This is a genomic window from Streptomyces sp. BK79, assembly GCF_044142145.1.
GTDB lineage: Bacteria > Actinomycetota > Actinomycetes > Streptomycetales > Streptomycetaceae > Streptomyces.
On the sequence record NZ_JBHVOC010000001.1, the window covers coordinates 1 to 111,303 of the forward strand.

General features: G+C 71.2%; 108 protein-coding genes and 1 pseudogene (1 of these 109 only partly in view). 38 read left to right on the plus strand and 71 right to left on the minus strand.

Annotation, left to right across the window (positions count from 1 at the left end):
• Window positions 1-124 precede the first annotated feature (124 nt).
• From ACFIF2_RS00005 to ACFIF2_RS00045, 9 genes are all read right to left on the minus strand, one after another.
• Window positions 125-1,003, minus strand: coding sequence for a hypothetical protein (locus ACFIF2_RS00005; RefSeq protein WP_395570302.1), 879 nt, complete (start codon window positions 1,001-1,003; stop codon window positions 125-127).
• A 398-nt stretch (window positions 1,004-1,401) separates the two neighbouring features.
• A complete protein-coding gene (locus tag ACFIF2_RS00010; RefSeq protein WP_395570303.1) occupies window positions 1,402-4,770 on the minus strand; it encodes an RHS repeat-associated core domain-containing protein in 3,369 nt (1,122 codons plus the stop codon).
• A 407-nt stretch (window positions 4,771-5,177) separates the two neighbouring features.
• On the minus strand, window positions 5,178-5,636 hold the full coding sequence (locus ACFIF2_RS00015) for a CAP domain-containing protein (RefSeq protein ID WP_395570304.1): 459 nt from the start codon (window positions 5,634-5,636) through the stop codon (window positions 5,178-5,180).
• Window positions 5,637-5,677: 41 nt separating this feature from the next.
• Window positions 5,678-5,893, minus strand: coding sequence for a DUF6417 family protein (locus ACFIF2_RS00020; RefSeq protein WP_395570305.1), 216 nt, complete (start codon window positions 5,891-5,893; stop codon window positions 5,678-5,680).
• A gap of 132 nt (window positions 5,894-6,025) precedes the next feature.
• Window positions 6,026-7,006: a hydroxyacid dehydrogenase gene (locus ACFIF2_RS00025; RefSeq protein WP_395570306.1), complete on the minus strand. Its 981-nt coding sequence runs from the start codon at window positions 7,004-7,006 to the stop codon at window positions 6,026-6,028.
• 95 nt (window positions 7,007-7,101) lie between these two features.
• Window positions 7,102-8,058, minus strand: a complete 957-nt coding sequence (locus tag ACFIF2_RS00030; RefSeq protein WP_395570307.1) for a carbohydrate ABC transporter permease — start codon at window positions 8,056-8,058, stop codon at window positions 7,102-7,104.
• Window positions 8,055-8,975: a carbohydrate ABC transporter permease gene (locus ACFIF2_RS00035; protein WP_395570308.1), complete on the minus strand. Its 921-nt coding sequence runs from the start codon at window positions 8,973-8,975 to the stop codon at window positions 8,055-8,057. The genes ACFIF2_RS00030 and ACFIF2_RS00035 overlap by 4 nt, the downstream gene beginning before the upstream one ends.
• A gap of 175 nt (window positions 8,976-9,150) precedes the next feature.
• Complete coding sequence (locus ACFIF2_RS00040) at window positions 9,151-10,467, minus strand: ABC transporter substrate-binding protein (RefSeq protein ID WP_395570309.1); 1,317 nt, start codon at window positions 10,465-10,467, stop codon at window positions 9,151-9,153.
• A 132-nt stretch (window positions 10,468-10,599) separates the two neighbouring features.
• On the minus strand, window positions 10,600-11,709 hold the full coding sequence (locus tag ACFIF2_RS00045; protein WP_395570310.1) for a substrate-binding domain-containing protein: 1,110 nt from the start codon (window positions 11,707-11,709) through the stop codon (window positions 10,600-10,602).
• Window positions 11,710-11,922: 213 nt separating this feature from the next.
• Here ACFIF2_RS00045 and ACFIF2_RS00050 point away from each other — a divergent pair, with 213 nt between their 5' ends.
• From ACFIF2_RS00050 to ACFIF2_RS00060, 3 genes are read left to right on the plus strand one after another with little or no spacing between them, the layout of a single operon-like run.
• Window positions 11,923-14,382 carry a polysaccharide lyase 8 family protein gene (locus tag ACFIF2_RS00050; RefSeq protein ID WP_395570311.1) on the plus strand — a complete coding sequence of 820 codons (2,460 nt, stop codon included), beginning with the start codon at window positions 11,923-11,925 and terminating at the stop codon, window positions 14,380-14,382.
• Window positions 14,379-15,101 (plus strand): heparin lyase I family protein, encoded by a 723-nt coding sequence (locus ACFIF2_RS00055; protein ID WP_395570312.1) that lies wholly within the window; start codon window positions 14,379-14,381, stop codon window positions 15,099-15,101. The genes ACFIF2_RS00050 and ACFIF2_RS00055 overlap by 4 nt, the downstream gene beginning before the upstream one ends.
• Before the next feature lie 38 nt (window positions 15,102-15,139).
• Complete coding sequence (locus ACFIF2_RS00060) at window positions 15,140-16,882, plus strand: beta-galactosidase family protein (protein WP_395570313.1); 1,743 nt, start codon at window positions 15,140-15,142, stop codon at window positions 16,880-16,882.
• A gap of 143 nt (window positions 16,883-17,025) precedes the next feature.
• Here ACFIF2_RS00060 and ACFIF2_RS00065 read toward each other — a convergent pair whose 3' ends face one another.
• Window positions 17,026-17,313 carry a hypothetical protein gene (locus ACFIF2_RS00065; RefSeq protein ID WP_395570314.1) on the minus strand — a complete coding sequence of 96 codons (288 nt, stop codon included), beginning with the start codon at window positions 17,311-17,313 and terminating at the stop codon, window positions 17,026-17,028.
• A gap of 220 nt (window positions 17,314-17,533) precedes the next feature.
• On the opposite strand from ACFIF2_RS00065, the pseudogene ACFIF2_RS00070 reads away from it, so the two are divergent.
• The 8 genes and pseudogenes from ACFIF2_RS00070 to ACFIF2_RS00105 form a co-directional block, all read left to right on the plus strand.
• A pseudogene (locus ACFIF2_RS00070) lies at window positions 17,534-18,085 on the plus strand (HEAT repeat domain-containing protein); the annotation flags it as partial.
• 288 nt (window positions 18,086-18,373) lie between these two features.
• Window positions 18,374-18,955 (plus strand): winged helix-turn-helix domain-containing protein, encoded by a 582-nt coding sequence (locus tag ACFIF2_RS00075; protein WP_395570315.1) that lies wholly within the window; start codon window positions 18,374-18,376, stop codon window positions 18,953-18,955.
• 13 nt (window positions 18,956-18,968) lie between these two features.
• A complete protein-coding gene (locus ACFIF2_RS00080; protein WP_395570316.1) occupies window positions 18,969-20,201 on the plus strand; it encodes an acyl-CoA dehydrogenase family protein in 1,233 nt (410 codons plus the stop codon).
• A gap of 135 nt (window positions 20,202-20,336) precedes the next feature.
• A complete protein-coding gene (locus ACFIF2_RS00085) occupies window positions 20,337-20,795 on the plus strand; it encodes an RrF2 family transcriptional regulator (RefSeq protein WP_395570317.1) in 459 nt (152 codons plus the stop codon).
• Between the two features lie 165 nt (window positions 20,796-20,960).
• Window positions 20,961-21,062: a putative leader peptide gene (locus ACFIF2_RS00090; RefSeq protein ID WP_395570318.1), complete on the plus strand. Its 102-nt coding sequence runs from the start codon at window positions 20,961-20,963 to the stop codon at window positions 21,060-21,062.
• Between the two features lie 212 nt (window positions 21,063-21,274).
• Window positions 21,275-22,393: an aliphatic sulfonate ABC transporter substrate-binding protein gene (locus ACFIF2_RS00095; RefSeq protein ID WP_395570319.1), complete on the plus strand. Its 1,119-nt coding sequence runs from the start codon at window positions 21,275-21,277 to the stop codon at window positions 22,391-22,393.
• Between the two features lie 42 nt (window positions 22,394-22,435).
• Window positions 22,436-23,242: an ABC transporter ATP-binding protein gene (locus ACFIF2_RS00100; RefSeq protein WP_395570320.1), complete on the plus strand. Its 807-nt coding sequence runs from the start codon at window positions 22,436-22,438 to the stop codon at window positions 23,240-23,242.
• Window positions 23,229-24,182: an ABC transporter permease gene (locus tag ACFIF2_RS00105; protein WP_395570321.1), complete on the plus strand. Its 954-nt coding sequence runs from the start codon at window positions 23,229-23,231 to the stop codon at window positions 24,180-24,182. The genes ACFIF2_RS00100 and ACFIF2_RS00105 overlap by 14 nt, the downstream gene beginning before the upstream one ends.
• An 87-nt stretch (window positions 24,183-24,269) precedes the next feature.
• On the opposite strand, the gene ACFIF2_RS00110 is transcribed toward ACFIF2_RS00105, so the two are convergent.
• The 4 genes from ACFIF2_RS00110 to ACFIF2_RS00125 form a co-directional block, all read right to left on the minus strand.
• The gene (locus tag ACFIF2_RS00110) at window positions 24,270-24,875 is read right to left on the minus strand and encodes a dihydrofolate reductase family protein (RefSeq protein ID WP_395570322.1); all 606 of its coding nucleotides are present in this window, start codon (window positions 24,873-24,875) and stop codon (window positions 24,270-24,272) included.
• 184 nt (window positions 24,876-25,059) lie between these two features.
• On the minus strand, window positions 25,060-25,479 hold the full coding sequence (locus ACFIF2_RS00115) for a hypothetical protein (protein WP_395570323.1): 420 nt from the start codon (window positions 25,477-25,479) through the stop codon (window positions 25,060-25,062).
• Between the two features lie 254 nt (window positions 25,480-25,733).
• A complete protein-coding gene (locus ACFIF2_RS00120) occupies window positions 25,734-27,053 on the minus strand; it encodes a hypothetical protein (protein WP_395570324.1) in 1,320 nt (439 codons plus the stop codon).
• Between the two features lie 145 nt (window positions 27,054-27,198).
• Window positions 27,199-28,005 (minus strand): DUF899 family protein, encoded by an 807-nt coding sequence (locus tag ACFIF2_RS00125; protein ID WP_395570325.1) that lies wholly within the window; start codon window positions 28,003-28,005, stop codon window positions 27,199-27,201.
• A gap of 870 nt (window positions 28,006-28,875) precedes the next feature.
• Here ACFIF2_RS00125 and ACFIF2_RS00130 point away from each other — a divergent pair.
• Entirely contained in the window at window positions 28,876-29,490 is a 615-nt protein-coding gene (locus ACFIF2_RS00130; protein WP_395570326.1) for a hypothetical protein, read from the plus strand.
• A 66-nt stretch (window positions 29,491-29,556) separates the two neighbouring features.
• Here ACFIF2_RS00130 and ACFIF2_RS00135 read toward each other — a convergent pair whose 3' ends face one another.
• Window positions 29,557-30,345: an SDR family oxidoreductase gene (locus tag ACFIF2_RS00135; protein WP_395570327.1), complete on the minus strand. Its 789-nt coding sequence runs from the start codon at window positions 30,343-30,345 to the stop codon at window positions 29,557-29,559.
• A gap of 160 nt (window positions 30,346-30,505) precedes the next feature.
• Complete coding sequence (locus tag ACFIF2_RS00140; protein ID WP_395570328.1) at window positions 30,506-31,090, minus strand: TetR/AcrR family transcriptional regulator; 585 nt, start codon at window positions 31,088-31,090, stop codon at window positions 30,506-30,508.
• 128 nt (window positions 31,091-31,218) lie between these two features.
• Here ACFIF2_RS00140 and ACFIF2_RS00145 point away from each other — a divergent pair, with 128 nt between their 5' ends.
• Window positions 31,219-32,676, plus strand: coding sequence for an MFS transporter (locus ACFIF2_RS00145; protein ID WP_395570329.1), 1,458 nt, complete (start codon window positions 31,219-31,221; stop codon window positions 32,674-32,676).
• 50 nt (window positions 32,677-32,726) lie between these two features.
• Here ACFIF2_RS00145 and ACFIF2_RS00150 read toward each other — a convergent pair whose 3' ends face one another.
• Window positions 32,727-33,236 (minus strand): nuclear transport factor 2 family protein, encoded by a 510-nt coding sequence (locus ACFIF2_RS00150; protein WP_395570330.1) that lies wholly within the window; start codon window positions 33,234-33,236, stop codon window positions 32,727-32,729.
• A gap of 44 nt (window positions 33,237-33,280) precedes the next feature.
• Here ACFIF2_RS00150 and ACFIF2_RS00155 point away from each other — a divergent pair, with 44 nt between their 5' ends.
• Window positions 33,281-34,105 carry an SDR family NAD(P)-dependent oxidoreductase gene (locus ACFIF2_RS00155; protein WP_395570331.1) on the plus strand — a complete coding sequence of 275 codons (825 nt, stop codon included), beginning with the start codon at window positions 33,281-33,283 and terminating at the stop codon, window positions 34,103-34,105.
• Between the two features lie 8 nt (window positions 34,106-34,113).
• Here ACFIF2_RS00155 and ACFIF2_RS00160 read toward each other — a convergent pair whose 3' ends face one another.
• The 13 genes from ACFIF2_RS00160 to ACFIF2_RS00220 form a co-directional block, all read right to left on the minus strand.
• Entirely contained in the window at window positions 34,114-35,316 is a 1,203-nt protein-coding gene (locus tag ACFIF2_RS00160; protein ID WP_395570332.1) for an MFS transporter, read from the minus strand.
• Window positions 35,309-36,292 carry an LLM class flavin-dependent oxidoreductase gene (locus ACFIF2_RS00165; RefSeq protein ID WP_395570333.1) on the minus strand — a complete coding sequence of 328 codons (984 nt, stop codon included), beginning with the start codon at window positions 36,290-36,292 and terminating at the stop codon, window positions 35,309-35,311. The genes ACFIF2_RS00160 and ACFIF2_RS00165 overlap by 8 nt, the downstream gene beginning before the upstream one ends.
• A 68-nt stretch (window positions 36,293-36,360) precedes the next feature.
• The gene (locus ACFIF2_RS00170) at window positions 36,361-38,400 is read right to left on the minus strand and encodes an SDR family oxidoreductase (RefSeq protein WP_395570334.1); all 2,040 of its coding nucleotides are present in this window, start codon (window positions 38,398-38,400) and stop codon (window positions 36,361-36,363) included.
• A 3-nt stretch (window positions 38,401-38,403) separates the two neighbouring features.
• Window positions 38,404-39,342 carry an aromatase/cyclase gene (locus ACFIF2_RS00175; RefSeq protein WP_395570335.1) on the minus strand — a complete coding sequence of 313 codons (939 nt, stop codon included), beginning with the start codon at window positions 39,340-39,342 and terminating at the stop codon, window positions 38,404-38,406.
• 13 nt (window positions 39,343-39,355) lie between these two features.
• Entirely contained in the window at window positions 39,356-40,141 is a 786-nt protein-coding gene (gene fabG / locus ACFIF2_RS00180; protein WP_395570336.1) for a 3-oxoacyl-ACP reductase FabG, read from the minus strand.
• 12 nt (window positions 40,142-40,153) lie between these two features.
• The gene (locus tag ACFIF2_RS00185; protein ID WP_395570337.1) at window positions 40,154-40,423 is read right to left on the minus strand and encodes an acyl carrier protein; all 270 of its coding nucleotides are present in this window, start codon (window positions 40,421-40,423) and stop codon (window positions 40,154-40,156) included.
• Between the two features lie 19 nt (window positions 40,424-40,442).
• Complete coding sequence (locus ACFIF2_RS00190) at window positions 40,443-41,672, minus strand: ketosynthase chain-length factor (protein WP_395570338.1); 1,230 nt, start codon at window positions 41,670-41,672, stop codon at window positions 40,443-40,445.
• Window positions 41,669-42,949, minus strand: a complete 1,281-nt coding sequence (locus ACFIF2_RS00195; protein WP_395570339.1) for a beta-ketoacyl-[acyl-carrier-protein] synthase family protein — start codon at window positions 42,947-42,949, stop codon at window positions 41,669-41,671. Before ACFIF2_RS00195 ends, ACFIF2_RS00190 begins: the two co-directional genes overlap by 4 nt.
• Entirely contained in the window at window positions 42,946-43,272 is a 327-nt protein-coding gene (locus tag ACFIF2_RS00200) for a TcmI family type II polyketide cyclase (RefSeq protein ID WP_395570340.1), read from the minus strand. The genes ACFIF2_RS00195 and ACFIF2_RS00200 overlap by 4 nt, the downstream gene beginning before the upstream one ends.
• Window positions 43,273-43,289: 17 nt before the next feature.
• Window positions 43,290-44,759, minus strand: a complete 1,470-nt coding sequence (locus ACFIF2_RS00205) for an FAD-dependent monooxygenase (RefSeq protein ID WP_395570341.1) — start codon at window positions 44,757-44,759, stop codon at window positions 43,290-43,292.
• A 49-nt stretch (window positions 44,760-44,808) separates the two neighbouring features.
• Window positions 44,809-45,234 (minus strand): MarR family winged helix-turn-helix transcriptional regulator, encoded by a 426-nt coding sequence (locus ACFIF2_RS00210; protein ID WP_395570342.1) that lies wholly within the window; start codon window positions 45,232-45,234, stop codon window positions 44,809-44,811.
• A gap of 303 nt (window positions 45,235-45,537) precedes the next feature.
• Entirely contained in the window at window positions 45,538-46,839 is a 1,302-nt protein-coding gene (locus tag ACFIF2_RS00215) for a LuxR C-terminal-related transcriptional regulator (protein ID WP_395570343.1), read from the minus strand.
• 614 nt (window positions 46,840-47,453) lie between these two features.
• Entirely contained in the window at window positions 47,454-48,410 is a 957-nt protein-coding gene (locus ACFIF2_RS00220) for a helix-turn-helix domain-containing protein (RefSeq protein ID WP_395570344.1), read from the minus strand.
• Window positions 48,411-48,817: 407 nt separating this feature from the next.
• Between ACFIF2_RS00220 and ACFIF2_RS00225 the strand changes: the two genes are divergently transcribed.
• Genes ACFIF2_RS00225 through ACFIF2_RS00235 form a run of 3 tightly spaced genes read left to right on the plus strand, consistent with a single transcriptional unit; the run spans window position 48,818 to window position 50,971 of the window.
• Window positions 48,818-49,249 carry a hypothetical protein gene (locus ACFIF2_RS00225; RefSeq protein WP_395570345.1) on the plus strand — a complete coding sequence of 144 codons (432 nt, stop codon included), beginning with the start codon at window positions 48,818-48,820 and terminating at the stop codon, window positions 49,247-49,249.
• A complete protein-coding gene (locus ACFIF2_RS00230) occupies window positions 49,230-49,751 on the plus strand; it encodes a hypothetical protein (RefSeq protein WP_395570346.1) in 522 nt (173 codons plus the stop codon). The genes ACFIF2_RS00225 and ACFIF2_RS00230 overlap by 20 nt, the downstream gene beginning before the upstream one ends.
• The gene (locus ACFIF2_RS00235) at window positions 49,742-50,971 is read left to right on the plus strand and encodes an MAB_1171c family putative transporter (protein ID WP_395570347.1); all 1,230 of its coding nucleotides are present in this window, start codon (window positions 49,742-49,744) and stop codon (window positions 50,969-50,971) included. Before ACFIF2_RS00230 ends, ACFIF2_RS00235 begins: the two co-directional genes overlap by 10 nt.
• Before the next feature lie 112 nt (window positions 50,972-51,083).
• Here the strand turns inward: ACFIF2_RS00235 and ACFIF2_RS00240 are convergent, their stop codons facing one another.
• Complete coding sequence (locus ACFIF2_RS00240) at window positions 51,084-51,560, minus strand: cation:dicarboxylate symporter family transporter (RefSeq protein ID WP_395570348.1); 477 nt, start codon at window positions 51,558-51,560, stop codon at window positions 51,084-51,086.
• Between the two features lie 329 nt (window positions 51,561-51,889).
• Complete coding sequence (locus tag ACFIF2_RS00245) at window positions 51,890-52,231, minus strand: hypothetical protein (RefSeq protein WP_395570349.1); 342 nt, start codon at window positions 52,229-52,231, stop codon at window positions 51,890-51,892.
• A gap of 189 nt (window positions 52,232-52,420) precedes the next feature.
• Between ACFIF2_RS00245 and ACFIF2_RS00250 the strand changes: the two genes are divergently transcribed.
• A complete protein-coding gene (locus ACFIF2_RS00250) occupies window positions 52,421-52,921 on the plus strand; it encodes a MarR family winged helix-turn-helix transcriptional regulator (protein ID WP_395570350.1) in 501 nt (166 codons plus the stop codon).
• Between the two features lie 19 nt (window positions 52,922-52,940).
• On the opposite strand, the gene ACFIF2_RS00255 is transcribed toward ACFIF2_RS00250, so the two are convergent.
• The 6 genes from ACFIF2_RS00255 to ACFIF2_RS00280 form a co-directional block, all read right to left on the minus strand.
• Window positions 52,941-54,119: a PP2C family protein-serine/threonine phosphatase gene (locus tag ACFIF2_RS00255; RefSeq protein ID WP_395570351.1), complete on the minus strand. Its 1,179-nt coding sequence runs from the start codon at window positions 54,117-54,119 to the stop codon at window positions 52,941-52,943.
• Between the two features lie 13 nt (window positions 54,120-54,132).
• Window positions 54,133-55,947, minus strand: a complete 1,815-nt coding sequence (locus ACFIF2_RS00260) for a PP2C family protein-serine/threonine phosphatase (RefSeq protein ID WP_395570352.1) — start codon at window positions 55,945-55,947, stop codon at window positions 54,133-54,135.
• A gap of 100 nt (window positions 55,948-56,047) precedes the next feature.
• Window positions 56,048-56,494 carry an ATP-binding protein gene (locus ACFIF2_RS00265; RefSeq protein ID WP_395570353.1) on the minus strand — a complete coding sequence of 149 codons (447 nt, stop codon included), beginning with the start codon at window positions 56,492-56,494 and terminating at the stop codon, window positions 56,048-56,050.
• Window positions 56,494-56,907: an STAS domain-containing protein gene (locus tag ACFIF2_RS00270; protein WP_395570354.1), complete on the minus strand. Its 414-nt coding sequence runs from the start codon at window positions 56,905-56,907 to the stop codon at window positions 56,494-56,496. The genes ACFIF2_RS00265 and ACFIF2_RS00270 overlap by 1 nt, the downstream gene beginning before the upstream one ends.
• 7 nt (window positions 56,908-56,914) lie before the next feature.
• Window positions 56,915-57,193 carry an RsbRD N-terminal domain-containing protein gene (locus ACFIF2_RS00275; RefSeq protein ID WP_395570355.1) on the minus strand — a complete coding sequence of 93 codons (279 nt, stop codon included), beginning with the start codon at window positions 57,191-57,193 and terminating at the stop codon, window positions 56,915-56,917.
• A 245-nt stretch (window positions 57,194-57,438) separates the two neighbouring features.
• On the minus strand, window positions 57,439-57,888 hold the full coding sequence (locus ACFIF2_RS00280) for a MarR family winged helix-turn-helix transcriptional regulator (RefSeq protein ID WP_395570356.1): 450 nt from the start codon (window positions 57,886-57,888) through the stop codon (window positions 57,439-57,441).
• A gap of 250 nt (window positions 57,889-58,138) precedes the next feature.
• On the opposite strand from ACFIF2_RS00280, the gene ACFIF2_RS00285 reads away from it, so the two are divergent.
• Window positions 58,139-59,332 (plus strand): PP2C family protein-serine/threonine phosphatase, encoded by a 1,194-nt coding sequence (locus ACFIF2_RS00285; protein WP_395570357.1) that lies wholly within the window; start codon window positions 58,139-58,141, stop codon window positions 59,330-59,332.
• On the opposite strand, the gene ACFIF2_RS00290 is transcribed toward ACFIF2_RS00285, so the two are convergent.
• Together ACFIF2_RS00290 and ACFIF2_RS00295 are read right to left on the minus strand one after the other, a co-directional pair.
• Window positions 59,326-60,168: a SigB/SigF/SigG family RNA polymerase sigma factor gene (locus tag ACFIF2_RS00290; RefSeq protein ID WP_395570358.1), complete on the minus strand. Its 843-nt coding sequence runs from the start codon at window positions 60,166-60,168 to the stop codon at window positions 59,326-59,328. The two genes, ACFIF2_RS00285 and ACFIF2_RS00290, sit on opposite strands and share 7 nt — an antisense overlap.
• Window positions 60,169-60,256: 88 nt before the next feature.
• Window positions 60,257-61,213: an NAD(P)-dependent alcohol dehydrogenase gene (locus ACFIF2_RS00295; RefSeq protein ID WP_395570359.1), complete on the minus strand. Its 957-nt coding sequence runs from the start codon at window positions 61,211-61,213 to the stop codon at window positions 60,257-60,259.
• A gap of 123 nt (window positions 61,214-61,336) precedes the next feature.
• Between ACFIF2_RS00295 and ACFIF2_RS00300 the strand changes: the two genes are divergently transcribed.
• Window positions 61,337-61,921 (plus strand): TetR/AcrR family transcriptional regulator, encoded by a 585-nt coding sequence (locus ACFIF2_RS00300; protein WP_395570360.1) that lies wholly within the window; start codon window positions 61,337-61,339, stop codon window positions 61,919-61,921.
• Window positions 61,922-61,932: 11 nt separating this feature from the next.
• On the opposite strand, the gene ACFIF2_RS00305 is transcribed toward ACFIF2_RS00300, so the two are convergent.
• Complete coding sequence (locus tag ACFIF2_RS00305; protein ID WP_395570361.1) at window positions 61,933-63,645, minus strand: TlrC/CarA/OleB/SrmB family ABC-F type ribosomal protection protein; 1,713 nt, start codon at window positions 63,643-63,645, stop codon at window positions 61,933-61,935.
• Between the two features lie 350 nt (window positions 63,646-63,995).
• Between ACFIF2_RS00305 and ACFIF2_RS00310 the strand changes: the two genes are divergently transcribed.
• On the plus strand, window positions 63,996-64,616 hold the full coding sequence (locus ACFIF2_RS00310) for an SRPBCC family protein (protein ID WP_395570362.1): 621 nt from the start codon (window positions 63,996-63,998) through the stop codon (window positions 64,614-64,616).
• A 36-nt stretch (window positions 64,617-64,652) separates the two neighbouring features.
• Window positions 64,653-66,965 carry an FdhF/YdeP family oxidoreductase gene (locus ACFIF2_RS00315; RefSeq protein ID WP_395570363.1) on the plus strand — a complete coding sequence of 771 codons (2,313 nt, stop codon included), beginning with the start codon at window positions 64,653-64,655 and terminating at the stop codon, window positions 66,963-66,965.
• A gap of 59 nt (window positions 66,966-67,024) precedes the next feature.
• Here ACFIF2_RS00315 and ACFIF2_RS00320 read toward each other — a convergent pair whose 3' ends face one another.
• The 3 genes from ACFIF2_RS00320 to ACFIF2_RS00330 all read right to left on the minus strand — a co-directional run bounded on the left by ACFIF2_RS00320 (window position 67,025) and on the right by ACFIF2_RS00330 (window position 69,110).
• Entirely contained in the window at window positions 67,025-67,471 is a 447-nt protein-coding gene (locus ACFIF2_RS00320) for a TetR/AcrR family transcriptional regulator C-terminal domain-containing protein (protein ID WP_395570364.1), read from the minus strand.
• A 179-nt stretch (window positions 67,472-67,650) separates the two neighbouring features.
• Window positions 67,651-68,061, minus strand: a complete 411-nt coding sequence (locus tag ACFIF2_RS00325; protein ID WP_395570365.1) for a hypothetical protein — start codon at window positions 68,059-68,061, stop codon at window positions 67,651-67,653.
• A 236-nt stretch (window positions 68,062-68,297) separates the two neighbouring features.
• Window positions 68,298-69,110, minus strand: a complete 813-nt coding sequence (locus ACFIF2_RS00330; protein WP_395570366.1) for an amidohydrolase family protein — start codon at window positions 69,108-69,110, stop codon at window positions 68,298-68,300.
• 139 nt (window positions 69,111-69,249) lie between these two features.
• Between ACFIF2_RS00330 and ACFIF2_RS00335 the strand changes: the two genes are divergently transcribed.
• Complete coding sequence (locus tag ACFIF2_RS00335) at window positions 69,250-70,023, plus strand: class I SAM-dependent methyltransferase (protein WP_395570367.1); 774 nt, start codon at window positions 69,250-69,252, stop codon at window positions 70,021-70,023.
• Window positions 70,024-70,096: 73 nt separating this feature from the next.
• On the opposite strand, the gene ACFIF2_RS00340 is transcribed toward ACFIF2_RS00335, so the two are convergent.
• Both ACFIF2_RS00340 and ACFIF2_RS00345 read right to left on the minus strand, forming a co-directional pair.
• The gene (locus tag ACFIF2_RS00340) at window positions 70,097-70,585 is read right to left on the minus strand and encodes a GNAT family N-acetyltransferase (protein WP_395570368.1); all 489 of its coding nucleotides are present in this window, start codon (window positions 70,583-70,585) and stop codon (window positions 70,097-70,099) included.
• 64 nt (window positions 70,586-70,649) lie between these two features.
• Window positions 70,650-70,988 carry a MerR family transcriptional regulator gene (locus tag ACFIF2_RS00345; protein ID WP_395570369.1) on the minus strand — a complete coding sequence of 113 codons (339 nt, stop codon included), beginning with the start codon at window positions 70,986-70,988 and terminating at the stop codon, window positions 70,650-70,652.
• A 585-nt stretch (window positions 70,989-71,573) separates the two neighbouring features.
• Here ACFIF2_RS00345 and ACFIF2_RS00350 point away from each other — a divergent pair.
• Window positions 71,574-72,212 carry a gamma carbonic anhydrase family protein gene (locus ACFIF2_RS00350; RefSeq protein WP_395570370.1) on the plus strand — a complete coding sequence of 213 codons (639 nt, stop codon included), beginning with the start codon at window positions 71,574-71,576 and terminating at the stop codon, window positions 72,210-72,212.
• 17 nt (window positions 72,213-72,229) lie between these two features.
• On the opposite strand, the gene ACFIF2_RS00355 is transcribed toward ACFIF2_RS00350, so the two are convergent.
• Entirely contained in the window at window positions 72,230-72,703 is a 474-nt protein-coding gene (locus ACFIF2_RS00355) for a DUF1348 family protein (protein WP_395570371.1), read from the minus strand.
• A gap of 116 nt (window positions 72,704-72,819) precedes the next feature.
• On the opposite strand from ACFIF2_RS00355, the gene ACFIF2_RS00360 reads away from it, so the two are divergent.
• The 3 genes from ACFIF2_RS00360 (at window position 72,820) to ACFIF2_RS00370 (ending at window position 74,877) form a co-directional block, all read left to right on the plus strand.
• A complete protein-coding gene (locus ACFIF2_RS00360; protein WP_395570372.1) occupies window positions 72,820-73,410 on the plus strand; it encodes a TetR/AcrR family transcriptional regulator in 591 nt (196 codons plus the stop codon).
• Between the two features lie 31 nt (window positions 73,411-73,441).
• A complete protein-coding gene (locus tag ACFIF2_RS00365; protein ID WP_395570373.1) occupies window positions 73,442-74,197 on the plus strand; it encodes a histidine phosphatase family protein in 756 nt (251 codons plus the stop codon).
• 167 nt (window positions 74,198-74,364) lie between these two features.
• Entirely contained in the window at window positions 74,365-74,877 is a 513-nt protein-coding gene (locus tag ACFIF2_RS00370) for an ATP-binding protein (protein ID WP_395570374.1), read from the plus strand.
• Window positions 74,878-75,011: 134 nt separating this feature from the next.
• On the opposite strand, the gene ACFIF2_RS00375 is transcribed toward ACFIF2_RS00370, so the two are convergent.
• Window positions 75,012-75,500 (minus strand): ATP-binding protein, encoded by a 489-nt coding sequence (locus tag ACFIF2_RS00375; protein WP_395570375.1) that lies wholly within the window; start codon window positions 75,498-75,500, stop codon window positions 75,012-75,014.
• Between the two features lie 157 nt (window positions 75,501-75,657).
• Here ACFIF2_RS00375 and ACFIF2_RS00380 point away from each other — a divergent pair, with 157 nt between their 5' ends.
• Window positions 75,658-76,035, plus strand: a complete 378-nt coding sequence (locus ACFIF2_RS00380; RefSeq protein ID WP_395570376.1) for an STAS domain-containing protein — start codon at window positions 75,658-75,660, stop codon at window positions 76,033-76,035.
• A gap of 160 nt (window positions 76,036-76,195) precedes the next feature.
• Here the strand turns inward: ACFIF2_RS00380 and ACFIF2_RS00385 are convergent, their stop codons facing one another.
• A complete protein-coding gene (locus ACFIF2_RS00385; RefSeq protein ID WP_395570377.1) occupies window positions 76,196-76,624 on the minus strand; it encodes a DUF3618 domain-containing protein in 429 nt (142 codons plus the stop codon).
• 340 nt (window positions 76,625-76,964) lie between these two features.
• Here ACFIF2_RS00385 and ACFIF2_RS00390 point away from each other — a divergent pair, with 340 nt between their 5' ends.
• Window positions 76,965-77,534: a hypothetical protein gene (locus tag ACFIF2_RS00390; RefSeq protein ID WP_395570378.1), complete on the plus strand. Its 570-nt coding sequence runs from the start codon at window positions 76,965-76,967 to the stop codon at window positions 77,532-77,534.
• 10 nt (window positions 77,535-77,544) lie between these two features.
• Here the strand turns inward: ACFIF2_RS00390 and ACFIF2_RS00395 are convergent, their stop codons facing one another.
• The gene (locus ACFIF2_RS00395; RefSeq protein WP_395570379.1) at window positions 77,545-78,927 is read right to left on the minus strand and encodes an erythromycin esterase family protein; all 1,383 of its coding nucleotides are present in this window, start codon (window positions 78,925-78,927) and stop codon (window positions 77,545-77,547) included.
• A gap of 104 nt (window positions 78,928-79,031) precedes the next feature.
• Window positions 79,032-79,274, minus strand: a complete 243-nt coding sequence (locus tag ACFIF2_RS00400; protein ID WP_395570380.1) for a DUF6411 family protein — start codon at window positions 79,272-79,274, stop codon at window positions 79,032-79,034.
• A 370-nt stretch (window positions 79,275-79,644) separates the two neighbouring features.
• Here ACFIF2_RS00400 and ACFIF2_RS00405 point away from each other — a divergent pair, with 370 nt between their 5' ends.
• Window positions 79,645-80,559 carry a diiron oxygenase gene (locus ACFIF2_RS00405; protein WP_395570381.1) on the plus strand — a complete coding sequence of 305 codons (915 nt, stop codon included), beginning with the start codon at window positions 79,645-79,647 and terminating at the stop codon, window positions 80,557-80,559.
• Window positions 80,560-80,582: 23 nt separating this feature from the next.
• Window positions 80,583-82,112 (plus strand): FAD-dependent oxidoreductase, encoded by a 1,530-nt coding sequence (locus tag ACFIF2_RS00410; protein WP_395570382.1) that lies wholly within the window; start codon window positions 80,583-80,585, stop codon window positions 82,110-82,112.
• A 23-nt stretch (window positions 82,113-82,135) separates the two neighbouring features.
• Here the strand turns inward: ACFIF2_RS00410 and ACFIF2_RS00415 are convergent, their stop codons facing one another.
• Entirely contained in the window at window positions 82,136-82,732 is a 597-nt protein-coding gene (locus ACFIF2_RS00415) for a TIGR03086 family metal-binding protein (protein ID WP_395570383.1), read from the minus strand.
• Between the two features lie 200 nt (window positions 82,733-82,932).
• Between ACFIF2_RS00415 and ACFIF2_RS00420 the strand changes: the two genes are divergently transcribed.
• The gene (locus ACFIF2_RS00420) at window positions 82,933-83,721 is read left to right on the plus strand and encodes a DUF6597 domain-containing transcriptional factor (RefSeq protein ID WP_395570692.1); all 789 of its coding nucleotides are present in this window, start codon (window positions 82,933-82,935) and stop codon (window positions 83,719-83,721) included.
• A gap of 71 nt (window positions 83,722-83,792) precedes the next feature.
• Here the strand turns inward: ACFIF2_RS00420 and ACFIF2_RS00425 are convergent, their stop codons facing one another.
• The 16 genes from ACFIF2_RS00425 to ACFIF2_RS00500 all read right to left on the minus strand — a co-directional run bounded on the left by ACFIF2_RS00425 (window position 83,793) and on the right by ACFIF2_RS00500 (window position 101,235).
• Window positions 83,793-85,313 (minus strand): FG-GAP repeat protein, encoded by a 1,521-nt coding sequence (locus tag ACFIF2_RS00425; protein ID WP_395570384.1) that lies wholly within the window; start codon window positions 85,311-85,313, stop codon window positions 83,793-83,795.
• A gap of 173 nt (window positions 85,314-85,486) precedes the next feature.
• Window positions 85,487-87,253 carry a lysyl oxidase family protein gene (locus ACFIF2_RS00430; protein WP_395570385.1) on the minus strand — a complete coding sequence of 589 codons (1,767 nt, stop codon included), beginning with the start codon at window positions 87,251-87,253 and terminating at the stop codon, window positions 85,487-85,489.
• A gap of 271 nt (window positions 87,254-87,524) precedes the next feature.
• Entirely contained in the window at window positions 87,525-88,781 is a 1,257-nt protein-coding gene (locus ACFIF2_RS00435) for a lytic transglycosylase domain-containing protein (protein ID WP_395570386.1), read from the minus strand.
• A 59-nt stretch (window positions 88,782-88,840) separates the two neighbouring features.
• Complete coding sequence (locus ACFIF2_RS00440; protein WP_395570387.1) at window positions 88,841-89,650, minus strand: hypothetical protein; 810 nt, start codon at window positions 89,648-89,650, stop codon at window positions 88,841-88,843.
• A gap of 26 nt (window positions 89,651-89,676) precedes the next feature.
• On the minus strand, window positions 89,677-90,225 hold the full coding sequence (locus ACFIF2_RS00445) for a hypothetical protein (RefSeq protein WP_395570388.1): 549 nt from the start codon (window positions 90,223-90,225) through the stop codon (window positions 89,677-89,679).
• Window positions 90,226-90,251: 26 nt separating this feature from the next.
• Entirely contained in the window at window positions 90,252-90,971 is a 720-nt protein-coding gene (locus ACFIF2_RS00450; RefSeq protein WP_395570389.1) for a hypothetical protein, read from the minus strand.
• The gene (locus ACFIF2_RS00455; RefSeq protein ID WP_395570390.1) at window positions 90,968-91,486 is read right to left on the minus strand and encodes a hypothetical protein; all 519 of its coding nucleotides are present in this window, start codon (window positions 91,484-91,486) and stop codon (window positions 90,968-90,970) included. The genes ACFIF2_RS00450 and ACFIF2_RS00455 overlap by 4 nt, the downstream gene beginning before the upstream one ends.
• Window positions 91,483-92,772, minus strand: a complete 1,290-nt coding sequence (locus ACFIF2_RS00460; protein WP_395570391.1) for an MCE family protein — start codon at window positions 92,770-92,772, stop codon at window positions 91,483-91,485. The genes ACFIF2_RS00455 and ACFIF2_RS00460 overlap by 4 nt, the downstream gene beginning before the upstream one ends.
• Entirely contained in the window at window positions 92,769-94,025 is a 1,257-nt protein-coding gene (locus ACFIF2_RS00465) for an MCE family protein (protein WP_395570693.1), read from the minus strand. The genes ACFIF2_RS00460 and ACFIF2_RS00465 overlap by 4 nt, the downstream gene beginning before the upstream one ends.
• A 119-nt stretch (window positions 94,026-94,144) precedes the next feature.
• Window positions 94,145-95,179: an MCE family protein gene (locus tag ACFIF2_RS00470; protein WP_395570392.1), complete on the minus strand. Its 1,035-nt coding sequence runs from the start codon at window positions 95,177-95,179 to the stop codon at window positions 94,145-94,147.
• Window positions 95,179-96,279, minus strand: coding sequence for an MCE family protein (locus tag ACFIF2_RS00475; RefSeq protein ID WP_395570393.1), 1,101 nt, complete (start codon window positions 96,277-96,279; stop codon window positions 95,179-95,181). Before ACFIF2_RS00475 ends, ACFIF2_RS00470 begins: the two co-directional genes overlap by 1 nt.
• On the minus strand, window positions 96,276-97,352 hold the full coding sequence (locus tag ACFIF2_RS00480; protein ID WP_395570394.1) for an MCE family protein: 1,077 nt from the start codon (window positions 97,350-97,352) through the stop codon (window positions 96,276-96,278). The genes ACFIF2_RS00475 and ACFIF2_RS00480 overlap by 4 nt, the downstream gene beginning before the upstream one ends.
• Window positions 97,349-98,611 carry an MCE family protein gene (locus tag ACFIF2_RS00485; protein WP_395570395.1) on the minus strand — a complete coding sequence of 421 codons (1,263 nt, stop codon included), beginning with the start codon at window positions 98,609-98,611 and terminating at the stop codon, window positions 97,349-97,351. The genes ACFIF2_RS00480 and ACFIF2_RS00485 overlap by 4 nt, the downstream gene beginning before the upstream one ends.
• Window position 98,612: 1 nt before the next feature.
• Complete coding sequence (locus ACFIF2_RS00490) at window positions 98,613-99,419, minus strand: ABC transporter permease (RefSeq protein ID WP_223779243.1); 807 nt, start codon at window positions 99,417-99,419, stop codon at window positions 98,613-98,615.
• A gap of 5 nt (window positions 99,420-99,424) precedes the next feature.
• Window positions 99,425-100,189: an ABC transporter permease gene (locus ACFIF2_RS00495; RefSeq protein WP_053141558.1), complete on the minus strand. Its 765-nt coding sequence runs from the start codon at window positions 100,187-100,189 to the stop codon at window positions 99,425-99,427.
• Complete coding sequence (locus tag ACFIF2_RS00500) at window positions 100,186-101,235, minus strand: ABC transporter ATP-binding protein (protein ID WP_395570396.1); 1,050 nt, start codon at window positions 101,233-101,235, stop codon at window positions 100,186-100,188. Before ACFIF2_RS00500 ends, ACFIF2_RS00495 begins: the two co-directional genes overlap by 4 nt.
• Window positions 101,236-101,976: 741 nt before the next feature.
• On the opposite strand from ACFIF2_RS00500, the gene ACFIF2_RS00505 reads away from it, so the two are divergent.
• The 4 genes from ACFIF2_RS00505 (at window position 101,977) to ACFIF2_RS00520 (ending at window position 106,806) form a co-directional block, all read left to right on the plus strand.
• Complete coding sequence (locus ACFIF2_RS00505; protein ID WP_395570397.1) at window positions 101,977-102,609, plus strand: hypothetical protein; 633 nt, start codon at window positions 101,977-101,979, stop codon at window positions 102,607-102,609.
• A gap of 115 nt (window positions 102,610-102,724) precedes the next feature.
• Complete coding sequence (locus ACFIF2_RS00510) at window positions 102,725-104,314, plus strand: DUF6801 domain-containing protein (RefSeq protein ID WP_395570398.1); 1,590 nt, start codon at window positions 102,725-102,727, stop codon at window positions 104,312-104,314.
• 121 nt (window positions 104,315-104,435) lie between these two features.
• Entirely contained in the window at window positions 104,436-105,383 is a 948-nt protein-coding gene (locus tag ACFIF2_RS00515) for a hypothetical protein (RefSeq protein ID WP_395570399.1), read from the plus strand.
• Between the two features lie 214 nt (window positions 105,384-105,597).
• Window positions 105,598-106,806 (plus strand): helix-turn-helix domain-containing protein, encoded by a 1,209-nt coding sequence (locus ACFIF2_RS00520; protein WP_395570400.1) that lies wholly within the window; start codon window positions 105,598-105,600, stop codon window positions 106,804-106,806.
• A gap of 26 nt (window positions 106,807-106,832) precedes the next feature.
• Here the strand turns inward: ACFIF2_RS00520 and ACFIF2_RS00525 are convergent, their stop codons facing one another.
• Window positions 106,833-107,888: a hypothetical protein gene (locus ACFIF2_RS00525; protein WP_395570401.1), complete on the minus strand. Its 1,056-nt coding sequence runs from the start codon at window positions 107,886-107,888 to the stop codon at window positions 106,833-106,835.
• Between the two features lie 233 nt (window positions 107,889-108,121).
• Window positions 108,122-109,051 (minus strand): RNA polymerase sigma factor SigJ, encoded by a 930-nt coding sequence (gene sigJ, locus ACFIF2_RS00530; protein WP_395570402.1) that lies wholly within the window; start codon window positions 109,049-109,051, stop codon window positions 108,122-108,124.
• A 153-nt stretch (window positions 109,052-109,204) separates the two neighbouring features.
• Here sigJ and wrbA point away from each other — a divergent pair, with 153 nt between their 5' ends.
• Complete coding sequence (gene wrbA / locus ACFIF2_RS00535) at window positions 109,205-109,816, plus strand: NAD(P)H:quinone oxidoreductase (RefSeq protein ID WP_395570403.1); 612 nt, start codon at window positions 109,205-109,207, stop codon at window positions 109,814-109,816.
• Between the two features lie 38 nt (window positions 109,817-109,854).
• Window positions 109,855-110,295, plus strand: coding sequence for a YybH family protein (locus ACFIF2_RS00540; RefSeq protein ID WP_395570404.1), 441 nt, complete (start codon window positions 109,855-109,857; stop codon window positions 110,293-110,295).
• 121 nt (window positions 110,296-110,416) lie between these two features.
• On the opposite strand, the gene ACFIF2_RS00545 is transcribed toward ACFIF2_RS00540, so the two are convergent.
• A protein-coding gene (locus ACFIF2_RS00545) for a lectin (RefSeq protein ID WP_395570405.1) crosses the window boundary here: on the minus strand, window positions 110,417-111,303 show its 3' portion. 865 nt of this gene lie beyond the right edge of the window; 887 of the gene's 1,752 nt are visible here — the last part of the coding sequence; its start codon lies beyond the right edge, outside the window; the stop codon is at window positions 110,417-110,419.

Genomic DNA, 111,303 nt, shown 5'->3' on the forward strand with positions numbered 1-111,303 from the left:
TACCCCGGGCCGCGGTTCCCCGGGGGGCCGGGGTAACGGGGGCGGGTCCCGACCCAGGCCGATCGTCACGCGGCCCTTACCGACGAGAGGTCGACGATCAGAAGGCAGGTATCGTCCGCGCGGTTCAGCTCTGCTGCTGGCTGCCCTGGAGGGCCTGGCCGGTCATGTCGGCCACCTGATCGGACGGCGGGGCCTGGGCGTCGACCTCGGTGCCGAAGTCGGAGAACTGCATCACCGTGCTCATCTTGAGCTGCTGGGGCGCCGCACTGCTGTCGGGCTTCGCGGAGGCGGACGCCGGTGCCTTGACGGTCATGTCGATCTGCTGACGGCGGAGCCGGCCCTCGTCATCGAGCCATACCTGCATCGGCATGGTGGGGCCGAGCTGCTTGCTCATCTGTTCGCCGCCCGGCAGTTCGGCGACATCCACCGAGACCCGGTAGTGCGTGGTGTCGACTCCATCGATCTTCTCGGTGCCGACCTTCGTGACGTCCTTGTCCGTGATCGCCTTGGCATAGGCGGCGGTCTGGGCCGGGTCGCCGATCTGCTGATTGCTTAGCCCCTGCTGTTGGGCGACCTTCTTCAGGTCGATCCTTATCCAGGGCTTGCCGCCCGGGGCCTTCTCGCCGGGCACCTTCTGGTAGAGGACCTGGTCGACCACACGCTGCTCGATGCTCTTGCCCTGCGCGGTGACGGTCATGACGCTGTTGCCCTCAGCCATGTCGAGCACCCCCTCCCCGTCAGAGGTGATCGCCTTGCCTTCCGCGGAGAGATTCATCTTGATCGTCATCCGCGCCGACTTGGCCTGGGCCGTTTTGTCGTACGCCGCCCGCACCTCCGTCGTCCCCTGCTCCTGAGCGCCGCTCTTGCTGGCGCCGGCCGACGCACCGGCTCCCTGAGCCTTCGATTCACCGCCGCCACCGCCGTCACCGCACCCCGTCACGACAACGCTCCCCACCACCGCGGCCACCACGATCGCGCCGGCCTTCATCCCCCTGCTGCGCATGTGAATCCCCATCTCCTCAACGACTATCGACCGCCGCCGAATGGCGCCGATCCATCGGTCTCCGAATGCCCCAGCCATGCCCGAACACACTTATGCGGGACGCTTATTGACGACTTGAACGGAATGCGTTCGACCGTCAGTGCGTCTACTCCGGTGGCGCCTTCGCCTGAACCCATCGGGCGGCGAAGGCGCCCTCCGCGACTTCGCGACAATCTGGAGACCAAGCTGCGCTTTCGGTCTTCTTTCTTTACTTTCCGCGGCCTCGCATAAGGCTCACGGCGAAAAAGACAGCTCCGATGACCACGAGGACACCGAAGATGATGCCGAGCCACGGCGGACCGTCGGGTCCCCCGCCGGGTGCCGCCAGTTCCAGTGCACGCATCTTTTCGTCCTTTCCGTTACCAGGTCTTCTTTATCTTCGCCGAGCACCCCGGCTTGGCGCTGTACGAAGTGCTGGCACCGGCCGACGTCTCGCCCTGGGTGTTGGCCGACGCACGGTAGTAGCCCGCTGAGCACTCCGCCTCGCCCGTCCAGCCGGCGGAGGCGTCACTGGCGCTCGCTTCATACCCCCCGCTCACTCCGGGTGTGCCTGCTCCCACGGAGAGGCTGGGGTGGATCGCGCCGTCGTCATTGACGCTGACGCCCCCTCCGAGACACGCCCCGAAGGCACACACCTCGAGGTTCAGTCCCTGGGAGGCGAGTCCGCTGGGGTCGATGCGGTTGACGGGGTCGCCTTCGGCGTAGAGGTAGGGGTTCTTCTCCTGGCCGGAGGGGTCGGGGCTGGTGAAGCGGCCGATGTTGGGGTCGTAGTAGCGGGCCGCGTAGTGGTACAGGCCGGTGGGGTCCTGGAAGCCGCCGGCGAACCGGTACGGCTGGGAGACCTTCTCCGTGGTGGTGGAGCGCTGGACGCCGCGGGGGCTGTAGGCGTAGGTGTTGGCCTTGGTGCCGGTCTCGTCCGCGAGCGCGACGACGGAGCCGATCGCGTCGGTGAGGTAGTAGTACGACTTGCCCCCGGTCGTCATGGAGTTCAAGGTGCCCCCGGGTTCCCGGTTGAATCCCATGTCCACACCCGCGGTGGTCTTGGCGGACAGGCCGAGCGGCCCGTTGTGGAAGAACGTGTCGCCGAGCTTGATGCGCTCGCTCTGGTCGGTCGAGCCGTACTGTCCGGCGTAGGTCTTTCCGGCGACGGTGATCGACGTCATCTGGCTGTGGTCGGACCAGGTTTCGCCGGTGCGGGTGCCCTCGGGTGTGGCGGCGCCCGCGGTCTCGTTGCCGGTCTTGTCGTAGGACCAGTTGGTGCCGCTGCCGTTCTTGGCGGTGATCTGCTGGGCGTCGTTGACGCTGTAGGTGGTGCCGCGCGGGCAACCGGGGTCGACGCCCTGGCTGGTGAGGTTGCCGGCCTGGTCGTAGCAGTACTGCCAGGAGGAGTTCAGTGTGGTGCCCTGCTCCTCCTTGGCGTAGGAGAAGCGGCCTGCGCTGTCGTAGGAGTAGGTGGTCTTCAGGCCGGTGACGGTGTCGGTGCGGGTGCGGATCTTTGCCCCGTCCTTGCCCGCGTTGGAATACGAGTAGGCCAGGTCGACCAGGGTGCCCTTCGGTGACGTCGCCTTGATCTTCTCCGGCCTGCCGGACTTGTCCGGGGTCACCGTCTGCACGGTGCCGCCGGGATAGGTGGTCGTGGTGCGGACGTCGTTCGCGTTGTACTTGTACGTGGTCGTCCTGCCGGTCGGGTCCTTCAGCGCGGTGAGCTTGTTGACCTCGTTCCACGTGTAGTCGGTGACACCGGCCGGATCCTGGTAGGTGTCGACGTTGCCGGCCGGGGTGTAGGTGAGCTTGGTCTGCGAGCCGTTCTGCAGCGTGCGGACCGTCTCCCTGGACAGCGGGTCGAACTCGTACTTGGTGACCCCCGTGCCGTCGTCGCGCTGGCGCAGGTTGCCGTCGCCGTCGTAGTGGTAGCGCACCGTGGAGTTGGTCGAGGAGACCAGGACGACCCGGTCCCGGTTGTCGTAGGTGTAGACGGTCTTGACGCCTCGTCCGTCGGTCACCGTCTCCGGGCGGCCCAGCGCGTCGTAGGTGTAGGTGGTCGGGCCCAGCGGAGCGGGCGGCGTGGCCTTGGCCAGGTTGCCCCTGGTGTCGTAGGTGAACGACGTCGACACCGATCTGGTGTCCGACATGCTGGTGGTGGCCTTGCAGGTCTGGCCCTCGAAGCCGCCGCAGGTGGGGGTGGCCGGGTTGTGGTCGAAGGTGCGCTGGCCCCCGCCAGTGCCGGTGACCGCCACCGACTTGGTGTTGCCCGCGGTGTCGTAGGTGTAGTCGGCCTTCTCACCGTCGGCACCGGTGAACGACTTCGGCAGGTCAGCGCCCGCGATGGTCTGATACCCGGTCAGAGTCGCGGTGGCACCCGTGGGGAGCTTGGCCGAGGTGGGGTTGTTGCGTCCGTCCCAGCCGTAGGCGGTGACGTTGGCGCCGGTGCCGCCCACGCCCATCGCGTCGGTCGCGGTGTCGATGTTGTGGTTGGCGTCGAACGTGCGCGAGCGGGAATGACCCAGCGCGTCGGTGACCTTGGTGACGCCGCCGTCCGCGTTGTGTTCGTATGCCGTCGCGTGCTGCTCCGGGTCCGTGACCGTCGTCGTACCCGCGGTCCACGGGTCGGTGTTCGAGTACGCGTAGGTGTAGGTCGGCCCCGTGTGTCCGGACCCGTTGAAGTCGGTGGCCCGGAGCATCGAGCGGACGCGGTTGTCCTCGTCGTAGCTGAAGACGGTGACCCGGCCCTCCGGGGTGGTGATCTTCGTCAGGCGGCGGGAGGAGTCGTATTCGAAGGCGGTCGGTTTGCCCTCGGTGTCGATGGTCCTCGCCAGGTCGCCGGCCGCGTTGAGGTCGAAGACGGCGGTGCGGCCGGTCTGGTCCTTGGCCTGCCACTGGCTCGCGCTCGTCTTGACCAGGTCGAGCCAGCGGCCCGAGCGGGTCTCGGTGAGCTTGAAGCCCTTGTGCTCGGTTCCGTCGTCGTGCTGGTCGACGGTGATCGTGCCCTTGTTCCGGTCCGTGACCTTGGTCAGCGTGCCGTGCTCGTCGTAGGTGTCCTTGGAGCCGGACTTGCGGTCGGTGAGGGTGTAGGTGCCGTCCGCGTTCTTCTTCAGGTCCTTCGAGTAGCCCTTGGGCGTGGCGAAGGTACCGTCGGCATTCTCGGTGAAACTGACGGTGGCGCCGGTGGCGTCGTAGAGGATGACCTCGCCGGAGAAGAACTGGAGGTATCGCTCGTACTCCTGCCACCATCTCTGGGACACCTTGCCCCAGGGCGCGTCGAAGGAGTTGTACGTCCGCGCCAGGCGCAGCCTCTGTCCGACGCCGGCGACCTCGAAGTCCGTCGCGGCGAGCATCATGTTGCCGGTGGACAGATTGATCCTCGCCACCAGCGAGTCGGTGATGCGGAAGTCCGAGATCTGGTGCCAGGGCACCGAACCCTGGTCCTCCGGGACGTACACCATCGCCGCGGCATCGGCGGACGGCGCTCCGGACGCCTTCTTGGGCGGCTCGGGCAGCTCACCGGTGCGGGCCCGCTCCTTCTGCTCCGCCCGCCACGCGGCCCGCGCCTTCGTGGGCTCGGCCTCCGGCTTACCGGTCACCGGCCTGGTCGCACCGACCTTCACCGGCGGCACGTCCAGATCGGACTTCTTGCCCCACGCCGAGGTCGAACCCGGATCCGCCGGCGCCGGTGCGGCAAACACCGGGGCCGCCGGAACCACCAGCGACAGCGCCGCCACCGCGGCCATGAGCCCGTAGCGCGAGAATCTCCGGGCACGCCGAAACGGCGTGCTTGCAGCACGCGAGTGCATTCAGCTTCCCCCCACGGAAAGTCAGACCCGGCAACCCCTGCGGTCACCGGAGCCACACAACCTGGCACAACAACCGCACAAGGTGACGCGGCGTGCCCCGCATCAGCCGTCACATACGGCCCGGAATCAGCCGTGCCGCTTAGGCCGGAAGAAACCCGGATGTAACAGGACGAGACGGGCCGCTCTCATGGCAGCAGGGGGAATTTCACCCTGGCGGCCAGCCCGTCCATGACCTGCCCTTTTCGGTTTTCCAGCGGATCTCGCGCATACCCGACCTGAAATGTGCCGTTTTCAAACAGCTTCAGATCGCCGCGCGCCCCTCTTCAAGATCCCAAGGACGGCTGTCACCTTGGCAAGGGATAAATGGTTGCCACATGACAACTTGTCTTGAACGAGATGGTGCGCCGGGCTGTCGGCACTGGCTGCCGGGGGCGGGTCCCCGCAGTGGCCGGGGCGCGCTCAGCCGCCGACCGGTGCTCCCACGTTGTCCCGGAACCGGCCGATGACTCCTCGCCTTCCGGGGTTCCCGAGGCGCGGCCGCAACCGAGCTTCTCGGTGTCCTTCCACACCACCTGGGTGAAGGGGCCGGTGTCGGGTGAGTAGCCGGGCCGGTCCCAGTCGTAGCCGCCCGTCCAGCGGGCCTCGTACCACCGCCGCACCGCCTCCTCGCACGAGGCGGGTTCGTCCTCGTAGGTGGCGAACCAGTAGCGGTTCTCGCCATAGCCCTTCGATCCCGCCCCCGACGACGTGCCGTGATCGCCAACGCGATCACCCGATCGAGCACCCCCGCCACCCGCACGCACATCCCGAGATCACAAGCGCACCCTCACACCCCTGGCCGGCATCAGTTCTCTGACGGAATGCGGACGGCGATCGCTTTCGCCAGGCGGTCCGCCTCCCGCGACATCGGCCCGCCCTCCTGCGAGAGGGTCACCAGGCCGAGCACGTCGGAGGCCTCCTCCCGCGTCAGCAGCGCCAGGCGCTCCGCCGTCTCCGCCGGCGTGGAGAGGATCTCGCTCAGGTCGCTCTCGTCGAGGTAGTCACGCTCGTAGTCGTCCATGACCGGGCACCGTACCCAGCAGCGCCCCGCCCACACGGCACCTGACGCAGGTCAGCCCCGACCGGCGTGTGCGGGTCGGGGCTGAGCCAGGGTTTCAGCCGAACGATCACCCATCGTTCGCGGGCGGTGCCGTCATGCTGTCCGGCTCAGGTCCTGGGGCTCCACTCCGTGGGCGAAGGGCAGGCCCCGGGCGTAGCGGGTGATCTCGGCGGCCGCGTAGTCGGCCATGCGGCCCAGCTCGCTGCCCAGCGAGCCCGCGATGTGCGGGGTCAGTAGCACGTTGGGCAGCCGGAACAGCGGTGACTCGGCGGGCAGAACCTCGGGGTCGGTGACGTCGAGGACCGCGTGGATGCGTCCGGACGCCAGGTGGGTGATGAGCGCGTCCGTGTCGACCAGGGAGCCGCGCGCGGTGTTGATCAGCGTGGCGCCGTCGGGCAGCATCGCCAGCCGCCTGTCGTCGAACATGTGGCGCGTTTCGGGAAGTTGGGGGGCGTGGATGGAGACGACGTGACTGAGCCGGGTCAGTTCGTCGAGGCCGACGGGCCGCGCCCCGAGGCGGGCGGCGCCGGCGTCGTCCAGATAGGGGTCGTGGACCAGGACGGTGAAATCGTACGGCCGCAGCAGTTCGATGACGCGCCGGCCGGTGCGCGAGGCGCCGACGATGCCGACAACCCGACGGTAGTTGCCGTGACCGGCGAAGTAGGGCAGCAGTGGGTACGCGGCTCGCCGCTCACGGTAGGCACGTGCGCTTTCCAGGATCCGCTTGCCGGTGAGGAGTATGGCGGCCACCGTGTACTCGGCGACCGGCAGCGCGTTGGCCGCCGCGGCACTGGAGACGGTGATGCCGCGCTCCCATACGGCGTCGGTCACGTGGTGCTTGACGGACCCTGCGGCGTGGACGACGGCCCGCAGCCGGGGCATCGCCGCGAGTGCTCGCTCCGTCAGCGGCGGACAGCCCCAGTGGGTGAGCAGCACCTCCGTGCGGCCGAGGGCCTCGGCGGCGCAGGGGTCGGCGAAGTCGGTGACCAGCAGGTCCGGATCGAGGTCGGCCGCCTCGCGGAGCAGGTCGATGGCGCCCTCGTCGCGCAGGGCGTCACGGGTCTCCCGCGACATCGCGAGAGCGGTGCGGGGACGCCGCGGGCGTGGGCCGGGCGCGATCGTGGAAAGGCTTCCTGCGGCCGGCGTCGTGGGGTGCCGTGCGGTCATCGTCACTTCACCGCGCCCGCGGTCAGCCCTGAGCGCCAGAAGCGCTGGAGGCAGACGAAGGCGATGATCAGAGGGAGGACCGAGACCAGGGCCCCCACGATCGTCAGCATGTAGAACTCCGGGTTCTGCTGGGAGGACTTGCTCCAGATCGCCAGGCCGAGGGTGACGGGATAGAGCTTGTCGTCGCTCAGCATGTACAGCGGCAGGACGAAGTTGTTCCAGCTCGAGGTGAAGGTGAAGAGGAACAGGGTGACGAAGCCGGGCGCGATCATCGGCAGGCCGACCGATCGGAAGACGCGCCACTCTCCCGCGCCGTCCATCCGGGCGGCCTCGATCACCTCGTCCGGGATGTACCCCTCGGAGAAGACCCGGGCGAGGTAGACGCCGAAGGGGTTGACCAGCAGGGGGACCAGCACGGCCCAATAGGTGTTGTCCAGGCCCGCCTTGCCGGCCAGCAGGTACTGGGGCAGCACGAGGACGGCACTCGGGACGAGGACGCCCAGCAGCACCAGAGCGAACAGCTTCTCCTTGTGCGGGAAGTCGTACTTGTCGAAGGCGTAGCCGACGGCCGTGCTGACGAAGGTGGAGGCCAGGCAGCCGAGACCGAAGTAGAGGATGCTGTTGAGCAGCCAGCGCCCGTAGATTCCGTCGCTGTAGGTGAACAGGTCACCGAGGTTGGCGAAGAGGTTGAAGTCGGCGAAGGTGAAGCCGCCGGTGCCGACGAGGTCACCGTGGTCCTTCGTACTGGCGACGAGGAGCCAGGTCAGAGGCAGCAGGGTGTAGCAGGCGAAGAGGGCGAGCAGGCCGTTGACGACGGCCTTGGAGGTCCACGAGCGGCTCGGGCGCGCGGGGCTGCGGTCGCCTGGGCGTAGGTCTTGCTCGCTGGGCCGCCTGTTCGGTCCGCTCCCCTCGCCGGCCGTGTGGGGGGTGGCCTGCCCGGTGACGGTGTGCGTGGTCATGCTGCCTTCCAGCGGTTGCCGAGCTTGGTGACTGCATAGGAGAGGACGCCCGCCAGGAGGGCGATGAGGATCGCCGCCGCGGAGGCGAGACCGGGCTGGTGGTCGACGAACGCCGCCTTGTGCACGTACATCACGGGTGACCAGTCACGGTTGATGGCTTCCGACTGGGTCGTGAGCATGTAGGGCTCGTTGAAGAGCTGGATGGCGCCGACGCAGGTGAACAGGAGGCTGAGGACCAGGGCGGAACGGATGTGCGGGACCTTGATCCGCAACGCGGTGCGGATCGCCCCGGCTCCGTCCATCATGGCCGCTTCGAGCGTCTCCCGGGGGATCGCCTGGAGCGCCGCGTAGAGGATCACCATGTTGTAGCCGACGTAGTGCCAGGTCACGATGTTGACGACCGAGGGAACGGCCAGCTGCGCGGAGAAGAAGTCCACGCTGACGCCTGCGGAGCCGAACCAGTCCATGAGCGGGCTGAGGCTCGGCGAGTACAGATACACCCAGATGATCGCCGCGATGACGGTGGGCACCGTGTAGGGCAGGAAGAGGGCCAGCTGGAACAGCCGCTTGGCCCGTGCGACGGTCGAGTCCAGCAGCAGGGCGAGCAGCAGTGCCGTGCAGGTCATGAGTGGGATGTAGATCGCCACGTAGGTGGCGACGTGCAGGAACGAGGCGCGCAGGGCCGTGTCGCCGAGTGCGTCGGCGTAGTTGCCGAGGCCGACGAAGACGCTGTCGGTGCCGCCGAAACCGAGACCGGAGGACTCTTCCTTGAACAGGCTCGTCCAGAGCGCGTAGCCGATGGGGGCGACCATGACGAGCGTGAAGAGGGTGAAGAACGGTATGAGGTAGGCCGCGGCGGCGCGCTGTCGGGCGCGTCCGACCGAGGGGCGGGCGGGTGCTGGGGGTGGCGCTGTCATGGGTTCTCCTGACCGGGGCGCCCGCGGCGGCGGAGCCGGAAGGAACAGTGGGTCGAGTGGTGAGGCGGCCGGGGTGGCACCTGCTGTATCCGCCGGGGCGCGTGGCCGGCGCGGCGGTCGGGCCCGGGGCGCGTGGCCGGCGCGGCGGTCTCCCGGGGGGCCGGCCGGCGTGGGGTCAGCCGACCGTTTTCAGTCCGCGGTCGTCGAGTGCCTTCAGCGCCGCCTGCTGGGCCGCCTGGAAGCCGGCCTTCCAGCCTCCCTTGGCTACGGCGCTCTCGAACGCCTCGTTCACCGACCCCTGTACCGGGCCCCAGGTCCAGTCGCCGACGACGGTGTCCACCTGGTCGGCGGCGACCTGGTAGAGGTCGTTGGCGAAATAGCCGTCGGAGGCTCGGGCGAACTCCGTCGCCGCGACCTTCTGCAGGCCGGGGGCGGCGGGCAGGACACTGCTCGGTGCCTCGGCATCCGCGAGTCGCGCCTTCATCGCGGCCGGATCGGTGGTGAGCCACTCGATGAACTCGGCCGCGCCCTCGACGTGGTCGCTTCCCTTGGGCACGGCGAAGGAGGTGCCGCCCCAGGTACCGGTGGCCGGTGTGCCGTCCCAGGTGGGCAGCGGCGCCACGGCCCACTTGCCCTTCTGCTCCGGCGTCTGGGATATCAGACCAGCCCCGCTCCAGGGGGCGCCGATGAACGCGGCCACCTGGTTCTTCTTCTTGGCGGTGCTCTCCTCCTCACTCCAAGCGGGGTGGTTGAGCACCAGACCGTCGCGCACCAGGCCGTCCCAGAACTCGGCGACCTTCAGGGCGGGCTCGTCGTCGATGGCCACCGTCCAGGCGTCGCCCTCGACGCCGAAGCCCTGCGAACCGGCCTGCCAGGCCAGTCCGTTGATGAACGGGATGTCGCCGCCCTTGGGGACGTTGAGGATACGGCTCCCCTTGTCGGCGGCCTTGATCCTCTCCGCCGCCTTCGCGAACTCGGCCCAGGTGCCCGGAACCTCCACACCGGCCTTGTCGAACAGGTCGGTCCGGTAGTAGAGGAGTTGCGGGGTGACGTCGAAGGGGACCCCCCAGGTACGGTCACCGGGGGTTACCAGCGACCGGAGGCTTTCGGGGAACGTCTCGACCAGCTTCCCGGAGTGCTCGGTCAGATCTTCCAGGTTCCCCTGGCTGGCGAACTCGGGGAGCATCGCGTATTCCATGCCCACGACGTCCGGTGCGTTGCCGGCTTTGATCGCGCTGTCGATCTTGGAGTAGCCGTCGGTACCGGCGGTGATCTCGGTGTACTCGACCTTGATGTCCTCGTGGGTGGCGTTGAACTTCTCGACGACCTCCTCGGTGCCGACCATCCAGGACCACATGGTGAGGGTGACCGGCTTGCTGTCGGAGGCCCCGGAGGTGCCGCCGCCCTCGCCGCCGCAGGCGGTGGCGAGGAGGGCCAGGCAACTCAGGGAGGCGGTGAGAGTGAGGCGGGACATGCGGTGGGCGGGCTTCATCTGCACTGGCTCCTCGATGAGCAGGCGCCTCAGCGACCGGAGGCGAATGCGCTCATCTTTTGCGCACAACGATCGCCCGTCAAGAGCAAATGACCAACTCGATCAAAACAATCAATTGTCGACGGGTCGCGATCACCGCGGCGGAGCGCAGGACGCCCGCACCGTGAGCCGCGGCACCAGGGAGACGTGCCGGCTCGGCGCCGCCGCACCGGGCTTCGCTCCGAGCCGGGCGAACATCATCTCGACGGCGGTCTCCCCCACGGCCTGCCGCGGCGGAGCCACGGCGGTCAGCGGCACGTCGGCCAGCGCCGCCATCTCGTCCTCGTACGCCACCAGCGACAGGTCGTCCGGCAGGGAGAGGCCGCGTTCGCGCAGCCTTTGCACCACGCCGATCGCGGTCTGGTCGTTGTGGACGATCGCGGCGGTGATCCCGCCCTCCGTCACGGACCGGTACAGCGACCGGGTCGCCGCCTCCAGGCCGGCCGGGTCCTCCGGGTCGACGTTCACGGGCGGCGGCACCGGGAGGCCGCACGCCGCCATGGCGGCCTCGTACCCCTCCCGGACCTGCGGTGACGTCGGATTGTCCTGTGCGAGCAGGGAGATCCGCTGGTGCCCCAGCCCAGCCAGGTGGTGGACGGCCGCGGCCGCTCCGAGCGCGTGGTCGGAGCGTGCGCTGTCCAGCCCGGCCAGCCGGCCCCCGAGAGGGACGCGCCGGTCCACCAGTACGGCGGGGACCCGTAGGGCCAGCAGTTGCTGCTCCTGCTCGGGGCTGGGCACTCCGCGTTCCCAACTGGGCTGGATCAGCAAGCCGTCGACGCCGCCGTCGAGCATCCGTCCGATCTGAGCGGTGTCCTCCTCGGACCGCCAGTGGGCGATCCCGAGCACCAGTCGGCCGCCGCGCGCCGCGACGGCGTCCTGAGCGCCCCTGACCAGCTCCGCGAAGTAGTGCTCCATGCTGGGCACGACCATGCCCAGGACCACTCCGGTGGGTGGCAGCGGTGCGGGGGCGTCCACGTCCACGACCACGTCGGCGACGGCCGGGCCGGAGCCGAGCGGCTCGGGCCACGCGACCGAGCCGTGCAGCCGCGTCAGCCGCCCCTGTTCGGCCAGCGCCTCGACATCGCGCCGCACGGTGACGGCCGAGACTCCCAGCTCCTCCGCCAGCTCCGTCACCCGCAGGTCGCCCCGCCTGCGCACGATCTCCAGCACCCGTTCGTGGCGCTGATTGACATGCGACCGCATCTGCCGTCCTCCCGAAGACCCCCCGATTAGTGCACGTTCCACCGTACTCTAGTGATCGATTCTTATGAGTCTTACGTATTGAGCATCTTGCGCGCATCGTGCTAGAAACCCACCACCACAACCCGCACACGCGCCCCCTTCCGTGTTCCTCCTCCCCCCCCTCTCCTCCCTCTCCCCCTCCTCTCCTCCTCCGCTCCTGTCCTTGGAGACGCCATGCCCACACCCTGGTCCCGCCGCGGATTCGTCAAGGCGACGGGAGGTGCCGCCGCCGCACTGGGGCTCCCCGCGACCGCCTCGGCGGCAGTCCTGGCCGCCTCCGAGCCGGCCCACGCCGCGTCGGCGGCATCCGCCGACTTCGAAAGCCTCAGAGCCACCTGGCGCGGCCTGGTACTCGGCTCCGGCTTCAGCCCCACCGCGGAGCCGTTCGCCTCCAAGCTCGCCCGGCTGGGCACGGACGCCGCCGCCTGGCGGACCACGATGCGGCCCGCGCGGGGCTCACTGTGGCCGGGCATGGTGTGGCTGGACCCCGATCCCGACACGGACACGGAGTCGTACGCCTACTCCGCACAGATCCAGTCCACCTTTCAGCGGCTGCGCTCCATGGCGGAGGCGTACGCCCAGCCCGGCACGGGCCTGACCGGGGACGACGCCTTCGCCCAGGAGGTCGTGACCGGCATCCGGCACGTGGTCACCGACGTCTACCACGCGGGCCAAGCCCGCTACGGCAACTGGTACAACTGGCAGATCGGCGGGCCCCACGCGCTGCTCGACGCGGCCACCATCCTGTACGACCACCTGGACGCCGAGCTGATCACCACGATCACGGATGCCGTCCGCGCGTTCGTGCCGGAAAGCGCGGTGGCCTCGTACACGGGCACCTCCACCGGCGCCAACCGCGTCGACCTGTGCCGGACGATCGCGCTCAGCGGCCTGGTCGGCGAGGACGCGGACCGGCTCGCCCTCGCGGCCGGGGCGCTGTCCCCGGTCTTCCCCTACGTGACGTCCGGGGACGGCCTCTACCGTGACGGCTCCTTCATCCAGCACACGTGGGTGCCCTACGCCGGATCGTACGGTGCGGACCTGTTCACCGGCCTGAGCCTGCTCTGCGCGCTGCTCGCCGGCTCCCCCTGGGAGATCACCGACCCGGCCCGGGAGAACTACTTCGACGCCGTCGAACGAGCCTGGGCCCCCTTCCTCTACAACGGCCTGTGCATGGACGCCGTCTCCGGACGCGCCGTCGCGCGGGGACTGCCGCCCGGCCATCCCAGCGGCGCCAACGACGACCATCTGCGCGGCCACTCGATCATCGCCTCGATCGTCGCCCTGGGCCGCGCCGCGAGCCCCGAGCAGAACGCGCGCTGGCGCGCCCTGGCCAAGGGATGGATCCAGCGGGCGTACTTCAGTCTTCCGCACACCAACCCCATGCTCGGTGTCTACAAGCTCGCCCAGCTCCAGAGCGTCGTGGACGACGCCTCGGTCAAGCCCTTGCCCGAGCCGCTCGCGCACCGGCTCTTTCCTTCCCAGGACCGGGCGGTACACCGCCGTCGGGGGTGGGCCGCCTGCCTGTCCATGGCCTCCGAGCGGATCGCGCACTACGAGTGGGGCAACGGGGAGAACCTGCGCGGCTACCACACCGGCGCCGGCTGGCTGTCCTGGTGGGGGGACGACTTCGCCAACGAGCAGTACTCGCAGACCTTCTGGGCCACCGTGGACCCCTGTCGGCTGCCCGGTATCACCGCTTCCAGGAAGCGACTCGCCGACGGCCAGGGCGGCCAGTGGGGGGCCGAACGCCCGGCGGTGAAGTGGGTCGGAGGCACCACCGACGGCACGTACGCCGCAGTGGGCCAGCATCTCAAGGGGCTGGCCTCGACGCTGGAGGCACGCAAGTCCTGGTTCTTCCTGGACGAGGGCATCGTCTGCCTGGGCGCCGGCGTCACCGCCACTGACGGCGAGGCGGTCGACACCGTCATCGACAACCGCCGCCTCGGCCCCGCCGGCACCCACGCCCTGACCGTGGACCACCACCGCAAGCCCGGCACCCCGGGCTGGACCGAGACGCTGAGCGACCCCGGCTGGGCGCACATCGCCGGCCATGGAGGCTACGTCTTCCCGGCGGGCGGCCGCGTCACGGCCCTGCGCGAGGAGCGCACCGGCCGATGGAGCGACATCAAGACCGGCTCCTCCACGGCGCCCCTCACCGATCGCTACCTCACCCTGTACGTCGACCACGGCACCGACCCGGTCGACGGCACCTACGCCTACGTGCTGCTGCCCGGCGCCAGTGCCGCCCGCACCGCGGCCCATGCCGCTGGCGCGCGAGGGCTGCTGAGAACACTCGCCAACACACCCCGTGCCCAGGGCGTCCACGTCCCCTCCCTCGGCGTCACCGCCGTCAACTTCTGGACGGCGGGAACGGTGGGCGACCTCACCGTGAGCGACCCCTGCTCGGTGCTGATCCGGCGCGGGAGCAACGGCACCGCGGTCGTCTGTGTCTCCGACCCGACCCGCACCCTCACCACGCTCACGGTGACGTGGCGCCACTGGACCTCCGCGGTCCTCTCCCGACCCGCCACAGTCGAACACGCCGTGCCGGGACGGAAGCTGACCCTCACGTTCGGCGATCTCACCGCCGAGGCGGGCGCCACCCAGAAGGTCACGGTGAGGACGGCATGAGGGCGACTGTACGCCGTTCCACCGCGCTGCTGGCGGGGCTGGCCTGCTTTTTGACCCCCGCCACCTCGGCGCGCGCGGCGATCGTCTGGGACGGCGACGCGGCACGGGGCACGGGAGTCTTCGGCAGCGTGGAGTGCGCCGAGCCCGGCAGCCTGGTCACCGCCGCCAACCAGGACGGCCACGGAACCATCTTCCGGTTCACCAAGCCCAGCGGCCTCGTCCGCTGCGAATCCCGGGGCATCTCGGTGGGCGGCACCCGGTACGCCTTCGCGCCCGGCTCGACCTACTGGCTGGGCTGGGAGTCCCAGCTGTCCACCGTCAGCGGTGACTTCGTGGTCTGGCAATGGAAGTCGTATCCCAACGCGGCGCAGAACTACCCTCTGATCATGACCGTCAAGGACGGCTCGGTGCGCCTCTTCCACGTCAGTACGGACGCCGCATGGCACCTGATCTGGTCGGCGCCGGTCTCGGCCGGGGCGTGGAACCGGTTCGCCCTCGGTGTCCACACCTCCGCCTCGGCCGGATCGGGCTGGGTGGAACTCTTCTTCAACGGCACCCGGCAGACGTTCGCCGACGGCGGCACCCGCTACGCGGCACGCACCTGGGACAGCGCCAACGAACCCAAGTGGGGCGTCTACGACCGGGACACCCCGCAGAGTGCCGCCGTGAACCGACTGGACCGGCTGCGCGTGGGCACCGCCTATTCGGACGTCGGCTGAGCTGCCGTGCACAACGAGAGAGACAGAGGTGACCGTCGATGACCGAACGACCGACGGACGGCGTCTTCACCGTGACCGACGGCGGATTCGCCCTGGACGGCCGGCCGGTACGGCTGCTGTCGGGCGCGCTGCACTACTTCCGGGTGCACGAGGCCCAGTGGGCGCACCGGCTGGGCATGCTGCGAGCGATGGGGCTCAACTGCGTCGAAACGTATGTGCCGTGGAACCTGCACGAGCCGTTTCCCGGACAGTACCGGGACGCGGAGGCGCTGGGCCGGTTCCTGGACGCGGTACACGCGGCGGGCCTGTGGGCCGTCGTCCGGCCCGGTCCCTACATCTGCGCCGAATGGGAGAACGGCGGACTGCCGCAGTGGCTCACCGGCACCGTGGCAGGGCGGGTCCGCACCAGGAACCGGGCGTACCTGGAGCCGGTGCGCCGCTGGTTCGGCCGTCTGCTGCCCCAGGTCGTGGAGCGCCAGGTCCACCACGGCGGTCCGGTGATCATGGTGCAGGTCGAGAACGAGTACGGCAGTTACGGCTCCGACCAGGAGTACCTGCGCGAGCTGGCCGAACTCCTGCGGGACAGCGGGGTGACCGTGCCCCTGTTCACCTCCGACGGGCCCGAGGACCACATGCTCACCGGCGGTTCGCTGCCCGGTGTCCTGGCCACCGTGAACTTCGGCTCGGACCCGGCCGGGGCCTTCCGCACGCTGCGCCGCCACCAGCCCGCCGGGCCTCTGATGTGCATGGAGTTCTGGTGCGGCTGGTTCTCCCACTGGGGCGCCGGTGAGCCCGAGCCGCGCGAGGCCCGGGACGCGGCGGCGGTACTGCGCGAGATCCTGGAGTGCGGGGCGTCGGTGAACATCTACATGGCACACGGCGGGACGAGCTTCGGCGGCTGGGCGGGCGCCAACCGCGCGGGCGACCTCCACGACGGCGCCTTGCAGCCGACGGTGACCTCCTACGACTACGGTGCCCCCGTCGACGAGCGGGGCAGGCCCACGGAGCTGTTCCGGCGCTTCCGGGAGGTACTGGCCGACTTCGCCGACGCCCCGCCGCCTCCCGTGCCGGCCGCCTGGCCGGTCCTGACGGCACCGGCCACGGCCGTGCTGGACGCGTGGACGCCGCTGGACGAGGTGATGGACGCCCTCGGCGGAACGGAGAGCGTCTTCGGCATGGCGCCGACTTTCGAGGAACTCGGTGTCGACCGGGGCCTGGTGCGCTACCGGGTCCGTGTTCCCGGCCCGCGCCCGCCCCTGCCGCTGTCCCTGCCCGGCGTGCGGGACCTGGTCCGGCTGTCCGTGGACGGCGTCGACATCCCGGTCGGCACGCCGGTCGCGGGCCCTGCCGAACTGGAACTGTGGGTGGAGTCCCTGGGGCGCGTCAACTACGGACCCCGCCTGGGCGAGACCAAGGGACTGACCGGCGGGATCCTGCACGAGCGGCAGTACCTGCACGGCGTGAGCGCACGCGGCCTGCGGCTGGACGCGTTCGACGACGGAAAGGCGGTGGCCGGGCTGCCGTTCCGCCCACCGGAGCGGGGCGAGCCGGGCCTCTACCGGGGCGACGTAGACATATCGGAACCCGGGGACGCGATGCTGGAACTCCCCGGCTGGGGCCGGGGTTTCGTCTGGGTCAACGGTTTCTGCCTTGGGCGGTACTGGTCCGCAGGCCCGCAATCCGCCCTGTACGTCCCCGGCCCCGTACTCCGTTCCGGGGGCAACGAGGTGTGGGTACTGGAGACGGAACGAACCGGTGGCACCAGGGTGCGGCTGGCCTGAGATCGTTCCTGTCCGGCGCCGGGGCCGCACGTCCAACCACCCGTCAGAGAAGGCTCCGACAGGGTGCCAAACGGCTGCCGGAGCCGCTGAGCATACGGGCCGTGCTCGCCGATCGGCAGGTACGGCCCGGTGAACTCCCGGGCTCAGCCGAGACCCCGGTGAGCGGCCCACAGCGTCGCGGCGCGGCCGGCCGCGTCGACCACCAGAGCCGCCAGTTCCGGTTCGTCGGGGACCGGGAACGAGACGTAGGCGCCCCGGCCACCGCCGACTGGCCGGCCATACGCCTTCACGGCGAGGTGACCGTCCGGGAGGAGCCGGATGTTGAGTGTGGTCAGTTGGAACTCTTCACCACGCCGAGTGTCCGTCCAGCGGAGGGCCTGCGGGATCGTGACGTTGATCGCCGCAGCGCTCACTTCCAGGTCGCTGCTCATGGACGGATGCTCTCACGCGAGTCGCTCAGACCGCGAAGCACGCGGTTTCGTCACCCCCCGATCCCCGGTCCCGCGGGCGAGGAGGACGGTGCGATGCGACTGGGAGGACACACTGCGACGGGCCGAGCCGCAGCGTCGGCTCGCCGAGGTCGCGGCCCACCGCGCCGCGGTGACGGCACGTACGTGGCACATGTCGCCCGCCTTCCAACGAAAACCCCAGTCGGACGCGGACACCGGCGTGCGTATCGCGGCCGTGCGGGCACTCGTGTCGGTCGACGCCATCGAGGAGCTGGCACGCGCGGCGACCGCCGAACCGTCCCGCGAGGTCCGTGTCACCATCGCCAAGGCCCTGACCACCGTGCCCCCGGGGCCGGGCGGGGGCACCGCGCCGGCCGGCCCCGGGCCCGGCCTGGTCCTGTCGGCCCTCACGCAGCTCGTCGATGATCCCGACGCACTGGTGCGTGCGGCGGCCTACGCGGCGCTGGGCACCGCCGGCTGCCCGGCTCCGTTGGCCGCACGCGCTCGGACAGCCCTGTCCGACCCGGCCTGGCAGGTCCGGGCAGGGGCCGCCGCCGCCCTCTCCCTCGCGGCTCCGGGCCTCGCCGTACCCGCCCTCGCCAAGGCCCTCGCCGACCCCAACGCCGACGTCCGCAAGGCCGCCGTGGCGGCCCTGACCCGGCACCGTGACGCCGAGGACGCCCGAGCGGCGCTGGCCACGGCGACGACGGATCCGGACGCCGACGTCAGGGCGTACGCGGCCCGGGCGATGTGAGCGAACCGCTCAGAGTGTGAGATCTTCCCTGCTTTTCCTACCGACTTACTAGGGAAACCTTGACGGCGTTCCCCGGGGATGCGCAGGATGATGAACATGTCCCGTACACAGCAACGACTCGTTCGTCGTCGGCATGTCGACTTTGGTCACGTCGCCAGTGCCGTCTGCTGTCCCGCGTAGGGCACACGGCTCACCTTCACCCGCGCCGCTCCGCGCACGCCTTTCCCGGTGATCGGGCGTAGTCACCCACCACGCCCGCCGGCCGCACACTTCTGAGGGACAACCGCCATGACCACGGCACTTCCGGCCCAGACCGCCCCACACGATCCGGCCTCCTCCGGCCTCGACTTCGACGCCCCCCGTCTCCGCCTGGTCGGCGACGAGCGGCGCGGAGGTGCTCGGGAACAGATCCCCGCGCCGCTCGTCGCCTACCTCGTGCTCGTCCCGGAGGGCACCGACCCCGCCGAGCTCTTCGTCAAGGACGGGCCACGGCCCGAGATCCGACCGGTCGGCGCCACGGCCCCGCCCCCCGCACGGGGGACGGGAGACGATGTCGTCCGCATCGATCCGGCACGTCATGTCGCCGAGGTGGACGGCCGCGAACTGGACCTCACCTACCTGGAGTTCGAGCTGCTGGCGCATCTCGTCCGGCATCCCCATCACGTGCACGCGCGCGCCGGGCTGGTGGCCGCGGTCTGGGGTTACGACCACGTCGGCGACGGCCGCACGGTCGACGTCCACATCGCCCGCCTGCGCCGCAAGCTGGGCGCGGCCCACCGGCACCGGATCGTCACCGTTCGCAGCGTGGGTTACAAGTACGTGCCCGACCAGCAGGAGAGTCCCGACGCCGCGCTCCGCGGCCGACCTTGAGGAGTCGACTTCCATGGGCCTTGCCTCCGCGCCGCCCCGCTCCGCCTCGCCGGCCGACCCGGCCGGACCCGCCCGAGCGCACTGGCTGCGCGTGGCCCGCGAGGTGGCGGACGACCTGGCCACGGACGCGGTGATCAGGGAGCAGGCGGGCAAGGTGCCGTTCGACGAGGTGTCCCGGCTGCGCGAGGCGGGACTGCTGACCTTCCTGATGCCGGCCGGGCCCCAGGAAGGCGCCCCGGACCGGCTCACCGCCTACGCCGTCGTCCGGGACATCGCCGCGGCCGACGGCGCGATCGGTCAACTGCTCGGCGCCCACTACTTCCTGTCGTGGAGCGTCCGGTTCTTCGCCGGGCCCGCTCTCGCCGCGCGGATCGAGGAGCGGTCCGCGGCCGAGGAGTGGTGTTGGGGCGGCGGTTTCGCGCGCCAGGAGCCGCCCCTGATGCTGACCAGGACGACCTCCAAGGGACTGGTGCTCAACGGTCGGCAGACCTACACGACCGGGGTCCTGGTCGCCGACCGCCTCGCCGTGCGCGCCGTGCGGGAGGACACCGGTGAACCCCTCGCCGTCGTGGTGAGTCCCACCCGCCGCGGTGTGGCGGTCGACGGCGACGCCGACCCCTTCGGCCAGCGGCTCGCGGCCGGCGGCAGCGTGGAGTTCGACGACGTACGAGTGGGTGCCGACGACGTGCTCGGCTCCCTGTCCGCGGACGAGGACCTGCTGTCGCCCCGGGCCTGTCTGGCATCTCCGGTGGGACGCCTCTTCTCCGCCCAGCTCCTGCTCGGCCTGGCCGAGGGAGTGCTCGCCGAAGCCCGCGAGTACAGCAGGACCGGCCCAGCGGCCCGATACCCCGCCTGGCCGGCCGGCACCCCGCACGACCCGCAGGTGCAGACGGCCTACGGAGAACTCACCGTCCTCACCCGCTCCGCGTCGGCACTCGCCGACCAGGCGCTGGACGCCCTGCGCGGCGGGCTGGAACGCGGCGAAGACATCACCTACGACGAGTCCGCGGACATCGCCGTCCTCGTCGCCATGGCCGAGACAGCCGCGGCCGGGGCGGCGCAGGAGTCCACCGCCCGCGCCCTGGACATCATCGGCGCCCGCTCCACCTCCGCGCGGCTGGGATTCGAGCGGTTTTGGCGCAATGCCCGGACCCACACCCTGTACGAGCCCGTCACCCACCGGCTCCGCGACGTCGGGCACTACTTCCTCAACGGCGCTCACCCCCGGTTCGTCCTGCCCGTCTGACCAGGAGGCACGCGGGGTGCCGTCCGGTCCGGACGTCGAGGTCAGACGCCTGCCCGACGGCCGCCGCCTCCCGCGAGCGGTTCGCCTCCCGCAGGTCGACGGACGCCGGCCGGAGCCGTACGGGATAATGCACCCATGCGCATTTCAGCCAGAGCGGACTACGCGGTACGTGCCGCACTGCAGCTCGCCGCCTCACGGGACGACGGGCCGCTCAAGGCGGAGTCCATCGCGCACGCCCAGGACATCCCGCACAAGTTCCTCGAAGGCATCCTGAACGACATGCGCCGGGGCGGTCTCGTGCTCAGCCAGCGCGGCGGCAACGGCGGCTACCGGCTGGCCAAGCCCGCCGAGTCGATCAGCATCGCCGACGTCATCCGCGTCGTGGAGGGGCCCCTGGTCTCGGTGCGCGGGGTCCGCCCCCCTGAGCTGTCCTACTCCGGCCCCGCCGAGTCACTGCTCCCCCTGTGGATCGCGTTGCGGTCCAACGTGCGCGAGATCCTGGAAGGAGTGTCGCTCGCCGACGTCGCTTCGGCCCGACTGCCCGCGTACGTCACCGCGTTGGCCGACACCCCGAAGGCCTGGGTGAACCCCTGACGCGCTGAGCCGTCGACCGGTGGTTCCACGACGCGTGGCTCCACGACGCATGGTTCCACGACGCGAGATGCCCACGTCCATCATATGAACACCCCCTTGGGGTGGGCGCCACCTTCTGCCACGATCCCTACCAGCCAGGTGGGAAAGATAGGAATGGGGGCGGCCATGGATACACGCGACGGCGCGGACCTGCCGCTCTCCCTGCTGACCTCGCGCCGCCACATCGACCTCGGCCGCACGTCCAGCGCCATCTGTCGGCCCGCCTGAGGCCGCCGCCGCGACAGCCTCCGGCCGCCGGCGCCACGCGCGTCGCGCATCTGCCCACTGCGGCGCACGTCCGCACCCGGACCCGCGACGGCGTTCCAGCCGCCGCGGCCCGACGTACGCAGCGCGGGCCCACGCCTACACCCTGCCCATGAGCTTCGCGCTCTCGCGCTTTCGGCATCTCCCCGTTCGCCCCTTCCCGAGAGGACACCTCCGTGTCTGCCGCAAGACCGCTCACCACCCTGCGCACCATCGCCGTCGTAGCAGCGTTCCCGCTCCTGCTCAGCGCCTGCGGCTACGGATCCGACGCCGCCGACGACGACAAGCGGACCGAGGTCGCGGCGGGCGCCGAGAAGCTGTCCGCCGACGAGGTGAAGATCGGCTACTTCCCCAACCTCACGCACGCCACCGCCCTGGTGGGCGTCCAGGAGGGTCTGCTCCAGAAGGAGCTCGGCGGCACCCGGATCAGGACATCGACCTTCAACGCGGGCCCCTCCGAGATCGAGGCGCTGAACGCCGGCTCCATCGACATCGGCTGGATCGGCCCCTCCCCCGCCATCAACGGTTACACCAAGTCGGGCGGCAGGAACCTGCGCATCATCAGCGGTTCCGCCTCCGGTGGCGTGAAACTCGTGGTCGACCCCGACAAGATCAAGTCCCTGGACGACGTCAAGGGCAAGAAGATCGCCACACCGCAGCTCGGCAACACCCAGGACGTCGCGTTCCTCAACTGGATCGCGGAGAAGGGCTGGAAGGTCGACGCGCAGAGCGGCAAGGGCGACGTCTCCGTCGTCCGCACCGACAACAAGATCACCCCGGACGCCTACAAGTCCGGTTCCATCGACGGCGCCTGGGTGCCGGAGCCGACCGCGTCCAAGCTGGTCGCCGAGGGCGCGAAGGTCCTCCTCGACGAGGCCGACCTGTGGCCCGACAAGAAGTTCGTGATCACGAACATCATCGTGCGCCAGGAGTTCCTGAAGGAGCACCCGGACGTCGTCGAGGCGGTGCTGCGCGGCTCGGTGAGGACCAACGAGTGGATCAACGCCAACCCTGAGAAGGCGAAGGTCTCCGCCAACGCCGCGCTGGAGGAGGAGTCGGGCAAGGCCCTGCCCGCCGAGGTCATCGACCCGGCCTGGAAGTCCATCACCTTCCTCGACGACCCGCTGGCCGCCACCCTCAACACCGAGGCGGAGCACGCGGTGAAGGCCGGTCTGCTCAAGAAGCCCGACCTGAAGGACATCTACGACCTCGGCCCCCTCAACAAGGTCCTCGCCGCCGAGGGCAAGGAGCAGGTCGACGACGCCGGCCTCGGCGCCGGACAGCCCGGCAACTGACGAGCGACGACCGATCCGACGAGTACCCAGGAGGTGACGACCATGGCCACCACAGTCGCCAAGGCCGCCCAGACCGCCCAGGTCGCCCCGGCGGTGACGCACGCCGCCCGCATCGAGCACGTCTCGAAGTCCTTCCCCGCTCCGGGCACCTCCGGCGGGCGGCAGCTCGTACTGGACGACATCACACTCGATGTCGCACCGGGCGAGTTCGTCACTCTCCTGGGTGCCTCCGGCTGCGGCAAGTCCACGCTGCTCAACCTGGTCGCGGGGCTGGATCTGCCGTCCGCCGGCTCCATCGGCACGGATGGCCGGCCCGCCCTGATGTTCCAGGAACACGCCCTGTTCCCCTGGCTGACCGCGGGCAAGAACATCGAACTCGCGCTGAAACTGCGCGGCGTCGCCGGACCGGAGCGCCGCGCCGAAGCGGAACGGCTGCTGGAACTCGTACGACTGCGAGGCGCGCACGGCAAGCGGGTGCACGAACTGTCGGGCGGCATGCGTCAGCGTGTCGCCCTGGCCCGGGCGCTCGCCCAGGACAGCCGCCTGCTGCTGATGGACGAACCCTTCGCGGCGCTGGACGCCATCACCCGTGACGTGCTGCACGACGAGCTGACCCGCATCTGGCACGAGACGGGGCTGTCGGTGCTGTTCGTCACGCACAACGTGCGCGAGGCGGTGAAGCTGGCGCAGCGGGTGGTGCTGTTGTCCTCACGGCCGGGGCGGATCGCCCGGGAATGGACCGTCGGCATCCCGCAGCCGCGCCGCATCGAGGACAGCGCGGTCGCCGAGCTGTCCGTCGAGATCACCGAGGAACTGCGCAAGGAGATCCGCCGCCATGGCCAGCACTGACACGGGCACGGGCGTCGAGGCTGGCGCCGACGCCGGGAAGAACGGCTCGTCGGCAGCCGGGGAGTCCCCGGGCACGCACGACAGGCACGATCTGGCGGGGCTGGAGGCCGGCCTCGACGCGCTGGACTCGGTACAGACCGCCCGGACACCGCTGCGCGAGACACTCATCCGCAAAGCACTGCCGCCCCTCAGCGCCGTCGCACTCGTGCTGGTGATCTGGCAGCTGCTGGTGTGGGCCGAGATCGCCCCCGACTACAAGCTGCCCTCGCCGTCCGCGGTGTGGGCCGAGGTGACCGACGCCTGGCGGCAGGGCACGCTGCTCGACTACATCTGGACGTCCGTCTCGCGCGGTCTGCTCGGCTTCCTGATGGCACTCGCCATCGGTACGCCGCTGGGCCTGCTGGTCGCCCGGGTGAAGTTCGTCAGGGCGGCCGTCGGCCCCATCCTGTCCGGTCTGCAGTCGCTGCCGTCCGTGGCCTGGGTGCCGCCCGCCGTGCTCTGGCTGGGCCTGAACAACTCGATGATGTACGCGGTGATCCTGCTCGGCGCGGTTCCCTCAATCGCCAACGGGCTGGTCGCGGGCATCGACCAGATCCCCCCGCTGTTCCTGCGCGCAGGACGGACCCTGGGCGCGACCGGCCTGCGCGGCGCCTGGCACATCGTGATGCCGGGCGCGCTCCCCGGCTATCTAGCCGGGCTCAAACAGGGCTGGGCATTCTCCTGGCGGTCGCTGATGGCCGCCGAGATCATCGCCTCCTCGCCCGATCTCGGCGTCGGACTCGGCCAGTTGCTGGAGAACGGGCGGAACAACGCCAGCATCTCGCAGGTGTTCCTGGCCATCTTCCTGATCCTGCTCGTCGGCATCGCCATCGACCTGCTGCTCTTCAGCCCGCTGGAGCGGCGGGTACTGCGGGGGCGCGGGCTGCTGGTCCCACGCTGAACGAACGGATCGACCGCCCGAGCGGAATGCCGGCCCGAGGATGCCGGCGGCAGTGGTCACCTCGATCGCTTCGGCGGGCGGGCGACCTCACGCAGGGGCGTGGAGCGGCGGGTGCTCGAGCACGCGGGGCTTGTACTCGACCAGCTGGGTGCGACCGTCGAAGGTGCGATGCTCGATCATTTCGAGGGCAACGTCCGGATAGCCGTCGTAGATGCGTTCTGCGCCCGTGGCCCCGGTGATCACCGGGAACATCACGACCCGGAAGCGGTCGACGAGCCCGGCCCGGAGCAGGGACCGGCACAGGCTGAGGCTGCCGATCGTGCTGAGGATCCCCGAGCCACGCGACTTCATGGCGCGGACCGCCTCGACGGCGTCGTCGCGGACGAGCGTGGTGTTGGCCCACGTCAGTGGCTCTTCGAGCGAGGAGGAGAACACCACCTTGGGCGCTTGCGTCAGCTCATCGACCGACGCCTCTTCTTCGGGCCTGAACTCGTCCTGCCCGGCCGGGACCTCGCCTGCGGCGAAGCCGGACATCAGGCGGTAGGTCTTCGCGCCCATCAGGTAGGTGACCTCGGGCTGCTCGCCGAGCCATGCGAGGTACTCCGGGCCCTCGAGGCCCCAGAACCCGGGCCACCCCTCTCCCGATGCGTAGCCGTCGAGGGAGGTGATGAAGTCGACCAGAAGCTCCGACATGGTAGTGCCCCTTCCAAAGGTGTCACGAGCTTGGACCTGCCGGGAACCACAAACTCATCGGCCGCGCTGTGAAGTATCTGAGAAACCCATGACGCTGCAGACGATCAGACCGACGGAGCGGCACTGCTTCGGAGGGCCGTGCAGGGGGCGCCGCGAGATCATGACTCGCGGCGTGCTGCCGGCATCAGCCGACTCGGCTGACGCGTGCAAGGACGTCCTGAAGCCGACGGACGGCGTCCTCCGCCTCCGTGTACTGCTCAGAGCTGGGAAGAACGGTGCCGAAGGCGCCCCCGCGGTCAGCGGGCAGGGCACGCCAGTGCAGGACCGGTTCGAGCGTGTTGAGGGCCCCGGAGAGAAACCAGGCCAGGCGGCCGTGCGTACGCGCGAGGGAGATCGCCAGGACAGCGAGTGTTTCCCGCAGGTGTTCGAGCCGCTTGATCTGCGGCAGGGCACCCTGGACGTCCGCCGGGCCGACGACCTCACGCAGGCCGGCCGCCGTATCCAGAGCGAGGGCCCGCTCGCCCGGTGCCACTTCCCACACATGGTCCTGGATGAGCTGTTCCGCTTCCTCGGCCAGCACCGCGACGGCCCTCCGCATGTCCATGCCGATCACTCTAGTAGTCGGCGCGGCCCTCTGCCCCACGCCACTGTGCCCGACTCCTGACCTGCACCGTCAAATGGTATGACGACCAACGCGTCCTCGGTCCGGGCCATGGCCCGCCACGTGGTGGCCGCCGCGCTGACAGTGCGCCTTCATCACGGACCGACCGTTCGGGAGGCCACGGACCGGCTCCACCGACTCATGAGCACGCGCCTCGCCGCCGCGCGGTCCTCCGGTGAGGGCGTCGGAGGAGGGCGTCAGAGGAAGCGGGAGCTGGACACCGGGCCTGCGGAGGACAGACCCGCCCGGTTGCCCCGCAGCCAGGTGTCGCGGACGGCGGACACGAAGTCGGTGAGCCTGTCGACCGGCTCGGCGGGCGTCGCCCCGTCGCCCTCGTCGGGCGTGGCGTCGGCAGCCAGGATGTCGGCGGCGATGTCCTCCTCCGGCCTGCGGTCGGGCGCGCCGCTGTCGACGTCGCCGTCCTCACCGACGCTCAGCTGCCCGTCCCAGGGCGCCGTCGCCGACTGGTGCAGCAGGGTGACGCTGTCGGCGGCGACGAGGGGCGGGTCGGTCCAGTTGCTCGCGTGTTCGTGCAGGATCTGGCCCGGCGTCCGTTCGACGAGCCGGCCGAGGATCTCGGATCCCTGCTCGGTGCCGGCCACGTCGTTCAGGTCGTACGCGACGACGATCGTGTCCTCGCGCTCGGGCGCGAAGGGCTTCGCCGGCAGTTCCAGCAGCCGGGCCGCCGCGAGTCCGAGGATGCGGCTGCCCCGGTCGGGCAGCAGGGACACCGAGGTGGGACGCACTCCGGCGGCGCCGGTGATCGCCTTCAGCCGTACCAGTCCACGCAGGCACTGGTCGTGGGTGTCCTGCAGCCAGGCGAACCGTCCGCTCATCCCCGCGTCGAAGCCGTACGGGGACAGGGTGGTGAGCACGGTGCCGCCGATGACGTACTGCCAGCCCCGCAGATCGGTGGCGTCCAGGGGGCTCACCCGTCCGGCCCCGGTGGCCCGCTCGAGCATCGCTCGCTGGCGGGCCCGCGCGGGCAGCCACATCGCGTCCTGCGGATCGGGCAGCCGTGCGTGATGACGGCGGGCCAGGGCCAGGTCGCCGGCCATGAGCGCGTTGAAGACCAGCAGATAGCGGTCCGGCCAGTCGGCGAGCCCGCTCTCGTGCGCGGTGAGTACGTCGACGGCGTCGCGGTGCCGGCCCACGCGCTCGTAGGCCGAGACCAGTTCCCGCACGATCACCACGGTGCCCGGCGACTGCCGCAGCGCCTCGCGCAGGGCGGGTATCGCCAGGTGGGGCACGCCGCGCTCGATGCACGCGTAACCGAAGTCGTAGAGCGCGCCGGCCTTGTCGGGGCGGGCGGTCAGGGCGTCGGCGGCCGTGCGCAGATCGTCGAAGCCGGCGCTGCCGGCGATCCGGGCGACCACGAGGGCGAGCTCGCCGAGCGGCAGGTCGTCGGTGCCGGACCGCAACTCGCGCAGGGCAGCCGGGATGTCACCCTCGTCGAGGGACTGCCAGGCCTGGAGGAGTGCGGGGGTCTTCGGGCGGCGATTCCTGCGCGAGAACATGCCTCGGATCCTCACCGATGGCCCCCATGTCCCTCAACCGCATTACGAGGACGGGAAAGTAGGCCGTCACCACACGGACGGCGCCGTCAGCGTCGTGAAGCGGCGGTCCGGGATCCCGGCCGCCGGGTTGCCGGCGTCGTCCAGCTCAGTACTCCACACCCAAGTCGTCAGAGCGGCCGGCGTCCACGCGCGGCCACTGTGCGGTGGGGCGCCCACCCGGCCACTCCCGCAGCGGCGGCCAGTCGGGAGCCCCGCCCAGGGTCCGCGTGGCGTGCCCGAGGCGCGGCCAGTCCGCCGGTGAGTCCTCCCAGGACTCCTGGCGCCCGAAGACCGTGAGGTCCATGAGCGCGTAGCTGTAGTCCACCGCCTCGGCCCCGCGGCGTTTGGTCCTGTAGGTCTCGAAGACGCGGTCGCCGTCGCGCAGGTAGCACACCAGGTGGAACAAGCCGGCCTCCCGGCCGACGAGAAGCGACTCGAGCGAGGGCTGGGCGGAGTACCACGGCATCGTCCAGCCCATGAAGGCTCGGTAGCGCAGGCTCTCCTCGTACGACGTCTGCGCGTCCGCGAAGCCGTAGGCGGTGTTCCGCCCCTGGCACAACACGGCGAAGGTGACGTCACGGGAGTGCAGATAGGCCAGCTCGCCCACGTGGCTCATCACCCAGGTACAGCCTTCGCACTGCTCGGCGGCCGGCCGGCCCGGCCACCACATGAAGTAGTAGGCGATCATCTGGCGTCGCCCTTCGAACGCCTCCAGGAGCGTCATGGGACCGTCCGGCCCCAGCAGCGGGCTGTCCGCGGCCACCTCGACCATCGGAAGCCTGCGGCGCGCGGCGGCGATCGCGTCGCCTTCGCGGGTGTGGGCCTTCTCCCTCGCCCGCAGCCCTTCCAACTGCTGCTCGAAGACCGCACGGTCGACCACCGGCGGTTGTCCCTTGCTCGGGTTCTCGGACACCAGCGGCTCCTGGGATCGCTTCGTCGTGGCTACGGGCCAATCCCCCAGCAACCTAGTTGCCGGTCAGGATCGCCGTCACGCGCATCCGACCCGGCTCCAGGGTCTGCCGCACGATCGGCGCAAGCCCGAAGCCGAAGCCAGCCACGGCCAGGCGGACACCAGCGGTACCGGCAGTTCGGCGCCGCCCGGCCGGCACGATCACAGGTACGTGCTCAACGACTTCTCACAGTTGCCGTCCGGCATCACCGGCTCTGGTACCACCAGAGGGCGGCCGCGGTCGCGGATGCTCCCACAGTGGTGGCGGCACCCCGCGCCAGGCCGTGCAGGACGGTGTGCCCGACGCGTTGAAGCGTCGCCCTGTTCTTTCCATGCTTCCTCATGAGACCCCCTGGATCGCGGGCGGTCCCTGAGCCGCCGCCCCTTCTGATCTCCATTTGCGGCGAGAAACCCGGCTGGATCCAGGGAAGTCGGAGATGTCGGAGCAACCCGGAGAACGGCCCCCTACTCTGGTGTCCGAGTCGGATTTCCGACTCGTAAGGGGGAGCGTGCCACGTGACGTTGTCGCTGTTCAGCAGCAGATTCTCCGCACTGTGGGCCGCCGCGCGCACTCACTTGGCCGCATCGGGCGGCCGTCTGACGCTGGCTCGTTTGCATCGGGAGACCGGAGTGCCGGTGGCCACGCTCAGCGATTGGCGTCGCGGGACTCACGCTCCCCGTGAGCCGGATGAGCTTCTGAGAGTCGTACGGGTTCTGAGTCACTGGGCCGGGCTGCCCGCGCCGGACGCCCGGGAGTGGATCCGCGCGTTGGAGGACTCACGATCCGCGGGCCCAGGTACGGAACCGCTTGAGGAACCGCGGGACGATCCGGCTTTGTCCTGGAGCAACCTGAGCGCCGGCCTGAGTCAGGCGCTGACGCTTGGGTTCGCGGAACCGGCCGTCGAGATCGACGCTGCGTGCCATACGGGTGAAGCGTTGTCGCTCGCCTTGGGCGAGCCCATCCGCTTCGTACACGTCGGAACCTTACGGCCGGCTCGCGTCTCGCTCCGGCTGATGCTGCCGAGTCGCGACATCGACCTCGCTTTTCCCACCACCGTGGACGGGACCGAGAACGCGGAACTCCACAGCCGGTGGCTCTCCTCACGGAACGCGCACGGGCAGACGATCCGCCACAATCTGATGTCGCTACGCACCACCCACGGTATCGAGGTCCACGTACAAGTGAGGGCCTTGCCCTTCACCCCCATGGCTCAGCTCTACGTGGTGAACCGTACGACCGTGCTCTTCTCCTACTCCATGATCACGCGGCGCGGTGCCGAACCACCCATCTCCGCCGACATCTACGACGCGGCGACCAACGGAGTGGAGACGCTCGGCACTTTCCAGGCGGGCATGGACAACGACAGGGAAACCACGTTCGTGGAGCAGTCACAACTGTGGTTCGACTCGGTGTGGAACACGATCTCGACGGAACTCTCGCTCAGCTGAGACCGGGGGACCGCCCGCCTCCCCCCCCCCGCTGGACCACACGACCGTCCCCGGCGCGGGTCGTGTTCAGGAGAAGTGCTCGGCCAAGGGGTGAAACTGCTCGTCGAGGATGCCGAACCCGCCATCGACACGGATCAACTGCCCCGCCACGGCTCCGAAGTCCTCGTCGGCGACCGAGGCCACGGCGCGCGCCGCGTCCTCCGGCTCGACCAGGCGGGACAGCACGGAACGGTCTGTGAGGAACTTCTGCAGGCCTTCGCTGAAGCCCTCCCCGGACGACTCGGTACGCACCGCTCCGAACGAGACCGTGTTCACCCGGACGCCGTACTGCGCCCCGACACCGGCTACATGACGGCTGAAGGTGTTCAGCGCGGCCTTGGCGGTGGAGTGCGCCACGGCCATGCCGATGAAGTCGGTGGCGGTGCTGGAGATGAAGACGATCCGGCCCGACCGCTGCTCCCGCATGAGGGCGAGCACGTCCCGGCTGAGGAAGAACACTCCGGACAGCTCGCCGTTGACCTTCTCGGCGAAGGCCTCCCAGGACAGTTCGGTCAGCGGAACGAACGACGGATGCACCGTGTTGGCGTTGAGAACCAGCACGTCGATCCGGCCGTGCTCCGAGCGGACTTCCTCGACCAGGGCGGCGACCTGCCCGGCGTCGCAGACGTCGGCCCGGGCGGCCTGGGCGGAGCCGCCCTCCCGTGCGATCGCGTCCACGACGGCGGTGGCGGCATCGGCGTTGTTCCGGTAGTTGACGATCACGTGGTATCCGCGCCGTCCCATCTCCCGCGCGGTGGCCGCACCGATGCCTCGGCCGGCTCCGCTGATCAGCGCGACGGGCTTGGGCTGGGTCACGATGGTCTCCCTAGGAAACTCGGCAGGCCGCCGACCGGCCTCCCACTGATTCCCAGGCAACACCGCGGAGATCCATCCTGTCACTGCGGGATGACCACAGGTTCCGCGTGCGGCGCCTTTACGGGCTCTCCGCCGCCAATTCCTGTGCGGCGACCGGTGTTTACGAGGCCGCTGTCGCCGAGGGCATCTCCACCCGGATTACATCGCGGGCCAATGCGACGGCTTCCTCCGCGGCACCCGTGGCACCGAGCGTGGCGCCGCTCGCGTACACGCCGTCGATGATCAGCATGATCCGGTCACCCAGCCGGTCGGGATCGGCCGCGGAAGTCCGCCGTGCCAGTTCCCGCAGCTGTTCCCGGACAGCCTTGAAATGCTCCAAGGAGACCTGATGCGCGGGATGCCCCGGGTCGGGGAATTCGGCGTGCGTATTGCGCAGGGAGCAGCCGCGGGTACCGGGCACCATGGCCCGCACGGCACGAACCACTTCGACGAGCTGCTCCTCGGGCGTGTCAGCCGCCGCGAGAGCCTGCGCGAACGTGCGGTCCCAGTCCTGGGTGCAGCGTTCCAGATAAGCCACGACCAGCTTGTCCTTGCTGGCGAATTCGCGGTAGAGGAGCTGCTTTCCACATCCCAGTTCATCGATGATCTGCTGCATCCCGACCGCGTGCACGCCATAGCGGTCGAACAGGTCGGCCGCGGCGTCCAGGATGCGGTCGTGAGCGTCGGGAGCGGGTTTTCGCGGCATGTTTCCGAACAGTAGCAGACCGATCGGTCCCCGCCCAGGCGGGGCGCATTGACATCCCGTCAGCGGCGCCGTCATGCTGTGCTGCGACTCGTTACGGACCGATCGGTCCGGCTCCTCTGGAGGTTCCCATGTCCACCCCTCCCCCCACCCGCGCGGTCTTCACGACCATGACCCCCAGGGCCTACGGCATGCTTGCCGTGCTCTGCGGCGCGTTATTCCTCGACGCCCTCGACGTCTCGATGAAAGGCGTCGCCCTGCCGGCGATCGGGACCTCGCTCGACATGTCGACCAGCACGCTCCAGTGGGTGATCACCGGTTATGTGGTCGGCTTCGGCGGGTTCCTGCTCCTCGGCGGACGCGCCGCCGACCTGCTGGGCCGACGCAGGGTACTGCTCATCTCGCTGATGGTCTTCGTCATCGGCTCCGCGGTCGGCGGCGCGGCACCCAACGGTGAGGTGCTCATCGCGGCCCGCTTCGTCACCGGCGTAGGCGCCGCGTTCAGCGCCCCCGCCGGGTTCTCGATCATCACCACGAGCTTCGCCGAGGGCCACATCCGCAACAAGGCACTGGCCATCTTCACCGCGACCGGCGCCACCGGCATGGCCTGCGGCATGGTCATCGGCGGTCTGCTCACCGATCTGCACTGGCGCTGGGTCTTCTTCGCCCCGGCCGCCGTCGGACTCGTCGCGTTCCTCGCGGGCCTCGGGCTGATCCCGCGGTCGGCCCGACCGCAGGGCGGCGCCCGGGACTTCGACATCCCCGGTGCCGTGACCATCACCGCGACCATGGTGCTGGTGGTGTTCACCCTGGTCCAGGCGCCGGAGGCGGGCTGGGTCTCGGCCCGCACCCTGATCTCGCTGGTGGTCGCCGCGCTGCTCCTGGCCGGATTCACCGTGATCGAGCGGAAGGTCGACAAGCCGCTGGTCCGGCTGGACCTGCTGCGCTCCCCCGCCCTCGTCCGCGCCAACATCGCCGCGATGTCGCTGATCGGGGCCTGGATCGGCGTGCTGTTCACCATGACGCTGTACTTCCAGGACTACCGGGGCTGGTCGGCGATGGAGACCGGGTTCGCCGTGAGCCCCGTCGGGCTGGTCGCCGCCGTGCTGTCGACCCGGATCGCCGCCCCTCTGGTGGGCCGCTTCGGTGTGGAGCGGGTGGTTCTGGCGGGTCTGACCTCGGCCGTCCTGGCCTACGCGCTGCTGCAGTTCCTGACCGCCGACTCCAGCTACGCCGCACTGCTGCTGCCCGCGTTCCTGCTGATCGGTCTGGGCTTCTCGCTGGCGTACGGACCACTCACCATGGCGGCGGCCGACAGCGTCCCGGTCCAGGACCAGGGACTGGCCGGCGGCCTGGTCAACACCTCGTTCCAGATCGGCCCGGCGCTGGGGTTGAGCGTGGCCACCGCCGTCAACGCGGCGAACACCGGGCCCGCGCCCTCCGAGGTGCTGCACGGCCTGCGGGTCGCGCTGGTGGTACCGCTGATCTTCGCGGTGCTCGGCGTGCTCGCCATGCTTCCCGCGCTGCGCCGGCACGCCGCCCCGCCGGCCGCCGTCCCGCTGCCCCAGGAAGAGACCGCACGCGGATGACGGCCGGGCCGCTCGGCCCCCGGGTGCGCGTCCCGGGGGCCGGCAGGGGTTCACCAGGGCCAGCGCCAGCCCTCGTTGTCCGGCACCACCCAGTAGTGGTCCAGCTCGACCTTGCCGAAGGACCAGCGCCCGTCCCGGTGGACGTAGGTGTCGGTGAACTGGCCGATGCTGTTGTGGATCTCGCTCTCCCGGTCAAACCGTATCTTCTCCTCGAAGAAGGAGACGCCGGTGGCGGACTCCCTGCTCAGTACGTCGACCTGATGCCCGTGGATGAAGTTCTTGAACGAGATCTCCCGGGCACCGGTCTTGAATTCGAGGATCTTCGCCGGTAAAGCACTGTAGAAGTCGCGGACTCCGGCACTTCCGTGCGCCTGCCCGAAGTCGCCGTAGTCGAGGTGCGCATCGTCGGTGAACAGAGCGGCCAGCCCGTCCCACTCCGCGTTGTTCAGGCAGCGGTGGAACTCGGTGCGCAACCGCTGAATCTCACGAATCGCCTCCAGCTCGTGGATCCGTTCGGTGAGTTGCTTCACCGTCTCGGTCAGATCCGTCTCGTAGCTCATCGCACGACCTTCCTTTTCTCGTTCCGGCCCTCAAGGAGAACTTCATGAAGACCCTGGTTGTCTCGGGCGGCACCTCCGGCATCGGAGAAGCGCTCGCCCACAAATATCTGAAGCGCGGCGACCAGGTGGTGGTCATCGGACCCAACCCGGAGAAGGGACGGATGTTCCTCGCCAGGGCGGAGGACCTGGGCGCCGGAGAGCGGGCCTTCTTCCTGCCCGCGGACCTCAGCCTGGTCAGCGAGAACGAGCGGATCGTCGGGGAGATCGGGGAGAACTTTCCCGTGGTGGACGCGCTCGTGCTGTGCGCCCGGTTCTTCCGCTCTCATCGACGCGTCACCTCCGAAGGTTTCGAGCACAATTTCGCGCTGTACTACCTGAGCCGCTTCCTGCTCGGCCACGGCCTGTTCGGCCTGCTGGAAAAGGCCCCCGAGCCGGTCATCGTGAACGTGGCCGGGCCGGGCGTGGAAGCGGGTCAGATCCACTGGGACGACCTGGGCCTCGAACGCGGCTACGACGGCTGGGGCGCCATGTTCCAGGGCGGCAAGCTAAACAACCTCCTCGGCGTCTCCTTCGCCCTCCAGGACCGCGAACACCGGACCCGGTACGTGCTGGACTTCCCGGGCGGTACGGCGACCGGCTTCGCCGGCGAGTTCGACCCGGCCACCGCCGCGCACGTCAAGGAGATGCTGCGGTTCGCCAAGCCGGTCGAGGCAGGCATCGCACCGATCGTCGCGGCCATCGACAGCCCTCCCGCCGAGCCGCTGAGCGCCTTCTTCGAAGGCCGGCGTCTGGATCTGCGGCACCACTCCTTCGACCCGGAGGACGCCCGGCGGCTCGACGTCCTCACCCGGAAGCTGCTGGCCGGCTGAGGCGGACGTCATGCGCGCTCGCGCATCCCGCCGACGGCTGTCACCACCCCCACCGCCGCGACCAGCGACGTCGCGAGCAGGGGTGCGCGGTGGCCGTCGGCGTGGGTGGCGAGCCCGGCGACCAGGGGCAGCATGACGACACTGCCGAGCTGCACGCCGGTCTGGTAGACCGGCACCGCCGCACCGCGCAGGGCCGGTGCCACACTCTGCGCGGCCTGCATGTTCAGCGCCGCGAAGGAGAGCACAAAGGCGGCCGACACCAGGGCGAGCGCGGGCAGCAGCCCGGTCACGTAGGACAGCGGGCCCGGCCGCAGCAGGGCGTACAGCTGACCGGCGAGTGCGCACAGCGCGCCGGCGGTGATCAGCCGTCCGGTGCCGAACCGCTGGACCAGGGGCCCGGCGAACGGCACCGAGACCATGAGCGGCACGCAGGCGGGCAACAGGCCGAGCGCAACCTGCCACGGCCGCCAGCCGAAGGTGTCGCCGGCCCGGTACGTCACCAGCAACAGCAGCCCGATGTACGCCCCGTTGAGGGTGGCCGCACCCACCGTCGCGCGCACCAGCGGGCCGTTGCGCAGGATCCCCGGGCCGAGCGGGGTCGGCGACTGCCGTACACCGCCGGGGATCACCTTGAGACCCCACACCAGCAGCACCAGGGCCACCGGGGCCGGGAACACGAACGTCCCGTGCCAGTGGCCGGGCGCCAGCGCTCCGGAGAGCAGCAGCCCCGCGGTGAACCCGGCCGCGCCGAACAGCGAGTACACCGACACCGCCCGGCGCTGCGGCGGACCGCTGGGGAACGTGGTGCCGATCAGCGCCAGCCCGGCTGGCGCGGTCAGCGCCGCACACGCCCCCTTGACCAGCCGGGAGGCGACCAGCACCGCCATGTCGTCGCTCAGTCCGCCGACGACGGAGGCGAGTGCGAAGAGCAGCATCGCGGCGAGGTAGACGCGGCGCAGCCCGAAGCGGCCGGACAGCACCGGGCCGAGGGTCAGCATGGCGGCGAAGCCGAGGGCGAATCCGCTCATCAGCCACTGCGCCGACCACATGGTCAGTCCCAGGTCGGCGCCGATCGACGGCAGGGCCACCAGCACCACCGAGACCTCGATGGCGTCCAGGAGCATGTTCCCGGAGAGGACGACCAGCAGGGCCCGGTGACGGCGGATCGTCCGCGTCGCCGGGACCGCCGGGCCGGCGACCGCCTCACCCACCGGCCGCCTGCCTCTCCAGCAGCTTGGGCAGCTCGGCGACCAGCTCGATGTGCCGGGCCACGAGGTCGTCCGGCATTCCCGCGATGCTCGCCCAGAAGATGAGGTGCCCGACCGGCAGTCCCTTGGTCCGCTCGTGGATGCGTACCGCGGCCTCCTCGGGGGTGAGCACCTCCAGGGTCGCCCAGGAGCCGTCCTCGGCAGGCTTCTCGGGGAAGTCCTCGACCTTGAGCAGCGGTGGGGCGGGGTGGTCGGTGCCTTCGACGGAACCGACCCTGTAGGTGTTCATCTGATGGACCAGGTGCGGGGCGATCCGGGGCCAGGCGGCCTCGGGGTCGTCGGCGAGGATCACCGGCAGCAGGTCGGAGACCCGGGCGATCCGTGGATCGTGGCCGCCCTCGGCGAGGCCGGCCTCGTAGTGCGCGAACATCGCCCGGTTGATGTGCAGCAGCCCGATACCGAGGCGGCCGGCGATCCGGGCGCCGCGCGGCCCGTAGAAGCCGCCCCACACCGGCACCGGGCGCTGGATCGGGCCGGGCGTGATGCCGCCTTCCTCCCACAGCCCGCGCACCTCGCGGATGTTCTTCTCCACCTGGCCTACCCGGCGGTCGAACTCGGCGCCGAACAACTGGTACTCGGGCACCCGGTAGCCGGCGCCGACACCGAGTTCGAGCCGGCCGCCGCTGATCAGGTCGACGATCGCGGCGTCCTCGGCGAGCTGGGCCGGCCTGCGCAGGTTGGGCAGGACGACCGCGGTGCCGATACGGCAGTTCCGGGTCCGGGCGGCCGCCGCCGCCGCGAACACCAGCGGTTGTGGCAGATAACCGTCCTCGAACAGGTGGTGTTCGGTGAACCACACTCCGCCGATACCGCGCCGGTCGGCCTCCTCGCACCACTCCAGTGAGCGCGCGTAGTGGTCGCCCCACGGCCGATGCCAGGCGTCCGGGTTGCGCAGGTCGAAGAGGATCCCGACGTTCATGTCCTGACTTCCGTTCGTCGTTGGCGTACTCGAAGGACGGCTCATGGGGCCGCGTCGCGCCGGCCGGGTCAGCCCAGCAGGGTGCCACCGCTGGCGTCGATGAAGGCGCCGGTGATCCAGCGGGCCTCGTGGGTGGCCAGGAACGTCACCACGTCGGCGACGTCCACCGCCTCGCCCACCCGCTTGAAGGCCGACAGCTGTGCCATCTGCGCCACGGCCTCGGGGATGTCGAAGACCGGACCGCCGTTGTCGGTGATGCCGGGCGCCACACTGTTGACGGTGATGCCGCGCGGGGCGAGGTGGCGGGCGAAGTGCAGGGTGATCTGCTCGATCGCGCCCTTGGTCATCGAGTAGGCGACCTGGTCGGGGTTGGCGACGCGGGTCAGCCCGGAGGAGATGTTGATGATCCGGCCGCCCTCGCGAAGCAGCGGCAGGGCGCGCTGCACGATGAAGAAGGGCGCCTTGGCGTTCACCGCGAAGAGCCGGTCGAACTCCTCGGTGGTGACATCCTCCGGCTGCACCCCGGCGGGGGTGGTCACGGCCGCGTTGTTGACGACGATGTCGAGGGTGGCGCGGCCGGTCCGTTCCTTCAGCCCGCTCTCCAGTCCGAGGAACAGCGCGTGGACGTCGCCGGGGACACCGAGTTCGGCCCGGACGCCGAAGGCGCGGCCGCCGTCCTTCTCGATCAGCTCGATGGTCTCCTGCGCCGCGTCCTCGTTGGTCGCGTAGTGCACGGCGACCAACGCGCCCTCGGCGGCCAGGCGTTGCGCGGTGGCACGCCCGATGCCTCGGCTGGAGCCGGTCACGAGCGCGGTCTTGTCGTCGAGCTTTCCCATGGTGGAGGTCCTGTTCTTGGTAGTCGTCCTGGAGTGAGGGGGGCGCGCCGAGGTGGTGGCGGGTGGCGGCGCGAGCGGGGTGCGGGGCAGGCCGAGGCCGCTGATCAGGCGGGCCAGCCCGCGGCGTACGGTGGCGAGGCGCATCAGCTCGGCGAAGACCTCCCGCAGCGGTTCGGTGTCGGGCCCGCCGAGCAGCAGGGCCGACTGCGCCTGGATGTCGGTGAGGGTGCGCGCGCCGACCGGATGGCGCTCCCGGTGATAGTCGTCCAGCACCTCGTCGGCCGCCCCGCCGGCCAGGCGCGCGGCCAGCCGCCCGCCGAGGGCGGCCGCGTCCTGCAGGCCGAGGTTGAGTGCCTGCCCGCCGACCGGCATCTGCACATGAGCGGCGTCACCGGCGAGCAGGATCCGGCCCCGGCGGTAGCGGGTTGCCTGGCGCCGGGTGTCGTCGAAGGCGTTCAGCCACGTCGGTGTCCCGTGGCCGATGTCCTCGCCCGTCACCCGCGCCCAGGCCCGCACGACCTCGTCGAAGTCCGGCGGTCCGGTACGGGTGCGGGGTGCGGCGCCGTAGAGGTGCACCATGACCCGGGTGGTGCCGTCCGGCCAGTGGTGTGCGGTCGCCAGCCCGTGCTCCAGTCGCTCGAACCGCCTGGCGGGGATGTCGATCCCGGCGACGTCGGCCCGCAGCATCTCCCGGACCGCGTCCCGGCCGGCGAACTCGAACCCGGCGGCCTTTCGTACCGTGGACTGCCAGCCGTCGCAGCCGACGACGTAGGAGCCGGTCACCCGCTGCCGCGCGCCGTCGGCCGCCGCGCCGTCCGCCGCCCGGTCCGCGGGGACGGTCTCGACCAGCACCCGGTCGCCCTGCTCGGCCAGGTCCACCAGCCGCCGTCCCCGCAGGATCCGCGCCCCCGACTCCACGGCCCGCTCCTGAAGCACCGTTTCGAGCCGGGTCTGGGGGCACTTCCACTGCCCCGCGTAGGGATGGCCGGGGTCGGCCTCCGCCAGGTCGAGCGGGATGCCGCCGAAGTGCCCCGGACCGCCGTCCGGCAGTGGGCCGAGCCGGTCGAGGACGCCGCGCTCGGCCAGCACCTCCATGGTGCGGGCGTGCAGGGTGGAGGCGCGTGATTCGGTCATCGGCCGAGCCAGCCGCTCCACCACCAGGACCCGCGCTCCGTGCGCGCACAGGTCCCCGGCGAGCAGCAGCCCGACCGGACCGGCACCGACCACCACCACGTCGGCGTCCGGGGGGACGTGGGTCGAGGGGGTGGGCATCGGTCAGCGCCGCGCTTCCGCGTAGTCCTTGGCATGGCCCAGGGTGGCCCGGCTGTTGTTGCCGAGCGCGTTGCGGATGAACTCCCGAGCCTCGGGCACGCCCGCGTCCGGGCCGAGGACCCTGCTGATGTTCTCGGCGTTGATGACCACCGTGTGCTGGGAGCCGGCGGTGGTGACACCGTCGGGTCCTTCCTCGAACGTCCAATGTCCGGTGTGCAGTGTCATCAGGGCCGGCAGCGTGGTCTGCTTGTAGGCGATCTTGTGGTGCGGGAAGCAGACTCGGACCGACTCGGTGGTGTGCGCGGAGCCGTCCTTGGTGAGCGTCTCCATGCGCAGCACCTGGAGACCGGGGGTGTCCTCGGTCATCTTGACCTCGTTGACGTGCGGCAGCCGCTCGGGCCACAGGTCGGCCTCGTTGACGAAGTCGTACAGGTCCTTGGCGGAGCCGTTGACGGTGACGCGGTCCACGAAGGACAGGGTCAGCTCCTCGGTCCGGGTGGCTTCCTCCAACCCCGCCTTCACGCCGGGCAGTTCCTCTCGGCTGTTGCGGTCAACGGCCTCGTCGATCCACTTCAGGCCCTCGGGGTCGTCGTCGACGGCGCGGTACTCGTGCAGCAGCCGCAGCCGGGTCTCCCGCTCTCCCCGGGGCTCGATGACCCAGGTGCCGTTCATCGACGCGACCGGCGGCGCGGAAACCTCCTGCCGGAAGGTGATGCGCAGGTTCTCCGGGTCCAGCGTGCGGATCGACGTCCAGTTCTTGGCCTCGCCGTTGGCGGTGGCCCAGATCCGGATGCGCTCCAGGCCCGCCTCGCGCTCCAGTACTTCGACGTAGACCGACGGCGGGAAGAGCCTCGGCCAGTTCTCCACCTCGGCGAGCAGCCGGTAGACGTCCCGGGCGCTCGCCCGGACGGTGATCTCGTGTTCGACCTGACGATTCGTCATCGTGTTCTCCGTCTCAGAAGTTGCCCAGGCCGCCGCAGACGTTCAGCGCCTGAGCGGTGATCGAGGCGGCGGGATCGGAGGCGAGATAGCCGACCAGGCCGGCGACCTCCTCGGGGGTGGAGTAGCGGCCGAGCGGGATCTTCGCCTGGAACTTCTCCAGAATGGCTTCCTCGGAGGTGCCGTACGCCGCCGCGTAGCCCTGCCGCACGCGTTCGGCCATCGGCGTCTCGACGTATCCCGGGCACACCGCGTTGACGGTGATCCCGGTCGGCGCCAGCTCGTTGCCCAGGGCCTTGGTGAAGCCGACCACGCCGTGCTTGGAGGCCGAGTAGGGGGCGCCGAGCACCACGCCCTGCTTGCCCGCCGTGGACGCGATGTTGATGATCCGGCCGCGCTTCTTCTCCCGCATGCCGCCCGTGTTGAGCACCTCGCGGGTCATCCGGAAGACGCTGGTGAGGTTGGTGGCGACGACGTCGTCCCACAGCTCGTCGGCGATGTCGGCGGTCACTCCTCCTCCGCTGCGCCCGGCGTTGTTCACCAGCACGTCGATCGGTCCGAAGCGGGCCACCGCGGCGCGCACCACGGTCTCGATGTCCTCCTTGGAACGCACGTCGGCGGTGCCGCCGTCCACGTCCAGGTTCTCGTTCTGCAGTGTCTTCACCGTCGCTGCGACCGCGCTCTCGTCGCGGGCGCAGATGTAGACACGGTGCCCCTGCTGGGCGAGGATCCGGGCGGCGGCGAGGCCGATCCCGCTGGTGGCGCCGGTGACCAGGGCGACCCTGGCGGTGTTCTCGGTCATCGTGGGCTCCGCTCAGGCGGTGTGGGTGGCGGACAGGTGGTCGTTGACCAGCTGGATCAGCGCGCGGGGAGTGCCGGCCTCACCGACCGCCTCCTCGTCCAGGCTGATGCCGTGCTCACGCTCGATGCGGCTGACGGTCTCCAGCATCGCCAGCGACTCGTAGCCCAGGTCCTCGAAGGACGTGTCGAGGATGTCGCCGTCCAGGTCGACGCCCTCGTCGGTGCCGGCGCCCTCCAGCAGCGTGACCTTCAGCTGGTCGAGGGTGAACTCCTTGGCAGACATGGGGGTCCTTTCGTAGGGGTCACACGTGGACGGGTTCGGCGGCGCGGACGACCATCGCGGAGTTGAAGCCGCCCTGGCCGCGGGCGATCACCAGTGCGCTGCGCGGCTCGGCGGGGCGCGGGGCCCCGGTCACCAGGTCGATCTCGTAGGACGGGGAGAGGGTGCTGTGGACGGTCGGCGGGATCACCTGGTCGCGGATCGACAGGAGCGCGGCGGCCACGTCGAGGGGCGCGGCACCGGAGTACAGCCGCCCGGTGGTGGTCTTCGGCGCGGTCACCGGCACGCCGCGCGGCCCGAACACCTTGGTGATCGCCTCCGCCTCCGCCCGGTCCAGGTCCGGTACGGCGGCGGCGTCGGCGAACACCACCCCGATGTCGTCGGGGGTCGTCCCCGCGTCGGCGAGGGCGAGTTCGATCGCCCGCTGGAGGGTGGGCGCGCGGTCGCTGCCGGGCCGGGGGTCGATCGTCGCGGCATGGCCCGCGATCTCGCCGTACACCCGTGGGGCGCCGCGCCGCCGGGCGTGCCCGGCCTCCTCCAGGACGAGCAGGGCGCCGCCCTCGCCGGGGACGTGTCCGGCGGCCCGGTCGTCGAACGGCAGATACGCCCGTGCCGGGTCGTCGGAGGTGCTCAGCCGGCCGCTGGTCATCTGGGCGACCCATCCCCACGGGCAGATCGACGCGTCGACCGCGCCGGCGATCACCATGCTGGTGCCCTTGCGGAGCTGCCGGCGTGCCTGCGCCAGCGCGTCGAGGCCGCCGGCCTGGTCGCTGACCACGACGCTGCTGGGTCCGCGCAGTCCCTTGCGGATGGAGATCTGGCCGCTGTTGACGGCGTAGAACCAGGCGAAGGACTGGTACGCGCTGACGTGCTGGCCGCCCTTGCTCCACAGCGCGCGCAGCTCGTTCTGGCCGAACTCGAAGCCACCGGAGTGGCTCGCGGTGATCACGCCGACGTCGTACGCCGGCAGTTCGGACGGCACCACACCGGCGTCGGCGAACGCCCAGTCGGCACCGACCAGGGCGAGCCGGGTCATCCGGTCGGTCTGCGGCAGCAGCCGGCTCGGCAGGTGGTCCTCGGCGACGAAGCCGCCGATCTCGCCCGCCAGCCGGGACGGATAGGACGTGGGGGTGAAGCGGGTGACGCGTCCGATCGCGCTCCGGCCGGCGAGCGTGGCCGACCAGTACTCCTCGATGCCGAGACCGGTCGGGGCCGCGATACCGAGGCCGGTCACCAGGACCCTGGCCGTCATCGTCCGCTCCGCTCGGGGTCGGCGAGCACCACCGCGCTCTGGAAGCCGCCGAATCCGCTGCCGACCGACAGCACGGCGTCGGTCTTCCAGTCCCGGGCGGTCCGGGGCACGTAGTCCAGGTCGCACTCCGGGTCGGGGTGGTGCAGGTTCGCCGTCGGTGGCACCACGTCGTGGGCCATGGCCAGGACCGACGCGGCGATCTCGATCGAGCCGATGGCGCCGAGCGAATGCCCGACCATCGACTTGATGGAGCTGACCGGGGTCCGGTAGGCGTGCTCGCCCAGGCTGCGCTTGAACGCGGCGGTCTCGTGCCGGTCGTTCTGCTTGGTGCCCGAACCGTGGGCGTTGATGTAGTCGATGTCCTCGGGTGCGAGCCGCGCCTCGCCGAGGGCGACCCGGATGGCCTCGGCCATCTCGGCGCCGTCGGGTCGCAGTCCGGTCATGTGGAACGCGTTCGAGCGGGTCGCGAATCCGGCGACCTCGGCGTAGATCCGCGCGCCGCGGAGACGGGCGCCTTCCAGCTCCTCCAGGACGAACACCGCGGCGCCCTCCCCGATCACGAAGCCGTTGCGGCTGGCGTCGAAGGGCCGGGAGGCGTGCTCGGGGTCGTCGTTGCGAGGCGTGGTGGCCTTGATCGCGTCGAAGCAGGCCACGGTGATCGGGGAGATCGGGGCGTCGGTGGCACCGGCGATCATCACGTCCGCCGTGCCCTCCCGGATCACGTCCACCGCGTGTCCCACCGCGTCCAGGCCGGAGGTGCAGCCCGTGGAGACGACGGTGGCCGGGCCCTCGGCCCCCACCACCCAGGCCACCTCGGTGGCGAAGGAGCTGGGCACCATGTAGCCGTAGAGGTGCGGCACGGCGTAGGCGTGGTCGACGAGTTCCAGCCGGCCGCCGTCGCTGACCGTGCGGTACTCGCGGTCGAGTCCGGTGGTGGCGCCGACCGCGCTGCCGATCGTCACCCCGGTACGGTGCGGGTCCAGCGTGTCGAGCTCCAGCCCGCTGTCGGCGACCGCCTCCCGTGCGCCGACCACGGCGAACTGCGCGGCCCGGTCCATACGCCGGACCTCCTGGGGGGTCAGCCCGGACAGCTCGGCGTCGAAGTCGACCTCGGCGGCCACCTGGGAGCGGAACGGCGAGGGGTCGAACAGGGAGATACGGCGGGTGGCGGTGCGTCCGTCGGTGAGCAGTTTCCAGAACTCCTTGGTTCCCTGCCCGCCCGGGGCGATCACCCCGATCCCGGTGATCACCACCCGGCGGCCGGCGACGGCGCTCATGAGGCACTCCATTCGTAGAAGCGACGGGCCATGGCGTCCTTGGGCGATCGCCAGGTCGCGGGGTCGTACGCCTCGATGTAGGGCTTGAGGTCCTCACTGATCCGCACGAACCTCGGATCGGTCTTGGCCTCCTCGATCCGCCCCTCGCCGTTGTCCTCGTCGAAGTCCTGGAGGTGGAAGTACAGGCCGCGGAACTCGAAGAGCCGGCGGCGACGGGTGCCCATGCGGGCGGGCAGGTCGGTGCGGTCGAAGGCACCGAACAGGTCCGCGACCTCGCGGGCCGAGCCGGCGGCCATCCTGGCGACGATCAACGTGCTGTGCATCGCTTCCCTTCTGGTGCTCATCGGGTCGGCCCGAACCAGCGGGCCAGTGCCATCGGCAGGTCGGAGCGAGAGCCGGGTGCGGCCCAGGCGACGTGGCCGTCGGGACGCAGCAGGACGGCGGCGGTCCGTGCCAACGGGTCGTCGTCGGGGAGGTCTTCGTGCCGGGTGGCCGTCACGATGTCGACCCGGTCGGTCCACCCCCGTGCCCGGCCGCGCAGCGTGGCGTTGTCCTCCAGGTCGAGAAGCACGCCGCGGCCCGCGCGCAGGAGTTCGCTGCTGCTGGTCTGCCGGCCGTCCCGGAGCAGGGCCAGCCGGGGCATCCGGGCGCCCAGCAAGGGGTGCGAGCCGCCGCCCGTCTCGTAGCGGATGTCGAGGCCGCTGACCTTGGCGGCCAGCCGGCGTACGGCCTCGGGGTGCTCGTCCAGCAGTTCGGCCAGGGTCTCCCGCAGCGGGTTCACCTCGTCGCCGCCGAGGATGAGGGTGCTCTGGGCACGCGTGTTGGCCAGCAGCCGGCGGCCCACCTCGTGCCGCTCGTCGTGGTAGGTGTCCAGCAGCGCCCCGGGGGCCGTGCCGCGCACCACGGCGGCCAGCTTCCAGCCCAGGTTCACCGAGTCCTGGATGCTGGTGTTCATTCCCTGTCCGCCGGCCGGCAGATGGACGTGCGCGGCGTCCCCGGCCAGCAGGACCCGACCGCGCCGGTACTCGGTGACCTGGCGGGCCGCGTCACTGAACGCGCTGACCCACACCGGCTCGGCATCCGAGATGTCGGTGCCCGTCAGACGCTTGAAGACGTCCGCCACCTCGCTGAACTCCGGTGGGGCAGTGCGCCGTTCGGGTGGCGGCGTGCCGCGCTCGCCGACGATGATCCGGTGGATGCCGCCGGGCAGCCGCGCCGCCATCACCATGCCGCCGGGCGTGCGCTCACCGATCATGCGGGGTTCCAGGTCCACACCGCGCAGGTCGGCGAGGAACAGTTCGGTGGTGGCGGGGGTGCCGGGGAAGTCGAAGCCGGCCGTCTTGCGGACGGTGCTGCGTCCGCCGTCACAGCCGACCAGGTACCGGGCCCGCAGGTTGGGCCCGTCGCCGACCGTGACGGTCACGCCCTCGGCGTCCTCGACGAAGCCGGTGACCGGGCACCCGCGGCGGATGCCGGCCCCGAGGTCCCGCGCCCAGCTCTCCAGCACGGCCTCGGTCGTGGACTGGGGCACGGTCCGGGCGGCGCCGTGGGTGGCACCCAACAGGCCCAGATCGAGGGGCAGGCCGCCGAAGTGCCCGGCCTCGCTGGTCTCGATCTCACCGAACCTGGGGAGCAGGCCCCGTTGGTCGAACACCTCCATGGTGCGGATGGTGAAGCCGATGCCGCGTGACTCACCGCTGGGCCGGGGCAGGCGGTCCAGCACGATGACGTCGACGCCCGCGAGGCGCAGTTCCCCGGCCAGCATGAGTCCGGCGGGGCCGGCACCGACCACGATGACTGAAGCGTCCATACTCTTCTCCCCGAATGACTGCGCCGACTCGGCCGAGGACACGCGTGCGCTACTCGCTCTTAAGGTTGTGAGCGATTCGCGCCAGCACATCGTTGGCGGCCAGGAACTCCTCCTCCGAAATCCCGGCCAGTGAGCGGGCCGCATGGGCGTTCACCAGTGCCTCGGCCCGGCCGTGCGCCGCGTCGCCGTCCGCCGTCAGCGCCACCGTGCCGTCCTGCGCCGTGACCCAGCCTCGCGCCTCGAACTCCTTCACGATCGGCGCGTAGGAATCGACGCGGTCGACGGCCAGAAAAGGAGAGAATGCCGCGTCGATACCGGCGACGGTGTTCACCTCGATGCTGATGGCATGCAGCACCTGCCACTGCCGTCGATTCAGGCCCTCACTCGACAACGCCCGCTCGGTGGCCTCGTCGAAAAGCCGATGCAGATGCAGCAGCCAATAGCCGATCCGCTTGGTCGTGTTCTGCTGGAGCATAGGAGTGCCCGCCTCGAAGCGAATGGGGGACGGATACGGGGTCTCGAACAGGCCCCGCTGAATTGATCCGACCCTGACACTCCCGGCTCCCCCGGCACAAGGCGAGCCCGGGGAACCTACGGCGTACCCACAGGATTCACTGCGGCGCGCCCACAGGCTTCACCGCGAGCCGTCCGTGGGGTTTTTCGCGCGGTTCGACTCCGGCATTCCCCGGACAGCCGAAAACCGGCCCCTCTCACGACGCCGCCGCCCGCCTCCGGCGGAGGCGGGCGGCGGCGCGGACGTACGTACGTACGTACGCCCTCAGGCGGCCACGGATCCCAGTGCGGTGGCCAGCTCCCTCCTGCCGGATATGGCGAGTTTCCGGTAGACGCTGGAGAGGTGGAACTCGACCGTGCGCACGGCGAGGAACAGCGTCTCCGCGATCCGCTGGTTGCTGTACCCGGCACGGGCCAACTGGGCGATCTTGATCTCCTGGCGCGTGAGCGCGCGCCCGTTGTCCGGGCCGCTCAGCCGGGCCAGCGCCAGCCGGACCCGCTCCGCCCAGTGGGAGTTGCCGCACTCGCGGGCCACCGCGGCCACCGCCTCCAGGCGGCGTCGCCCGGCGGCCACGTCCTTGCGTTCCACCTGGAGCGTGCCCAGATCGAAGAGCGCCTGCATCAGCTCCGTCCGGGCCTGCCCCAGGTCGAGGAGTTGGACGGCCTCCTCCAGCAGGGGCAACGACGACTCGTCGCGCCGCGCGACGGCCACGGCGTGCAGCGCCGTACCGACGCTGCGGGCCGAGCCCCACTTCCGTGCCGCGATCAGCTCGTCCTCGGCCAGCGCCAGCGCCAGGTCGTACCGCTGCACGGCCAACGCGCCGAACGCCGCCCTCGAACGCCAGGGGACGACCGCCGAGTTGATCACGTTCAGGGCGGCCAGGGCCCGGCCGCACGCGGTGTAGTCGTCCACGGCGTGCTGGAACTGGCCCATGGCCATGTGCAGCGCGCCCCGCGCGGCCAGCACGTGCGGCCGGTCCGGCAGACCCGCGCCGAGCCGGCCGAACAGGCCGTGCTCCAGCAGCACCTCGTTCGCCTGGTCCAGCTCGCCGATGTGCACCAGTGCCTCGATCAGCCAGGCGATGGCGAGGCAGGCCGGGAAAGCCTGTGCCTCGTCGGCGAGAGCCGCCTTCAGCAGGTCCGAAGCCCGGGCCGCGTCACCGGACATCAGGGAGCTGCGGGCCCGCAGCAGCCTGAGCAGGTTCTGGTGCCGCGCGGAGTCGGACCACAGGGGATGCCGGGCCAGCCGCTCGCACTGCGCGTCGGCCGACACCACGTCACCGGTGTAGTGCAGGGCCAGAACGGCGAGCCAGGCACCGTACGCGTCCGCGCGGGCGTCCGAGTCCAGCACGCGTTCCGCCTGCTCGGTGACGATCGCACGGTTCACACCGAGGTTCGCCAGCTCGATGCACCGCACGGCCGTCCGCCGCTCCGACGGCAGCCGTCGGCCGTCCTCCGCCGGCAGCAGCCCCGGGGTGTACGTGAGCGGCCCCCTCGGTGGCGTCGCGGGCCGCCAGAGGTCACGGACGGACCCTTCCTGGTTTCGGTCGCTCGCCCTGTCGCTCACTCCCGCACGCCCGACGGAATTCCGCCACCCTGGCGCAATCGGCGTGGAACGCCGAAAGGAGTCCGTTTCCTGTATTCCCTTGGTTCTACGCTCGGCCGTGTTCACTGTTCCCCCATTTGGCTAGTGATCGGTCTTGAGGCATCACAAAGCTGGTGCGCGGAGAGCGGGCGTGCCGGGTGCGACGGGTACGCACGACAAACCACGCGGCCCGTCGCCGGGCCCGGTGAAGTCGTGCGGTACAGAAGGCGCTCCTGCGCCCGCGTCATTGCGGGCAGGCCGCGCGCATGGTCAGCAGGGGTGGCCCGCGAGCCGCCCCTGCATCGAAATCAGATCAGGGATGGGAAGGGAAAGGAAGAGAAGGACACACCGGGAAGGGCTGATGACAGATGGCGGACACAACGCCGCGCGACGCTCATTCCGCCGGGGCCACGCAGTCGCGCATCGCAGAATCCCTTTCGAGGTGTCATGTCGCCAGTCCTCGGGCTCGTTGCCGACCCGGCCGCGTCTATCAGCACCATCGGCCGTCGCTTCACGGTACACGAACCCCTCCGACGTGCGGGAAGGGTGCCGGACCGTATGGTCCGTTTCATATGTGAAGATGCGGTATACGTGAATCAGCTCGCCCGGTGACGGTTCAGCGCCGCGCGTTCCTCCAGGTCCCTCGCGAAACGCAGCCACTGCTCGGCACACCGGCGGGCGGCCCAGGCGGCGTCGGACAACCGGTGCGCGGGCACGCTGTCGGCCAGCCACTGCCACTGCCCGGCATCCGTCACGTGCGCACTCCAGGTGCGCAGCAGCGTCCGTCCGGCCTCCGAGGAGCGCAGCGACGGGTCGTTGCGCAGACTTCGCGTGCCGGCATGGGCGGCCGGCTCGGGTGGCAGCGCCACGACGGGGCTCCCGTTCCCGGCCGTCGGCGTGCCGGCGGCCCGGGACGCTTCGCCGTCGCCGGAGCCCCGCCGTTCGGCCGCCCGCAGCCTCGGCGGCACCGGGTCCTCCCCCCGCCGCAACCGCTGCCGTACGTCCCTGGCGGTGGCGACGGCGACACCCGCTTCGGCGGCGATCTCCCTGAGGGACGCACCGGGCCGGGAGCGGATGACGCGGACCGCTCGCCGGCGTCCCTCGGCGGCGCCCGCTCCGAGCGGACGGACCCTGCCGTCGCGCCCCGCCCCGGCGTTCAACTGGCCATTCAGGCCGGTTGAACGGGCCCGAAGTGTGGCGATCGTGGTAGGCGAGACACCGACGATCTCCGCGATCCGTCGGTTCGACCACCCCGGGCGGCTCTCGATGAGGCGGGCGGCCGCGGCGGCACGGTCGGCCCGGGACAGTGGCATCCCGTGCCGCGTGTTCAGCCTGACGGCGAGTACGAAGGCGTCTTCGGCGGTGCCGTCGACGAAACAGGCGGCTATCCGCTCCTCGCCGCGCAACCGCGCCGCGCGCACCCGGTGCACGCCGTCCACCACGCGCATCGTGGGCCGGTGCACGGTGATCGGTGGCCAGTCCAGATCCGACTCGGCGAGCACTCTGACGTGCTGGGCGTCCTCCCCTGCGAGACGCGGTGAATCGGAGATCACCAGCTGCCGGAGGGGAACGGACCGCGTCCGCCACCCCTCCCGATCCGTCCGCGTCGCAGGGCCGGGTAACGCCTCTAACATCGAGTCCCCTTCTTCGCACACCCGTCGGTACGTCGCGTCGAGCGCCTGCGCCGCCGACGAGAGGCCACCGTGCTGGAGCCTCAACACCCCTGCACGACAGGAGACTTGTTCGGCATGCGTCGGTACCGTTAGCGAAGTGTCCAACATATTGGCACTCCGTGCTGCGCTAGGGCAAGCAACGCCGTCTGTCTCGGCCACAGCACTCGGCTCTTCGCAGATTCCGGGATGACTGGAGTTTCCGACCGGGAGGGTGGGCATTGTCTTCAGGTGATGACAGGGGATGTCGGCAGTCGCTGGCGGAGCGGTTGAACACGTTGTTCGCAACGGTGCGATGGCGCGACGCCCACGGACGGCAGCGGGAGTACTCGACGGCCGAGGTGGCCAAGGCGGTCACCGCGGATCCGTCCCACCCGGCGACGCTGTCGCGGAGCTACCTGGCGATGCTGAGGAACGGCTCGCACACGAACCCGACGCTGAGTGTGCTGGAGGGCCTGGCGAAGTTCTTCGACGACCACCGTGAAGAAGAGGCACCGCCGATCACGGTCCAGTCCCTGGTCGCGCGGGAGAGCCCCGAGGACGAGTTGCTGCGGCAGCGGCTGGCCAGCCACCAGGTACGGATGATCGCGATGAGGGCGGGAGCGATGACACCGGCTCTGCGGGAACAACTGCTGAAAATGATCGACACCTTCGATCAGCAGGGAACCGACGCCCCCGACGCACAGACCCGAGGAAGCACTCGTGGCGATACGCGAACGTGAGCTGCGCCGTTACTGCAAGCGCCTGTTGCGACGGCTCGACATCCAGCCGCCCGTGTGCGTGGAGGAGTTGTGCCTACGGCTCGGGCGGCACCGCGGGAAGCCGATCCGGTTGATCCCCTGGGACCTGCCCGTGCCCGGCCCTTTCGGCGTGTGGATCTCCCGCCCGGACGAGGACCACATCTTCTATCAGCGGAGGACGACCCGGGTGCACCAGGATCACATCATCCTGCACGAGATCGGCCACATCCTCGCCGATCACCGGGACGACGGGACGGTGGAGGAGGACGTCCTCTTCCCGGGCCTCGACCACCCGCCCCAGCTGATCACCGGGCGGTTCCACCGCGCCTCCTACGCGGAGGACTACGAACGCGAGGCCGAACTGGTCGCGACGATCATCCAGGAGTGGGCCGTGGTCATCGGCCACGCCACCCCCCGCGCCACCGAGGACTCAGCGCTCGCTCCCCTGCGCTCCGCACTGAGCGCCCGGTGGGAATGGACGTGATCCTCCACCTGGCGGTGACCGCCATGCTCGTCATGGGAACCGTGTGGAAGGCCGCCGACCTGATCCGTGCCCCGCACGACCGGCTGCTGCGCCTCCTCGTCCTCTGCCTGTTGCTGCTCACCGCCGGAGACGTCCTCGGCTTCCCCGAGGTCCGCGAACGGATGTTGGCGTTCACGCCGGCCGGCGTCGGCAAGGTCGTCTTCAACGCGCTCTACATGTCCGGCCTGAGCATGCTCATCCTGTTCTTCGTCGCCTCCACCCGTGGCGCCCCCGCCGTCTTCCGCAGGCAGCTGCGACTGCACACCGGTCTGCTGGTCGGCGTTCTGGCGGCCCTCGTCATCAGCATGATCGGGACGCCGCCGGCGCTGCGCGACCACACCCTGTCCAGCCCTCACATCGGACAGCCCGGCATCGCCTGTTTCTACCTGGCGGGCAACCTCTTCTTCATCTACGCCTACGTCGTCTCGGGGCTGTGGGCGCTGCGCCATGCCCGCCGGGCCTCCCGGCATTTGGCCCGGGGCCTGCGGACCATGACGGCCGGCCTGTTCGGACTGGCACTCACGGCGGCCGGCCGGGTCGTCCTGGTGCTGCTGCGCACCGACGTACCCGGATCGCACCCGGAGATGGAGACGGTGAACCTGGTGATCACCGACCTGGCCCTGGCTTGTGTACTGATCGGCATCGTGCTGTTCGCCGGGGTGCAGTTGGCCACCCATCTGCGGTCGGTCCTCAGCCACCGCCGCATGCACGACCAACTGGCGCCTCTCTGGCAGGCACTGGTCACCGCCTACCCGGAACTCGTCCTGACCCGCGAACCGGTCCGCCCTCGGTGGCAGCGCCTACGCCTGCGGCACACCCACGCCCGCTTCTACCGCCGCCTCATCGAGTGCCGCGACGGCCTGGTACGTCTGAGCCCCTACCTCGCGCTGGCGGCGCCCGACACCGACCTGGCCCGCTGCGGCCCGGACCAGCTCGCCCGGCACATCACCAGGGCCCTCGCCCTCAGACCGGAGCGCGAAGACCCCCACACCGCCCTCCCTGCCGTATGGGTCGCCCTCCCCACCGGAAACGACGTCAGCGCCGAAGCCCGCATCCTCATCGCCCTGTCCGCGGCCCTCGACCGGGCCGGCCACGGCCACGGCCACGGTCGACGCCCTGAGCGCCGACGGTGCGGCATCCGTGCGTCGCGAATCGCCGGGGTCCCGCTTCGACGTCCGTGACGTCAGCGTCGAACGCCGGGGCCCCGCACGGTGAGGGGGCCGCCGCGGAGCGGCTGCCCGGGCTGCCGGCGCGACTTTGAGACAGCCCGGGACGTCTGGGTACGTCAGCCGTTCAGGAGAGGTAGATCGCCGCGCCGTCGAGGTTGAAGCCGTACCCGGTCGGCACGACGAGGCCGACCGTGGGCCGGTCGACCCCCATGAACTGCAGCTTGCGCATCAGTCCCGGCAGCGCCGGCTCGGCCGTCGAGGTGCCGAGGACCAGCAGCAGTTCCTCCTTGAAGTACCGCAGCAGCTGGAAGATGTTGAGCTTCACGTAGGCGGCCAGCACGGTGCCCAGCACGACCACCACGAAGAGGATCGAGGTGACGTAGAAGAGCAGGATCAGGGAGCCGAGACTGGTCAGAGTCGACAGGCCGAACTTGCCGATCGCGAACGCCATCGCACCGAAGGCGGCGAGCGGGGCCGCCTTCATCACGAACGACAGGACCTTGAAGACCACCTCGGTCAGCCGGTTGACGGACGCGATGATCGGCTCGCCCGCCCTGCCCACCATCTTCAGTGCGATACCGACCTGCGCGGTCGCCCTCACGTGGGCCATCCTCCGCGCCCGCGAGAAAGCCGCACACCGACAGGCGTCCGAGGACGACACCTCCCACGCCGCGTGGGACCAAGCCGCCTGACACGCGCAGGCGCGAGCACCCGGCGAAGGACATCGGCTTCCTGCACGTGGCCGCGCCGCCGCTGCACGAGGCGGTGATGGAGGCGGGCACCGATGCTGGTGTGAGACGAGGTAGTCCCCACCGCTGACCGCACGGCTTGCCCGGCGTCAGGACGGGGAAGGACTTTCGTCGTACGCGGGAGTCTGCGCCGCAATGCTGAAGGTGACCGGCCCAGCCTTCTCGAACCGCATGGTGAACTTCATGAAGTCGCCGCCTCTGACCACCTCGCGCACGTCCCGCAGCATGAGATGAGACGCGCCGGCTCCAGCTCCACCAGCTCGTTCGCGGGCAGGCGCACCCCCTCCGCGAGCGGCTCGCCGCCGGAGTCGACGATGTCCACCGATGCCCCGTTCGGCGTGCCGGCACCCACGAGCCTGTCGGCTTCGCCGCTCTTGTTGTAGAGCCACACGTATGCGGCGACGTCATCACCCGGCTGCCACGGCCGGCCCTGAGGTTCAGCCACGTGCGCATACCGGATCATGATGTCGCCGACCCGGGCGTTCTGTCCCGGCGCGTCCCACCGGCAGGGGGAAGCCGTCACCCCCGCACCCGCCCGCGGTCACGGCCAGAGCGACGGCAGCCGCCGTGTGGCGGGACCGGAGTGCCCCGGTGTGTCGTGTGATCCTACGATGGCTCGGTGGGCGGTGCTTGTCCGATGAATCTCCGGGTACCGCGTGGGAGTGAGGGGCGTTTCCGTTCGGGCTGAAGCTGTAGTGAAAGTGATGTGTTCGTGACGCGTCTCGGCGGTCCCGGGGACGACCGGGTGGGTGAGTCGGGCGATGAGGCCCTGGCCGCCGCCCGGGAGATCGCCGAGGCGGTGGACGGCCTCGCGCACTTGTGGGCGGTCGCCGCCCAGGGAGCGCTGGTGCGGTTGTCGCCGCAGCAGTTGCAGGCACTACGCGTTCTGCAGGCGGGGCCAGGGATGAATCTGACGGCTCTGGCGGAGGCGACAGGGCTGGCGATGCCCGCGGCCAGCCGCCTGTGCGACCGGCTGGAGGCGGCGGGTCTGCTGGGACGGACGCTTCACCCGCGCAACCGGCGCGAGGTGCGCCTGGAGCTCACCGCACTGGGCATACAGGTTCTCGGGGATGTCGCCGACCGCAGGGCCGAGGCGCTGGCTGCGGTGCTCGCCGCCATGGACACGGATACGCGGGAGGCGCTGGTCCGGGGCATGCGCGGGTTCGCGCGAGCGCGGTGGGGTGCGGACGGAAGGCCGAGGCTGTCGCCGTGAACCGGGGTCGGTGAGGTCGTCAGTCCTGGCGGCCGTTCCAGTCCAGGCAGACCACGGCCGCGTCGGACATCAGGTTCTTGCTGCCGTAGTGCTCCACCAGGCCCGCGACCACGGCGCGCGCCGTCTCGTGCGGTTTGGTCGTGCGGGTGGCGCTGAGGATCTGGCGCAGTGCCTGCTCGCCGAAGAGGTGGCCCGCGGTGGAGCGCGTGCTGTGGACGCCGCTGCTGACGGCGATCAGCCGGTCACCGGGCTCGACGTGGAAGGCCTGCTCCGTGTACTGGGTCTCCTCGAACATGCCGAGCGGCAGCTGCGCCTCCAGAGCGATGTGCTCGGTGTGGCCGTCGCGCTGGCGGAACAACTGGGGCGACCCGGCGTCGACCGCGGTGGCCGCGCCGGTGGCCAGGTCGAACTCCACCAGCAGCGTCGAGGCGTACGCCTTTCCGCCGTACTGGGCGAAGACGGCCTGGTCGGCGAGGGCGGCCTGGTCGGCCAGGCCGATGCCGGCCCGGCGGGCGTTGCGCAGGGCGCCCACGGTGAGGCTGGTCAGCAGTGAGGCGTCGATGCCCTGGCCCATGCCGTCGGTGACGGTCAGCAACAGCCGGTCGGCGCTGGTGGACCAGTCGAAGTTGTCCCCGCCGATGGCGTAGGCGGGCTCCAGGTGGGCGCCGATGACGTACTCCGCGCGCGAGCAGCCGCGTCCCGGCAGGAGCTCCCACTGCATCTCGGCGGCGAGGGTGAGACGGCGGGTGCGGCGGGCCTGGAGGTAGAGGTCGGTGTCGCGGTCGGCGGTGCTGATCTCGTGGCCCAGCGCCGCCGCGAAGTCCGCCAGGCGCAGCACGGTCTCCGGGTCGGCCGCGCGGGCCGGCAGCCGGACGCTGAGCACGCCCACGCGGTCGCCGCGCACGGTGATCGGGAGGTGCACCAGGTGGTCGTCGCTCTCGCGCAGGACCTCCACCACCGGGCTCTGGTCGGTGAAGGCGCGGCCGGCGGGGCCGTCGTGGGCGGAGACCGCGGGGCCGGTGTGGGGCAGGTGGGAGACCGGCTGGAGCACGGTCAGCCCGTAGTCGGCCAGCAGCACGGTCGTCTCCCGGGCCCCGGCCCCTTCGGCCAGCAGCCGGTCCGCGGTGGCGACCAGGGCGTGGGGCGCGGCGGCACGCAACTGGGCCTCCGCAGAGGCAAGCAGGTCAAAGGTATTCACGGTATTCGCTTTCTCACCTGGGGGTCTCCACGCTACTGCGCGGCGTGCTGTTACGGGCGGGAACGTCTGTCGTGAGGATCCGGTGGGCCGGCGGAGCGGGTTTCCGGCCGGTCGCCGCCGGTGTGTGGCACAGCAGGAGGCATACGTCGTCGTCGTGATCGGTGCCGTCCAGCAGGGGTCTGAGCAGGGCGTCCGCTGCCGCGTCCAGGTCCTGCTCCAGCTCCGGCGCGCGCAGCGCCGCGAGCGCGCCGGTGAGGCGGGCGATACCGGGGTCGATGCCCTCCGACCGGCGTTCGACCAGGCCGTCGGTGTAGAGCATCAGGGTCGAGCCGGGCGGCAGGTCGACGAGGTGGTCCGCGTAGGTGTGGGTGACGGGGATGCCGAGCATGACCCCCGGTCTGGCGTCGAGGACGTGGACGGTGCCGTCGCCCTCGCGGACGATGCCGGGCGGGTGGCCGGCCGAGGCCCACTCCGCCCGGTGGGTGCCCGGCCGGATCCGGACGACGAGCGCGGTGGCGTACAGGTCGGGTTGCAGGTGGCGGAGCATGCGGTGCAGGCGGGTGAGGATCTCGCCCGGGGAGATGTCGTCGACGGCGTAGGCGCGCAGCGCTGTCCGCAGTTGGCCCATGACGACGGCGGCCTGGAGCCCGTGGCCGGTGACGTCGCCCATGACGGTGAGCAGGCTTCCGTCGGGCTGGAGGAAGGCGTCGTACCAGTCGCCGCCGATGTTGAGCCCCTGGGTGGCGGGGAGGTAGCGCGCGGTCAGGAGCAGGCCGGGGACGGAGGGCAGCTCGGTCAGCTGGGCGTGCTGGAAGGTTTCGGCCGTGTCGCGGGACTGCTCGTAGCGGCGGGCGTTGTCCAGGGCGACGCCGACGCGGCGGGCGAGTTCGACCAGCATGATGCCGGTGTCGTGGTCGAACCGCGGGCCGGGCGCGGTGAGGGTGAGGACGCCGAGCAGGCGGTGCGCGCCGAGCGGGATGGCCAGCAGGGGGTGCCGCGGTGACAGGGCGGAGGGCGGGAGGTCGCTGACGCCGGGCAGGCCGGCCGGGCGGGGGCCGGCGTGTTGAGGGCGCCCGGTGAGGGCGGCGGTGACCGTGGGGGCGGCATGGCCGCGAGCCGGTCGTCCGCCGCCGTCCCGCTCGTCGGCGAGCCAGACGTCGACATTCTGCGCGTAGTGGGGCACCAGCAGGTCGGTGAGGGGGCGCAGGACGTCCGCGGGGTTCAGGGAGAGGGAGATCGCGGCGCTGGCGTCACCGAGGAACGTCAGCAGGCGCCGGGCCCGCTCGGCTTCGGCGCGTGCGGTCTGCTCTCCCTCCAGCAGGGCACGCTGGAGCTGGGCGGCGGCCTCCAGCTCGGAGTGCAGCGCCAGTACGCCGTTGTTGGTGTCGTGCAGTTCCCGCCGGTGCAGCTGGACGAGGTGTTCCTGCTCCTGGAGCAGGCTGACGAGCGCCTCGGTGTCCTCGTCGGCCCGCAGAAGGGCCTCGGGCAGGTGTGTGTCCGCCGGGTTCTGTGCCGTGCCGGGCATGTCCGGCAGCGGGCAGCTGAGCAGCGGGGCGTCGTCCCTGGTGTGCGCGGGGGTGTCGGCCGGCCGGAGCAGGACGTCGAGTCGCCCTTCCCGGGTCGCGGTGCTCGGCCGCTGGTGGAGGAGCAGCTCCCAGCCGCCGCCCTGGCCGAGGCAGCGGCGCAGGTGTGCGGTGAGCGCGGTGAGGAAGTGGGCCCGTTCCCGTGCCGGGCTGTGGCCGTCGGCGGTGATCCGGCCGACGGCGGCGCGGGCGCGGGCCACGTCGGTGACCGAAGTGACCTGCCATACCTGGGGGGCCGTGGTCATGGACGTCCGTCGGGGAGGGTGAGGGCGAGGACGACCACGGTGGCCACGCGGACCTCCCGGGCCCTGGTGACGTCCCGTACCGGGATGCCCAGGACCCTGCTCATGCCGCACCCGTGGAGCGGGCGGGCGGGCCGGTGGTGACCCAGTCGGTGATGGTGACGGTGGTGCCCTCTCCGGGGCGGCTGTCGAGGACGAACTCCCGCACGAGCCGCTTGGATCCGCTGAGTCCCAGGCCGAGGCCCCCGCCGGTGGTGTAGCCGTCCGTCATCGCCGCTTCGAGGTCGCGGATGCCGGGGCCGGAGTCGACGAACGACAACCGCAGGCCGCGGGCGTGTTCGTCGTCCAGCGGTGTGATCTCCGCGTGCCCGCCTCCGCCGTGCACCAGGGTGTTGCGGGCCAGTTCGCTGGCAGCGGTGACCAGCTTCGTCTGGGCGACGAGGCCGAAGCCGAGGTCCGCCGCGGTCTGGCGGACCTGCTGACGTACCCGGGGCAGGTCCGTGTCCGAGCCGATGGGGAGCACAACGGTCCGGGCCGACGGAGCATGCATCACGCACCTCCTTCCTGGCGGCCGGGCCGCTGCGGCGAGGGCGCGCGGTCCAGCAGGGACAGCGCGCTGTCGACGTCCAGGGCAGTGGCCAGGCCGGGCAGGGCGAGACCCAGTTCGACCAGGGTGATGGCCACGGCCGGACGCATGCCGGCCAGGACGGTACGGGCGGCCAGCAGGCGGGTGCCGGCCGCGATCTCGGCCAGGACCCGGCCGAGGAAGGAGTCGACGATCTCCACTGCGGTGATGTCGACGACCACGCCGCTCACGGGTGTCGGACTGTCGGCGACGCGGCGCGCGATGTCGTCCTGGAGCTGCCGCGCGGTGTGATCGGTCAGCTCGCCCTGCAGGGTGACCAGCAGGATGTCTCCGATCGGCAGAACCGGCACGGAGTTCACCGGGGTGGACGGCGTCATCGCCGGTTCACCCCTGTCCCCGGACGCTCCGCGAAGGCGATGCCCTCCTGGGCGAGGGCGCAGGCCAGGGCGTAGGCGAGACCGGCCCGGAGCGCGCCACCTCGGCGAGGGCGTCCACCACGGCCTTGCCCGCCTCGACCGTGTCGTCGCGGGAGACGGTGAAAACGGTGCGGAACAGGGCGGGGTCCGCCCATCGCTGGGCGATCTGCTCGCGCCGCCGTTCCAGGCAGCCGCCCAGCTCGCGCGCGGTCTCCAGGCTCGGACCGTGCTCCTGCGCCACCTGCATCGTCCCCTTGCTGCCGTCTCGGCGGGCCGCCCCGGGCGGCAGACCGTCAAGCAATTGTTGTCACATGACAAACGTTAGCGTGAGGGGTGCGAGTCGAACAACACACGAGCGCCATGAACGGCGCGCCGGACCTGTCTGAGGGTTCGCTCGCCCCTCCCCCGCCAAGTCCGTCCGGACCCACGGTCGACGCGCCGCCCTCGGGTCCCGCCCCGCCCCGGCGGCCGGCCGGTTGCCCTGCCCTGCCCTCAAGGGCCGTTCGAACAAGAGGGCGCCAGGGCCGTGAAGAGTACGCACAACTGGTCCAAGGCGTCATGGAGGACGGTCTGGTCGGTGCCGGCCGTGGCTAACGCCTGCCGCAGCAGCGCGCGCCGGTGCTCGCGGGTGGCGTGCAGCAGCTTCTCACCGGCCGGAGTGAGCTGGATCCTCACCTGCCGGCCGGCGCTGACGCGCTCGAGCAGGCCCCGCTGGCCCAGCCGGTCGCACAACCGCGTGGCGGAGGACGGCCCCACCCCCATCTGCTCCGCGAGGGAGGTGAGGTGCCGTGGCCCCGTCTCCAGTACGAGCAGCGTGCGCATCTGCTGATCGGACACCTCCGGTGCGATCTCCTTGTGCGCCTGCCGCCACAGCTGGATCATGGCCTCTGCCACGCGCTCGGCGGCCTGCACGGCGTCCGCCGGCTCGGGCGTGCAGGACATCCGTGTGCTCCTTTCCTGACCCGGTGACCATTCCGCTTACCCGGCTCGGCGGGCGACTATCCCAGGCCCCGGACGGAACGGACTCCCCGCACACACGTCCGGATCACGCGTAGCGAGTCCTTCTCAGATGAATCCCGGGTCCCGTCGGCGGTGGTCAGTGGTCGGACGATCACACGGCTGAGGCGTCCATAACGGCTGTGATGGATACGCGGTCTGCGGGAAGGAGGGCGTCTAACTCAGGGAGGCTGACGTGGAACGTATTCAGATCGGGCTGGCCGAGGCGCTGGCTGCGGCGGAGGAGGCCGCACCGGTGCACTCCCTCGACGTCATCGCGCGCAATCTGCGTGACCGGTTCGACGCGCGTCGCGTGTCGTTCCTGTTCGTCGATGTCGTCGGCCGTCGCCTGCTGCGGGTCAACGAGGAGAAGGCGACCCCACAGGAGCGCGGCGCCGATCAGGTCCCCCTGGCCGACAGTGTGTACGACGAGGTGCTGCGCACCCAGAACCTGGTGCGGACGTCGGAGGGCGCACTGGGACACCGCGTGCTCGCCCCCGTCAGCAACCGCGGGGACACCATCGGGGTCCTGGAGCTCTATCTCGACCACGTGACGCCCGACGTGCTGACGCAGGTCGAAGAGGTCGCGCACGCGCTGGCTTACATCATCGTGACGGACCGCCGGTTCACCGACCTCTATTACTGGGGCAACCGGGCCGGTTCGGTCACTCTGGCCGCGGAGATCCAGCGCCAGCTCCTGCCCTCGGCCCCCTCCTGCGAGGCCACCCAGTTCGCCCTCGCCGGCGCTCTGGTCCCGGCCTCCGACATCGCCGGCGACACCTACGACTACAGCCTCGACCACGACACACTGCACCTGTCCATCACCGACGCGATGGGCCACGACGTCGACGCCTCGCTCATCGCCACGCTCTTGGTCAACGCCTCCCGCGGTGCCCGCCGCGCCGGGGTGGGCCTCGCCGAGCAGGCCCGCCAGACCCACCAGGCCATCCTCGATCACGGCCGCCGCACCTTCGCCACCGGCCAACTCCTGCGCATCGCCCTGGACGGGTCCGGCGCCCAGCTCGTGAACGCCGGCCACGTCTGGCCCCTGCGGCTGCGCGACGGCGTCGTCGATGAGGTCCCGCTGCACGTCAACCTCCCCTTCGGCGTGCCCGCGCAGTCCCCCTACGAGGTGCAGGACCTCGACCTGCGTCCTGGTGACCGCCTCGTGCTCTACACCGACGGGATGCAGGAACGCCAGGCAGGAACCGTCGACCTGCCCGGCCTAGTCGGGGACACCGCCGGGGAGCATCCCCGCGAGGCCGTACGCGCCATGGTCAACGCCGTCACCGACGCCTGCAAGGGCCAGGTGAAGGACGACGCCACGGTCCTGTGCCTGGACTGGTACGGGCCCGCCCAGGAGGTCAGACCGGCCGGGGTTCCTCACTGAGCGGTCAGGTGGGAGCGCAGCCGGTTCAGGATCCGTGCGAGGAGACGGGAGACGTGCATCTGTGAGATGCCGAGTTCGGCGCCGATGTCGCGCTGGGTCATTTCGCGGCCGAATCGCATGGCGAGGATCAACCGGTCGCGTTCCGGTAGCCGCGCGATGACCGGCTGCAGGGCGGTCAGTTCCTCGACCAGTTCCAGGTCGTGGTCCTCGAAGCCGACCTGATCGGCCAGGATGTCGTCACGTTCCGTTTCGTCGAGGGTCGCGTCGAGGGACGCGGTGTGGTGACTGTGAGCGGCTTCGAGGCAGTCCAGTACCTCTTCGGGGTCCCGCTTCACGTAGGCGGCGAGTTCGAGGACGGTCGGCGGGCGGCCGAGCTCCTGTTCCAGGTCCGTGGTCGCGTTCTGCAGGGTCGGACGCAGCTCCTGGAGCCGGCGCGGAACGTGCACGGCCCAGGTGGTGTCGCGAAAGAACCGTTTGATCTCGCCCACGACGGTGGGAACCGCGAAACTCGCGAACTCGACGCCGCGCGAGGGATCGAAGCGGTTGATCGCTTTGATCAGTCCGACACTGCCGGCCTGGACGACGTCCTCGACCGACTCGGTCCGCGAGCGGAAGCGCCGCGCCGCGAAGTACACGAGGCTCATGTTGAGCTCGACCAGGGTGTTGCGGACGTACGAGTACTCCGCGGTCCCCTCCTGCAGCGCGTCCAGGCGGGCGAACAGCGGCTTGGACAGGGCCCGCGCGTCGGACGGGGTGATCTCCGCCAGGTCCGGCATGCCCGCGATACACGCCGGCCCCGGCGGCGGGTTGCGGTGACTGTCGAGGGATCCCTTCACGGTTCTCACTCTCCGCTCCAGTGATCTTTTCTACACGGGCAGATGATGCACGGACTGTTACCCCTGCCTCGCATCCATACACTCTCAGTCACGAACGGCCCATGTCGATGACGTACTTCCCCCGCACGCCCCCCGCCTCCAGCCCGCGGTGCGCCTTGGCCATGTCGGCCATGGGCAGCACGGTGTCGATCACGGGACGGATGTCCCCCGCCTCGACGAGCCGGGTGAGTTCGGCGATGCGGTCGGCGGACGGATTGTTGCTGAAGAGCTTGATACGCCGGGGCCGTACGGCGGCCCGCAGCCCCGCGCCGAGCATGGACGTGACGATGCGGTCCAGGTCGAAGGCCAGGGCGACCATGCGCCCCCGCCGGCCGAGCCGGGCCTGGTACGCGCCGAGATCGGTGCCCACCAGGTCGACGATGACATCGAAGCGGCCGAGGTCCTCCGGCCGGGTCGTGCGGTAGTCCAGGGCGGTGTCGGCACCGAGTTCCCTGACCCAGTCGAGGTTGCGGGCCCCGGCGAGAGCGGTGACGTCGGCGCCGAACGCCTTGCCGAGTTGCACGGCGATGCTGCCGACCCCACCGGTGGCGCCGCGGACCAGGAGCCGTTCACCGGCGGTGAGGTGCGCCTTGTCGGTCAGCGCGGTCAGCGCTGTGGTGCCGGACACGGGAAGGGCGGCGGCATCGAGCAGGCTCAGGTTCCCGGGTGCCCTGGCCAGCCGCTGCTCGGGTACGGCGACGTAGTCGGCGACGGCCCCGAAGGCGAAGTGTGGCATGACTCCCCACACCGCGTCCCCGGCCCGCCACCCGCGTACCCCGGCGCCCACCGCCGTGACGCGCCCGGCGAAGTCGCCGCCCACGCGGCGCGGGAACTTGGTACGGGTGATGCCGCGCATCCGGCCGGCGCGGAAGGGCAGTTCTCCCGCGTCCACGCTGGCGCCGTGCACTTCCACGAGCACCTCCCGGGGTCCCGGGACCGGGGTGGGCACCTCGTGGATGCCCAGCACCTCGGGCGGTCCGAAACGGTCGTACTCGACGGCGCGCATGAGCGGTCCCTCCGGGTTTCGGGTCGTGCCACGGCGGCACCACCCGGCATTAAGTGGGGTGGTCCCCCACTTACGACCGCTACGATAACCGGAGAGGCACCCCGCTTACCAACCCAGGAGGTCATGGTGGTCGGCCGAACAGCGCGACGACCCTTGCGCGCGGACGCCCGGCGCAACTACGAACGCATCGTCAGCGCCGCCCAGGAGGCCTTCCTGGAGCAGGGCGCCGACGCCTCCCTGGAAGAGATCGCCCGCCGGGCCGGCGTGGGCTCGGCGACCCTCCACCGGCACTTCCCGTCACGACACTCCCTGCTGCAGGCCGTGTTCCGCGACCGCGTCGACGCGCTCTGCGCACGGGCCCGGGAGCGCGCCGCGGCCGACGAGGAGCCGGGCGCCGCGCTCTTCGCCTGGCTGCACGACTTCAACGCCTACGCGGCAGCCAGCCACGGCCTGGTCGCCTCACTGCTGCGCGACGGCCAGGACGCCGGCCCGCCGCGGCAGGACGACGACTGCGCCGCCATGATCACGGCCGCGGCCGACGAACTCCTCCGGCGGGCCCAGCGGACGGGGGCGGTGCGGGCGGACATCCGCACCTCGGACCTGCTCACACTGCTCAGCGCCCTCTCGCTCGCCGTGCTGGACGACGACGGCACACAGACGGACCGGATGCTGGACATCACGATCAACGGGCTGCGCCCCCACGCCTGACTCTCCGACGGCTACGGCTGGGAGCAGGCATCACCGCCGCGCGTTGCCGCTGCGCTTCCGGCGCGCGGTCGGTCTCGGGCATCGGCGGCCCGTGCCGGCCGCGGCAGTTCCAGGTGCCTCCCCTGGAACCGCGTCCGCAGTCCGCGATCGTGGGTGACCAGCACGATCGCCCCCGGGAATCCGGTCAGCGCTTCCTCCAGCTCCTCGACCAGCGCCGGTGACAGGTGGTTCGTCGGCTCGTCGAGCAGCAGGAGATCGGCGGGCTCCGCAACCAGGCGCGCCAGGTCCACGCGGCGGCGCTGACCGTACGACAGCTCGCCCATGCGCAGCCGCAGTTCCGCCGGACGGAAGAGGCCGAGCGCGAGCAGGGCGTCGGCATGCCCCTCGGCACCGGGTGCGCGGCCGAGCCCGAACGCCTCGGTCACCGTCAGGTCCGGCGGCCAGGGTGTCTCGTCCTGGCGCAGATGGCCCACCCGGCCCGAAACCCGCACCGAGCCCTCGTCCGGCCGCAGTTCCCCGGCGAGCAGTTGCAGCAGCGTCGTCTTGCCGGCGCCGTTGGGGCCGGTGACGAGGAGCCGGTCACGGGGGCCGAGGGTGAGGGAGTCCAGGCGCAGGCGGCCGCCCACGCGTACGTCCGACAGCTGGGCGGCGGAAGGCCGCGCGGGGACGGTCTCGGTGCCTTCCGCGTCCTCCCCCGCCGTGGTCAAGCGCGGCGTGAAGGCCAGTGGGTCCGGCGGCGGCGCCACCGGGTTCGCGGCCAGCCGCTCGGCCCGCTCGCGGGCGTTGCGGAGGCGCGCCATCGCGCCGTGTGCCCGGCCTCGGGCCCGGAAGCCGCCGTGGCCGAAGCAGGCCAGCGGCACCTTGCGCGGGATGGCGTGGAGGCGTACGGCGTGGCCGGCGGCCAGCCGCTCGTTGCGGGCCAGCTCCGCGCGCCACTCCTCGTACTCCTGGAGCCGGCGCCGTCGCTCGGCCGCCTTCGCCGTGCGGTAGCCGGTGTAGCCGTCGCCGTAGCGGGTCACCTTTCGCGCGTCGGCCTCCAGGACGGTGACGGTCAGGCGTTCCAGGAAGACGCGGTCGTGGGTGATCGCGAGTACCGTGCCGCGGTGCGCCCGCAGTTGGGCCTCCAGCCACTCCACGGCCGTGTCGTCCAGGTCGTTGGTCGGCTCGTCCAGGAGCAGCAGTTCGGGGCGGCCGGCGAGGACGCCTGCCAGGGCGAGGCGGGAGCGCTCGCCACCGGACAGGGTGCCGAGCCGGCGCTCCCGGCGGAGAGCCGGCAGCCCGAGGTGATGCATCGCGACGTCCACCCGGTGGTCGGCGTCGTAGCCGCCGCGGGCCTCGAAGCGCGCGAGGAGCACGCCGTACGCCGCCAGTGCCGCCGGGTCCCCGTCGTCACCGAGCGCCCGCTCGGCCTGGCGCAGTGCGGCCTCCAGGTCACGCAGGTCCGCGAGGGCCAGGTCGATGGCGTCCTGGACGGTCGCGGTGGGGGGCAGGGGGATGGTCTGCGGCAGGTAGCCGATGCCGCCGGCCGCGGTCACGGTCACCTCGCCGCCGTCCGGGCGTTCCCGGCCTGCGATGAGCCTGAGGAGGGTGGACTTGCCGGCGCCGTTGTCACCGATCAGTCCGGCCTTCTCCCCCGGCTTCAGCGTGAAGGAGACCTGGTCCAGAACGGTGCGGCCGGAGTAGCGCTTGGTGACGTCGCAGAGGGTGAGTTGTGAGGTGTGCAAGGTCGGGTCCCTCCTGGCCATGCGGGTTCGAGCCCGGGCCGGATCGGGGTGGATGGCTGCACGGCGAGGCGCGGCGACGGCGGAGCGGGTGCTTCTACGCGGTCGGCGCCAGTGATCTCACAGGGAACCCATGCGGAGGACGGTACGCCACGGCGACCGAGTTGGCAATACGATACGTCTCGCCTCATTCGGCGGGCGCAGGATCGGTTCGGACGTCCGCCATCCGGCGGATCACGGAAAGTGACGAGGTGACTTGAGGTGCCCGATGGGGGAACCGGAAGGGGAGCCCCGGCACACCGGAGGACGCCGGGTGCCCGGACACCCGGATCCCTCACCGGAAGAGAGACACGATGGCGCACGAAGACGACGCCCGGCAGGCCGTGCCGAACACGCCCGGGATGCGCACCGATGGTGACGGGGTGACGCGCCGTCGCCCGCTGCGCGAGCGGCACGTCGAGGAGACGGTCGAGGTCGAGGTGCCGGTGCGGACGGCGTACAACCAGTGGACGCAGTTCAAGGCCTTCCCGCGCTTCTCGGCCGTGGTGCGGGGCGTCGAGCAGGTCCGGCCCACGGTGACCGCCTGGACCCTCGGTTACGGACCCCTGCGTCATCGCTTCTCGGTCGAGATCGTGGAGCAGGACCCCGACGCCTACCTGGCCTGGCGCGGTCTGGAGCAGCGCCCTCGCCACCAGGGCGAGGTCGAGTTCAGGCCGACGGACTCCGGCGGCACCGTGATCACTGTCCGGATGTTCCTGGAACCGCGGGGAGCCGCGAGGATCCTCACCCTTACGCCCAAGGCCGCCCGGCTGACCGCACGGCTGGTGCACGGGGAACTCATGAGGTTCAAGCGGTTCATCGAAGCGCTGGGGCAGGAGGGCGGCGCCTGGCGCGGCACGATCCGCAACGGCCGCGTGCAGCACGATCGACCGGAGCCGCCCAGGAGCCGCGTGGCCCAGTGGCCCGTCGGCTGACAGGTGTGCCGGAGAAGGTGAGAGAAAGGCGAACCCATGCAGAACCCGTCCGGTGAGGAGCCGGAGACCAGCCTCTCCGTGACACCGCCGAAGAAGTGGGCGGCCGGAGTCCCCGCGGTCGTGCACGCGCTGGAGTACTCCCTGGAGCAGACGTCCCCGGGCAGGACCGGGGTGGACCTGCTGACCATGAACCAGGTGGGCGGGATCGACTGCCCCGGCTGTGCGTGGGCGGACCCGGCCCCGGGGCGGCGCCATCGCAACGAGTACTGCGAGAACGGCGCCAAGCACATCAACGACGAGGCCACCACGCGCCGGGTCACCGCCGGCTTCTTCCGCGAGCACAGCGTCGCCGACCTGGCCGGCCGCTCCGACATGTGGCTCAACCAGCAGGGTCGGCTCACGGAACCGATGATCAAAAGGCCCGGCTCCGCGCACTACGAGCCCATCGGCTGGAACGACGCCTTGGGCGTCCTCGCGCGGGAACTGAAGGCGCTGGCCTCCCCGGACGAGGCCGTCTTCTACACCTCGGGCCGCGCCAGCAACGAGGCCGCCTTCGTCCTTCAGCTGTTCGCCCGCGCCTTCGGCACCAACAACCTGCCCGACTGCAGCAACATGTGCCACGAGTCCAGCGGCTTCGCCCTGAGCGAGACCCTGGGGACCGGCAAGGGCACCGTCAGTCTCGACGACCTCCACCACGCCGATCTGATCTTCCTGGTCGGGCAGAATCCGGGCACCAACCACCCGCGTCAGCTGTCCGCCCTGGAGGAGGCCAAGCGGGGCGGCGCCCGGATCGTGGCGGTCAACCCGCTGCCGGAGGCCGGGCTCCGGCGCTTCAAGAACCCGCAGAAGCCGAGCGGCATCGTCGGACGCGGCACCCAGATCGCCGACCGCTTCCTGCACATCAAGCCCGGCGGCGACCTCGCCCTGTTCCAGGCGCTCAACCGCCTGCTGCTGGAGGCCGAGGACGCCCGCCCCGGCACCGTCCTGGACCACGACTTCATCAACGCCCACACCACCGGCTTCGAGGAGTTCGCCCAGCACGCCCGCACCGTGGACTGGGACGACGTACTGGCCGCGACGGGACTGACCCGCGAGGAGATCGAGAAGGTACGCGACGAGGTCCTCGGCAGCGAACGCGTGGTCGTCTGCTGGGCGATGGGCATCACCCAGCACAAGCACGGCGTGCCCACCATCCGGGAGATCGTCAACTTCCTGATGCTGCGCGGCAATCTGGGACGCGCGGGCACCGGTGCCTGCCCCGTGCGCGGCCACAGCAACGTCCAGGGCGACCGCACCATGGGCATCTGGGAACAGATGCCGGACACCTTCCTCGACGCCCTGCGGCAGGAGTTCGGCTTCGACCCGCCGCGCCCGCACGGCCTGGACTCGGTGAACGCCATCAAGGCGATGCGCGAGGGCCGCGTCAAGGTCTTCCTCGCCCTGGCCGGCAACTTCGTCCGCGCCGCACCCGACAGCGAGGTCACCGAGAAGGCGATGCGCTCCTGCCGGCTGACCGCCCACATCTCCACCAAGCTCAACCGCTCACACACCGTCTGCGGCGACACCGCGCTGATCCTGCCGACCCTGGGGCGCACCGAGCGCGACGTCCAGGCCGACGGCGAACAGTTCGTCACCGTCGAGAACTCCATGAGCGAGGTGCACACCTCCCAGGGCCGCCTGGAACCGGCCTCCCCCACGCTGCTGAGCGAAATCGCGATCCTGTGCCGTCTCGCCCGGCTCACCCTGGACGGCAAGGTGGACATCCCCTGGGACACGTTCGAGGGCGACTACGGCACCATCCGCGACCGCATCTCCCGTATCGTGCCGGGCTTCCACGACTTCAACGCACGGGTGACCCGGCCCGGAGGCTTCCAACTGCCCAACCCGGTCAACGAGGGCGTCTTCAACAACAAGGTCGGCAAGGCCCTGTTCACGTGCAACGAGGGCGTGGTCCCCCGGGCTCCCGCAGGCCATCTGCTGCTGCAGACCCTGCGCTCGCACGACCAGTGGAACACCGTTCCGTACACCCAGAACGACCGCTACCGCGGCATCCACGGCAGCCGCCACGTCGTACTCGTCAACCCGGCCGATCTGAGCGAACTCGGCCTCGCCCAGGGCGATCACGTCGACCTGGTCAGCGTATGGGCGGACGGCTCCGAGCGCCGGGCCGAGAACTTCGAGGTCGTGCCCTACCCGGCCGCCAAGGGCTCGGCCGCCGCCTACTATCCCGAGACGAACGTCCTGGTGCCCCTGGACAGCGTCGCCGACATCAGCAACCAGCCCACCTCGAAGGGCATCGTCGTCCGCCTCGAACCCGTCCTCGACCGGACACAGCCCACCCCCGCCTGACCGGCGGGCCGGACCGCGCGGGGCGACGCGCGGTCCGTCGGGGCGGATCCGAGCCGCGGTCAGCCTGCGCGCTGGTCGATCAGTGCCGCCAAGCCGTCCAGGATCCGCTGCAGGCCGAAATCCCATGCCTGATCCTGCCCGCCGGACTGCTCGGCTGACGCGAGGGCCGCGGCGAGCGCGGGGAACCGGTCACCGTGCGTCCGCATCAGATCGCCGAGGACGGCGCCCAGTTGGGCCTCGGGGTTGCCCGCGGGGCCTGCCGCACGGGCCTGCTGGGTGATGCCGCGTACGTGATCGACCAGCAGGACGGCCGCGTCCATCCGCTCGGCACCGCTCAACCCGGTGCCGTCCAGGTCGGACACGGCACGCTCCAGCCAGGACAGCTCTCCAGGCCCCATGATCCGCGGCCCGACGGTGGCGTCCAGCACCCAGGAGTGCCGACGGAAGACGGTGAGCAGCCGGCGGGCCCACTCCTCCAGTCGCTCACGCCAGCCACCGTGCCGCACGGGGAAGTTCCTCGCCCCCGCCACCGGTATCCGTCTGCGCAACATGCTGCTGTCCCGGCGCCTGCTCATGAACGGCATGCTCAAGCTGGGCGAGAAAGTCAGCAGCACCGTGGCCCTGCCCGACTATCCGGCCGACGCCGGCCGCGTCAGCCGGTGACAGCCGGGTTCCGCGACCGGGGTCATCCGGCGGTGGGCGTCGCGCGGCCGGAGCGCTCGGCCTTCCCGTACTGCTCCAGCAGCTCGCCGTACGCGGTGGACGGGAGCGCCGGGCCACTCTCGCGCAGGGCGTCCCGGAAGGCCAGGGTGGCCTCGGTGACGTAGCGGCCGGGGCCCAGGACGCGCAGGCAGTCGTCGACGAGCCCGGCGAAGTCGATCAGACCGTCGGCCGGGGCGCCGTCGCGCCGGACCCGCGCCTCGGCCAGGCAGCCGCGGATCATCAGCGAGCCGAGGTGGTCGGGGCCCCAGATCCGCAGGGCTGCCGGCAGCAGGTCCTCGTACGCGATGACCGACCCGGCGAAGTCCTCGCTGTCCGCGAGCAGCTGGGCGTAGGTGGCGCGGACGGGAAGGGCCTCGATGTGGTCGGGCGCCATGCTCCGCCGGTAATCCTGGATCAGCTCGCGGCACTCCTACCAGATCCCGGACCCGGTCGCAGGCCCCGGCCGGGTCGCCCGACTCACCCTGTAGGTGCGCGAGTTGAATGCGTACCTTGCGTGTCTGATGGAGTGAGGTGCTGAGGGCACCGGTGTGGCGTGTGCTCCAGTTCTGCCGTTGTCCCCGGTTCCGCCGAGAGAGCGGCCGTGGTATCGAGGCCGGGTACCCTTCCCGGTCAGAGCCTGAAGATCCGTCGTGCGTTGCCGGACAGGAACAGCTCGGTGGCCTCCTCGTCCAGGCGCAGTTCGCCGAGGTGTTCCAGTGCCCGGCCGGGGGTGATCATGGGGTAGTTGGTGCCGAACAGCACCTTCTCCCGGCCCCGGCCGCGCAGGTAGTCGACCAGCTCACGCGGGTAGCGGCGAGCGGTGTAGGCGCTGGTGTCGATGTACACGTTGGCGTGTTTGTCGGCCACCGCGGTCATCTCCGTGGTCCACGGGTAGCCGATGTGCCCGCACACGATGGTCAGCTCGGGGAAGTCGAGCGCGATCTGATCGATGTACGGAATGGGGCGGCCGGTCTCGGACGGGCGCAGAGGACCGGTGTGGCCGACCTGTGTGCAGAAGGGAATGCCGAGGTCCACGCACGCCGCGTACAGCGGGTAGTAGAGCCGGTCGGTGGGCGGCAGCTGCCACAGCCAGGGCACGATCCGCAGGGCCACGAACCCGAGTTCTTCGACGGCCCGGCGCAGTTCCCGCACGGCCCGGACCGGCCGGGTGAGATCCGCGCCGGCCACCCCGCGCAGCCGTCCCTCGGACTCGGCGACGAACTCGGCCACTTCGTCATTGCTGATCAGTTGCCCCTGGGGCCCGTACCAGGCCGACGAAAGTCCGATCTCCACATCGGCCGCCTTCATCGCGGCCACCGTGGCCTTGACCGGCAGGGGTTCCTCGAGCAGGCCCTGCCCTGTCCACCGGCGCAGCGACTCGAACATCTCGTGGTTGGAGTGACGGAGCGTGGGGTGCTGCATCCACGCATCGATGACCGGCATCGGGTGCCCCTGCCCCTCTCGCGCGACGCCGCTGGTCACACCGAAGGCGGCTAAGCGGACGCTTACCGCGACCCTAGCCGGTGCTCACCGCCCCCGACTACCCCTCGATCGACCTGTGGTCGCTCGCTAGGCTGCGGCGATGGAGCGAGCGACCGGCACCCCCGGAGGCATGGCCCCGTCCGCGGAACCGGACCGGGTGAACGACTACGACGGTTTCGCCGAGGCCTACTCGGCGGAGAACGAGAACAGCCTCGTGAACGCGTACTACGAACGACCCGCGATGCTGTCCCTCGCCGGAGGCGTGGCCGGCCACCGGGTGCTGGACGCAGGCTGCGGCTCGGGCCCGCTGACCGCCGCACTGCGCGAACGCGGCGCGGTCGTCACCGGCGTCGACGCCAGCGCTGGGATGCTGGCGCTGGCCAGGCGGCGGCTCGGCGACGACGTGGCGCTGCACGTGGTCGACCTGCGCGACCGCTTGCCGTTCGACGACGGGGCGTTCGACGACGTGCTCGCGTCGCTGGTCCTGCACTACCTGGAGGACTGGGGGCCGACGCTGGCCGAGTTGCGGCGCGTGCTCAGGCCCGGCGGTCGGCTGATCGCTTCGGTGGATCACCCTGTCACGGCCTACACGATCCGGGATCCCCGACCGGACTACTTCGCGACCACGGCGTATACCTTCGACTGGATGCTCGGCGGGCGGTCCACCCCTATGCGGCTGTGGCGCAAGCCGTTGCACGCGATGATCGACGCCTTCACCACCGCCGGTTTCCACCTCTCCGTGATCAGTGAGCCGCAGCCCGACCCGGCCGCCCGTGACCTGTTCCCCGACGACTTCCATGATCTTTCGACCAGGCCCTGCTTCCTGTTCTTCGTCGTCGAGGCATCACCGTCGGCTGCGGGCTCGGACGCGTAGCCGGGCGGCGAAGTCATCGGGCTCGGCTCCGGTCGCGGGAGAAGCGCCGGCGTTGCGCGCACGGGTACCGGCGTCATGCCGGAGGAATGCGGAACTCGAACTCGGGACGGTCCCACGGCACGGCGGGCGGGTGGGCCAGCGCGGTCCCGGTCCGTACGGCCCCGACGCGGTGGTAGAAGTCCGCGGCCGGAAGATGCGACACGACTCTGACACGGCTGAGCCCGGCGGCACGGGCCTCGGACCGCATGTGCGCGATGAGCTGTCGTCCGATGCCGCGTCCTTGCGCTGCGTCGGCGACGAACAGCAGATCGAGTTCGGGTGGAGCGAGGACGAGCGAGTAGAAGCCGAGGACCGGGCCTCCCTCCTCGTCGGCGCCGACGGCCACGAAGACACGGTTGGCCTCGATGTAATCGGCACCGACCCGGTAGTCCGCGACCGCGGCCTCGTACTTACCCGCGTAGGCTCCTGAGCCGCGCACAAGCCGCGTGAGCCGTTTGGCGTCCCGCGCGACGGCCCTCCGGGTCGTGATCGGCCGGCTGACGGGGGAAGTGCGTGAACCCATCGGGGAAGTATGCCGTAACAAGCCTGGACAGTCCGAGAGAGTCCGAGCGGGGAGACGCGGTCCCTCAGGCGCCGGCCTTGTCCGCGAGGCCGGCGGGGCGGCCCTGCAGTTCCTTGTTGATGCGCCTGGCTTCTTCGAGTTGGTCTTCCAGGATGATGATGCGGCAGGCCGCCTCGACGGAAGTGCCCTGATCCACGAGTTCGCGAGCGCGGGCGGCGATGCGCAGCTGGTAGCGGGAGTAGCGGCGGTGGCCGCCTTCCGAGCGGAGGGGCGTGATCAGTCGGGCTTCTCCGATGGCTCTCAGGAAGGCCGGGGTCGTGTCGAGCATCTCGGCTGCCCGCCCCATGGTGTAGGCGGGGTAATCGTCGTCGTCGATCCGGTTGAGTGATGTGTCTGCCGTCATGGGCGCCTCTTGTCGGGGGAACGCGTCGAGGGGGCCTTGGTGCCGAAACGGCACCAAGGCCCCGAGGGATTTGCAACACCATCTGCCGGCTTACTGCACTGCCGGCCTTCTGCTTCCGCACCGGCCCCCGACGGGGGGCGGGCAGTTGATAGATCGCGAATGCCTGACCGTGGGACCACCTTCCGTTCCGGGGGATGCGCTACTGATTCCCGTACTACTGGCGGCCCTGGTCGGCCGCCCGGCCCGGCAGCCAGCGGAAGGACCCTTGCTCCTTCGGCCCCGCCACTCCACTGCCGTGCCACAACCACTGTTCTGCATGCGGGCAGTTCGTGTCTGCCTCGCCTCACTGACTTCCTGACTACGGCACGACACTAACCCCCACCATGCCCGAATGTCTACAGCAGCCACGATAGATTTGCTCCAAGCGGGTGAACGATTATCTCCGGTACCCACATCAACACCGCGACCTCGAATCGGCGACCAACGTGGCCATCCCCCGGAGGCACTGGCGGCAGGCGCCCGCCAGTCCGACGGCGGCCGACCGCGCCGCTCATCCGGGGCGCGGTCTTGTCTCGTGGAACGGGCGTGCGCCGCACCCCGGGGCGCGGCATGATCGCGGCCATGCTGATCGCTCATGAGGGTTGTTCGCCGACGGTCCACCCCTCGGCCTATGTCGCTCCGACCGCCACGCTGTGCGGGGACGTGCGGGTGGGGGCCGGGTGCCGCGTGCTGTTCGGCGCGGTGCTCACCGCCGAGGGCGGGCCGGTGGAGCTGGGCGAGGGCTGCATCGTGATGGAGAACGCGGTCCTGCGCGGTACCCGGCGGGATCCGCTGGTCCTGGGACGGCAGGTCCTGGTGGGCCCCACCTCCTACCTGACCGGCTGCCGGGTGGACGACGAGGTCTTCCTGGCCACCGGCAGCCGCGTCTTCAACGGTGCGCTGATCGGGGCCCGCTCCGAGGTGCGGATCAACGGCATCGTGCATCTGCGCACCGTCCTGCCCGCCGACTCGACGGTGCCGATCGGCTGGGTTGCCGTCGGCGACCCGGTGCGCGTCCTTCCGCCGGAGGACCACGAAGGGATCTGGGCGGTGCAGAAGGACCTGGACTTTCCCGGCTACGTCTTCGGCCTGGACCGCCCGGCCGAGGGCGAGAGCCTGATGCCGGCCGTCTCCGAACGCTTCGGCCGCGCCCTCGGCCGCCACCGCGACGACCGGCAGGTCTGAGCCCCGTCGGCGGAGTCTCAGAAGCCGAGGTCGCTGAGGCCGGGGTGGCTGTCGGGGCGGCGGCCCAGCGGCCAGAAGTACCTGCGTTCCGACGCGGAGATCGGCAACGTGTTGATGGAGGCATGGCGGGTACGCATCAGCCCGCGCTCGTCGAACTCCCAGTTCTCGTTGCCGTAGGAGCGGTACCAGGTGTCGGCGTCGTCGCGGTGCTCGTAGGCGAAGCGCACCGCGATGCGGTTGCCGTCGTAGGCCCACAACTCCTTGATCAGCCGGTAGTCGAGCTCGGTGTTCCATTTGCGGGTCAGCAGCGCGACGATCTCCTCCCGTCCGGTGGCGAACTCCGAACGGTTGCGCCAGCGTGAGTCCGCCGTGTAGCCCAGCGACACCTTGCGCGGGTCACGGGAGTTCCACGCGTCCTCGGCGAGACGGACCTTCTCGACGGCGGCCTCGCGCGTGAACGGTGGCACCGGGGGACGTAGGGCGTCGGCCATGTCAGCTCCTTGGTCTGGGTTCCGCCTGAGCACGGCGAGTTCACGCCTGGCGAGAACGCTCGTTCTCTCGCGCCGTGTAGCCTAGAGAACGTAGGTTCTCCACGCAAGGAGCAGGTATGGCAGACCGCGAAGCGGCGCGGGAACAGGCGCTTGAAGCGGCCGAGGAACTCTTCTACGGCCGGGGCGTCCAGGCCGTGGGAATGGACGCGGTGCGAAACGCCTCCGGCGTGTCACTCAAGCGCCTCTACCAGCTGTTCCCCAGCAAGGACGTACTCGTGCTGGAGTTCCTGCAGCGGCGGGACGAACGGTGGCGAAGTGCCCTCGCCCGACACGTGGACGCACACAGCGGCCCCGAGGACCGGTTGCTCGCCGTCTTCGACTGGCTGCACACATGGTTCTCCGAACCGGGCTTTCGCGGCTGCGCGTTCATCAACTCCTTCGGCGAGCTGGGCGGCATCTCACCCCAGGTCGCCGACCAGGCCCGCCACCACAAAGAGGCCTTCCGCGACTACCTCGCCTCCCTCGTCGCGGCTGCCGGGCTGCCGGCGGAACTGACGGACCACCTCGCGCTCCTGGCCGAGGGCGCCATCACCACAGCCGCGATCACCGGCACGGCCGCACCGGCCGTCCACGCCCATGCCGCCGCACGCCTGCTTCTGCGGGCGCACACGCACAACGAGCGGGTCGGGTACGACATCACCCGGTAGAGCGGCGGGGTACCGCCGGTGAAGAGGTGCCATGAACCTGCGAGCGCGTCCCGATCCGGGTACCTCGGCTGAGCTGGTACCGCCCTGCGCCCTTTCCGGTCTGTGGGCCGTGCGGCACGGACAGAGCACGGCCAACGTCGCCTTCACCGAAGCCGAGGAGTCCGGCTCCACCGCGCCCGTGGCCGGCCGCGACCGGGACGTGCCGCTGTCCGCGCGCGGCATCGCGCAGGCCCGCGCGCTGGGCGACTGGCTGGCCGGGCAGGAGCCCGGAGCCGGGCCGGACCTGGTGCTCTGCTCCCCCTATACGCGCGCCAGGCAGACGTGGGAGGCGATGGCGGAACGCTCCGCCGAGCTCGGCGGACCGCGGCTGGACGTACTGGTCGACGAGCGGCTGCGGGACCGCGAGATGGGCGTCTTCGAGTTGCATCCCCCAGCCGCGCTGGCGGCCCGGGCGCCGCGGGAGGCGGCCCGCCGGGCGCTGCTCGGCGAGTGGTGCTACCGGCCGCCCGGTGGTGAGGCCTTCACCGACGTCGCCGTACGCGTCGGCCAGCTCGTCCGCGATCTGGACCGAGCCGCACCCGGGCGGCGCGTGCTGGTCATCGCCCACGACGGCATCGTCATCGCGCTGCGCCACGTCCTCACCGGCATCGGGGCCGCCCCGCCCCAGGAACTGCCCCCCGTCCCGAACGCCTCGGTGTCGCACTGGACCGGCGACGGCCACCGGCTGCGTCCGGCCACCTGGGGCGACACCGCCCACCTGTCCTCGCTGGACCGGACGGAGGAATGAGGGACGCTCGACGGCCGCTCCCCCGCCCTGGACCAGGCAACTCACCGCCTGACAGCAGGTGCCCGGCAGGTCACCTCCATAATGCGGACCAGGGCGGGTAGACGGTGCTCAGCCCGCCAGTCGGGACAGAAAAGTACAAACTCATACGACTGAGAGTGACGACCTCCATGTCTCAACCGCTTATGAAGCAGGCGGACGGGCAGGGACCGGACCATCCTCTGCGTCGGCACCTGGCCTGGAGCGGCTCACCGCCCACGGCCGCCCGGGCACGGGCCGAAGCCGACGCACTGCTGTCCGCCCTGCAAGGCACCCACCGGATCACGATCTCCCGCCGCGCCGCCGACGATGTCCACCTCGTGGTCAGCGAGCTGATCGCCAACGCCGCGCGGCACGCTCCCGGCCCCGGCCGTCTGGACCTCCAGGCGGCCGACCGCGGCCGCCTGGTGCGGATCACCGTCTGGGACACCTCACCCGCCATGCCACAGCCCCGGCCGTCCGACCCCTACCGCGTCGGCGGCCACGGCCTGGAGATCGTCACAGCCCTCAGCAGCCGCCTGTTCGTCCAGCACGCCGCCGAAGGCAAGCGGATCACCGCCGACGTCCCCGTGCACCAGGCCCCCGCTCCCGCCGGTCCCGGCCGGTACTACATCGACGGGGCGCCCGACGGCACCCTGGGGTAGAGCCCCAGGACCACGGGTTCGCCCGCACCGCGCACATCGCGAGCGGGCGCCCGCAGAGCATGACCGCGCCCTGACCTGGACTCCACAGGTCAGGGCGCGGTCGTGCGCGGAACGGAGCCGGGGCGCCGGGCGGGTCAGAAAGGCGTGCGGCCGGCGACCGCGCCGTCGGGGTCGTCGAGCAGGGCGATGCGGACGGCGATGCGCTTGCCGACCGGCTCCCTGTGCGCCGCGAAGCTCTGGGCCACGGCCATCACGATCTCCAGCCCGTGCTGGCCCACCCGGCCCGCGTCCGCCGCCCGGGCCACCGGCAGCACCGAGTTCGAGTCCCAGACCACCACCTCGACCGTGTCACCGGCGATCCGCAGGTCCACCAGGATGGGACCCGGCGCGTACTTGCGGGAGTTGGTGACGAGTTCGCTGACCACCAGCTGGGTCAGGTCCATCGCCCGCTGGGACACCGGCAGCCCGTGCTCGGCCTGGACTCCGGTCAGGAAGGCCGAGGCCAGCCGGCGAGCCCGCGCGATGTCCGCATTGTCACCATCCAGGGCGACCGTGTTCTGAATCACCCGCTCCGAAGGCACGATGCCGTCCCCGCCCGCAGGCACTGATTCCGTCGCGGCCATCCTCGCTACCCCATTCACATCCGCCCGCTTACCCGCCCACCGGCGGCGCATGCCTCCCTCTTCGCGGCATCCGCCCGCAGCCGCCGCCTCGGCCACCGCGGCGCCCGGCAGCGAGGGCCCGCTCGGGGGCGGTGCCGGCATGTGCAAGTATCACCTCATGACGGAGGAGCAGATGACGGACAACGGACGACCCGAGCAGCCGGTCAGGCTGTCGATCGTGACCACCGTCACCGAGGGCATCCGAGTCGTGACCCTCGCAGGGGAGATCGACTACAACAGCAGCGGACAGCTCAGGCAGGCCCTGGACGTCACCGGCACCGCCCGGCCCCGCACCGTGATCGACATGTGCCGGGTCACGTTCATGGACTCCAGCGGCATCAACCTCCTCATCGGCGCCCACCAGGACACCACCGCGGCCGGCGGCTGGCTCCGCCTGGCCGCGCCCACCGACGCCGTCCTGCGCGTCCTGCAACTCGTCGGCGTCGACCAGCTCATCGACTGCCACCCCACCCGGAACCAGGCACTCGCCCACTGACCTGACCAGCGCCGGCGGATGCCCGTCGGGCGGCGAGGGGTGTCCTCGTTGCCTGACGGGCATCCGGCTGTCCGGCCTCGGCCTGCTCGCCGCTGCCACTTCTCGGCCGCCACTTCTTCGTGGCCGCTACTTCCTCGTGGCCGCTACTTCCTCGTGGCCGCTACTTCTTCTTGCGGCGCAGCAGCAGGCAGGCGAGGGCGAGGGCCGCTCCGGCCGCGATGAGCGGCGCGCGCTTGTCGCGTACGGATTCGGGGGCCCGGTCGTGCCAGATCTGCTGGGCCTGGCCCGCCGCGGCCTTCGCCTGTGCCGCGGCCGCCACGGCGGTGGCCTTGACCGGCTCGGGCAGCTTCTCCTGCACCAGGTGAGCGGCCTCGGCGGCCTTGTCCTTGGCCTGCCCGGTCAGCTCGGCCGCCTTCGCCGACGCCTGTTCCCTGGCGTGGGCGGTCTTCTCCTGGGCGCGGGCTTTGACGTCGGTCTTGTCGGCCAGGGCCTCGACCGTGTCCCCCAGTTCGTGGCGGGTCCGCTCGACCTGCTCGCGCAGCTCGTCGGGGCTGGAGGCAGTGGGCTCGTCGTGGGGCGGCTGGGTCATCGTTCGGCACTCTCCTTGGTCTCGGCCACATCGGCCTTCACGCTGTCGATGGTCTGCTCCGGGGCCGGCGGGGCGGCCCGGGTGACTTCCTTCTTGCCCGTCAGCGCCGGTACACCCGTGATCGCGCCCAGAACCCGGCCGGACCGGCCCCGAGACCGGCCCCAGACCGGCCCCGCCAAGAGGCCGCCGCCCTTGCCGCAGCGCTTCCCCTTCTCTCACGCTGACCGGGAATCGTCTGGGTCAGCCGTGATAGCGGTGACGGCGCGATCCGGCGAAGGTGGAGAGGCACGCGACACCTCGTCGCCGGTGCTGCCGCCCACCTGCATGGAGGAACACGATCATGTCCGGACGCCACACCCTCATCCGCAGCCTGCACGACGTGGGCCTGGCCGCCTGGTTCGGCGGCTCCCTGATGGGCGCCGTCGGTCTCAACGGGGCTGCGGAGCACGAGGGCTCCACGGTCGCCGCCAGGGCCCGTATCGCTTCGGTCGGCTGGGCGAAGTGGGTGCCGGTCAACGCGGCGGCCATCGGCGCGCACCTGTTCGGCGGTGGCGGCCTGCTCGCCGTGAACGCCCACCGGGTCAAGACCCAGCACGGCGTGGGCGCCTCCACCGCCGCCAAGACCGCCGTCACGGCGGCGGCCCTGGCCGCCACCGCCTACGCCCGCGTCCTCGGCAAGAAGGTCGAACTGGCCGCCTCTTCCGACCCCGAGGACAACGCGAAGGCGGGCCGGCACCCCGTCGACCTGCACACGGCCCAGCGCCAGCTCGCCTGCGCGCAGTGGGCGGTGCCCGCCCTCACCGGATGCCTCGTCGTCCTCAACGCCCTGCACGGTGAACAGCAGCGCCCACTGGAGCAGCTTCACGGCCTGTGGGAACACGCCCGCTCCATGACTCCGCTAGTCCCGTGAGCGGTCTCGCTCAGCGAGGGGTCGGCAGGAGGTCCGCGGCCGTGACGCGATGGAGGTGGATCAGTACGTCGAAGTGGCGCCCGAGTGCCGTTCGGTAAGCGGGCTCCGGCCAGGCGTTACCGATGGAGCGGGTCGGCCGCTTCGTTATCAGCCAGTCCCGCGTCGGCTCGGACACGGCCCGCAGATCGACGTAGTAGTCCCGGTGCGCGACCCGCGCCAGCACCTCCTCGTTGCTGCCCGCGCCCAGCGGCTCCACGGAGAAGCGACGGTAGGGCTCCTCGGGATCCGTCAGGTCCAGCGCGTTGAAGGAGCCCTGCCCGAAGGTGTAGCCGATGTTCACGTACTCGGCCCCGACCATCTCCCGCGTGAACTCCCCCTGGGTCTTCGGATACTGGGCAGGGTTGTCGGACTCATAGGAGACATGGCCGTTGTGGGCCGACACCAGCATCCGGTGGCCGGTGTGCCGCTGCCACCACACCGTGTTCTCCGCCATGATCCGGTCGCGGTAGAGCATGGCCCGGGCGATCTTCTCGGGGTCGGAGAAGACGTAGTACGAGTAGAGGGTGCCGGTCTGCGCGATGGCCCTGGCGTGCTGGAGGACCCACGCGTACTCCTGCCGGTCCCCGGCCGGCCCCTGCGCCCGCAGCAACTCGAAGGCGCGCCGCACGTCCTCGGCCATCCGCCTGCGCTCGGTGAGGGGCTTGGCCAGGTTCTCATCGACGGTGTCCTCCACGCTCCCCGTCGGCCGGAGCTCGCGGTACAGACGGCGGAAGTCCGGCAGCAGTTCCGGGTGGCGCGCGGACACGTAATCCGTGACCGCGTCGAAGAGTTCAGGTCCCGCGTAGCCGTTGTCCTCCCCCATGAACTGCACGGGGCGGTCGGGGTGGCGGAGGTTGTACGCGCGCATCCACCTCAGCAGATCGAGATACTCGCGGGTGTTCCAGATCCGGTACGAGCTCTGGAACTCCTCCCGCATGATCTCTTGCGGGTCGCCTTTCCCGTGCAGGACGTACTCGTTGAGGACGAGGCCGGTGGACCAGGGCGCCTCCAGGGCGAAGGTGGTGAACCCCTTCTCCTCGACGAGGTACCGGAAGACGCGGTGTTTCATCGTGAAGAACTGCCGGGAGCTGTGCGTGGCCTCCCCCAGGCCGACGATCTTCGCCGAGCCGATCATGCGGCCGAGCGGGTGGAGATCGCGGCCGGAGGCGCCGGCCTCCGTGGACCGCAGCGGCTTCGCGACGCGTGCCAGGTCATCCGCCGGATCGGTGGTGGCCCTCGCGTTCGCGTGCGCCGGCTGCGCGGTGACCGTCAGTGTGCCGCCACCGAGCGCCAGCACCAGGAGGAACAGCAGTAGGCGGAGCGACCGAAGAGGAGATCCATGGAATACGGACATGGATCAAGGCTGCCCACGGCGACAGGTCCGGGACAGCCTGCCAGCTCCAGTCTCCCTCCTGGGGACAGCCACAGGTCCGTGGGAGAGACGGATCCCCGCGTCGGTCAGAACGGCATGCGACCACGGGCGCGCCGACCGGCCGACCCACTGCGGCCGACGGCCTTGGAACTGCTGCGGAACGGCTTGCTCAGGACTCGGCCGAAGACACCGGGGGCCTTGCCGCCGGTCCGTGATCCCACGCCGAGCGTGCGCTGGGTGCCGCGCTGCGGGTGGTGGGACAGGCGCGGTACGAGGAAAGCGAGAACGGCGAGAACGACGCACACGGCGACTATTCCGACGACCATCATGACGGGGCTCCTGACGTGAGACGTGCCTGTCGGTTGCCCCGCAGCCACGGGACCATGCGCCATGGCGTCCGGCGCGGTCGCCGCCGCTCGGCTGGATCCCGCGAACGGTTCGGTTCACAGGGAGAGTTGAGGTGCTCGGGTGGATTCGAGCGGCTTGGAGGGCGCACTCACTGAGTAAGGGGGGTGCAACGGAGGTCCTCCGCCCGGCGATCCCGGCCCCGGGCCGGCCGAGACGGGCATGGCGGACTGGTTACTCCGGGGTATGCACGCGGCGACTCTTGCTATAAAGTTCGTCAATAAGGCGCTGTTACCGCCAGTAATGGCAGCCGAGAGCGAGGCAATCCCCGGACCCGACTCGAGGAGTCCCGACATGGCCCTCAACATCTCGCGCCCCAGGACCGAGCACCCCACGCCCGACGGTGACACCGCGCGGCGCCTGCTCGACTCGTCCGCGCAGCTCTCGTACGACCCGCTCACCGAGGTCGACTGGGAGACGCCGCTCGACAAGGGGTTCCACGGCGCCAGCCCCGAGTGGAGCACGCTGTACGGGACGGCGTACTGGAACGAGATGACCGAAGCGCAGCGCAAGGCACTGACGCGGCAGGAAGCCGCGTCGGTGGCGAGCACCGGCATCTGGTTCGAAATGATCCTGCAGCAGATGGTGCTCCGGGACATCTACGCGAAGGACCCGACCAGCGACACCTTCCAGTGGGCGCTCACCGAGATCGCCGACGAGTGCCGTCACTCGATCATGTTCGCCCGCGGCGCGAAGAAGCTCGAGGCGCCGGCCTACCGGCCGCACCGGATAGCCGTCGAACTCGGCAGGCTCTTCAAGACCGTCGCGTTCGGTGAGGCCGCGTACGCGGCGATCCTGGTCGCCGAGGAGGTCCTCGACGTCATGCAGCGCGACTGGATGCGCGACGAACGGGTCGTGCCTTTCGTCCGGACCATCAACAACATCCATGTCGTCGAGGAGTCACGGCACATGAAGTTCGCCCGTGACGAGACGCGCAGGCACCTCGCGCGGGCCGGGCGCGTGCGCCGCCAGATCCAGTCGCTGCTGATCGCCGTGGCGGCCTACGTCATCGTCACCAGCATGGTGAACCGGAAGGTCTACGCGAACGCCGGCCTGGACGAGGACCGCGCGATCCGCGAGGCGAAGGCCAACGAGCACCACAAGTCGATGATGCGGTCGAGCTGCTCGGGCCTCATGGAGTTCCTGACCTCGGTCGGCCTGCTCACCAAGCCCGCCCTGTTCTTCTACCAGCGTGCCAACCTGATCTGACGACCCGGAGCCGAGCGGACGACATGGCCTTCGCGATCACCCAGACCTGCTGCAACGACGCCACGTGCGTGTCCGTCTGCCCGGTCAACTGTATTCGCCCCACACCCGAGGAGCGGGCCTTCGGCAGCACCGAGATGCTGCACATCGACCCGAAGACCTGCATCGACTGCGGCGCGTGCGCCGATGCCTGCCCGGTGGACGCCATCTTCCCGGTCGACAGCCTGACCACCGGTCAGCGGGAGTACGCCGACCTGAACGCGGCCTACTTCGAGCATGCCGAGGAGGACGCGGAGGCCGCGGACGCGAGCACCACCGGGCCGAACTTCCACCCCTGGGGCGCGCCGGCCTTCGACCGGATCCTGCCGGCGGACTTCGGGCCGCTGCGGGTCGCGATCGTGGGTACCGGACCGGCGGGCATGTACGCCGCCGAGGACCTGCTGCTGCACACCCGGGCCGAGGTGACGCTCGTCGACCGGCTTCCGGCCGCCGGTGGCCTGATCCGCTACGGGGTGGCCCCGGACCACCCGGCGACCAAGAAGATCGGTGACACGTTCGCCCGCTTCCACACCCACCCGCGCGTACGCATGTACCTCGGCCTGGAGGTGGGCAGGGACGTCACGACCGAGGAGATCGCCGCCCATCACGACGCGGTGATCTACGCCGTGGGCGCGGCCACGGACCGGCGGCTCGGCATCCCCGGCGAGGACCGCACCGGCAGCCTTTCCGCGACCACCTTCGTCGCCTGGTACAACGCGCACCCGGACGTCGCGCCGGACGCGGTCGATCTTTCGAGCGAACGCGTGGTCGTGGTCGGCAACGGCAACGTCGCCCTCGACGTCGCCCGCATCCTCGTCTCCGACCCGGAGGCCCTGGCCGGCACGGAGATCGCCGGCCACGCGCTGGCCGAGCTGCGCCGCAGCAAGGTGCGTGAGGTGGTACTGCTCGGACGGCGCGGCCCCGACGACGCCGCGTGCACCCGGCCCGAACTGCTGGCCCTGAAGCACCTTCCCGGGGTGGACCTGGTCGTGGACGACCACGATCCGCGCATCGGCGCGGTGATCGACGCCGCCGGACCGAAGGACAAGGCGGCGGTACTGCGGGGCGTGGCGCGGGAGGCCGTCGACTGGTCCGTGTCACCGGGCGCCACGGGGCGGCGGCGCATCGTGTTCCGTTTCCTGTCCTCGCCCGTGGACGTGTGCGGGGACACGCACACGCGTGCCGTACGCGTCACCGGCGGAGCCGGGGAGCTGGAGATCCCGGCCGGCCTGGCGCTGCGGGCGATCGGCTACCGCGGAGTGCCGCAGCCGGGGCTGCCGTACGACGAGGCGACCGGGACGGTTCCGCACGAGCGCGGCCGGGTGGCCGGACTCGCCGGAGCCTATGTGGTGGGCTGGATCAAACGAGGGCCCTCCGGCGGCATCGGCGCCAACCGCGTCTGCGCGGCGGAGACGGTCGGGACCCTCTTGGCCGACGCGGTCGCGGGAGCCCTGCCCGCGCCCACCGCCGGGCCGAAGACGTTCCACCGCCTCGCACGCCGCCGAAGCCGCCGCTGACCCGGCTACGAGGCCGACGCCGCTCAGGCCCTCCACCGCGGGTCCCGGCCCGTCATGGCGAGCACCCGCTCCAGCGCCGTGGCCCGCGCGGGCACGGGCACCTCCGGCCCGAAGACGCCGTACTCGCGGGCCTGCGGGGCCATCGCCTCCACCGCGTCGACCAGTTCGGCGACGACCTCGGGGTCCGCCTCGTAGGGCTGACCGGTGGCGACGGCGAGGTCCCAGGCGTGGACGGTCAGGTCCAGCAGCGCCATGTGGGCGACGGTCCGGGCGGGCAGCCCCAGCTGCCCGCTGGTGCCCTCCTCCGCGCCGGGTGCCGCCCATGCCGTCACCAGGGCGCCGGTCTCCCGGGCGAACTCGGCGCGCCAGTCGGTGTCCGGGCGCACGGTGGACGGGGTGGTGGAGAAGTCGGCCTCCCTCTTCGCGGCGAGTTCCTGGAACTGGACGACCACGTGGTGCAGGTGGTCCACCAGCGCCCGCACGTCGTAGTCGGCGCACGGGGTGGGCACGATGAGCGCGTCGTCCCCGATGCCGCGCACCACGGGTACGGTCTGGCGGGCGGCGGCCTCGATGAGGGCGGCGACGGGGACGCGGGCGGTGGAGGGTGATGTGCTGGTCATGTCTCCGACGCTACGAGCGGGGTCGGCACGCCGGCTTGAAGAAACGCGACATCCGCCGGGCGGCCCCGTCCTAGGATCGGCCCGTGAGTCCCGCAGCCGCCACCTCCCCGGGCCCGTCCGGCGACAGCCCCGCCCGCGCCCCCGCCCCCGGCGGCCCCGACCCCTCCACGGGCGCGGCGCCCCGCGGCGACACCCGCGGCATCCTCGACCCGTCGGCGCTGCTGCGCCACACCTCCTTCCGGCGCCTGCCCCCGGCGCCCGCGCTCCGGCCGTACGTCGAGCACTACTGGCTGATCGACTGGGACCTGCCCGCCCCGTACGAGGCGCGGGTGCTGCCGCATCCGTCGGTCAACGCCGCCTTGCAGTGGCGCGGCGGGCGGTCCCGGTGCGAGGTGTCGGGGGTGGGGCTGCGGGTGCACACCGAGCTGCTGGAAGGTGCGGGACGGGTGGCCGGGGTGCAGTTCCGGCCCGGCGGCTTCCGGCCGTTCGCGCCCGGAGTGCCCGTCGCGGAATGGACCGGGCGCAGGCTTCCGGCGCACGAGGTCACCGGCGCCGGGCCCGCGCTCACCGAGGCGCTCGCCGTCCTCGGCGCGGAGAGCGATGACGCCGGCCGCGCCGCCGCCGTCGACGCCTGGCTGCTGTCCCTCGGCCCGCGCCCCGACCCGCAGGCCGACCTCGCCGTGGAGCTGGCCGACCGCGCCCGCCACGACCGCACGGTACGGCGTACCGCCCGCCTCGCGGAGCTGGGTGGGCTCTCGGTCCGCGCGCTCCAGCGGCTCTTCGCGGCGTACGTCGGGGTGAGCCCCAAATGGGTCGTCCTGCGCTACCGGGTGCTCGACGCCCTGGAGCAGGCGGCAGCGGGCGGGGCGGCCGACTGGGCGGGGCTCGCCGCGGAGCTGGGCTATGCCGACCAGGCGCATCTGGTGAGGGACTTCACCGCCACCGTCGGCGTCCCGCCGACCGCCTACGCGGCGCGGACGGCGGCCTGAGGCGGGCGGCCGCCGGCGCGTCGTCGCGCGGGCTGTCGGGGGCGCTTGTCTCTTGCCGCTGTCTCTTGCCGCTATTCGTCGACCGCCGCACCGAACCGGGCGTCGGCCACGGGGGCTCCGAGGCGGGCCCCGTCGTAGGTCCAGGAGCCCTTGGCCACCAGTCCCGACGAGGACGCGGGGAGGACCCATACGAAGCCGTCGTCGGTGTTCTCTCCCGGCGCCGCCGCCAGGAGGCCGAAGCGCCCGTCCTTGTCGGCGTCGATGAGCCGGACCTGGCCGCCCCAGCGGTCCGAGGTCTCCGCCGTGCCGGGGATGTCGGCGAGCTGCTGGTCGAAGCTCTTCGCTCCGGCACGGGTGAAGCCGGTCGGGTCGCCCCGCAGCACCCACACCGCGCCCGCGTCGGGCACGCTGCCGATGTCCTCGCCGGGCGCGCCGACGGCCAGGTCCGGATGGCCGTCGCCGTCGGTGTCGCCGGCCGACAGGTCGGCGCCCCACCGGTCTCCCGCCTCGGCGACCCCCGGGACGCCGTCGGAGTCCTGGGTCCAGTACTGAGCGGGCTCCGGTTCCAGGCCGGCCAGGTCGCCCCGGCCCAGGTAGAGGGTGATCCCGCCGCCCAGCGGCGAACCCGCGCCCGTGTCGCCGATGACGAGGTCGTCCTGACCGGTGCCGTCCCAGTCACCGGAGACGACGGCCGGGCCGCCCGGGAACGTGCCGCCGTCGCCGAGGCCGGAGACGTCCGGCGCGCCGTGCAGGACCTGCACGGAGCCGGCACCCGGCCGGTCGCCGGTGGAGACCCCGGAGACGGCCAGGTCGGCCCAGGGGTCCTCGTTGTAGTTGCCGTGGCTGAGGTTGCGGAACTCGAAGCCGGGGCCCGGCGACGGGACGTCACGCGCCCGGATGGTGCGCTCCGACAGCTCCGGCTGCCGCGCGGTCCCGCCGGGCGGGGTGGTGAAGAACAGCAGGGCGTCGTCCTCCAGGACGGCGACCGAGTCCCGTAGGTCGGCGTCCGGGGCCGCCGGGTCCGGGGCGAAGTACCGGGCCGCTTCGAGCGCCCGGCCGAAGTGCGCGCCCGCCCGGGGCCCGTCGGTGTTCTCCAGCCAGGTGCTGTCCGACCCGTGCAGCCCGGTCGGAGAGCCCCAGAACACGACCGCGCCGCCCGCGTCGGACAGTCCGGCCAGGTCCTCTCCGGGGATGCCGACGACGGCGTCGTCGTAGCCGTCGTTGTCCAGGTCGCCGGAGGCCACCGCGCGGCCGAACCCGTCACCGGCCTCCGCACCCCCGGGGACTGAGGCGGTGTCCTGGTGGAGGACGCTCCGGTCGGTGGTGCTGAGACCGCCCGCCGAGCTGTACTGCACGGTGACGTAGCCGGCACCCGTGGCGCCGCTCACCGTGCCGCCCGGGGCGCCGATCAGCACGTCGTCGGTGCCGTCGCCGTCGTAGTCGCAGTTGCGCTGCTGCCATCCGATGGACGGGAACGGCACCGGGCCGGCGGACGGGGCCGCGGACGCGGTGCCGTCACCGGCACCGACGGTCAGGAGTGCCGCGGTCGTGAGGACCGCCGTCATGAGGGCCGAGCTGGTGATGTGACGCATACGAGAGCCTCCTCCGTACTGCATTCACGGTGAAGACAACCGGAGTTCACCGAAGGTTGTACGGCGGCCCGGCCGCGAGCGCCGGCGGCCCGGAACCGCGCGAGGGCCGGCCGCCACTCGACGTGGCCGCCGGCCCCTTCAGCACCGGATCGGTGGATGTGCCTGACGCGAGGTCAGTTGGCATTCACCAGCTCGTGGGCCGGCACGGTCACCGTGCGCTTGCCCGGCTTGCCGCCCAGCACGATCTTCCGCAGCGCGCTGTTGTTGTCGACGCTGGTCTCCTTCAGCCGCTTCTCCGGGTTGGCGAGCACCTGGATGTAGTACGTGCCGTTGGGCACGTCGGTGATGTCGAAGGACTGGCCGGGCAGGTCCTGCGAGTACGTGTCACCGGAGCCGACGTCCAGCACCTCGCGGACGGAGACGGAGTTCTCCTGGCCGCAGGCGGTGGCCAGATCGGTGTTGTAGGGGTGCCAGTTGGCGTTCTTCACCGTGTAGTCGATCGCGTCGGTGTTGGCCAGGCAGAAGGCCTCCTTGCCGCTGCGCACGGCCTCCTTCTTGTCCGCCTTCAGCAGCCGGTAGCTGGCGAAGTCGGTGAAGTGCCAGTGCACGTGCCCCGGACGCGGGTCCCACTCCATGGTGCCGGTCGGCGTGTACCCGACCTGCTTGCCCTTGGCGTCGTAGAAGTACTGGTAGGCGTCCATCTTGGCCTTGCCGGGCGAACGGAAGCCGTCCACCACGAGCTGCGCCGGACCGGCGTTCCACACGTTGGCGCTGAAGGCCAGGTAGTCCTTGCCGGGGATGTCCTTCTCACCGTCGCTGACGATGATGCCGTAGGCCGGCAGCGAACGCAGGTCGGGCTTGGGGACGTCGGGGACGGAAGCCTTCCCCGCGGGCCGCTTCGCCAGCGGCGTGAGCGCCGGCGCCTTGCGCGAGCCGTCGGTCTGGCCGCCCTTGTCACCGACCGGCATCGAGCGCGCGGTCTGCTTCTTCTTCAGCGCCCACGGCAGCGCCGGCGGCGCCGCCTTCAGCGGTCCGTGACCCGCGTTGTACGAGGGCCTGGCCCCGCTCGTCACCGGCGCGGCGGCCTCGGCGGGCGTCGGGGCGTGCCCCGGCCCGTGGCCCGCGTGCGCGGCCGGCGCCTGGTGGGCGGCCTCGTGCCCGGAGTGCGAGGCGTGCTCGCCGACCCGGGCGGACCGCGGCGCCGGCTCGGCGGCGCCCTCCTCGTCCTCGTAGCTCCGCTCCTGCACGGTGACCTTCACCGTGGCCGGCTTGTGGGCGATGCCGAACAGGTCCCGGTACTTCTTGGCGACGGCGACCTTGGCGGTGTACGTACCGGCCGCCAGCTCGACCGGATCGGTGTAGGAGCCCGCGTAGGTGTTGGCGGCCCAGCCCTTCTCGACGCCCCACACCGAACCGAGCGTGAACGGGTTGGTGGGGCAGCTCTCCGGATACTTGGAGGTGGCGGGCGCGTCCGGTCGTACCCGGCCGCTGGCGTTGTTCGGACAGAAGTCCTCGGTACGGCTGAAGACCTTCTTCCCCGACTTGTCGGTGACCGTGATCTCCGCGAAGCCGGGCAGGCCCGAGAAGTCCTTCACCGTGCCCTTGGGCAGTGCCTTGGCCTTGGCCTTGCCGCCCTCATAGACGGTCTGGGTGACGGTCACCGGGTCCTTGTACGACTTCCGGGTCACCTTCAGTTCCAGCGGCGTCCCCTCGGCGGTGAGGTACGTGCCGAGGTCGAGGTAGACGCCCGGATCCTCCTTCCAGGAGGTGAGGGTGACCGAGGTGGTCGCGGCGATGAGGCTCAGCCTGGGCCCCGAGGCGGCGGCCTTCGCCGGCTCCGACGTGGCGGCCACGAGGCCGGCTGTCACGGCCAGCGCGGCGACGGCCGTGGTACTGGCGAGCAGCGGACGCCGCAGCCTGGTGGTGCGCGTTCTGGTCATCGTTCCCTCGTCCTCCGAGTGCTGTGAGACGGCGGCGGGCGGCAGGCCGCGGCTGTCGTGAGGACAGCCGCGGGGCCGGCACGGTGGACGGCACTCGCTGTGCCCGCGCTGTGAGAGGAACGAGCCGGACGCGGGGTTGTCCGGGCGGTGGAAAGTACGGGGATGTTGGCCGGATTCCGCCGTCATGGAGGAAATCGGGCCATTGTCATGGTTGTCGCCCGCCTCGTGGCGAGTCCTCTGGTAGCGGGGGCGTCTGTGCTCGCCCCTCCCCTCACGCCGGGCAGGTCGGCGGTTCCGCCTCGGGAGCGGCGGGGCCGGTGGGCGGCGCACCGGTGTCCGGGGAGGGACTCGCGGAGCCGGAGGGGCAGTCCTGCGGAGTGGACGGGTCCGGGGTGGGCGTGGGCGGATCGCTGGGCGTCGGTGAGGGCGAGGGGTCCGGTGACGTGGAACCGGACGGGGAGGGGTCGGGTGACGGGGAGGGACCGGTTCCCGTCGGGGAGGGGGCCGGGGTCGGCCGGGGTGACGGCCCGGACGGCACCGAGCGCGTGGGAGAGGGGGACGGGTTGGGCGAGGTCGGGTCGGGACCGATGATGATGCCGTCCTCGCCTCTCTCCTCGCGTCCCCCGGTGCCGCCGTCGCCGCCGCGGCCGTCCTCGTCGGCCGGCTCGGTCGCCGGGGTGTCGCCCCCGGCTCCGGGGGACCGCGGGACGACGCCCGTGCCGTCGGGCACGGTGTGCACGCCGCCCCGGTAGAAGTCCAGCCAGTGGCGGACCAGTTCGAGGTAGGACCGCGAGTGGTTGTAGCTGAGGACGGCCCGGTCGAGGTCGGCGGCCCGGGTCAGGTCGCGGTCCCCGGCGCAGAGGTAGTGCCCGGCGGCCAGGGCCGCGTCGAAGATGTTGTTGGGGTCGCGGCGGCCGTCGCCGTTGCCGTCCGCGCCCCAGCGCGCCCATGTCGACGGCAGGAACTGCATCGGGCCCACCGCCCGGTCGTACACCGTGTCGCCGTCGTGGACGCCGCCGTCGCTGTCCAGGATCAGGGCGAAGTTCCGGCCGTCGAGCGCGGGACCCGTGATCCGGCCCAGCGTGGTGCCGTGCCGGTCGACCGCGCCGCCGCGCGCCTGCCCGGACTCCACCTTGCCGATGGCGGCGAGCAGTTCCCAGGGCAGCGCGCACCCGGGGTCCGTGCGGCCGACGGACCTCTCCGCTGCGCGGTAGGCGCGCAGCACGGTGGCCGGTATGCCGGACTCGGCTCGCGCCCGGACGGCCTGCCCGGGGCGCGGTGGGACGTCCGGGGAGACCAGCGGCGGGAGTTCGGTGTGGTACGAGCCGTCGTCGGGCGGGGCGAGTTCGGCGTACGGCAGGTCCGCGGCCGGCGCGGGCCGGTCGTCGGCGGCCGTGCGGGCGTCCGGCTTCTGCGGGCCGCCGGGGGCCTGGGAGGCGGTGAGCGCGGCCACCGCGGTCACGGCGACGGCGGTGGCCCGCAGACCCTGCCGGGTCCGGACGGGTACGCGTCGGGCGCGTGTGGGCATGGTCTGTCACTCCCTGGTGGTGAGACGCGTGGGGGTTGGCGGTTCAGTGGTTCAGCGGCTCAGCGGCCGAAGGTGTCGATGCCCGAGACGAGCCAGCGACCGTCGCGTCGCGCGACGTCGACGGCGAGCATCGCCCCGGCGTAGGTGCCGTCGTCCTCGGCCTTCTCGTTCTCCTTGCCCGGGGCCTTCTCGCCGCCCGCGGTCTTCTTGTCGCCCGGGGCCTTCTTGTCGCCTGCGGTGCTGACGCTGCTCTGGTCGGCGTAGACCAGGACCCGGGCCCGGTCGCCGTCGATGCGCTCGACCGCGCTGTCCGTGACCGTGGTGGTGATCACCGCCTTCTGCCGGTCGGCCTGCGTGCGGAGGTCGCCGAACAGGTTCCGGTGCTGGGCGACGGCTCGCCCCGTCAGCCAGGTCTTCGCCGCCTTGTCGAGGGCGTCCGGGTCGGTGTGGTCGTACGAGAAGAGCGCGGCGACGGCCTTGGCCGACTGGCCCTTGATCTCGCTGGTGCGGGCGGTGTCGGACAGGGCGGTGTTGCGTGCGGCCGGGGCGTCGCGGAGGGTCTCGGCGCGGGAGTGCGCCCAGCCGGCGAAGCCGCCGAGGACGAGGGTGAGCAGGCAGAGGACCATGAGGGTGCGGCGGGGCGCGGACGGGGCGTTTCGCGGGGCCGCGGTCTTGTCTGACGGGGTGGGCCGGGCGCGGGTGGATCGTGGTTGGTCGCGCGGTTCCGCGCGTTCCCTGACCGCGCCGGCGGCCGGAGCGGTGCGCGGGGTTCCGTTCGCCTGGGGTGCGTCGGTGGCGGCCGGGGTGCGGAGTGCCTCGCGGGCCTGGCGACGGCGTGCGTTGTTCACGTGGTGGCGGGTCGTCGGCATCGTGTGTCGTCCTCTCCTGCGGCCGGTCAGCCGGCCGGCGTGCCGCCCACCGGGGCCTGGCCCAGGGCGCTGAGTTTCCAGTGGCCGCCGGTGCGGGTCAGTTCGCCGAGCATGCGGCTGTCCTTGTCGGTGCTCGCGTCGCCGGGCGCCTTCACCGTCACGCGCAGGGCGACCAGCACCCTGGCCCGGCCGGCCCGGTCGTCGAGCTCGGTGAGGGCGCCGGAGAGCACCTTGGCCGTGGTCACCGTCTTGGCCGACTTCACCTGGGTGGCGAACTCGTCGCGTCCGGCGACCAGTTGTTCGTGCAGGTCACCGGTGGTGGAGGACTCCCAGAGGTCCAGGCCCCGGTCGATGCTGCGGTGGTCGAGGGTGTTGAGGTTCTGCACGGCCTGCTCACCGGCGGCCAGGGCCGCGTCCCGCTGCTCGGCGTAGGCGACGGTGTCGTCGTGGGCGGCGTCGTACCAGTCCCAGCCCGCCCACGCGGCGAAGCCGCCCGCGATCAGCGTGAGGGCCAGGGCGAGGGCCGTGACCGGCAGCGCCCGGATCCGGGCGGGTGCGCTGGTCCCGCGCTTCATCTGTGCCTCCCTGTGCCCACGCGCGCTCACCGGGTCCTGATGTCGACGATCCGCCACTGGTCCTCCTCCCATCGCGCGGTCACCGTGAGCTGGGCCGCCGCGGAGGTGGTGCCGGCCTTGCCGCGGTGGGAGATCTGGTCGAGGAAGACCAGCAATCGCGCGCTGTCCCCGTCGAGTTCGACGACCCCCGTGCGTACGGCCTGGGTGCTGAGGGTCACGCGTTGCTCGGCGAGGTCGGCGCGGATGCGGCCCATCAGCTCCGTGTACTGGCGCTCAGCCCGTCCCGCGAGGACGGAGCGCGCCGCACGTTCGGTGGCCTCCAGGCCGTCCGGCGTGTACGAGAAGACACGGGCCAGGGCGTTGCCGACGTCGCCGGCGACTCGGGTGGTCGCCTCGGCGTCGGTCAGCGCGTGGTTCTCGGCGGACGGGGTGGACCGCAACTGGTGGGCACCGTAGAAGAACCCGCAGCCGGCCAGGACGAGCAGCGCGGCACCCACCGCGGGGACGAGGCGCCTGAGGAGGGAACCCGGGCGTCCGCCGCCGTCGTGAGACTTCGACAGCTCCTCGTGCGGCGCCGCCCGGTCGGGCTCGGTCCCGTCAGGCTCGGTCCCGTCAGGCTCGGTCCCGTCAGGCTCGGTCCCGTCGGGCGCGGTCCCCGGGTCCGCTTCGGGCGCGGGCTCCTCCTCCGTCCCATCACCCGGGCCGGAGGTGTTCCGGGACCGTCCGAGGTGCAGCAGCCGTGTCATCGGCTCTCGTCCTCCTCCGCCGTCCACGCGAGCGGTACCGCGCTCAGTGCCTTGACCTTCCACTCCCCCTCGCCCGTGCGGGCCAGGACCGCCTCCAGGCGCTTGCGGTCCGTGGTCGGCGCCTTCGCTCCGGCGGGCGTGACCTCGACGCGCACGGTGGCGACGAGTTTGGCGGTGCCCGCGCGGGTGTCGAGAGCGGTGAGCGCGGCCTCGGTGACCGTGCCCCGCGCCGACGCCCCCTTCTCGGCGGCGGTACCGCCCAGTTCGTCCCGCAGCGGCCCGGTCGAGGCGGCACGCCAGTCCCGGATGCCCGCCCGTGCCCGCTCCTCGGACGACGCGTCGAGGGTGTTCAGGACGGCGAGCCGCTCGCGTCCGTCGGCCAGCGCCTCGTCGCGTTCACGGCCGTACGCGAGGGAGTCGTCGCCCCGTGCCTGGGCGTAGGTCCACGCCCCGGTGCCGCAGAACGCCAGCGCCAGTGCCAGTCCCGCCCCGGCCAGGACGCGTGTGCGCCTCATCGGCCCGCCTCCGCGTCCGCGCCGAGCAGCCCCGCCAGTCCGGTGTCGCCGGTGCCGCCCGTGTCGGGCAGGGCGAGCGCGCCCGGCAGGGAGGCGGCGGGCCGGGACGGTGCGGACGCCGTAGCGCCCGCGCTGCCGGAGGGCAGGGAGCCGGGCTTGGCGGGGTCGGGTACCGCGCCGCCGCGGGGGGCGTGGGCGGACCCGCGTACGTTGACCCCGCTCGCGGCCGGTGCCGTACAGGAGGCGCCGGTGTTGAGGGCGGGGGCGGTGCCGAGGTCCAGGCCGGTGCGGTACCGGGTGCCGCCGTAACCGTCGGTGCAGGGCAAGGGCTGGAAGAAGGTGACGGCCAGGCCGAGCTTCATCGTTCCTCCGTCGACGGCGGTGGCGCCCGCGGAGACGGCCGCCGGGTATTTCACGAGGAGTTCCTCGATGCCGCGCTGCCGGGTGACGGCGACCTCGGAGGTGGTGAGCAGGTTGGCCAGGACGACTCCCAGGCTGGGGTCCAGGTCCCGGAGCAGCCCGCTGACCTGCGTGGCGGCGTCCGGTGTGACGGCCAGGAGCCGGCGCAGGTCGGCGTCGGAGCCCTTGAGGGTGCGGGCGAGTTCCGTGGCGCCGTCGGCGAAGCCGCGGATGGCCTCCGCCTCCTCGGCCTGGGTGCGCAGCACGGTCTCGCCGTCGGTGAGCAGGCGGGTGGTGGCCGGCAGGTTGCGGTCGGCGGCCTCGATGAAGCCGCTGCCGCTCTCCAGCAGGACCTGGAGATCGTCGCCGTGGCCCTCGAAGGCCTTGCCGAACTCGTCGACGACCGTCCGCAGATCCTCCAGCGGCACCGACCGGGTGAGGTCGTTCACGCTGGTGAGGACGTCGGTGACGGGGGCGGGCACCTCGGTGTCGGGCTGGGCGATGCGGGTGCCGTCGGCGAGGTAGGGGCCGGCGTCGCTCTCGGGACGCAGGTCGATGTACTGCTCGCCGACCGCGGACAGCCCCGCCACCACGGCCCGGGTGTCGGCGGGGATGCGGGGGGCGGACTTCTTGATGCGCAGCTGAGCGACCACCCCGTCGGCGGTGAGGTCGATCGGGCCGACCCGTCCCACCGACACGCCTCGGAAGGTGACGTCGGAGTGGGTGAACAGACCTCCGGTGCGCGGGAGTTCCACCTTTACCGTGTAGTAGTCGGCGACGCCGACGTACCGGCCGAGGTCGGCGTAGCGGATGCCGAGGAAGCCGAGGACGAGGACGGCGATGAGGAGGAAGGCGAGGTTCTTCAGGCGTACGGCGAGGGTGATCATCCCTGTGCGCCTCCATCCCCGGACGGCCCGGAGGTTCCGGACGGCCCGGCGGCCCCGGTGGGTGTCGGTACGGAGGGCAGGGGCAGCGGTGCCGGCGGGGAGGCCGTGGTCCCGGTGCCCGTGCCCGCGCTCTCGCTCTCGCGGGGTGCGTCGCCCTGCCCGCTCTGCGCCGTGGCGGTGGGCGAGGGGGTGGGTGAAGGGCTGCCCTTCGGCACCAGGGGCGGGATCACCTGGGTGCCGGGAGCGGCGGTCATGTTCAGGTACACGTTGAGGTAGTCGCCCTTGACGCCGTTCAGCACCTCGTCGGTGAACGGGTAGGTGAGCAGCACCTGGAGCGAGTCGGGCAGGTCCGTCCCCGCGTCGGCGAGGGCCTTCAGGGTGGGGGCGATGGCTTTGAGGTCGGCGACCATGTCGTCCTTGCTCGCTTCAACGGTGGTGACGGCCACCCCGGACAGCGTGTCCAGGGAGCGCAGCATGGTCAGCAGGGAGCCGCGCTGTTCGTGCAGGGTCTTCAGGCCGGGCGAGAGGTCGGTCAGGACGGTGCGTACGTCGTCCTCGCGGCCGGCGAGGGTCGCGGCGAGCCGGTTGACGCCGTCGAGGGCGTCGGTGATGTCGCCGCGGTGGTCGTCGAGGTTCCCCACGAGTTTTGCGACCCGTCTCAGCATGGAGCGGACCTCGGGTTCGCGTCCGCCGAGTGCCTTGTTGAGTTCCTGGGTGATGGTCTTGAGCTGGTTGACGCCGCCGCCGTTGAGCAGCAGGGACAGCGCGCCGAACACCTCCTCGACCTCGGTGTTGCGGCCGGTCCGGGAGAGCGGGATGACACCGCCGTCACCGAGCCTGCCCCCGGCGGACGACTTGGCCGGCGCGACCAGTTGGATGTACTTCTCGCCGAGCAGGCTGGACTGCTCCACGCGGGCGCCGGCGTCGCGCGGCAGCCGGACCTCGCCGTTGATCTCCATGGTGACCCGGGCCGACCAGTCGTCCCCGTCGAGGCGGACGGCGGTGACCCGGCCGACGGCGACGTCGTTGACCTTGACCGCGGCCTGCGGCACCAGGCTGAGCGCGTCGTCCAGCTCGGCGGTGACGGTGTAGGGGTGGGAGCCGAGGTCGGCGCCGCCCGGCAGGGGCAGGTCCTCGATGCCGTCGAAGCGGGGGGCGGTGACGGAGAACGCGCCGAGGGCGAGTGTGAAGCCCAGGCCCAGGGCGAGGAGCCCGCCGATCCCCACGCCGGTGGCGGCACCGGTGGTGAGCATCCGCCGCCGTACCGTGCCGTGCGGGACCTCGACGCGGTCCGCCTCGGCGGTCTCGACCTGGTCCGTGTCCGTGACGTCCGCCGGCTCGGACGCCGTTCCCCGGCGCCGTACGACGCGTCTCACCGCTCCCCCTTCCCCGAGGCGGGCGGCGTCGAGGTCGCGGAGCCGCCGGTGACCGGCAGGGGCAGCAGGGGGCCGCCCATGCTGATCTCGTTGAGGTTGGCGCGGCCGTCGATCCGGCCGGTGCCGGTGTCGTAGGCGCCGACGAGGTTGTCCGCGGCGAGCGGGGCGACGTCCAGGGCCTCGGCCAGCGAGGAGCGCCGGCTGACCAGGGTCTGGGTGATCGGTACGAGCCGTTCGACGTTCTTCTTCAGCTCGCCGCGGTTGTCCTTGATGAAGGTCTTCACCTGGCCGAGCGCGGTGCCGAGTTCCTCCAGGGCGCCCGCGAGGTCGTCCTTGTTGTCGGCGAAGTAGCCGACGACCGTGTCCAGCCGTTCCTGCGCGGTGCGTACGTCGGTGTCCTTCTCCTTCAGCATGGTGGTGAAGGTCTGGAGGCTGCTGAGGGTGGCGAACAGGTCGTCGCCGGACCCGTCGAGGGTCTTGGTGGCCTTGCCGAACTCCTCGATGCCGTCGCCGATGGCCTCGCCGTTGCCGTCGAGGTTGGCGGCGCCCGTCTTCAGCAGCTCGGACAGGGCGCCGGAGGAGTTGGCCCCGTCCGGCCCGAGTGCCTCGCTGAGGTCGGTGATCGAGGCGTAGAGCTGGTCGATCTCGACCGGGGTGCGGTTGCGGGAGGCGGGCAGGACGGCGCCGTCCGCGAGGGCGGGTCCGGAGCGGTAGGCCGGGGTGAGCTGTACGTAGCGGTCGGCGACGACGCTCGGTGCGACCACCAGGGCCCGCGCCGACTTCGGCACGCGTATGCCCTCGTCCAGCGCCAGTTCGACCCGCACCCGGGTGCCCAGCGGGTGGACCGACTCCACCTCGCCGACGCGGACGCCGAGGATGCGCAGGTCGGAGCCGGCGTAGATGCCGACGGCGCGGTCGAAGTAGGCGGTGACGCGGGTGCCGCCGGAGTCCAGGGCGCGGACCGTGGCGAGTGAGGCGGCGACCACGGCCAGCGCGATCGCGACCGCGAGGAGTCTTCTGCGCTTGCTCATCACTCACCGCTCCCCTGTGCCGCCGCCCGCTGCTTGGGCGGCATGCACGACGTCTCGGGCCGGGACTGCGCGGGCAGGTAGTCGCGGGGCACCACCCCGCACAGATAGCTGTCGAACCAGCGGCCGTTGCCGAGGGTGTTGCCGACGAGCCGGTAGTAGGGGCCGACCAGGGCGAGCGTCCGGTCCAACTGGGTGCTGTTCTCCTCCAGGACCGTGGTGACGCGGCCGAGCGCCTTCAGCGTGGGGCCGAGCTGCTTCTCGTTGTCGCCCACGAGGCCGGTCAGTTCGGTGCCGAGGTCGCGGCTGCCCTCCAGCAGGTCGGTGATGGCGTCGCGGCGGTCCTGGAGTTCGCCGAGCAGCGGTCCGGCGTCCTCGATGAGGGTTTCGAAGCTGGACTTCTTGTCCTTGAGTGTCTTGGTGAACTGTGCGCTTCCCTTGAGGAGTTCGGACAGTTCGCGGTCCCGCTTGGAGACGGAGCGCGACAGGTCGGACAGTCCGGTGGCGGCCTTGCGGACGTGCGGCGGCGAGTTCTCGAAGGTCTCCGAGATCGTCTCGAAGCTCTTGGCCAGTTGCCGGGTGTCGAGGGCGTCGACGGTGGAGCCGAGGTCCTGGAACGCCTGGGTGACGTCGTACGGGGAGGTGGTCCGGGTCCGCGGGATGCGGTGGCCGGGGTCCTGTTCGGCGGTGCCGAGCGGGTCGAGGGCCAGGTACTTGTCGCCGAGCAGGGTCTTGATGGCGATGGCGGCGGTGGTCCGGTCGCCGATCCAGGCGTCCTCCACCTCGAAGGTGACCTTCACCCGGTCGCCGTCGAGGGCCACGCCGGTGACCTCGCCGACCTTGACGCCGGCGACGCGCACCTCGTCGCCCTCGTCCAGGCCGGCGGCCTCGGTGAAGTCGGCGGTGTAGGTGGTGCCGCCGCCGGTGAGGGAGAACCGGTCGGCGTTGTAGGCGAGGACGGTGAGCAGGGCCAGCAGGAGCAGACCGACCAGGGCCACGGCGACCGGGTTGCGGTCCTTGACCGGCTTCAGGCGCGGCGGGTGGGAGCGGCGGGGCGCGGCCGGCGGGGTGTCGCGGCGTTCGGGCCGCAGCAGCAGGGTCATGCGCCGCACCTCGGTTCGGTGACCGCGATGCCGGTCGGCGGCTTCGCGCCGGTGGAGGTGGTCACGCCGTCCACGCGGGCCTCGCAGAGGTAGAGGTTGAACCAGGAGCCGTAGGAGGACAGGCGGCCCAGGGCGGTCAGTTTGGCGGGGGTCCGGTCGAGGAAGTCCTCGAGCTGCGGGGTGGCGTCGCCGAGGTTGCCGGAGAGCCGGCCCAGTTCGCGGATGTCCTTCTTCAGGGGCGCGCGTCCCTCCTGGAGGAGGTCGGCGGTGACGGTGGTCAGGTCGCCCATGGCGACGACGGCCTTCCCCAGGGGCTTGCGGTCGTCGTTGAAGCCGCTGACGAGTTTCTGCAGGGTGTCCACGAGGGTGTCGAAGTCGCTCTCGCGGTCGTTGAGGGTGGTCAGGACCGTGTTGAGGTTCTTGACCACCTCGCCGATCACCTCGTCCTTGGCGGCGATCGTCGTGCTGAGCGAGCCGATGTGCCGGATGAGGCTGTCGACGGTGCCGCCCTCGCCCTGGAGGACCTGCACGATGGAACCGGCGAGTTCGTTGACGTCCTTCGGGGAGAGTCCCTCGAAGAGCGGCTTGAAGCCGTTGAAGAGCAGGGTCAGGTCGAGCGCGGGGGTGGTCCGGCCGAGCGGGATGGTGTCGCCGGCGTCGAGCGCTCCGGTGAGGTCGCCGCTGCCCCGGTCCAGGGCGATGTAGCGCTGCCCGACCATGTTGAGGTACTTCACGGCGGCGGTGGTCGAGGCGGGCAGGGTGCGGTCGTCGCGGACGGTGAAGGTGACCTGCGCGGTGCGCCGGTCGACGACGCGGACGTCGGTGACCTCGCCCACCTCGACTCCGGAGATGCGCACGCTGTCCCCGTCGGTGACTCCGGTGGCGTCGGTGAACAGCGCCTTGTAGGCGAGGCTGTCGTCGCCGACGCCGGTGCCCGAGACGCTCAGTCCGAGGACGGTCGTGGCCAGCGCGGTGACGACCAGGAAGGCGAGGGACTTCAGCAGCGGGCCGGTCAGCGGGCGGCGCCGGGTGGGGGTGGCGTGCCGGGTGCCGGCGGTACGGCGTGAGGTCATCGCAGGGTCACCTCCGTGCCCCGCAGCGCCGGTCCCGCGAGGAGGCTGCTCCACTCGGGGAGGTCGGCGGGTGCCTTGCCGGTGGCGGGTGCGAGGAGTTCGTTGACGAGGGCGTTCTCCTGCGGGGAGTTCGCCGGCCCGAGGTTCTGCCCGGCCGCCGCGGGCACCTGTACGGCCGGTCGCGCGGCGACGCCGAGGTAGGGCACGGGGTAGCAGCGGGGGCCGCCGCCGGCGCCGTAGGAGGGGGTGTCGGTGCCGGGGCGGTAGGCGCCGCGGGAGGGCACGGTGGTGACGTCGACGCGCAGGCCGGGCCGGTCGGTGCCCTTGCCGAGGGCCTTGTCCATGGCCGGGACGAAGTCGGCGAGGGTGCGCAGGGTGCAGGGGAAGGCCGAGGAGTACTCGGCGAGCAGTTCGAGGGTGGGCCGGGAGGAGGCGGAGAGCCGGATGATGGTGTCCTTGTTCTGCCGCAGGAAGGCGGTCATGTCCTCGGCCGTCCTGGTGGTGGCGCCGAGGGTGCCGGCCAGCTCGCTCTCCTTCTCGGCCAGGGTGCCGCTGGTGGTGGTGAAGTCGGTGAGCGCCGTGAGGATGTCGGGGGCGCTGTCGGCGTAGACATGGCTGACCTTCACGAGGTGTTTCAGGTCGCGGTTGAGGGTGGGCAGTTGCGGGTTGAACTTCCGCAGGTGGGAGTCGAGGAGGGTGAGGGTGTCGCCGAGCCGGTCGCCGCGGCCCTCCAGGGCCTGGGAGACGGCGGAGAGGGTGGCGGAGAGCTTCTGCGGCTGGACGGCGGTGAGCATCGGCAGCACGTCGTCCAGCACCTGCTGGAGTTCGACGGCGCTCGTGGAGCGGTCCTGCGGGATGACCGCGCCGGCCGCCAGTGAGTGCGCGGAGGGCGAGGCGGGCGGGACGAGGGCGACGAACCGCTCGCCGAACAGGGTGGTGGGCAGCATCTGGGCGCGCACGTCGGCCGGGATGTCGTCGAGGACGCCGGGTTCGAGGGCGAGGGTGAGCCGGGCGCCGTCCCGGGTGGCGTCGATCTCGCGGACCTCGCCGACGACGACGCCGCGCAGCTTCACCTCGGCACCCCGGTGCATCTCGTTGCCGACGCTGCCGGTCTCCACGACCACCGGGTCGGAGTCGGTGAACCGCTTGTCGTAGACGGCGACCGCGAGCCACACCAGCAGGGCGGGGACCACCAGGAAGACCACTCCGGCGAGCCGGCGGCGCACGGTCGCGCCGCGTGTCGTGTTCACCGCGCTCATGTCAACCCGCCACCTTCACGGTCGTGGTGGCGCCCCACAGCGCCAGCGACAGGAAGAAGTCGGTGACGCTGATCAGCACGATGGCGTTGCGCACCGACCGCCCGACGGCGACGCCGACTCCGGCCGGGCCGCCGGAGGCGCGGTAGCCGTAGTAGCAGTGGGCGACGATCACCATGACGCTGAAGATGAGCACCTTGAGGACGGAGAGCAGCACGTCCGTGGGCGAGAGGAAGAGATTGAAGTAGTGGTCGTACGTGCCCCGGGACTGGCCGTTGAAGAGGACCGTGACGTAGCGGGAGGCCAGGTAGGAGGAGAGCAGCCCGATCGCGTAGAGCGGGATGATGGCGACGACGCCGGCGATGATGCGGGTGGTGACGAGGTAGGGCAGGGAGCGGATGCCCATGCCTTCGAGGGCGTCGACCTCCTCGTTGATGCGCATGGCGCCGAGCTGGGCGGTGAAGCCGGCGCCGACGGTCGCGGAGAGGGCGAGGCCGGCGACGAGCGGGGCGATCTCGCGGGTGTTGAAGTAGGCGGAGACGAAGCCGGTGAAGGCGGCGGTGCCGATCTGGTCGAGGGCCGCGTACCCCTGGAGGCCGACGACGGTCCCGGTGAACAGGGTCATCGCGATCATCACGCCGATGGTGCCGCCGATGACCCCGAGGCCGCCGGTGCCGAAGGCGACCTCGGCGAGCAGGCGCTGCACCTCCTTGAGGTAGCGGCGCAGGGTGCGCGGGATCCAGAGCAGGGAGCGGACGTAGAAGAGGAGTTGGTCGCCGGAGCGGTCGAGCCAGGCGAGCGGGGAGGCCACGGACCTCAGCCTCCCTTCGGCGGGACGAGTTGGAGGTAGACGCCCGTCATCACCATGTTCACGAAGAAGAGCAGGAGGAAGGTGATGACGACGGACTGGTTGACGGCGTCGCCGACGCCCTTGGGGCCGCCGCGCGGGTTCAGGCCCCGGTAGGCGGCGACGACGCCGGCGATGAAGCCGAAGACCAGGGCCTTGAGTTCGCTGACGTAGAGGTCGGGGAGCTGGGCGAGGGCGGAGAAGCTGGAGAGGTAGGCGCCGGGGGTGCCGTCCTGGAGGAAGACGTTGAAGACGTAGCCGCCGAGGATGCCGACCACGGAGACCAGGCCGTTGAGCAGGACCGCGACGCCCATGGTGGCCAGGACGCGGGGCACCACCAGGCGCTGCACGGGCGATACGCCCATGACCTCCATGGCGTCCAGTTCCTCGCGGATGGTGCGCGAGCCCAGGTCGGCGCAGATCGCGGAGCCGGCCGCGCCCGCGATCAGCAGCGCGACGATCAGCGGGCTGGCCTGCTGCACGACGGCCAGGACGCTGGCGCCGCCGGTGAAGGACTGGGCGCCGAGCTGCTGGGTGAGCGAGCCGACCTGGAGGGCGATCACGGCGCCGAACGGGATCGAGACCAGGGCCGCGGGCAGGATCGTGACACTGGCGATGAACCAGAACTGCTCGACGAACTCCCGGAACTGGAACGGCCGTCGGAAGATCGCGCGGGCCACCTCGGCGGCGAGCGCGAACAGCCGGCCGGTCTGCCGCAGGGCACCGGTGATCATGCGCCGCTCCCGGCGGCCGGCATCGGGAGCGTCGGGGCGGTGCCGTACGCACCGGCCGTGCCGGGGGCGCCGTCGGTGGGGCGGGCGGCGTACGTGCGCTCGATGGCGGCGCGGGCGGCGGGCGGCAGGTGGTCGAGCATGCCGAGGACCCGCTCCCGGCGCCGGGTGACGGCGCGGCGCGGCGGGAGTCCGGGGGACGGCTCCAGTTGCGGGACGATCTCACGCGGTCCGTCGGCTCCCGCGCCCCGTGACCCCGCGGCCTCGGCGGCGAGGGTGGCGGCGTCCTTCTCCTCCGACATCCCGATCGGGCCCTCGCGGCGGCCGGCCAGGAACTGCGCCACGACCGGCTCCTCGCTGGTGAGGAGCACCTCGCGCGGGCCGAAGGTGACCAGTCGGCGCCTGAAGAGCATGCCCATGTTGTCGGGGACCGTGGCGGCGATGTCGAGGTTGTGGGTGACGATCAGCATCGTCGCGTCGATCTGCGCGTTCAGGTCGATCAGCAACTGGGAGAGGTAGGCGGTGCGGACGGGGTCGAGCCCGGAGTCGGGTTCGTCGCACAGGATGATCTGCGGGTCGAGCACGAGCGCGCGGGCGAGTCCGGCCCGCTTGCGCATGCCGCCGCTGATCTCCCCCGGCAGTTTGCCCTCGGCGCCCAGCAGCCCGACGACCTCGATCCGCTCCATGACGATGCGGCGGATCTCCGACTCCTTCTTCCGGGTGTGCTCGCGCAGCGGAAAGGCGATGTTGTCGAAGAGGGACATGGAACCGAAAAGGGCGCCGTCCTGGAACATGAGCCCGAACTTCTTCCGGGTCTCGTAGATATCCCGTTCGGGGCTGTTCACCATGTCGACGCCGTCGATGAGAACACGGCCGCGCTCCGGCTTCAGCAGTCCGATGAGCGACTTGAGGAACACGGTCTTTCCGGTGCCCGACGGACCGAGCATGACACTGACCTCTCCGGCCGGCAGGGTGAGGCTCACGTCCTCCCAGATCCGCTGCCTGCCGAAGGACTTGGTGAGACCCTCGACCACCACTTCGATTCCCATATCACCTCCAGAGAGGGTGAGGTCCGCATGCACCGCGGAGCGCACGTCAAGCCGGTGCACGGTTCACTGACAACAGGCGGGGCGCCGGGCTCCGCGGTCCTCCCCGTGCTTTGTCACCGCGCAGACAAAGCACGGGGAGGACTTTGTCCGCCGGGTGCGGGGCGGGGCCGCGCGGCTCCCGGGGGGAGGGTTCCGCGCGGCCCCGCCGACGGATGTCCGCCCCTGAAGGAGGGCAGGGCCGGAATTCATCCGTCGCGCCTCCTCGGCATGGGGGGGCACCCACCAGGAGATCAGCGCCGTGTCCGGCACGCTACGGCTGAGTAACCTGAGGGGGCAAGAGCAGGTTCCGACTTTCCCGAAGGATTCGGTTCGGCCATCGCGTCTTTGTCAGCACGGCGACAAAGAAGCACCTTCTCTTTGTCACTCGGTGAGCAATACGGGTCCGGACGAACCGTGCGCGGCTTCGGCCCGACTCCCGGGGCGGGGCCGGTGCCGGCCCGGGAACGACGCCTCCCTTAGCAGCGGATGACTAAACCGGGCTCCGGACTGCTCACCTGGGGAACAGGTATTTCCACTTATCGAAAGAATCATGGTCGGCGCCATTGTTCGCCTAAGTTTCCCGCAAGTAACGTCATGGCTCGCGGTCGAGGATTTCCGGGCCGCGGACCGCCCGTTGTTCCACCCCACGGTTACGGGCGCGATCCCCTTCTGCCGGTCAATCGACAAGGGAGTCCCCACGTCATGAAGAAGTCCCTGACAAGATTCGCCCTCGTGGCGGGCGCGGGCGCCGCCGCCTTCGGTATGGCTGTCGCCCCCGCTTCGGCCGTCCCCTCCACGGTCTGGACCGTCACCCCGTCGCCGGCCAACTTCTCGGCCACCAACAGCGGGAACATCGTCCTGACCGCCAACATCCCGATGACGTGTACGACGTCCAGCGCCTCGGGCACGATGGCCAGCGCCACCGGCAACCCCGCCACGGTGGCCAGCATCAACGCCATCAACTTCGGCACCAGCGCCTCACCGTGCACCAGCGTCCTGGGCAACGTCACGACCGTGGCGACCACCCCCTGGACCGTCGTCGCCCAGGACTACACCGCCTCCACCGGTGTGACCAAGGGCTACGTCGGCAACGTCAAGGCGAAGGTGACCGCGGGCGCCTGCGTGTTCAACGTGCAGGGCAAGGCCACCGCCACCTACACCAACTCCACCGGCATCCTCGCGGTCACCAGCGTCAGCGGCGACCTGGCCGTCACCTCGGCCTCCGGCTGCGGCACCGTGGTCACCACCGCCACCAAGCCCACCTTCAAGGGCAACTACGCGGTGAAGGTCACCGGCACCAGCACCATCCCGAAGATCGTCGGGAGCAACCCGTAAGCAGGGCACGGCTGTCCGCCGCCCGGCCGGTGATCCCGGCCGGGCGGCGGACAGCCCGCACGAGGCGGCCGCAGCCGGCCGTCCGAACCGTGGCACGACCCGAGCGGAGTGACAGATGACAGGCCCCCGTACCGCCGTCCCGCCGACGGTCCGCAGCCGCGCCCGGAGCGCGGCGATCGCCGCGTTCGTCGTGCTGGCCGCCACCGTGCCCGCGGCCGCCGGTGCGGCCGGTACGCAGGAGGTCGACACCGCACTGCCCTACGTGTGCCTGTTCCCCTCCGGAGAGCAGTCCGCGACGGTACGGATCTCGGCGGACCTGCCCGTGCGGGTGGCGCCCGGGGAGCCGATCGAGCCCGCGGACGTGACCACGACCGTCGAGCTGCCGGAGCCGGCCGTCGCCGACCTCGCGGCGCTGGGCGCGGCCGACGTCCGGGCCGCGACCCGCCTCCAGGTCGGCGTCGCCCAGGGCGAGGCCGGCGCCGAGGCGACCTGGCGCGGCGGCACGGACGCCACGCCCCTGCCCGCCACCGGGCCGCTGACGCTGACGGCGACGGGGGACGTCCCCTCGGTGACCGGACAAGGCGCGGGCGAACTGACCATGACGGCCGGGGTCTTCGCCCTGGACCTGTCCCTGACCACCGCCGACGGCGGCGCCGCCGACCCCGCCTCGGTGACCGTCGACTGCGCCCTCGCCGACGACGCCCCGGACGGGGGGCGGATCGCCGCCGTCCTGGTCGGGACGGACGAGGACGGCGGCACGGCCACGCCGAGCGGATCGCCGTCCTCGGAGCCCTCCGCCTCCGCCGCCCCGGGGCAGCCGGGCGAGGACCCGGAGGAGGACCCGGCGGACCGGCAGGGCGAGCGCGCCCCGAAGGTCGCCGAGCCCGCGCCGGGCGGTGCCACCCCCGAACGGTCCGCGCCGACCTGCAAGTACGACGAGAAGTACCCGGCCGGACCGATGTCGCTGAACGCCTACATCACCGGCTACTCCAACGTGAACAAGCTCGACGGTGCCGCGCTGGTCCCGCCGTACTGCACGCTCATCACCCAGGGCGAGCCGCAGTTCGAGTTCTTCCCGGACTTCAGCGGTGCCACCATCACCCAGCACTCCACCGCCGACCTCTATTACGAGCAGCGCAAGCAGACCCCGCCCTTCGAGGCGACCTTCCTGACCTTCGACTTCACCCCGACCACGGCCACGATGGTGCTGGAGCAGACGGGTCCGATGACCATCGACTCGCACGGCACCACCGACTTCCTGTTCACCAGCACGGACACCTACGTCCGGGCACCGGTCGTACTCCGGGTGACGTCCCTGAAGGTCAACGGCACCCCGCTGGACGTCGGGACGAAGTGCCGGACCAGGACGTCCCTCGACTCCCGCGACCCGGAGCCGGAGAAGTACCCCGGCGACCACCTGGTCCTGCACGGCCGGGGCGAACAGACCACCGGCCAGCCCGCCACCGGCTACCTGCTGCTGTCCGGCGGCCCGCTGACCGGCGAGGTCACCATCCCGGCCTTCACGGGCTGCGGCACCGCCGGCGGCGAGAACCTCGACCGTCTGCTCACGGCCTCGGTCTCCGGCCCCGGCAACTACGTCAAGCAGATCCAGGGGCAGGCCTGCTTCGTCTCGGCCGAGGTGCTCAACCCCGACGAGTGCACCGAGGACGCCCAGCCCCGCAAGATCCCCGTAGCCGAGCGCTGATCCCCGCCCTCCTCGTCCGAAGCCCGAACCCGATTCCTGACCCCTGACTTCCTGACCCCTGACCCCCTTACCCCCGATCCCCGATCCCCGATCCTTGATCCTTGATCCGGAAGGCCACACGATGCGGTTCTCCCTCGGCGCCAGAGTCGCCACCACCGCCACCGCCCTCGGCACCGCCCTCGGCGCCTTCGCCTCCATGGGCACCGCCACCGCGGCGGCAGCCGTGCCGAACGGCGAGTGGGCGCCCTTCACCCGCTGTCCCGTCGACGCCCCGGCGATGCTGGCCGCCGACGGCCTGGCCCGCACCCCGCAGTGCGTGGTGTCCACCTCGCCGAGCGGCACCATCAAACTGGGCAAGACCACCGTGACCACGGGCCGGACCGACCTCCAGATCGGGGTCGTCCAGAACTCCGACGGGACCAGCTCCGTGGTGGCCCCGGCCGGCGGCGCCCTGATCGCCGACTCCGCGACCGTCCCCGGCGGGCTGCTGGGGCTGATGTGCCCGAGCAACATCCCCGCGATCACCGCCATCTGCCAGCAGCTCAGCAACAGCACCCTCAACAAGATCACGGCCACCGTGGAGTCCGTCGGCACCCCCTACGCCTTCGACCAGACCGCCGGCATCCTCACCGACCAGCCGATCGTGGCCATACCGGTCCGCATCCACCTGGAGAACCCGTTCCTGGGCAGCAAGTGCTACATCGGCACCGCGGCCAACCCGATCGTGCTGCGTCCGGAGAACCGGCAATTCCCCGAGTTCGGCATGTCGTTCTTCCAGGGTGACGGCACGGTCGCCGAGGACGGCGAGATGAGCCGCATCAACCTCACCGGCGCCACCCAGAACGACAGCACCTTCGCCGTTCCCGGCGCCAGCGGCTGCGGGCTGGGGCTGCTCGGCCTGATCGACGCGGCGGTCAACGCCAAGACCGGGCTGCCCTCCGCCGCCGGGAACAACAGCCTCACGCTCAACAACACCCGGACCCACCTCGCCGGCCTGAACGCCCCCGGCACCGTCGCCCCCGACGCGGGCAAGCGCCTCTCGCAGAACTGGCACTCAGCCGTCAACTAATGGCCGCGCGACAGCGATTCTCAGCCGTCCCGGCAGCGTAGCCACGTCACACCGCACCTAAATGTGCACGGACTGTGTACGTCCCACGAAACTTGTCTTAGCTTCAGACAGCCCAGACCCGCATCACCTCACGTCCGGTCGTGTGTCCCTTCCGTGAAGGACCGGGGCACACGGCCGATGCACCGAGGGCACCGGAGAGCAAGGGACGGCACTCATGCCTTCAACCACGCGACCGCCTGAAGTCGGTGAACCGCTGGAACCCCTTCCCAAGGAGTTCGCCGCCTTCATGCGACCCGAGTTACCCGGCCTCCTCAGGGAGATCGGCGCCGAGGTCACCAGGGCCTACCCCGTGTACGGGCGGCTGCTCAACGGCCCGAACGCCGCGGCCATCCGGCAGGGCGTCGAACAGGCCCTGTACGGCTTCGTGGACCGCGTCGCCGACCCCGGCAAGAACGCCGTCCTCCGCGACGAACTGCTGCGCAAGTTCGGCCGTGTGGAGGCCTACGAGGGCCGCGAACTGGACACCCTCCAGGGGGCGTACCGGCTCGGCGCCCGCATCGCCCTGCGCCGCGCCAAGGCCCTGGGCCAGCAGTACCGGCTCTCCCCCGCCCTGATCCTCGCCTTCGCCGACGCCCTGTTCGCCTACGTCGAGGAACTGGAGCAGATCTCCCGCGAGGGCTACGTCGAGGTGCAGTCACGGGCCTTCTCCGAGGTGCCGGCGCGGCGCAGACGGCTGCTGCACCTCATCCTCGCCGCTCCCCCGCTGCCCCAGGCGCTGACCGGTCTGTGCGAGGCCGCCGCCTGGCAGCTGCCCGCCGACCTCACCATGGTCGCCCTGCGCTCGCCGGTCCCCGAACACCTGGAGGCGGGGCTGGCCGACGACGTCCTCCTGGACCTGGACGTCCCGCAGCCGCACCTGCTGGTGCCCGGGCCCCTGACCCCGGAGCGCCTGGCCATGCTCGACGCCGCGCTGGAGGGCTCGCACGCCGTGGTGGGGCTGACCGTACCGCCGGCCCAGGCGGCCGACTCCATCCGCTGGGCGCGCCGGCTGCTCCACCTGATCGACGAAGGCGTGGTACCCGACGCTCCCGTGGTCCGCTGCGAGGACCACCTGGTGACGCTGTGGCTGCTGTCGGACCCGGCTCTCGTGAGTCATATCGCGGCCGGGGAGCTGGCCACCATCGACCATCTGCCGGCCAGCCGCCGCGACCGGCTCGTGGAGACGCTGCGGGTGCACGTCTCCACGCGGGCGCCGGCGGAGCAGGTCGGCGAGATGCTGGGCGTGCACGCCCAGACGGTCCGTTACCGCTTGCGGAACCTGGACGCCCTGCTGGGCGACCGCCTCGCCGACCCCGACCACCGTTTCGCCCTGGAGGCCTCGCTGCGGGCCCTGCACCTGCTCTCCCGCGACTCCGGCGAGTAGGGGCCGGCTCGGCCCCGCGCGGGTGCCTACGCGGCGTCGGCGGGGAAGTCCTCCTCCGGAAGTCCCCCTTCCGCAAGCCCTTCCCCGCCGAGCACCTCCTCGCCGAAGACCTCGTCGCCGAACGCCTCGTCGCTCATCATCGCGGCGCCGAACCCTCCCATGAGTTCGCCCATGTCCAGCTCGGTGACGCCGGCCGGGGCCGTCGGCGGCCTGCCCTCGCTCATCCGCACCACCAGGCCGAGCTTCTTCACCTCGGCGGTCTCGGCGAGCGCGGCGAGATCGACGTACACCTCGCTCAGCTCGCCGTTCTTCAGCGCGAAGTCGGCCGTGACCTCGACGTCGGGGACCTCCTTGAGGTCCTTGTCCGTGGGCGGTTCGATGCCCGCCGGCAGCTTCTTCACCAGCGGACGGATCTCGTCGAAGAGCTCCCCGACCAACGTACGGAGCGGAGCGGTGGCGGTGACGTGCTCGGCACCGTCCTCGCCGTCCTCCGTCTTGAAGTCGACTTCCCGGGCCACGGTCCTGCGCAGCGCCTCCAGCAGCTGCTTCTGCGTCCTGGCGTCGAGGCTGGGCTCCGGCTCGGGCGGCACCCCTAGCTCCGCCTCCGTCTCCGCGGCGGCCTTCTCCATCTCCGCGGTGTCCAGCTTCACCCACGCGCCTTCGAGTACCTTCTTGAGCCCGCCCGCCTCCGGGGGCAGGTCCCGCGCGGACGGCACGGGGGCGCCCATCGCCTTGCCGACGACCTCCGCGTCGACGCGGAGGTAGAGGTGGTCGCCGATGACCCGGTACTCGACGAGGTCGCCGCCGTCGGTACGGACCTTCATGGCCATGCCGACGAAGTCCTTCTCGCCGGACTCCTCGATCGGCTTCCTCGACTGCGCCGTCACGGTGATCTTCGCACCGCTGAGCAGGCCGGCGAGCTCGTCGGTGAGCTCCTCGCCGGGTTCCGGGTCCGACAGGGCGTCCAGTGCCTTCAGGCTCCGGGCGTCGGTGTCGAGGTCCAGCTCGAAGGAGATCGTCTTCTCCTTGCCGAGCTTGTCGAACGCCTGGTCGAGCTTCTGCCCGGCGGAGAGCTGCTCCACCGTGCCGCAGGCGGCCGAACCCGCCAGGACGGCGCCGACGACTGCGGTAGCGGTCAGGGTCTTGCGTATGGCGGTGATGATGGTCTCCTCGTCAGTGCGATCACGGCGTGATCGTCGGCAAGACTCGCGACGGCGCCGAAAGGTTGCCCCGCCGCTGAGCACCGCACCGGCACCGCGCCCGCGCCGCACCCGCGCCGCGCGGCCGCCACCGACGAAGAGGACCGGGCCCGTTCCTATGCCCAGGGCCGCAGCTTCTCGGGGTTGAGCACACCCCAGATCCGCCGGATGCGGCCGTCCGCGATGTCGAACGCGTAGACCGCCACGACGGCACCGTCCAGATGGGCCGTCAGGCCGGGCTGGCCGTTGACCGTGCGCTCCCGGACCAGCAGCCGCCCGGGAAGGGTCCGGCCGGCGAAGAAGCGGGCGATGCTGTCGGCGCCCTCGATCGGGTGGAGGGTGGCGGTGGTGATCCCGCCGCCGTCGCCCACGGCCGTGGCCTCGGGGTCGAGCAGGCCGACGAGGGCCCGGATGTCCTTGGCCTCCCACGCCTGCCTGAACTCCCGGACGACACGCGCCCGCTCGGCCGTCGGCGAGGAGGGCGCCCGCGAGGCGTCGATGCGGCGGCGGGCCGAGGACGCCAGCTGCCGGCAGGCCGCCGGGCTGCGTCCCACGATGCCGGCGACCTCGGAGAAGGGATAGCGGAAGACATCGTGCAGGACGAACGCCACCCGTTCGGCCGGAGTCATCGACTCGAGCACGACGAGGAAGGCCATGCTCACCGACTCGTCGAGCGTGACACGGTCGGCCGGATCGGTCGTGCTGCCGTCCGTCGCGCCACCGGGCCACTCGGCGGGCGTCGGCAACGGGTCGGGCACCCACTCCCCCACGTAACGCTCCCGCCGGGTCCGTGCCGAGCGGAGCACGTCCAGGCAGACCCGGCCGGCGACCCTGGTCAGCCAGCCGCCGGGGGACGCCACCGCCTCCCGGTCCCGCCGGGACATCGCGTACCAGCGGGCGTACGTCTCCTGGACGACGTCCTCGGCCTCGGCCAAGGAACCCAGCATCCGGTAGGCGAGGTTGATCAGCCGGCGGCGTTCGCCGGTGACCGCGGCCTGCCCCGGGTCGAGCGGGCCGTCTTCCGGTGCGGACGGGATGGCGGTCATGGTCTCGCGGCTCCTTCGGTCGGATCGTCCCCCGCGGGTACGACGAGACAGCGCCCCCGATTGTGAGCACGGCGCCCGGCCTCACAATCCCGCGGCCCGTCTCGTCGTACCCGTCGACGGCACCACCACGGCAGCAGACGGAGGTACACCGGCATGGAGCCCGTGAACGTCGCGGTCATCTACTACAGCACCAGCGGGAACGTGTACGCCCTGGCGGAAGCCGCCGCCGAGGGCGCCCGGAAGGCGGGGGCCCGTGTCCGGCTCCGCAAGGTCGCCGAGACGGCCCCGCCCGAAGCGGTCGCCGCCCACCCGGCCTGGGCCCGGCACCACGAGGACACCGCCGAGGTGACCGAGGCGGTCCACGGCGACCTGGAATGGGCGGACGCCGTGCTGTTCGGCACGCCCACCCGCTTCGGCAATCCGGCAGCGCAGTTGCGGCAGTTCCTCGATTCCGCCGGTCCCCTGTGGTTCCGGGGCAAGCTGGCGGACAAGGTGTACTCGGCGTTCACCGCCTCGAACAGCGCGCACGGCGGCCAGGAGTCCACCCTCCTGGCACTCGGCAACACCTTCTGCCACTGGGGCGGCATCCTCGTTCCGCCCGGTTACACGGGCCCCGAGCAACCCGCATCGGCCAATCCGTACGGCACTTCGCACGTGGCCGGCGACGGACCGCCCGGCGAGGCGGTCCTCGAAGCCGCTCGCCACCAGGCTCGCCGTGTCGTCGGCGTCGCCGCCGCGCTCAAGGCCGGCACCGCCGCCGCCTGATCCCGTCCGTCCCACCCCGCCCACCGGAGGAGTACCCCATGACCCACCACGAGTCCGAGATCAGGACGCTGCTCGCACGTCGCGCCGACGCCCAGCAGGCGAAGGACATCGACCGGCTCATGTCCTTCTACGCCGCCGACGCGGTCTACTTCGACGTCGTCCCCCCGCTGCGGTTCACCGGTACCGACGAGATCCGCCGCAACTTCCTGCGCTGGTTCGACGGTTACGTCGGCGGCATCAGCCTGGAGACGCACGACCTCACCCTCGCGGCCGGCCCCGACGCCGCGTTCGCGCACATGCTCCACCTGGACTCGGGGGAACGCAAGGGCGGGCTCCAGGCGTCGATCTGGGTGCGGGAGAGTGTCTGCCTCCGGCGGCTCGACGGGACGTGGTCGATCACGCACGAACACGTCTCGATCCCCGTCGACCCGGCGACCATGCGGGTCTGGCTCCCGGCCGACCGCGACCAGCCCGCCTGACCCTCGCCCGGTACGGAACTGCGAGGGCCCAGGCGGGCGGCGTGTCCCCGGTTCGCCCCGCTCACGGCGTGAGCGGGGCGAAGCTCCCTCGGTGGGGGCACGGTTCATCCGCCGTCGTGCGTCAGGGCATGGTCCACTTCTGGTTGGGGCCGGTGTGGCAGTTCCACAGGTGCACGGGCGTGCCGTCGTTCCAGGTGCCGCCCGACGCGTCCAGGCACTTACCCGACTGCGGGTTGCGGACCGTACCGTCGGCTTGGGGCGCCCACGCCTGCGCACCGGAACCGTTGCACGTCCACAACTGGATCCTCGTACCGTCGGCGCTGCCGCCGCCCGACACGTCCAGGCACTTGCCCAGGGCGCGCACGGTCCCGTCACCGGGAAGCGTCCACCGCTGGGCACCCGTCCCGTTGCACGTCCACACCTGAACCTTGGTGCCGTCCGCGGTCTGGGCGTTGTCGACGTCCAGGCACTTGCCGTTGACGCCCTTCACCTCACCCGAGCGGGGACTCGGCTGCTGACCGTCACCCTGCTTGATCCGGATGTTGCGGAAGGACACGTCGTCGCCGTCACCGTGGTTCTGGATGCCGATGTGTCCCTGCCGGAGACTCCGCGCCGGGTCGGTGTTGGTGAAGTCGTTGATCTTGCTGCCGTTCAGGAAGATCTCCAACCGCTCGCCGGTCACCCGGAGTTCGTACGTGTTCCACTCCCCCGGCGGGTTCAGTGCGGCGTCCCGGGCGGCGACGTCGGCCGACTGGAACCCGTACACCGCGCCCGTGGTGCGTTCGGCGGCGTCGGTGGCGTCGATCTGGATCTCGTAGCCGTTGTTCACCGCCGTCCACGGGTCGTCGGACGCCGGGAAGCCGATGAACACGCCGGAGTTGTCGTCGCCGGCCGCCTTCCAGTCCAGCTTGAGCGAGTAGTCGCCGGTGAACTCCTTGGCGGAGTACCAGTGCATGCCCAGTCCGCCGTGGGAGGTGAGGGTACCGTCGGCGAGGGTGAAGCCACCGG

Coding starts and splice junctions, on each gene's coding strand:
- ACFIF2_RS00405 (WP_395570381.1), top strand. CDS start 79,645: ATGGCCCTCAACATCTCGCGCCCCAGGACCGAGCACCCCACGCCCGAC.
- ACFIF2_RS00105 (WP_395570321.1), top strand. CDS start 23,229: ATGGCCAGCACTGACACGGGCACGGGCGTCGAGGCTGGCGCCGACGCC.
- ACFIF2_RS00145 (WP_395570329.1), top strand. CDS start 31,219: ATGTCCACCCCTCCCCCCACCCGCGCGGTCTTCACGACCATGACCCCC.
- ACFIF2_RS00275 (WP_395570355.1), bottom strand. CDS start 57,193: ATGCAGGTGGCGCAGGAGCACGGTCCGAGCCTGGAGACCGCGCGCGAG.
- ACFIF2_RS00005 (WP_395570302.1), bottom strand. CDS start 1,003: ATGCGCAGCAGGGGGATGAAGGCCGGCGCGATCGTGGTGGCCGCGGTG.
- ACFIF2_RS00435 (WP_395570386.1), bottom strand. CDS start 88,781: ATGCCCACACGCGCCCGACGCGTACCCGTCCGGACCCGGCAGGGTCTG.
- ACFIF2_RS00410 (WP_395570382.1), top strand. CDS start 80,583: ATGGCCTTCGCGATCACCCAGACCTGCTGCAACGACGCCACGTGCGTG.
- ACFIF2_RS00265 (WP_395570353.1), bottom strand. CDS start 56,494: ATGCATGCTCCGTCGGCCCGGACCGTTGTGCTCCCCATCGGCTCGGAC.
- ACFIF2_RS00175 (WP_395570335.1), bottom strand. CDS start 39,342: ATGACGAATCGTCAGGTCGAACACGAGATCACCGTCCGGGCGAGCGCC.
- ACFIF2_RS00515 (WP_395570399.1), top strand. CDS start 104,436: ATGCGGTTCTCCCTCGGCGCCAGAGTCGCCACCACCGCCACCGCCCTC.
- ACFIF2_RS00315 (WP_395570363.1), top strand. CDS start 64,653: ATGCAGAACCCGTCCGGTGAGGAGCCGGAGACCAGCCTCTCCGTGACA.
- ACFIF2_RS00235 (WP_395570347.1), top strand. CDS start 49,742: ATGGACGTGATCCTCCACCTGGCGGTGACCGCCATGCTCGTCATGGGA.
- ACFIF2_RS00075 (WP_395570315.1), top strand. CDS start 18,374: ATGACCACGGCACTTCCGGCCCAGACCGCCCCACACGATCCGGCCTCC.
- ACFIF2_RS00340 (WP_395570368.1), bottom strand. CDS start 70,585: ATGGGTTCACGCACTTCCCCCGTCAGCCGGCCGATCACGACCCGGAGG.
- ACFIF2_RS00500 (WP_395570396.1), bottom strand. CDS start 101,235: ATGGGAATCGAAGTGGTGGTCGAGGGTCTCACCAAGTCCTTCGGCAGG.
- ACFIF2_RS00020 (WP_395570305.1), bottom strand. CDS start 5,893: ATGGACGACTACGAGCGTGACTACCTCGACGAGAGCGACCTGAGCGAG.
- ACFIF2_RS00210 (WP_395570342.1), bottom strand. CDS start 45,234: ATGCTCCAGCAGAACACGACCAAGCGGATCGGCTATTGGCTGCTGCAT.
- ACFIF2_RS00025 (WP_395570306.1), bottom strand. CDS start 7,006: ATGTCGCGGGAGACCCGTGACGCCCTGCGCGACGAGGGCGCCATCGAC.
- ACFIF2_RS00455 (WP_395570390.1), bottom strand. CDS start 91,486: ATGAGGCGCACACGCGTCCTGGCCGGGGCGGGACTGGCACTGGCGCTG.
- ACFIF2_RS00310 (WP_395570362.1), top strand. CDS start 63,996: ATGGCGCACGAAGACGACGCCCGGCAGGCCGTGCCGAACACGCCCGGG.
- ACFIF2_RS00325 (WP_395570365.1), bottom strand. CDS start 68,061: ATGGCGCCCGACCACATCGAGGCCCTTCCCGTCCGCGCCACCTACGCC.
- ACFIF2_RS00510 (WP_395570398.1), top strand. CDS start 102,725: ATGACAGGCCCCCGTACCGCCGTCCCGCCGACGGTCCGCAGCCGCGCC.
- sigJ (WP_395570402.1), bottom strand. CDS start 109,051: ATGACCGCCATCCCGTCCGCACCGGAAGACGGCCCGCTCGACCCGGGG.
- ACFIF2_RS00140 (WP_395570328.1), bottom strand. CDS start 31,090: ATGCCGCGAAAACCCGCTCCCGACGCTCACGACCGCATCCTGGACGCC.
- ACFIF2_RS00390 (WP_395570378.1), top strand. CDS start 76,965: ATGTCCGGACGCCACACCCTCATCCGCAGCCTGCACGACGTGGGCCTG.
- ACFIF2_RS00380 (WP_395570376.1), top strand. CDS start 75,658: ATGACGGAGGAGCAGATGACGGACAACGGACGACCCGAGCAGCCGGTC.
- ACFIF2_RS00120 (WP_395570324.1), bottom strand. CDS start 27,053: ATGTTCTCGCGCAGGAATCGCCGCCCGAAGACCCCCGCACTCCTCCAG.
- ACFIF2_RS00055 (WP_395570312.1), top strand. CDS start 14,379: ATGAGGGCGACTGTACGCCGTTCCACCGCGCTGCTGGCGGGGCTGGCC.
- ACFIF2_RS00080 (WP_395570316.1), top strand. CDS start 18,969: ATGGGCCTTGCCTCCGCGCCGCCCCGCTCCGCCTCGCCGGCCGACCCG.
- ACFIF2_RS00470 (WP_395570392.1), bottom strand. CDS start 95,179: ATGAGCAAGCGCAGAAGACTCCTCGCGGTCGCGATCGCGCTGGCCGTG.
- ACFIF2_RS00360 (WP_395570372.1), top strand. CDS start 72,820: ATGGCAGACCGCGAAGCGGCGCGGGAACAGGCGCTTGAAGCGGCCGAG.
- ACFIF2_RS00150 (WP_395570330.1), bottom strand. CDS start 33,236: ATGAGCTACGAGACGGATCTGACCGAGACGGTGAAGCAACTCACCGAA.
- ACFIF2_RS00355 (WP_395570371.1), bottom strand. CDS start 72,703: ATGGCCGACGCCCTACGTCCCCCGGTGCCACCGTTCACGCGCGAGGCC.
- ACFIF2_RS00400 (WP_395570380.1), bottom strand. CDS start 79,274: ATGATGGTCGTCGGAATAGTCGCCGTGTGCGTCGTTCTCGCCGTTCTC.
- ACFIF2_RS00295 (WP_395570359.1), bottom strand. CDS start 61,213: ATGCGCGCCGTCGAGTACGACCGTTTCGGACCGCCCGAGGTGCTGGGC.
- ACFIF2_RS00505 (WP_395570397.1), top strand. CDS start 101,977: ATGAAGAAGTCCCTGACAAGATTCGCCCTCGTGGCGGGCGCGGGCGCC.
- fabG (WP_395570336.1), bottom strand. CDS start 40,141: ATGACCGAGAACACCGCCAGGGTCGCCCTGGTCACCGGCGCCACCAGC.
- ACFIF2_RS00085 (WP_395570317.1), top strand. CDS start 20,337: ATGCGCATTTCAGCCAGAGCGGACTACGCGGTACGTGCCGCACTGCAG.
- ACFIF2_RS00345 (WP_395570369.1), bottom strand. CDS start 70,988: ATGACGGCAGACACATCACTCAACCGGATCGACGACGACGATTACCCC.
- ACFIF2_RS00425 (WP_395570384.1), bottom strand. CDS start 85,313: ATGCGTCACATCACCAGCTCGGCCCTCATGACGGCGGTCCTCACGACC.
- ACFIF2_RS00540 (WP_395570404.1), top strand. CDS start 109,855: ATGACCCACCACGAGTCCGAGATCAGGACGCTGCTCGCACGTCGCGCC.
- ACFIF2_RS00165 (WP_395570333.1), bottom strand. CDS start 36,292: ATGAACGTCGGGATCCTCTTCGACCTGCGCAACCCGGACGCCTGGCAT.
- ACFIF2_RS00450 (WP_395570389.1), bottom strand. CDS start 90,971: ATGACACGGCTGCTGCACCTCGGACGGTCCCGGAACACCTCCGGCCCG.
- ACFIF2_RS00050 (WP_395570311.1), top strand. CDS start 11,923: ATGCCCACACCCTGGTCCCGCCGCGGATTCGTCAAGGCGACGGGAGGT.
- ACFIF2_RS00065 (WP_395570314.1), bottom strand. CDS start 17,313: ATGAGCAGCGACCTGGAAGTGAGCGCTGCGGCGATCAACGTCACGATC.
- ACFIF2_RS00520 (WP_395570400.1), top strand. CDS start 105,598: ATGCCTTCAACCACGCGACCGCCTGAAGTCGGTGAACCGCTGGAACCC.
- ACFIF2_RS00280 (WP_395570356.1), bottom strand. CDS start 57,888: ATGTCCTGCACGCCCGAGCCGGCGGACGCCGTGCAGGCCGCCGAGCGC.
- ACFIF2_RS00330 (WP_395570366.1), bottom strand. CDS start 69,110: ATGCCGGTCATCGATGCGTGGATGCAGCACCCCACGCTCCGTCACTCC.
- ACFIF2_RS00445 (WP_395570388.1), bottom strand. CDS start 90,225: ATGAAGCGCGGGACCAGCGCACCCGCCCGGATCCGGGCGCTGCCGGTC.
- ACFIF2_RS00190 (WP_395570338.1), bottom strand. CDS start 41,672: ATGACGGCCAGGGTCCTGGTGACCGGCCTCGGTATCGCGGCCCCGACC.
- ACFIF2_RS00375 (WP_395570375.1), bottom strand. CDS start 75,500: ATGGCCGCGACGGAATCAGTGCCTGCGGGCGGGGACGGCATCGTGCCT.
- ACFIF2_RS00060 (WP_395570313.1), top strand. CDS start 15,140: ATGACCGAACGACCGACGGACGGCGTCTTCACCGTGACCGACGGCGGA.
- ACFIF2_RS00170 (WP_395570334.1), bottom strand. CDS start 38,400: ATGCCCACCCCCTCGACCCACGTCCCCCCGGACGCCGACGTGGTGGTG.
- ACFIF2_RS00155 (WP_395570331.1), top strand. CDS start 33,281: ATGAAGACCCTGGTTGTCTCGGGCGGCACCTCCGGCATCGGAGAAGCG.
- ACFIF2_RS00205 (WP_395570341.1), bottom strand. CDS start 44,759: ATGGACGCTTCAGTCATCGTGGTCGGTGCCGGCCCCGCCGGACTCATG.
- ACFIF2_RS00415 (WP_395570383.1), bottom strand. CDS start 82,732: ATGACCAGCACATCACCCTCCACCGCCCGCGTCCCCGTCGCCGCCCTC.
- ACFIF2_RS00040 (WP_395570309.1), bottom strand. CDS start 10,467: ATGAAGCCCGCCCACCGCATGTCCCGCCTCACTCTCACCGCCTCCCTG.
- ACFIF2_RS00195 (WP_395570339.1), bottom strand. CDS start 42,949: ATGAGCGCCGTCGCCGGCCGCCGGGTGGTGATCACCGGGATCGGGGTG.
- ACFIF2_RS00035 (WP_395570308.1), bottom strand. CDS start 8,975: ATGACAGCGCCACCCCCAGCACCCGCCCGCCCCTCGGTCGGACGCGCC.
- ACFIF2_RS00370 (WP_395570374.1), top strand. CDS start 74,365: ATGTCTCAACCGCTTATGAAGCAGGCGGACGGGCAGGGACCGGACCAT.
- ACFIF2_RS00335 (WP_395570367.1), top strand. CDS start 69,250: ATGGAGCGAGCGACCGGCACCCCCGGAGGCATGGCCCCGTCCGCGGAA.
- ACFIF2_RS00110 (WP_395570322.1), bottom strand. CDS start 24,875: ATGTCGGAGCTTCTGGTCGACTTCATCACCTCCCTCGACGGCTACGCA.
- ACFIF2_RS00045 (WP_395570310.1), bottom strand. CDS start 11,709: ATGCGGTCGCATGTCAATCAGCGCCACGAACGGGTGCTGGAGATCGTG.
- ACFIF2_RS00030 (WP_395570307.1), bottom strand. CDS start 8,058: ATGACCACGCACACCGTCACCGGGCAGGCCACCCCCCACACGGCCGGC.
- ACFIF2_RS00365 (WP_395570373.1), top strand. CDS start 73,442: ATGAACCTGCGAGCGCGTCCCGATCCGGGTACCTCGGCTGAGCTGGTA.
- ACFIF2_RS00395 (WP_395570379.1), bottom strand. CDS start 78,927: ATGTCCGTATTCCATGGATCTCCTCTTCGGTCGCTCCGCCTACTGCTG.
- ACFIF2_RS00200 (WP_395570340.1), bottom strand. CDS start 43,272: ATGCACAGCACGTTGATCGTCGCCAGGATGGCCGCCGGCTCGGCCCGC.
- ACFIF2_RS00460 (WP_395570391.1), bottom strand. CDS start 92,772: ATGATCACCCTCGCCGTACGCCTGAAGAACCTCGCCTTCCTCCTCATC.
- ACFIF2_RS00100 (WP_395570320.1), top strand. CDS start 22,436: ATGGCCACCACAGTCGCCAAGGCCGCCCAGACCGCCCAGGTCGCCCCG.
- ACFIF2_RS00430 (WP_395570385.1), bottom strand. CDS start 87,253: ATGACCAGAACGCGCACCACCAGGCTGCGGCGTCCGCTGCTCGCCAGT.
- ACFIF2_RS00480 (WP_395570394.1), bottom strand. CDS start 97,352: ATGACCTCACGCCGTACCGCCGGCACCCGGCACGCCACCCCCACCCGG.
- ACFIF2_RS00495 (WP_053141558.1), bottom strand. CDS start 100,189: ATGATCACCGGTGCCCTGCGGCAGACCGGCCGGCTGTTCGCGCTCGCC.
- ACFIF2_RS00270 (WP_395570354.1), bottom strand. CDS start 56,907: ATGACGCCGTCCACCCCGGTGAACTCCGTGCCGGTTCTGCCGATCGGA.
- ACFIF2_RS00090 (WP_395570318.1), top strand. CDS start 20,961: ATGGATACACGCGACGGCGCGGACCTGCCGCTCTCCCTGCTGACCTCG.
- ACFIF2_RS00115 (WP_395570323.1), bottom strand. CDS start 25,479: ATGGACATGCGGAGGGCCGTCGCGGTGCTGGCCGAGGAAGCGGAACAG.
- ACFIF2_RS00010 (WP_395570303.1), bottom strand. CDS start 4,770: ATGGCCGCGGTGGCGGCGCTGTCGCTGGTGGTTCCGGCGGCCCCGGTG.
- ACFIF2_RS00260 (WP_395570352.1), bottom strand. CDS start 55,947: ATGACCACGGCCCCCCAGGTATGGCAGGTCACTTCGGTCACCGACGTG.
- ACFIF2_RS00185 (WP_395570337.1), bottom strand. CDS start 40,423: ATGTCTGCCAAGGAGTTCACCCTCGACCAGCTGAAGGTCACGCTGCTG.
- ACFIF2_RS00385 (WP_395570377.1), bottom strand. CDS start 76,624: ATGACCCAGCCGCCCCACGACGAGCCCACTGCCTCCAGCCCCGACGAG.
- ACFIF2_RS00440 (WP_395570387.1), bottom strand. CDS start 89,650: ATGCCGACGACCCGCCACCACGTGAACAACGCACGCCGTCGCCAGGCC.
- ACFIF2_RS00465 (WP_395570693.1), bottom strand. CDS start 94,025: ATGCTCACCACCGGTGCCGCCACCGGCGTGGGGATCGGCGGGCTCCTC.
- ACFIF2_RS00300 (WP_395570360.1), top strand. CDS start 61,337: ATGGTGGTCGGCCGAACAGCGCGACGACCCTTGCGCGCGGACGCCCGG.
- ACFIF2_RS00475 (WP_395570393.1), bottom strand. CDS start 96,279: ATGACCCTGCTGCTGCGGCCCGAACGCCGCGACACCCCGCCGGCCGCG.
- ACFIF2_RS00485 (WP_395570395.1), bottom strand. CDS start 98,611: ATGAGCGCGGTGAACACGACACGCGGCGCGACCGTGCGCCGCCGGCTC.
- wrbA (WP_395570403.1), top strand. CDS start 109,205: ATGGAGCCCGTGAACGTCGCGGTCATCTACTACAGCACCAGCGGGAAC.